Genomic DNA, 115,343 nt, shown 5'->3' on the forward strand with positions numbered 1-115,343 from the left:
CCGTTCGCCTCATTGGTCGCTGCGGCTTGATGGCGAGCATGTTGAACTCAGTGTCTCCGGCCAGCAGTACCGGCTGCGCGTGGATGATGATCAGCGGGTGCAGATCCATCCAGGGATCTTCTGGTCACGGGTCGAGCTGCAGACCGGCGATGCTGCTGGGCTGTGCGTAGACGGGCTCCCCAATGGACAAGCGTCCCGGCTTGCGGCTGAGCTGCAACACGTGCTCTTTGTGCGCACCACGCGAGGGCGCAAGGCCCTGTTCGACACGATTCTGGAGCAGGTCCAGTCGTGGCTGAACGACGCGGACGCCCTCATTGACCGAGGCAATGCCGGCCGCCGCTGGATCACCCACGAACAGCAGCAGGCGCTGCTGGCTGAGCGTTGCGCCCTGCCCCTGCAGCCGCCGGAGCTGGAGCAGCTGTTCCGCGATGAAAACGTGCATGAAGACCTGCGCGCGGACAGCCATCGTGCAGCGCTGGACGCCCTGCGCGACTGGAACCTGGATTGGTCCGCTGCCTGGGCCGAAGCCAATGAGGCCATGACCCGGCGCGAGCTGGCGTTGGCCAAGGACTTCCTGGACCGGGTCGAGAGCAAGCCGCTGACCGAAGAACAGGCCCGCGCCGTCATCTGCCTCGACAACCGGGTGCAGGTCGTAGCCGCGGCCGGTTCCGGCAAGACCTCCACCATGGTCGCCAAGGCCGCTTATGCCATTGATCGGGGCTTTGTCGAACCCGAACGCATCGTGATGCTCGCCTTCAACAAGGACGCTGCCAAGGAGCTGGAGGAGCGCGCGCAGCGATCCTTCGATCGGCTCGGCATGGGCGACACCGTGGTTGAGGCGCGGACCTTCCACGCCCTGGGCCTGGCCATCATCGCCAAAGCCACCGGGCGCAAGCCCGATATCCCGGAATGGACCACTGACGCCACATTGGGCTTCAACAAGCTGGCCGAACTGGTGGACGACCTGAAGGACCGCTCGACCTACTTCCGCACCCAATGGGACATGTTCCGCCTGGTGTTCGGGCGCGACTTGCCGCCACTCGGTGCGGAAATGGAGGCCGACGGCTACGACCGCGATGGCACGCCCTACATCCGCGCCCTGCAGGGTGAGCGGGTGAAGAGCCTGGAAGAGTGCGTCATCGCTGACTGGCTGTTCTACAACGGCGTGACGTACGACTACGAGCGGCGCTACGAATTCGATACGGCCACCGACACCCATCGCCAGTATCGCCCCGACTTCTATTACCCGGACGCCGGGCTGTATCACGAACACTTTGCGCTGGATGCCGATGGCCAGCCGCCGGCGCATTTCGCCCATTACGCCGAGGGCATGCACTGGAAGCGCCAGCAGCATGCGGCACGCGGCACCGCCCTTGTCGAGACCACCTCGTTTGGTCTTCGCAGTGGATACGCCCTGCAGGATCTTGCGGAGAGGCTTGGCGGGTCGGGTGTCGAACTCGACCCCAACCCCGACCGCGAGCTACCCGAGCAGGGCGCAAAGCCGATGCCGGACGCGGACCTGATCGGGCTGATGCGCACATTCATTGCCCACGCAAAGAGCAATTGCCTGACGCTGGATGACATGGCCGAGCGCCTGCGGCAGATGCCCGAAGATCAGTTCAAGGAACGGCATCGGCGCTTCCTGGAAATCGCCAGCCCTGTTTTCCAGGCTTGGGACAACGCACTGGCTGACGAGCACGGCATCGATTTCGAAGACATGCTCAACATGGCGGCCGGACTGCTGGAGCAGGGCCGCTATGAATCGCCCTACGAACTGGTGATGGCCGACGAATTCCAGGATGCCTCGCGTGCCCGCGCCCGGCTCTGCCGCGCCTTGGTCAGCAAACCAGGGCGCTACCTGTTTGCGGTAGGCGATGACTGGCAGTCGATCAATCGCTTCGCCGGCGCCGACGTCTCAGTGATGACCGGATTCCGCGAATGGATGGGCCAGGGCCAGGTGCTGAAGCTGGAGCAGACATTCCGCTGCCCGCAGGCGCTCTGCGATGCGTCCAGCCGCTTCATCAGCCGGAATCCAGCGCAGATTGCCAAGGCGGTTCATTCGGCTGCACCGGCGCTGGGCCCGGTGTTGCAGGCGTTCCAGATGAACCGACGCGAAGAAATGCAGGATGGTGTTCGCCAGTACCTCGCCAGACTGCATCAGCAGTTGTTGTCCGGGGCCTTGCCGCAGGGACGCTACGGACGCGTGACGGTGTTTATCCTGGGGCGCTACCGCGCGGATCGCAGCACAGTACCTTCAGACTGGAAGACTGCGTTCGGCAGCACGATGGACGTCGAGTTCCTGACCGCACATCGATCTAAGGGACGCGAGGCGGATTATGTGATTCTGCCCGGGATCGTCCACCGAGGCTTCCCGAGCCTGCGATCGGATGATCCGGTGCTTTCATTGGCGATGCCGGATGGAGACAGCTACCCATTGAGCGAAGAGCGGCGGTTGTTCTATGTGGCGCTGACGCGTGCGCGACGGTCGGTAGCCATGTTCACCCTGCAGGGCAAGCACTCGCCGTTCCTGGATGAGCTGGTGAAGGACCGGGCAGTGGAAGTTACCGCTATTTCAGGCGTGGCCATCCATGAAGAGCGCTGCCCGGTGTGCAAGGTGGGCGTGTTCGTGGACCGCAATGGACCGCATGGAGTGTTCCGGTCGTGCTCGAGCTACCCGTTGTGCCATAACAAGCCGAAGGGTGCGCGTCGGGGATGAATGCATCCCGCTCCCTCCACATATGCCTGTCTGCATCAGGGCACACAGGCACCGTCTCGGTTTCGCCCCCGGCATGATGCGCGCCATGGCCTTTCCGGAAACGAAAAAGCCCCGGCAGGACCGGGGCTTTTGTCTGGATGGTGGCGAGGCTGCAGGGTATCGCAAGGTCCCCACACGTCCTCGCCGCGTCTTATTACGGGATAATGCAGCCATTCAGACGCAAGCATTGCATATAGTTCCGGGTACAGATGCTCAAGTCTGTACCCGACGCCTCGCATGCAATGTATTGGACCTCGCAGACGGAACAAGGGCCGGGGGCTTTCGCCGTGGCGCTGCCGATTCCAAAGGTCAACGCACAGGCCGCAACAGCAACAGAAAGCTTGAATCCAATCTTCATGCCATGACTCCGTTGGTCGCCCTCCTTGGGCATCCGAAGCCTAGCGCGGGTGTCTGGCACATTCAAATTTCCTGCCGCCAGCGTCAGCGCTTGGGCACCTGGAACGATTACCGTCCTTGAATGAAGCAATTCCCTGCAGCCAGAGGAATGCACCGGTTTATTTTTTCACCTGACCCTCGTGACCGGATGGCTGGCCCGCAAGAGCTGTAGAAACAGAAAGCCCCTGTTTCCAGGGACTCTTCTGAACTTCTTGGCTGAAAAAGTGGGATTCGAACCCCTCAGATTTCACGCAGCTGCAGTTGATGCCCCTCCATCCTGCAAAGAGCGGTGAACGCGCAGCGATGCGCCACGGGCGGCGCCGACCTCAAGCCACCACCACTCTCATGCGTCGGGTTCCCATCGCTGCCGGAACACCCGAGCTGTCAATGACTGCATTCGCATTTGCCGCCGTGCTTTCAGCGCCTGCCCAGCATCAACCAGGAGCGCGATCGCGCAGAGGATGCGCACCAGGCCATGCTGCGAGGAACCCATTGCGATGCGCTGAAGCAAAATGTGGAGAAAAACGATGCCCGTCCTCATGCCAGGGCGGTCGGCGATCTGCTTGCGCGAGGGCGCAAGAACAAGCGGGAGTTCGATGCGTAGGTTGGGCGCACTGCATCAACAGTCGATATGAACGAGCTGATCCAACCTGGCGCGCCGGTGGAAGTGCCGCCGACGAACCACGATGGCACCTACGTGCAATGGCGCGCCATCCTGACTCCGTGATCATCTCAGGCTGCCCTGAGCTGCGGAGTGACGAGCACGCCCCAGTACCCACACCTCATCCACCTTGAACCCTCCCTGGCATCCCGCTCTCGATCTGCTCGACCAGCTCATTGAAGATGGGTCTCCTCTTCATTATCTCCAGCACCGAATCGCCCACCTCATCCAAGATCATGGGGTCCGCACCACAGGAAAGAAGATAGACAACGGCCTCGAAACCTTCATTAATCACCGCGTTCGCCATCGGCGTCAGCCCAATATCTCCGAGCACGTCAATATTGGTCACGAACGGCATCAGCTCCTTGAGCAGCTCCACGTCATTGTTGAACGCCGCTATATGCAGTGGCGTATCGTCGTCGATTCCATGGCTTTCAGGACACGTCAACTCGCAGCCTTCGAAGGCGTGGTAATCATCGAACCTCGCAAGCAGCCTCTTCAGTTCCGGATCAGTTGCACTCATCGGGACACTCCCTACGATGTCTCTCTTCAAGGATCTTCAGCTCCGCCCAATCTCTGGCGTTCACCGCAGCGTGGCGACCCCCAGGGTACTTTGGCGTCATCCATCGCATGTCCCATGAATGCCTCGCTAATGCGAGCTTTTTCATGTACTCGATTATATTCCTAAGATTCTTGCATGGATCCTCATCCCGCTTATATCCCTGCTGATTCAACTCTTTGTACTTACGGTACTCGAGGTCCCTTCGTTCCTTATCGGTCAACCACGCCGAATTCATCAGCGCCCCCAACAGCGACGCGTTGCCGATTGTCGGATCGAGCTACGCACCGAGATCCATGAACTGCGCTGCCGTTGCACTCGATGCCACAACGCCTGCGGCATCCATCTCCGAGCTCCGCCCTGTATCGGCCAGCTGTCCAGCCAAGCGCTGCAGCTCGCGAAGACCCTTTGGGTCAACGCGCTGGACAGGTCGAGCACTTACATAACTGAATGTTGAAATACCCCCAGCGAGCCCAATCGGATCGCTTTGGGAGTAGCGCCCCACTGCTGGGTCATACTCACGTTGATAGTTGTAGAACAACCCGGTCGCTTCCGTCGCCTGCTGCCCCGGGAAACGAAGTGAAAGGTCAAACTTAACGCCGTCACCGTCAGGATCCGGGTTCGGTATCTGATTACCGAATACTTCGCTCCTGCTGCTCCATTCCCATATGGCAGTGTCTCGAACAGGATCGACCACGACGCGCGGCGTTCCGAGGTGATCGGGCTGGATGTAGACCAACTCCGGAGAACCAGCGTCTGCTGAGCTGACCAATGCCACTGGATAGTCATCAAGCCAGATCGCCTGCTGCGACCGCCCTGATTCAAAGTGGTCGCCCAGCCATTGCCCGGCTTCGTCATAGAGCGTGATCTGCTTATCACCGCCGAACGGAACGCGAAGAATGCGTTCCCCCAGGTGATTGTACGCGTAGCCCTCAAGCACATTCCCGTCTTGCTTCACCGCTGCCATGCGATTGGCGTCGTTGTACACGTATTCCTTGCCTTCCACGCGAACGGTGTTGCCGGAGGCATCATGATCGCGCCCCACACCATCCACAGCTGTCAGGTGATGACTCGTCGCGGGATAGGTGTAGAGCAAGGTGCCACCCGCGGTCTTCAGCGACGTGCGGTTGCCGGAGGAATCGTATGCATAGGTTTCGATGGGCGTTGCGGTGAGCCCATCCTGAGTCTGCGTGAGGCGCCCCAGGGCATCATAGGCATAGCGGGCCATCACCTGCGAGCCACTGCCATTCTTCAGCGCAACGATGGAGCCAACGGGATCGTAGCTGTAGCTCTGGGAGAGCCCCCCGGGGGTCGGATCATTCACAGCCTGTGCGCGATAGTCGAGATCCAGAGGACGATCCAGCCGCCGACCATTGCCATACGTCCAGCCGATCACCGGACCGAAGGCGGCGTAGGCTACGTCGTTCACCACGACCTGCCGGGCCTGACCAGGCCGGGTCAGGCCGATTTGATTCACACGATCAAAGCCATCCCGGACGTAGTCGACGATGCTCCCGTCCGGGTACACCAGTGTCGCAAGGTTTCCGGATGGACTATAGGAGTATCGCACTGTCCGTGTCAGACCATTGATGGTCTGCACCTTCCGGGTGATCTGGCCAAGGCGACCGTAGCAATACAGCGTACTGCCACCAGCATGCTGCACCTGGCCGAGCCTCCCCTTTGCAAACCGCTCGTCGGCAGGGCACGACTCTGGCGCCAGGTCATAGCTGTAGCTCACGTCAAGACTGGCATCCGGGTAGGCGATTCCAATCACCCGATCCAGAGCATCGTACTGATACGAAGCAGTAACGCCACGGGCATCGGTGAACGTCCGACGGTTGCCGCCAGAGTCAACCGTGTACTGACTGGCACCGCTGTCTGGGCTGACTTGCCCAGTCAGGTCGCCAAAGGCGTTGTAGGAATAGGTTGTAGACAGCCCCTTGGGATCAGTTACCCGGATCACCTGGTCCATGGCGTTGTAGTGCGTACGGACTTCCACATCCAAACCGCCAACGTCCTGAAGGGACAGCACAAGGCGATTCAATGGATCGTATTGCTGCCGGCTCTTGCGACCCAGAGCATCGGTCCTGGAAGCGATGTTACCGTTGGCGTCGTAGGAATAATCGGTGGGGTTGGCGCCGGAATCTGCCTCTGTGGTCAATTGCCCGAACTGGTTGTAGATCCGGCTGAGCGCCCGCTTCAGCACGCCATTGACGTCCCGTGTCTCTTCCACGACTCGATTCCCTGCATTGTCCAGGACGAATGTGATTGAGTTTCCTTGGCTATCGGAAATCGCCGTCAATCGGTGGGCTACGTCGTAGGAGTAGGAAACAGAGGATCCATCTGGCTGCGTTACCCGCTTGACGAGGCCTGTGGGCCAGTAGTCGAGGCGAGTGGTGCGTGCGCCAGCGCCGGATGCCGAATCAAATCTGACAATGGTTGGCCGGCCACGTGGATGGTACGCAATCTCGGTAACGATGCCATTGGGGTCTTTGACAGACGTCGGTCTTCCAGCCCCGTCATAGGCGAGCAGCTCGGAGATGTGACCCGCTGCATTGATGACCTTCCAGAGGTCGCCTTTCCTGTAGAGGCATGAGCCGGAGCCCGTGGCGCAGCCTGCATCACTGCTGGGATAGTAGATATAGGACGTCGTGTCAGTGACATCCAATCGGGGTCCGTCGACCTGGGTAAGCAGACCGAGCAATGGGCACCGCCCTGCCGCCACATCGTCCGCTTCGCAGTAGGTGCTCGTTGTGGTTCGCGCCTCGCCCGTCGCCGGATCGACCTGCGTAGCAGCGAGCGCTTGCCCCCGTGCGTTATAGGTCCAGGTGGACCTGGATACCAATACGTTCGCCGCATCAAGAATGCGGCGCTCGACCGGCACCCTCAAACTTGGATGCCAGTCGGTCTGCACGATTCGCCGCAGACCCGTTGCATCGTTGGCAGCTTCGACACGCTGGACTTCGAGCAGGCGCGCGTTGTGACTGAATGTTGTCTCGTTACCGGCAAAGTCCACCGATGACTGCACCATGCCATTCCCATCATAGGTCTTGGCCCTGGCGGTGTTGCTACACCCCAGACACAGCTCATCGAGGGACGCGAGCCGGGCGACACGATGCTTCACATCGAAGCCATAGTGGCGCACCTTCCCCAAGCTGTCGGTGACAGTCGTCGTGCCATCGTCATTGAACGCTAGCAAGGTTCTATCGATGGTACCCGTCGCGTAGTCACCGTGGACACTCAAAACACCACGCCGATAGCCATCGTAACCCCAGCTCGCGTAGCGCTGACCACTTTCATCGGTGATGCCCGTCAACGTGTGGGGCTGGGAAACACCAGTCGTCTGATCCAATTCGTTGTAGTGGTAGCGACGGACGGACTCACCGGCTGGCGCTTCCGGATAGGAAACGCTGACCAGATCCCCATCGGCGTAGCCATATCGGATAGCACGCCCGGTTGGCAACGTGACCGATGCGACCATTTGATCCTTGTACGTGAAGACCAGACTTCGCCCTTCGGGGTCGGTTACCTTCTCCAGCCTCTTGATGCCATCCGCATAAGCATTGGACAGTACCTGTCGATGACCGCCAAGATCGGTGATCGATGTGAGCAGACCATCACGATCATAGGTTTCTACAGTGCCGTCGCCGCGCGAATAGGTGAACGAGCTGAGTGCCCTCCACTCATGAAAACACTGATCCTACCTGCAACATCTGCATCGCTCAGCCACTCATCGCCAACGCGAGTGAAGCTCTGCCGCGCTCCATTTGAGCGCCGCGCAATGATCCGATACATCACATAGTTGCCATCCGTCACCGGATAAAGGCGTGCTGAGTACGAATGCGTCCAACCCACCCCCATCGGCAGAGGATCACCTTCAAGCGCCCGACCGCTGTTGTATGTCCTCTCCAGGCTCAGCGGGAAGACGCCCGCACCAACAAAGTCGACTTCATGCTGCCGCTTGTTGCCGGTGGCGCTGTCAATGGGATTGCTTCCGTTGCCTCCCGCAATGAGACAATTGCTGTCGCATTTCGGTGAGCCGTACTCGCCAGTTTCAGGATCCTCGAGACCGGGAAGCGGATACTCGGGTGGGCCGTCTTTCTGAACGCATCGCCCTGCGCGCCTGCTCCACTTCTCCTCGGAAGGACACCCAAACCCCCAAGCTGCCACATGCAATCGTGACTGCCCCACAGGACGCATGAAAGCGTGAGGTCCAGGCGGGTTTCCGATCCAACCGACCCCATATCCAGGTGCGCAATAGTTGTGCCCAGCGTATGCAGGCAGTGTTGCCTGGCATGTAGCCATTGCCTGCTGCATAGACGTGTATGCACGCGCTGCAGGGGACATCGCACAGCCCGCCACAAAGAGAAGCGTAATCATCAGCCGAGCGGCAAGCCAGCTGATACCTGCTTCAGAAAGAAATGTACCCGGACTTCCCCGTCGGATCTTCCTCATGACCTTACCTCTTCCTTGAAATTGCCGATCGAACTTGCCTAGCAACAGCATTTCGCAGCGGGTACGGAGGCTTCGACATGTACATAGGACCATATCGATGCAGCGCTGCCCGTCGCTCCGATCCAACTGTGCTGCTATCCATTGCCAACCATCAGCTGATGCTTCCAGTCGGCAGGCGGGGCAACAAGCATCTTGAGGAAGCTACACGATGCCCGCATCAATGACATTGCCCATAAGCGTCAACTGAGACAATTGGCAGCGAATCTGGGCATAGCCGAACGAGATCGACCCACCAGTTCGTGCAGCAATATCCGGCACAACCGGAGTCAGACTGATGACACGAGCCCTCAACTGACGGCATTCGCCCACGAGATCCTTCTCGCACTGTCCGGAAAAACAAAAGAGCCCCTGTTTCCAGGGGCTCTTCTGAACTTCTTGGCGGAGAGAGTGGGATTCGAACCCACGGAAGGTTTGACCCTTCGCCGGTTTTCAAGACCGGTGCCTTAAACCGCTCGGCCATCTCTCCAATCGGGTCCCGGTCGCCCGGGCAGCGCCGTATTCTCGCACGTGAAGGCCATTTGCCCAAGACCACCCTTGCCCCCGCCCTTCGCATCCGGCACGGTGGGGCCTCCACTGCAATCGGAGCCCCCATGGCCCATCTCGATCTGGCCAACCTGCGCACCACCCTGCTGGACGACACCCAGCTGGCCGCAGTGGCCCTGCACCGTACGTTCGCCGGGCACCTGCCGGTCAGCAGTGGGCATCTGGTGGTCTGCGATCCACTGGTCCAGGCCGAGGCGCCTGCGCTGGCCGACTACACCGCCCCGCTGGGCCGGCATCCGGTCGAGATCATCGTGCACAGCAGCCGCCCGGCGCTGGCCGTGGTCTGGTTCAAGCCTCGCGAATCCCTCACTGCGTCTGCCCTGCACTGGCAGATGGCGCGCTGGACCACGCAGGACCTGACCGGATTGGATGAGGACAGCTTCATCGGCTACCCGGTCGACGCCGGCATCGGCTGCTTCATGGATACCGACACCCAGCAGGCACTGCTGGCCCTGATCGAACAGGCCGATGGCGACGAAGGCAGCGAGTGGTCTGATGCACTGATCGACCATGACGGCCTGGATGAGGGCGCCGAATACCACCCCTGGGGCGAGGACTCACCACACGGCCTGGTCGTATTCACCAGCGGCTGGGGCGACGGCGTCTATCCCAGCTACTGGGCGCTGGATACGTCCGGCATTCCGGTCGCTCTGGTCACCGATTTCCTGTGCATCCAGGGCGGTGATGGGCGCGACGAGCGCGAGATCGCCGACCAGGCCTATCGCGACGGTCTTCCGCCCGAAGAAGCCGAAGCACTGGCACGACTGGTAGCGGCGGTGGAACGCGATGACGCGAACGTACTGCGCGACCTGCTGAAGGATGCGCCACAGCGTGCCAACCAGATCGAGCCCGGATGCGGCGGCACCGCCGTGTTCGAGGCGATCCGTCTGGACCGTCCGCAGGCATTGCGGGTGCTGCTGCAGGGCGGCGCGTTGCCGGCAATGCCCGAGCGCCTGCACATGAGCAAGGTGACCAGTTACCTGGACTACGCGCGCTTCCTGAAGAAGCCACGCAGCGCGGAACTGATGGCGGTGCTGGAAGCACCGGTCATTGCCGAGCCCACACCGGCCGCACCGCCGCGGCGCGGCTTCTGGGACCGGCTGTTCGGCCGGAACTGACCGGGGCCGGAAAGCAGCAACGCCGGGCATGGCCCGGCGCTGCCGTTTCACAGATTGGCAGTGCAGGTGCGGGGAGGTGCCTCAGCCCGCATCCACTGCCAACGCGCCCAATGCACTGGCCTTGATCCGCTCCTTGGCCTTCTCACAGGCACCATCGCAATGCAGGCGCGAGGCCTCCAGCTGCGGCGGCAGGTGCTCGGCCAGGAAGTCGATGAACACGCGCACCGCCGGCAGCAGGCCACGGCGCGAGGCGAACACGGCATGGCACACGCCCTGCGGCAGCGACCAGTCCGGCAACACCACTTCCAGCTCGCCATTGCGCACGGCATCGGCGCACACGGTTTCCGGCAGCATGGTGATGCCGAAGCCGTCCTTCACCATGCTCTGCAGCAACGGGAAGTCGAAACCGGCCACGCGCGGCTGCAGGTCGACCCGGCGCACTTCGCCTTCGGGGCCGTGCAGCTCCCAGCGCTGGCGGGCTTCGTCTTCGCTGATGCTGAGGGTGACATGCTGGGTCAGCTCTTCCGGGTCCTTCGGCCGACCGGCGCGGTCCAGGTACTTCGGGCTGGCCACCAGCAGTTCCTGCACCTGGCCGAAGCTGCGCATCACCAGGCTGCCATCGTCGTCCAGGCGCGAACGCACGCGCAGGGCCACATCGTAGCCTTCGTTGATGATGTCCACGCGGCGGTTGCTGATGTTCAGCTGCAGGCGCACCTTCGGGTACTGCTCAAGGAACTTGGGCAGCAGCTTGGGCAGCTGCATCTGCGCCAGCGACACCGGCACGCTGGCACGCACCACGCCGCGCGGTTCCGCGCTGAGGCGGTCCACCACTTCACGTGCGGCCTGTGCCTCGGCCAGCATCGTCTGCGCGTGGCGGTGCACGCTGGTGCCGACATCGGTAACCGCGAAACGACGCGTGGAGCGCTGCAGCAGGCGTACGCCCAGGTCGGTTTCCAGCTGGCTGATGCGGCGGCTCAGGCGCGACTTGGGGATACCCAGTGCGCGCTCGGCGGCGGCGAACCCGCCGTGGTCGACCACCATCGCGAAGTAGTACAGATCATTCAGGTCATGCATGCCCGAGTTCCATATCTAGAACAATACGTGGCATTCAACCACCTTTATTCCGTCTTTGCAACAACCTATCGTTCTCTCCGTCGGCGGCAAGCCCGCCACCTCTCCCGAACATAGGTACTGCCATGAAGCTTCTGCACATCGACGCCAGCGTGCTTGGCGACAACTCCGTCTCCCGCCACCTGACCGCCGCCGTGGTGGCCCAGTTCACGCAGCAGATCGACGGCCTGCAGGTTGATTATCGCGATCTTGACGCCAATCCGGTACCGCATCTGCGCAGCGGATCGCTTGCCAAGACCGACGCTGCCGAAGCCGCCGATGCTGAACAGGTACTCGAGCAGTTCCTGGCGGCCGACATCGTGGTGATCGGCGCGCCGATGTACAACTTCAGCATTCCGTCCACCCTGAAAGCCTGGATCGACCGTGTGGCCGTGGCCGGGCGCACCTTCAAGTACACCGAGAACGGCCCGATCGGCCTGGCCGGTGGCAAGCGGGTGATCATCGCCAGCAGCCGTGGCGGCATCTACACCGATTCGCCCGCGGACTTCCAGGAGCCGTTCCTGCGCCAGACGTTTGCCTTCTGGGGCATCAACGATGTCGAGTTCGTACGCGCCGAAGGCATTGCCTACTCGCCGCAGCACCGCGAAGACGCCATTGCTGGCGCACTGGCTGCGCTGCCGTCGCACGAAGCGGCCGAAGCCGCCGCTGCATAAGCGTTCCAGCGTTCGGCGCCGCTCTCTCCTCGTCGAGGCGCTGAACGCGGGCCGGGATCCCCTCCCCCATCCCGGCCCACCCTGGCGGCCCCGCTTTGCGGGGCCGTTTTTTTCCGGCCTGGGGGCTGCGCCCTCCACGCATGGCTTGGATCTACTGCACGCGTGCGTGGATTCCGTGCCATGCGCGGCGCTCACCAGAACGTTAGGCTGGGGCGATGGATTACATCGTGACGGCTGCGCACCGCAGCGAATTTCCGCACCCGATCACCCTGCGCCGTGGCCAGGCACTGGTGGTGGGCGAACGCTATGAAGGCCCCGAGGGCTGGGAAGACTGGTTCCTGTGCGAAGCCGAAGGGCAGCAGCCTGGATTCGTACCGGCGCCGGTAATCGGCCGCGACGCGCAGGGTGGCGCATTTGCCACGGAGGACTACTGCGCTCGGGAACTGGATGTGGATCCCGGGCAACTGCTGCGCGGGGAGCGCACGCTCAATGGCTGGGCGTGGTGCGTGCCGGCGACGGGCGAACCGGGATGGGTGCCGTTGGAGAAGCTGCGCGCTGTGGAGTGATCACGGTGGTTCATCCTCGCATGGCGTGGATTCGGTGCCGTGCAAGCACGGCACCCACCCGAGCCACAGCGGCGCCATGCAAGCATGGCACCCGCCCGATCAGGGAATCAGGCGATGGTTTCCAGGCCGCCCATGTACGGGCGCAGGGCCTCCGGCACGGTGATGCTGCCGTCGGCGTTCTGGTAGTTCTCCATCACCGCGATCATCGCACGGCCAACCGCCACGCCCGAGCCGTTCAGCGTGTGCGCCAGTTCCGGCTTGCCCGTGGCGGGGTTACGCCAGCGCGCCTGCATGCGGCGGGCCTGGAAATCACCACAGTTCGAGCACGAGGAGATCTCGCGGTAGGTCTCCTGCGACGGCAGCCAGACTTCCAGGTCGTAGGTCTTCACCGCCGAGAAGCCCATGTCGCCGGTGCACAACAGCACCTTGCGGTACGGCAGGCCCAGCTTTTCCAGCACCACTTCGGCGCAGCGGGTCATGCGCTGGTGCTCGGCGTCGCTGTCTTCCGGGCGGCTGATCGAGACCAGCTCGACCTTCTCGAACTGGTGCTGGCGGATCATGCCGCGTACATCGCGGCCACCGCTGCCAGCCTCGGCACGGAAGCACATCGAGTGGGCGGTCATGCGCAGCGGCAGGCGCTCGGCATCGACGATCTCGTCACGCACGATGTTGGTCAGCGGCACTTCCGAAGTCGGGATCAGGTAGCGCGTGGAGTCGCCCACGGCGGTCTTGAACAGGTCGTCCTCGAACTTCGGCAGCTGGCTGGTGCCGCGCAGCGAATCGGCGTTGACCAGCAGCGGCACGTTGGTTTCCTCGTAGCCGTGCTCACCGGTGTGCAGGTCAACCATGAACTGGGCCAGCGCACGGTGCAGGCGCGCGATCGGGCCGCGCAGCACGGTGAAGCGCGAGCCGGACAGCTTGGCAGCAGTCTCGCCGTCCAGCCAGCCGTTGCGGGCGCCCAGTTCGACGTGGTCCAGCACCTTGAAGTCGAACTGGCGCGGGGTACCCCAACGCGCCTGCTCGACGTTGTCGTTCTCGTCGGCACCGGCCGGCACGTCATCGGCCGGCAGGTTCGGTATGCCCATCGAGATCGCTTCGATCTTCTCGCGCAGTTCATCCAGCGCCACTTCCGAGGCCTTCAGCTCGTCGGCGAAGGCGGCAACCTCGGCCATGATGGCCGAAACGTCCTCGCCCTTGGCCTTGGCCTGGCCGATGGCCTTGGAACGGCTGTTGCGCAGGCTCTGCAGCTCCTGGGTACGCACCTGGATGCGCTTGCGATCGGCCTCCAGGGACTCCAGGGCAGACACGTCGAGCTCGAAGCCACGGCTGGTGCGCAGGCGTTCGGCGAGGTCGGCGGGCTGGTGGCGGAGCAGGGCTGGATCAAGCATGGCAGGTGTCGTGGTGGGTATCAGGGATGGGATTATCGCTTGTTATACGGATTTCTGCCGCCCGGTTCATTCCCGCCGTGGCAGAATCGAGCCATTCCGTACTGGTCCGGTCCATGTCTGCACCCCGCTCGTCGTCCGCCAAGTCGTTCACTGTGCATATCCCGCGCAATGCCCTGAAGATCGCCGGTATCGCCTTCGGGGTGGGCGTGCTGCTGTTCGTGCTGGTCTGGCTGACCGGTCGCGACAAGGAGTTCTTCCGCGCCGATCCTGCCGCCCAGACGCCGCAGGAAACCGCCCAGATCGAGCCCCTGCCGGAGCCGTTGGCCGCTGCGGCCGGTTCCAGCGACATGCCCGATGCCAAGCCGGCCCCGGTCGAGGAAGAAGCGCCGAAGCTGGTCGAAACCGCTCCCCCGCCGCCCGCCCCCGTGGCTGAAGCAGCCCCGGCTGCGCCGGGCCCTGCACCTGCGGCCACCGGCAACAGCCAGCCGATGCCGATTGCCGGTCAGTCGCCGCCACCGGCCTACCCGGCCGCCGCGCTCCGCGCCGGCGAGACCGGCACCGTGGTGGTGCGGGTGGACGTGGACGCCACTGGCTACCCGAACAACGCCACCGTGATCCAGCGCAGTGGCTCACGCGAGCTCGACCGTGCCGCCACCGACGCCGTGCGTCGCTGGCGCTTCACTCCGGCGCAGAGCAACGGCCAGGCCGTACCCGGCAGCATCGAAGTGCCGTTCGACTTCAAGACGCAGTAACTGAACGCTTCCCGGCAGGCAAACTGAACCCTGCCGGTGGCGTTGACGCAACGCTGACACTTCTCGTCCGTGGCTCGCGCAACACTTCCCACGTCGTCCATTGACGGAAGGAGTTAGCGATGACTGCCACCACCCACGAAGACCTTCATTCGCCGCATCTGCAGGAGGATTCCAGCCTGCAGCACAAACCCACGTCGCCCTGGATGTGGATCGCGCTGATCGTGGCGATGTTTGCTGCTGCCCTGCTTTGGCTGCGTCATTCGAACCAGGAAGACGTGGCACCGGCGCCGGTCGGTGAGCGCATGCTTCCAGCCCCCGAGCAGGCAGTGGTGACAGATGCGGCGGCTCCTGCCGCGCGCCAGGCAGCCCCGGCTACAGCTTCGCGGAAGGCCGCGCCGGCAGTGCGCAATCGTGAGGCCCGCCCGCTCGCCAGCAACCGCATGCCCACCTACCCCGCCGCCGCGCTGCGTAGTGGCGTGCAGGGCAGCGTGATCGCCAGCCTGAGTGTCGATACCCGCGGCAACGTCGCCAATGCTGCGATCGTTTCGCGCAGCGGCGAGCGCAGTCGCGATCTGGACCGCGCGGTGCTGGGCACTGTGCAGAACTGGAAGTTCCAGCCGGCGATGCACGAAGGCCGTGCCGTCGCCAGCGTGGTGCGGGTCCCGGTGGATTTCCGAACCGAGCAGCGTTGATCGCGGACGAGGGGTTCGTGATGTTTAGACGGAGGCTTCGGCCTCCGTCCTTTTATATGCGGGAAAGCGTGCCAACCAAGGTTGGCACCTACCGGGTGATGTGAGTGTGCCGACCAAGGACGGCACCTACCGGGTGATGTGAGTGTGCCGACCAAGGTCGGCACCTACCAAGACGCGCGATCCGCTGGGCATGGCCCGGCGGCCGCGGTGCCGGTCAGGCCAGGTTGAACCCGGCGCTGCGCGCCAGGCCGTCGAAATCCGGGAAGGACGTGGCGACGTTGGCGATATCGTTGATGCGTACTTCGCCGTCGCTGATCTGGCCGGCGATGGCAAACGCCATGGCGATGCGATGGTCTCCATGGCTTTCGATGGTGCCGCTGCCCAGGCGCACGCCGCCATGCAGGGTGGCACCGTCTTCGGTTTCGTCCACCTGCATGCCCAGCGCACGCAGGCCGGTGGCCATCGCCGCAAGGCGGTCGGATTCCTTCACCCGCAGCTCGGCCGCACCGCTCACCACGGTCTGCCCTTCGGCGGCGGCAGCGGCCACGAACAGCGCCGGGAACTCATCGATCATGTCCGGCACCAGCGCTTCCGGGATACGTGCACCCTTCAACTGAGCGTAGCGCACCACCAGATCAGCGACGGGCTCACCGCCCTGCTCGGCCGGATTCTCTTCGGTGATGTCCGCGCCCATCAGGCGCAGCGCATGCAGCAGGCCGGTGCGACGCGGGTTCAGGCCGACCTGCTTCAGGCGCAGCTCGGAACCGGGAATGATGCTGGCGGCCACCAGGTAGAACGCCGCAGACGAGAAGTCGGCCGGCACCACGATGTCCGTGGCGCGCAGGCGCTGGCCGCCACGCAGGCGCGCCCTGCCCGGCGAGAATTCAATGTCCACTCCGAACGCCGACAGCATGCGTTCGGTGTAGTCACGAGTCGGGTGCGGTTCGGTTACCCGGGTTTCGCCCTGCGCGTACAGGCCGGCCAACAGCACCGCCGACTTGATCTGTGCGCTGGCCACCGGCGAGGCAAAGTCGATGCCCTGCAGCGACTGGCCACCATGCACGTGCAGCGGGGGCGTGCCGTCATCCTGGGTATCAATCTTCGCGCCCATCTGCGACAGCGGGCCGGTGACGCGGCGCATCGGGCGGCCGGACAGCGATTCATCGCCGATCAGTGTGCAGTCGAACGCCTGGCCCGCCAGCAGGCCGGCCAGCAGGCGCATGCCGGTACCGGCGTTGCCGCAGTCCAGCGGTGCCTCCGGCGCTTTCAGGCCGTCGATGCCGACGCCATGCACGACGCGCTGCGACGGGCTGGGCGTTTCGATGCGCACGCCGAGCTGGCTGAAGATGCGCGCAGTGGCGCGGGTGTCTTCGCCTTCCAGGAAGCCTTCGATATGCGAGGTACCATCGGCCAGCGCGGCGAACATCACCGAGCGGTGCGAGACCGACTTGTCGCCGGGAATGGTCAGGCTGCCCTGCAGCGGCTGGCCCTTGCGGGCGATCCAGTGTTGCGCGTTGCTCATCGTTCGATCATTCCGTAAACGCCGGCAGCGCCGGCGATGCATCAGGGAGCGGTGGCCAGGGCCACCGCAGCAGCACTCAGGGCACGGCCACCGGATAGGAGCCCAGCACCTTGATCTGCGCCGAGTGCGCTTCCAGTTCGGCCAGCGCGGCCTGCATCGGCGCATCGTCGATGTGGCCGGCCAGGTCGATGAAGAAGCCGTATTCCCACTTGCCGTGGTGCGACGGCCGCGACTCGATGCGGTTCATGCTGATGCCGTGGCGGGCGAACGGGCTGAGCACGTCGAACAGCGCACCGGGCTTGTCATGGATGAACACCAGCACCGACGTGCGGTCATGACCGGAGGTCGGGAAGATGTTGCGGCCCACCACCAGGAAGCGGGTGGTGTTGTCGGCATCGTTCTGGATCGGCTTGGTGACCACCTTCTTCAGGCCGTACACATGGCCGGCGCTCTCGCCGCCGATGGCCGCCGCGTCGTCGGCGTTGCGCGCACGGCGTGCACCTTCGGCATTGCTGGATACCGGAATTTTCTCGGCCTTCGGCAGGTTGGCGCGCAGCCACGCCGAGGTCTGCATGAACGACTGCGGGTGCGCGTAGATGCGCTCGATGTCCTCGATGCGGCCGCTGCGCGACATCAGGTACTGCTGCACACGCAGTTCCACTTCGCCACAGATCTTCAGGTTCGAGGTCAGGAACATGTCCAGGGTGATCTGGATGGTGCCCTGCCCCGAATTCTCCACCGGCACCACGCCGAAATCGGCGTTGCCCGCTTCCACTTCCTGGAACACTTCCTCGATGCTGGCCATCGGCAGGCCCAGCGCGGAGCGGCCGAAGTGCTTGAGCACGGCCTGCTGGCTGAAGGTGCCCTCCGGGCCGAGGTAACCGATCTTCAGCGGCTCCTGCTGGGCCAGGCAGGCCGACATGATCTCGCGGTAGACGTGCACCAGCAGCTCATCGCTGAGCGGGCCTTCGTTGCGATCGACCACCATGCGCAGCACCTGCGCTTCGCGCTCGGGGCGGTAGTAGTCCACGGCGGCAGCCAGCTTGCCCTTGGCCTTGCCGACCTGGTGGGCGAAGCGCGCGCGCTCGGCGATCAGGTTCTGGATGTCGCGGTCGATCTGGTCGATCTTCGAGCGCACATCGGCCAGCGCCAGCGGCGCCAGGGTGGGCGCCGGGTTCGACGCGGCCTTGGACGTGCTCTTGCCCTTGGCCTTGGTGGAGGCGCTGTCCTTGGCCGGTTCGGCCTTCTTCGGCGCCTTCTTGCTGGATTTGCTGCTTGCCATCGGAATTCCCTGTTGCGGGGCACGCACCCGACGGTGCGCGCCGTTCATTGCTCAACCGTGACGCTTCTGGAAATCGGCCATGAAGGCGACCAGCGCCTCGGCCCCCGCCAGCGGCATGGCGTTGTACAGCGAGGCCCGGATGCCGCCGACCACCTTGTGGCCCTTCAGCGCCAGCAGGCCGGCGGCCTTGGCTTCGGCGACGAAGCGGGCGTCGAGCTCGGCATCGGGCAGGAAGAACGGGATGTTCATCCGCGAACGGGCCGCATGTGCGACCTCATTGCGGTAGAAGCCGCCGGAGCCGTCGATGGCGCCGTATACCAGCGCGGCCTTGGCGGCGTTGCGCTTGGCGAACTCGGTCACGCCGCCCTCGGCCAGCATCCACTTGAACACCAGCCCGGCCAGGTACCAGTTCCAGGTCGGTGGCGTGTTGAGCATCGAATCGCGGGCGACGTGCGAGCGGTAGTCGAAGATGTCCGCGCGCGGCTGGCCACTGCGCTCGAGCAGGTCGCGGCGGATGATCATCACCGCGATGCCGACCGGGCCGAGGTTCTTCTGCGCGCCGGCGTAGATCACGCCATAGCGGCGCACGTCCAGCGGCTCGCTGGCGATGGACGAGCTGAAATCGGCGATCAGCGGGACGTTGCCGGTGTCGGGTACATCACGGAACTCGACACCGTGGATGGTCTCGTTGGCGGTGATGTGCACGTAGGCGGCATCGGGAGACAGCTGCCAGTCGGCACGCGCCGGCAACTCGCGGTAGCCGTTGGCCTCGCTGCTGGCGGCAATGTTCACGTCTGCATAGACGCCAGCCTGCTTGACCGCGGTCTTGCCCCAGTGGCCACTGACCACGTAGTCGGCGCGCTGGCCGGGGGCTGCGAAGTTCAGCGGGATCAGCGCCTGTTGGGTGGTGGCACCACCGGACAGGAACAGCACCGCATAGTCGTCAGGGATATCGAGCAGGCGACGCAGATCGGCCTCAGCCTCGGCGGCCACGGACATGAATTCCGCGCCGCGATGGCTCATTTCCACGATCGAGGCGCCGGACCCGTGCCAGTCCAGCATTTCCGCCTGCGCCTGGCGCAGGACCGATTCCGGCAAGGTCGCAGGGCCGGCACTGAAGTTGAACGCGCGCGTCATGTCACACCTGTGGGGCAAGACCCCTAGTATGCCGCAGTGCACCAGCCTTGCGGCCTTGTGGCGCAAGGGAAATTTGGTTTCATTGGAATCCATTGGCCGCGCGCACAGCACCGGTAGCCGCCAACCTTGGTTGGCGTACGCCGCAAGGCGTCATGCGCGGGTGGAGCCTGCCAACCAAGGTTGGCATCAGCGAAGGCCGGTAGCGCCGGGCCATGCCCGGCGGAAGCAGATCAGCGCGCGCCGAACCAGAGCAGCAGGCTGAGCAGCGCGGCCAGCAGCAGCGCACTGGCCAGCAGCCACGGCCAGCGCCGGACCCGGCGCGGCGCAACCGGCAGCACCGGCGCCTGCTCGGCGTCCTCGCTGGACTCGTCCTCGGCTGGCAGCGGCCGCCGACGTGGGTCATGCGGCACCTCCAGCACGAATCGGTGCTGGCCATCGAACACCACCTGGTCGCCCGCCTGCAGCCAGCAGTGGCGCACGGCCACACCGTTGACCCGGGTGCCGTCGGCACTGCCCAGGTCACGCAGCAGCACGCGCTCGCCATGCACTTCCACACGGGCGTGCTGTTCGGCGAAGGCCGGTTCATTGATCTCGATGTCGGCGTCGCCGCCGCGACCGACCAAGCGGGTTCGCGACAGGGTGAAGCTGCGGCCATGGTGCAGTCCGCCGACGCCGCGCAGCAGACGCTGCTGCTCATCGGAGCCATCGTCATTCTTCGGTGCAGGCGCCTGCAGCAGGCTCTCCACCTCACCCTGCAGGACCATCTCCACGCCATCCACGTACACCGCATCGCCTGCACGCAGCAGCGCCATGCGCCGCACCGGGCGGCCGTTCACGTGGATGCCGCGGATGCCGTTGCCGACCTGCAGCCAGAGACCGCGTTCGTCCATGCAGAACTGCGCCAGCAGCAGGGCACCGTTGCCGGCATCGCCGAGCCGCACACTGCCGTTGGCCTGGCGCACGATGCGTTGCACCCCGGGCCTCAGCGGCTGGTCGGGCTGTTGTTGTTGACTGAAGTGAACAAGCAGGTTCTGCACGCGGCGCAGCCTAGCAGGTTGGCCGCCAACGAAGAAGAACCTGCGATGAGTGCTTGGCGCGACGGCCCTCGATGCGCACAATGCTCGCCCTCATTGACCATCCCCGCCCTGCGCCAGGAGCCCGTATGTCCACCATCGATGTCCGCCACGCCCACGCCCTGCCCGACGCACAGGCGCGCGCCGCGATCGAACAGGTTGCCGCCAAGTTGTCCGAGCGCTTCGGCCTGAAGTCGTCCTGGACCGCCGACGTGCTGAACTTCTCCGGCAGCGGCGTGGATGGTGCGATCGAGCTGCAGCCGGGCGCCGTGCGCGTGACCGCCAAGCTGGGTTTCCTGCTGTCGGCGATGAAAGGCATGGTCGAAGGCGAGATCCAGCGCGTGCTGAAGGAAAAGCTGGGCTGAACCCCGGCGGCGGCCGTCACGGCCGTGCAACGCCAACGCGCGCTACTCTCGGGACAGGCCCAACTCCCACGGGAAGTGCGATGAACCAGTACGAAAACGATGACCGCCGCAACGACGACGCCTCGTTCGGTGACCAGGCCGAGCGCTTCTCGCGCAAGCTGAGTGACTCGGCGCAGCAGGTCTGGCTGGCCGGCCTGGGTGCCCTGGGCCGCGCACAGGCCGAAGGCAGCCGCTTCTTCGACGGCCTGGTGAAGGAAGGCGAAGCCTGGGAGGCCCGCCGCCGTGAACGCCACGGCGAACAGGGCCCGGGCTGGCGCGACAACGTTGAAACGTCTCTGGACGAGGCCCGCGAGAAGGCCTCCGGCACCTGGAACAAGGTCGAGAAGGCCTTCGATGACCAGGTGCAGGGCGTGCTCAAGCGCCTGCACGTGCCCACTGCCGACGAGGTGACTGCGCTGGAGGCCCGCATCGACGCCCTGCAGGCGCGCCTGGCCAAGCTGGAGAATCGCGACGCCTCGGGCACTGATGCACCTCCAGCGGGCAGCCATCAATCGCCAGGCAGCGCGCCCTGACCGGGCATATGTTGCAATGCAATAAATTTTGATTGACAATCGCGGGCAACCCGCCAATCGCTTCGGCTGCCGTTTGTTCCCTCCCCTCACGGCTTCAGGATTGGCGGGTTTTTCGTGCCCGCGGTATTCCGAACTGCGTGCTCCATCACGCTTCCTGTCAGGAACCTCCTGACTCAGCGGCACGGCGCGACCTTTACACTGTCGCCTTCGCATTCGCCCCTTCCGCGCACCTCCTGCATGCTCCCTTGGATCCTGGCCCTGCTGTCGGCCCTGCTTACCTGTTCCCTGGCCGTTGTCTATCTGTGGTGGATCAAACGGCGGCAGAAGGAGATGCAACTCGGCCTGCAGGCCCTGGCTGGCATGCACTGGCGCGAATTCTCGGTACTGGTCAAGCGCATGCTGCGCGAGCAGCGCGGCCTGCGTGAACTTGATGACCCGGCCGAAGAGTCCCGCGAGCCGAGCAGTGACTTCCTGCTCAGCGATGGCCCCAACACCTGGCTGGTGTCGTGCAAGCACGGCCTGGCCTATCGCATCGGTACCGCAGCAGTGAACGAACTGGGTGCGGCCGCGCGCCTGGCCGGCGCCAAGGGCGGCGTGCTGCTGACCGAAGGCCGGATCGAACGCGATGGCCGCGGCGCCGCCGAGAAGCAGGCGGTCGAGGTGCTGGACGGTCCGCGTCTGTGGCCACTGCTGCAGCCCTATCTGCCGCGGAAATCGAAACCCGTGTGCGCGCCAGCGCCCGCCATGAGGCCCTGCGCCGGATCGCCATTGCCGCGCTCGGCGCGGTCACGCTGGGCCTGCTGGTGGGATTGAGCCTGCAAGGGCTGCATGTGCAGGACACCCCGCCTGTTGCCGAGGTGGCGGACGCCCCTGCGCCGGTTGCGCCTGCGGTTGAAGCGGCGCCCGAACCGGCACTGCCCCCCGCCACCATGCCGCCGACCGCTACGCCCGCACCGGCCACGCCCTCAACCGATGCACGCAGCAACCCCAACCCGGATGCCGCCACCCTGGAGCGCTTCCAGGCCGATCTGTCCCGCGCCTTGGCCGGCAAGCCCGGCATCGCCAGCGGTGTCTGGCTGACCCGGCAGACACTGGCGATCAACCGCACCGGCGAGCTGGAAAAGGTCTGGCCGCAGGTCTGCGAGGAAGTGCTGCACTATCCCGCCCTGCGCAACGTGCGCATCCAGCTCAATGCCCGCCCCGGTGTGGATGAGCCGGTACGCTGGCGGCAGTGCGCTACGTATTGATTGGAACCAGCATCCACGCATGGCGTGGATCTACTGAATCCCGATGCGCGCCCCTTGGTAGATCCACGCCACGCGTGGATACGACCCTACCGCGCGCCCGGCGCGAAGCGCGCAACCAGGTCCCAGGCATCGCCGAGGAACACCTGGCGCACGCGGGTGATCGGCTGTTCGCCGCGCCAGGTCAAGCGCTCGATCACCAGACAGGCGGTTCCGGGCTTCACGTCCAGCAGCTTGGCGGTGGCGGTATCCGCGCCCCAGGCACTGATGCGGTGCTGGGCACGGGTCCACGACACGTTCTGCAGCAGCCAGGTGCCCGGCGCGGTGGTACTGAAATCGACCTCCAGCACCTCGGGTACGCCCACCGGGCTGATCAGCCGATGCTCCAGTGCCAGCGGGCGACCATCGGCCAGGTGCAGGCAGCGCATCGCCAGCAGGTTCTCCTGCCCGGCCAGCTCGACTTCGCCAGCATTGCCGGCATCGGCCAGCCGCAGCTCGCGCTGCAGCAGGCGATAGGCGTACTGATGGCCGCGTGAACCGACCTCCATCGCGATATCCGGAATCTCCAGCGCCACCTGCTCCAGGTGCGGCGGCTGCCGCGCCACGAAGGAACCGGCGCGACGGCGGCGTTCGATCATGCCGCTCTCGGCCAGCGCGGTCAGCACCTTGTTCACCGTCATCCGCGAGCAGCCGTACTGTTCCATCAGCTCGTGCTCGTAGGGAATACGGAAGCCCGGCGCCCACTCTCCGCTGAGGATGCGGCTTTCCAGATCGCTGCGGATACGCTGGTTGAGCGTGGCGGACTTGCTGGCCTTCACGTAATGGGGTCTCGGTAGCGGGAGGCGATCAGCCCAGCACGCCACGCAGGGCGGCGGCGAAGGCGGTGGTGATCGCCTCGCGCTGCAGGTGGCGGCCCTCGGCCACACATTGGCGGCCATGGCGCCAGACCGATCGCAGCGCGCCATTACGTGCGGCGAACACCCAGCTGTCAAGCCATGCGTCATCCTGCCGCGCCTGCAGCGCCGGGTGTGCGGCATCCAGTTCAACCAGATCGGCACTGGCGCCGACCTGCAGGCCAGCGGCCACGCCCAGCGCCTGTGCGCCACCCTGCAATGCACCTTCAAACAGGAAACGACCGGTGCTGCGGGTGGCATCCGGCGCCAGCACGTTGCGCCCGCGCAGGGTGAGCCGCTGACCGTACTCGAGCAGGCGCAGCTCTTCGGCCGCATCGATCAACACATTGGAATCGGAGCCGACGCCGAAGTGCCCGCCCTCGCGCGCGAACGCCTGCATCGGGAACAGGCCGTCACCCAGGTTGGCTTCGGTGATCGGGCACAGCCCGGCCACGGCCTGGCTGGCCACGATGGCCGCACGCTCGTCATCGGTGATGTGGGTGGCATGCACCAGGCACCAGCGCGCATCGACCGGTGCATGGTCGTACAGCCACTGCACCGGGCGCTGTCCGCTCCAGGCCAGGCAGGCTTCGACTTCACGCACCTGCTCGGCGATATGGATGTGCACCGGGCCGTCGGTAAGCGGTAGCAACGCACTCAGTTCCTCGCCGGTGACTGCACGCAGGCTGTGTGGCGCGATGCCGAGCACCGCGTCGGGCAGCGCGGCCAATGCCGGCTTCGCGGCATCCAGCAGCTGCGCGAAACCGTCCACATCGTGGATCAGGCGACGCTGCGCCGGATTCGGCGCTGCCCCGCCGAAATCGGCATGGGCATAGAACACCGGCAGCAGGGTCAGGCCGATGCCGGTCTGGTCGGCGGCCGCCGCGATGCGCGCACTCATCTCGGCGCGGTTGGCATAGGCGCGGCCATCGGCGTCGTGGTGCAGGTAATGGAACTCGCCGACGCGGGTGAAGCCGCTTTCCAACATTTCCATGTAGGCCTGGGCGGCGATGGCCTGCACCGCGTCCGGGCGCAGATGGGCCAGGAAGCGGTACATCAGCTCGCGCCAGCTCCAGAAGCTGTCACCGTCACCGCCGCCGATCTCGGTCAGCCCGGCCATGCCGCGCTGGAAGGCATGGCTGTGCAGGTTGGGCAGGCCCGGCACCAGGATGCCGACGCGGGTGTCATCGTCCTGCGCGCCCTGCCCCGTGCTGATCGCCGTGATGCGGCCGTCCTGCACCTGCAGGCGGACATCGCGGGCCCATCCCTCGGCCAACAAGGCATGGGCGGCATGGAAACTGAGCAGGGAACGCGAATCGGTCATGGCTGGACAACCCGAAATGGACGCCTATATTGTATAGACATATAAGCACAGCCGCGTTGTGGATGCCATGCACGTCGATACCCTCTGGTCCAACGTTCACCTGATCACCCTCGATGGCGAGGGCCTGGGTGTCATCCGCGATGGCGTACTGGCCTGCGCGGACGGGCGCATCGTCCACGTCGGTGCCGCCGGCAGCGATACCCACCTGCGGCCGACCACCCGCATCGACGGCGAAGGCCGCTGGATCTCGCCGGGCCTGATCGACTGCCACACCCACCTGGTCTACGCCGGCAACCGCGCCAACGAATTCGAGCAACGCCTCCAGGGCGTCAGCTACGCCGACATCGCCCGCGCCGGCGGCGGCATCGTCTCCACCGTGCGCGCCACCCGCGCCGCCACGCCCGAGCAGCTGGCCAGCGAAAGCCGCCCGCGCCTGCTGGCGATGCGCGCCGAAGGTGTGACCACGATCGAGATCAAGTCCGGCTACGGCCTGACCCTGGCCGACGAGCGCAAGCAGCTGCAGGTCGCACGCGCACTGGGCGAGGAATGCCGGGTCAACGTGGTCACCACCTTTCTTGGCGCACACGCGATTCCGCCCGGCCGCGAGGCGCAGGAATACACCGATGAGGTGTGCGAGGTGATGATTCCGGCCATCGCCGCCGAAGGCCTGGCCGAAGCGGTGGATGTGTTCTGCGAGAACATCGCGTTTTCCCCGGCGCAGGCGCGGCAGGTGTTCGAGGCTGCGCGTGCGAACGGGCTGGCCGTGAAGATCCACGCCGAACAGCTGAGCAACCAGCACGGCGCCGAACTGGCCGCCGGTTTCGGCGCGCTGTCGGCCGACCATATCGAACATCTGGATGACGCCGGCATCGCCGCGATGGCCGCCGCCGGCACCGTCGCCGTGCTGCTGCCGGGCGCCTTCTATTTCACCCGCGATACCACCCTGCCGCCGATCGCTGCATTGCGCGCGGCCGGCGTGTCGCTGGCATTGGCCACCGACAGCAACCCGGGCACCTCGCCGCTGACCAGCCCGCTGCTGGCGATGAACATGGGTGCCACCCTGTTCCGCCTGACCGTGGATGAATGCATCGCCGGCTTCACCCGTGAAGCGGCGCGCGCGCTTGGCCATGGCGAGCGCATCGGCCGCCTCGCCGTCGGCCTGGACTGCGACCTGGCGATCTGGGACATCGATGCCCCCGCCGACCTGGTCTATCGCATTGGATTCAACCCGCTGCACGCGCGCGTGGTGCGCGGACAGCCCGACCTGCCTGCCTCCTGGAGCAACACATGAGCAACACCCTGGTTCTTCGCCCCGGCCATGTCACTCTCGCCCAGTGGCGGCAGGTCTATCGCGGCGTGCCGCTGGCACTGGACCCGGCTGCACTGCCGGTGGTGCGCGCCAGCGCCGCAGCCGTCGCCACCATCGTCGCCAAGGGCGCGCCGGTGTATGGCATCAACACCGGCTTCGGCAAGCTGGCCAGCGTGCGCATCGAGCGCGAGGACCTGGCCACCCTGCAACGCAATATCGTGCTCTCGCACGCTGCCGGCGTGGGCGAACCGATGCCGGCCAGCGTGGTGCGGCTGATGATGGCGCTGAAGCTGGTCAGCCTCGCGCAGGGCGCTTCGGGCATCCGCGAGGAAACCCTGCTGCTGCTGGAAGCGATGCTGGTCAAGGGCGTGCTGCCGGTGGTACCGGCGCAGGGCTCGGTCGGCGCGTCAGGCGACCTCGCGCCGCTCTCGCATCTGGCCAGCGTGATGCTGGGCGTCGGCGAAGCCTTCATGGGTGACCAGCGTCTGCCGGCAACCGACGCACTGGCGCGTGCCGGCCTGCAGCCGATCGAGCTGGGCGCAAAGGAAGGCCTGGCCCTGCTCAACGGCACCCAGTTCTCCACCGCCTATGCACTGGCCGGCCTGTTCGAGATCGAGACCGTGTTCCAGGCGGCGCTGGTCACCGGCGCGCTGTCGGTGGAAGCAGCCAAGGGTTCCGACACACCGTTCGACCCGCGCATCCATGCCATCCGCGGCCAGCGCGGGCAGATCGCCACTGCCGCCACCCTGCGCACCCTGATGCAGGGTTCGGACATCCGCGAATCGCACCGTGACAACGACGTGCGCGTGCAGGACCCGTACTGCCTGCGCTGCCAGCCGCAGGTGATGGGCGCGGCGCTGGACATCCTGCGCCAGGCCGCGACCACGCTGGAAATTGAAGCCAACGGCGTGTCCGACAATCCGCTGGTGTTCACCGATACCGGCGAAGCGCTGTCCGGCGGCAACTTCCACGCCGAGCCGGTGGCCTTCGCGGCCGACATGCTGGCGATGGCGGTGTGCGAGATCGGCTCGATCAGCGAGCGCCGCCTGGCGATGCTGGTGGACCCGGCACTGTCCGGCCTGCCCGCGTTCCTGACCCCGCGCCCTGGCCTGAATTCCGGCTTCATGATTCCGCAGGTGACCGCCGCCGCGCTGGTTTCGGAAAACAAGCAGCGCGCCTACCCGGCCAGTGTTGATTCGATCCCGACCTCGGCCAACCAGGAAGACCATGTGTCGATGGCCGCGCATGGCGCGCGCCGCCTGATGCAGATGGCCGAGAACGCCGCCAACGTGATCGGCATCGAACTGCTGGCCGCTGCGCAGGGCTGCGACTTCCACGCCCCGCTGCGCTCCAGCGCCGCGCTGGAAAGCGTGCGCGCCACTCTGCGTGCGCAGGTGCCGACGCTGGAAGAAGACCGCTACTTCCATCCGGACATGGTGACCGCCACCAATCTGGTGCGCAGTGGCGCGCTGGCGCAGGGCCTGGCCGACCTGCTGCCAACCGTGGAACCGCAGGTATGAACGCCCATCCCGAATGGCTGACGGTGCACGAGGGCGATGCCCCGTTGATCGTCAGCTTCCCGCATACCGGCAGCGAACTGCCGCACGACCTGATCGGCGACTACCACTCGCCGTGGCTGGCCCGTCGCGACGCCGACTGGTGGGTGCACGAGCTGTACGACTTCGTGCGTGGCATGGGCGCGACCACGGTGCGCTCGGCGATCTCGCGTTCGGTGATCGACCTCAACCGTGACCCCAGCGGGGTCTCGCTGTACCCGGGCCAGAACACCACCGGCCTGTGCCCGCTGACCACCTTCGACAACCAGCCGCTCTATCACGCTGGACGCGAGCCGGATGACGCCGAGATCGCGCGTCGCCGCGACACGTATTTCCTGCCTTACCACGATGCGCTGGCCGCACAGATCACGCGCCTGCGCGCGAAGTTCGGCACGGTCGTGGTGTATGACGCACACTCCATCCGCTCGCACATCCCGCACCTGTTCGAAGGCGAGCTGCCGCAGTTCAACCTTGGTACCGCCGGCCCCTCCGGTGCGCCGGATACCTCCTGCGACAACGCGTTGAGCGATGTGGTAGAGAACCTGCTGAAGATCAGTGGCATGAGCCAGGTGCGCAACGGCCGCTTCAAGGGCGGCTGGATCACCCGCCACTACAGCAACGTCGCCGGCGGCGTGCACAGCCTGCAGATGGAGCTGGCCTGCCGCGGCTATATGCACGAACCCTTGCCGGACCAGGTGGACGAACACAGCTGGCCCACCCCGCTCGACCCCGACCACGCCGCACCGCTGCGCCACACCCTGGCGCAGGTGCTCAACGCCTGCCTTGAATTCGCTACGAACCGGAGCGCCGCATGACCCGCAACGACCCGTCCCGCACCATCGCCGCGCCGACCGGCACCACGCTGAACGCCAAGAGCTGGCTGACCGAAGCGCCGCTGCGCATGCTGATGAACAACCTGCACCCAGACGTGGCCGAGCGCCCACAGGAACTGGTGGTGTACGGCGGCATCGGCCGCGCCGCGCGCGACTGGGAGAGCTTCGATGCCATCGTCGAAACGCTCAAGCGCCTGGACGACGACCAGACCCTGCTGGTGCAGTCGGGCAAGCCGGTGGGCGTGTTCCGCACCCACGCCGATGCGCCGCGCGTGCTGATCGCCAACTCCAACCTGGTGCCGCGCTGGGCCAACTGGGACCACTTCAACGAACTGGATAGGAAGGGCCTGGCCATGTACGGCCAGATGACCGCCGGCAGCTGGATCTACATCGGCGCGCAGGGCATCGTGCAGGGCACCTACGAGACCTTCGTGGAAATGGGCCGCCAGCACTTCGGTGGCGACCTGACCGGGAAATGGCTGTTCACCGGTGGCCTCGGTGGCATGGGTGGCGCACAGCCGCTGGCTGCCGTGATGGCCGGTGCCTCCTGCCTGGCCGTCGAATGCCGCAAGAGCAGCATCGACATGCGCCTGCGCACCGGCTACCTGGATACCTGGACCGACAATCTTGACGAAGCGCTGCGCCTGATCGACGAATCGTGCAAGGCCGGTACGCCGAAGTCGGTGGGCCTGCTCGGCAACGTCGCCGATGTACTGGCTGAACTGCTCAAGCGCGGCGTGAAGCCGGACCTGCTGACCGACCAGACCTCCGCGCACGACCCGGTGAACGGCTATCTGCCGCAGGGCTGGACGGTCGAGCAGTGGGATGAGAAGCGCGTTTCCGCCCCCAAGGAAGTGGAGAAGGCCGCGCGCGCATCGATGGCCAACCACATCCGCGCCATGCTCGGCTTCCACGCGCTGGGCGTGCCGACCGTGGACTACGGCAACAACCTGCGGCAGATGGCGCTGGAAGAAGGCGTGGCCAATGCCTTCGACTTCCCCGGTTTCGTGCCGGCCTACATCCGCCCGTTGTTCTGCCGCGGCATCGGCCCGTTCCGTTGGGCGGCACTGAGTGGCGATCCGGAAGACATCGCCAAGACCGATGCCAAGGTGAAGGAACTGATTCCGGACAACCCGCACCTGCACCGCTGGCTGGACATGGCCGCCGAGAAGATCAAGTTCCAGGGCCTGCCGGCGCGCATCTGCTGGGTCGGCCTGGGCGACCGCGATCGATTGGGCCTGGCCTTCAACGAGATGGTCGCCAGCGGTGAACTGAAGGCGCCGGTGGTGATCGGTCGTGACCACCTGGACAGCGGCAGCGTCGCTTCGCCGAACCGCGAAACCGAAGCAATGGCCGACGGCTCCGATGCGGTGTCCGACTGGCCGCTGCTGAACGCCCTGCTCAACACCGCCAGCGGCGCGACATGGGTGTCGCTGCATCACGGTGGCGGCGTCGGCATGGGCTTCTCGCAGCACGCCGGCATGGTGATCGTCTGCGACGGCACCGAGGCAGCGGCCAAGCGCATTGGCCGCGTGCTGTGGAACGACCCGGCCACCGGCGTGATGCGCCATGCCGATGCGGGGTATGAGATCGCGGTGGAATGCGCGAAGGAGAAGGGGCTGGATCTGCCGGGAATTCTGGGCTAATGCGGGGTTGCCGGCCAGCGGCCGGCACGCACATCATCCGGTGCCATCAGGGCAATGCGCGGCAGTGTCCCCGATCCGCCGGCGTGCATGCCATGGAAGAGGCTTGCGCCAGCTTCAGTGGCATCGCACCTAAAGTTGCGCGGTGCCCTGCCGATACCGGAGATCAACAAGGAATGTTGCCCTCCGGCCTGTTTACTCGGGCCAGCGCCCCTGTGGGCTCATTCCTTTCTGATGAACTCTTCTGCTGAAAGGAATCCACTGTATGGCTCACGAAATCACCATGGATCTTGCCACCAAGTTCGTACTGCACAAGGACGTCGAACTTGCCGTCAGGAAAGATGGAAAGCTGCTCGGTACCGCTCTGATCAGCAAAGGCAACATCGAATGGGTGCCCGCAGGCAATTCGGTGAACAAGAAGCGGCTGAGCTGGGCCAGGTTTGCTGAGCTGATGCAGGACCAGGGCAAGGATGTGAAGATCAAGTAGATCGATCGCGGATTGCCACATCGCCCTGCGACGGAGTCTCAGTGCCAGGACTTCGTCTGAATCCCGTTCTGCACCATCGAGATGTTCTCTCCAATGAGCGTTCTTCAACGTCTGCTACTTGTCGCCACCTGCATTGCGGTCACTGGGCCTGCGAGCGCAGCAAACCAGATCAGCACAAAGCTCCCATACGAGACCCGGATCAGCCCGCTCGTTATTCTGGATGCGAACAATGAGGGTTCCTGCGCACTGCCCTCGCCGGATGGGCGTCGCCGCACTCCCTACTTCCCTGATCTCAGGCAGCGTTGCAGCATCCTTGCACAAGCCCTGTTTGCGTCACTCACTACCCGCGGCTTCGACGCAAAAATGGAATCCTTCACGCCTGATGCACCCATCGGCTACAAGGAGTATTACGCCGCGTTCGCTGAGTGGAAGCGAGGCGTAATTGAAAAGTACCCCGATCGGTACGTGCTGACTTACCACGGACTGGTGGACGAGAGAAAGCAAAGCTACCTGGTGATGAATCTGTCCGGACCAGGCGACGGCGAACGCCCGCTGCTTGGCACGATTGAGCTCAGCAAGGACCAGATGTGGACCGTTACCAAGCTCGGCGATACGAACTTCATTGGCCCGACCCCGTTGCCGCGCCTCATCGAGCTGCTGAGCAACACCCTGGAGGAGCGCTGTCCGACCCGCGGGTTCATGCGTAACTGCTATGGCCGTGGCTGGCTCATGGACAAGAGCCCCAGGTAAGGCCTCAGCCACAATCGATAGGGTGTCGGCCACCGACCGGCATCACCGCCATCAGGAAATACAGGAAACCACGCACAGCACGCCTTTCATGACCGCTACGGACCTGCGTGCAACGCTCGACTGCCGCCACGCCTTCTATCCGGGCATACCCGCATGATCCCGTGTGGCACGAAGCCCATCCGCTCATGCATGCGTGATCCATCGAACAGGGCCCGCTTGACCCCACCTGCAGCCGTGACCAACATGCGCCATCTCCGCTGACGGATCACCGCGATGTACCGCACCCTTGCTGCTGCATTGCTCTGCGCCCTGTTCGCTGCTCCACCCGCTTCTGCGCGTGGGCTTCCCGTCGGCCTCTCTTCACAGCTCGAAGCCCAACTGCAGACCAACCGCGAGCGTTACGGCATCGCCGGGCAAGCGGTGCTGGTCGCCCACAGCGGTCAGGTGCTCTACCAGGGCGCCAGCGGCGAGCGTGACCCGGCCACCCACGCGCCGGCTACCATCGATTCCATTTTCACAGCGCAGTCGATGGCCAAGCTGCTGACCAGCACGCTGGTGATGCAGCTGGTCGATCAAGGCAAGGTGGATCTGGACGCACCGGCCAGCCGCTATGTTCCGGACCTGCCGACTGCATGGCAGGCGATCCACGTGCGCGATTTCCTCAACCACAGCTCCGGTATCGCCGAGTACTACGACCGCGTGGACAACCGCTGGGTGAGCAAGGGCTACCCCGGCGTTGCCCCCGATCTTGCCGCTGCACTGAAGGTGGCCGGCGCGGCGCCGATGCAGTTCGCGACCGGCAGCCGCGTGCAGTACACCCAGGCCAACTACCTGGTGCTGACGGCGTTGCTGCAAGCGCACTATCGCAAGCCCTACCCGGCCATCGCGCGCGAACGCATCCTGCAACCGTTGAAGATGACCAGCACCTCATGGGGCGTCACCAGCGTGCCAGCCACGCGCGCGGCGGTGCCTTACATCGGCAAGGACGGCCAACTGCAGCCCGCCAATGAAGATGCCTGGCCGCACTATGGCTGGGGCCACGCCGATCTGCAGACCACCGTGGGCGACATGAACCGTTTCCTGCAGGCGCTGGCGACCGGCAAGCTGGTGCGCACGGCGACCCTGGAAAAACTCTGGCAGCCGCAGAAACTGGCCGGTGGCGGCAACAACTTCTTCTCCACCGGTTGGGACACCACCCGCAGCGATGGCTACACCCAGGTTGGCCACGATGGTGGCACCCGCGTGCGGGCGCGGCTGGCCTACAAGGGCAGCCTGGCCAGCGGTTACTGGGTGTTCGTGTACCTGACCAACGGCAGTGCCCGCAATGTCTGGTCGAGCACACTGGTGGAGAGCACGATGGCGGTGGCCGCGCCGAAGGAATTCCCGCACGCGGTGTTGTCCGAACGCTTGATTGCCTATGCGCTGGATGATGATGCGGGCGCTGCACCAGCCCTGCGCGCATGGTTGCGCGACAGCAGCGGCATTGCGACCGATGAACTGGAGCGTGCGATCAATGCCGATGGCTATGCCATCCGCGAGAGCCTTGGTGCCAGCAAGGCACTGAAAGTGTTCGCGCTCAACGCCGAACTGTATCCGGATTCGGCCAACGCGTGGGACAGCCTGGCCGAGTGCCATGCGGCATTGGGCGATAGGGAAACGGCTGATCGGCTGTATGCGAAGGCCAAGGCGCTGGCGAAGCCCTCGCCCTAAACCCTGCTGTAGAGCCGAGCCCATGCTCGGCTGCTCTTCGTTGCGATCGCAGGAGACCCGCGCTGCGCGCGATAGCCGAGCATGGGCTCGGCTCTACATGGATGATACGGGCGGCCATACGCGAGCGACGGGTGACGTGACGCTGCCGACCTGTTAACTTGCGCGCCACTTTTGTGGTTTACAGTATTTCCGCATGTTGCTCTCGCCGTACCGCCCCACCCCGTCGCTGCTGTTCCTGGCCGTCTCCCTCGGCCTCACATCCACCGCCGCTGCCACTGGCGCCCCGCAGGCCACCACCCTCGATGCCGTACGGGTCACCGCTGCCGCCGATGCCAGCGCCCAGGCGCGCGAGGCGTTGAAGCGCGTGCCCGGCGCCAGCAACGTCATCGACGTGGCCAAGGCCGGCAGCCGCCTGTCCTCCAGCGCCGATGTGCTGGCCTACCAGCCGGGCATCAGCGCGCAGTCGCCGGGCAACGAGGGCACCAAGATCTCGATCCGTGGCTCGGGCATCAATCGCGGGCCGGGCGCGCATGCCTCGGGCATCGCCGTGTCGATCGACGGCCTGCCGCTGACCGGACCGGGCGGCACGCCCTACGAGCTGCTGGAACCGCTGTGGCTGTCGCGCGTGGAGGTGCTGCGCGGGGCCAATGGTTTCGAACGTGGCGCGCTGGCACTTGGCGGTGCCATCGATTACGTCAGCCGCAGCGGGCGTGATTCGGCTGGCGTGCAATTGCATTACGAGGCCGGCAGCCGTGGCTACCAGAAGCGCGGTCTCAGCTGGGGCGGCGTCAGCGGCGACGTCGATTACTTCCTGGCCTACACCGATACCGAATTCGACGGCTACCAGCGCCATGCGCGCGGCGACGGCAAGGGCGCGATGGCCAACATCGGCTGGCAGATCACGCCCGACCTGCAGACGCGCTTCTTCGTGCGCTATCGCGAAACCAACCACGAAACACCCGGACGCCTGACCCGCGACCAGATCCGCAATGACCCGCACGCGGCGAACGCAGCCAACCTGGCCATCGATGCGCGCCGCCCGCAACCCGGCAGCACCTGGGTGGGCAATGTCACCACGCTGCAGATCGATGAGGACTCCTCATTGCAGGCCGGGCTGGTCTATCACAAGTACCCGATGGACTTGAACGAGAGCCTGTACCGCCAGCAACTGGACTACGCCAACCTCAACGCCACGCTGGACTATCGCCACCGCCACCGGCTGTTCGGGCTGGACAGTGAAACCACCGTCGGCCTGCGCGTCACCCACGACCTGGACGCCGACGTGCGCGAGTCGCTGCGCTTTGCCAGCAACGGCTATGCCGCCGGCACGCGCACGCGTGATTTCCGCCACCACGGCACCGACAGCACGCTGCACGTCGGCAATACCCTCACCTTCAACGACCGCCTGCGCATGGAGACCGGGCTGGCGCTGATCAACACCCGCCGCGACGTGCAGGTGACCTGGCCAAACAGCGGCGGTCAACTGCGCGATCATGACTGGGACTACGCGCCGCGGCTGGGCTTCACCTGGCAGTACAGCCCGCACACGCAATGGTTCGGCAACCTCAGCCGCTCGGTGGAGGCGCCGCATCCGTGGTCGATGATCTGGGGTTCCAACCAGTACTTCGGGCCGGGCAATGGCCCCTCCACCGGCCGCCAGCGCGCGCCGGTACCGATGCAGAACCAGGCCGCCACCACGCTGGAACTGGGTGCGCGCGGCGACGCTGTGCTGGGGCGCTGGGAACTGACCGGCTACTACGCGCACATCAACCACGAGCTGCTGAGCGTGGAGCTGCAACCGGTACCGAACCTGTTCATCGCAGAGAACAACGCCAGCCCCACCGTGCACCGTGGCATCGAAGCCGGCTTGGACAGCACGCTGTGGCAGGCCGCGCCGGGGCGCCTGTCCTTGCGCCAGGCGTACACCTTCAGTGATTTCCGTTACCGCCACGACGCGCGCTTCGGCAGCAACCGCCTGCCGGGCCTGCCGCGCCACAGCTACCAGGCCGAGCTGCGTTTCGATCACGCCTCCGGCCTCTATGCTGCACTGAACGCCGAATACGCCTCGCGCATCGCAGTGGACTACGCCAACAGCTACTGGGCCGACAGCCATGTGATCTTCGGCAGCCGCATCGGCTACGACGCACCCGGTGGCCGCTGGCAGGCGTGGGCGGAGATGCGCAACATCGGCAACCGCCACTATGCCGCCACGGTCACGCCGGGCTACGACGACGCCGGCAAGGATGTCGCGCGCTCGACGCCAGGCGAAGGCCGTGGCGTCTATGCCGGCGTGCGCTGGCGCTTTGACTGATCGCCTCAGGCGGCGCCGGATGTGATCCGGCGCCGTCATTCCAGGGTCAGCCAATACGCCAGGCCGGCAGGCGTTCGCTGCGCTTCCAGATGGAGGGCGCGAAACCAATCAACACCAGCGCCGCCAGCCACTTCGGTGAGGTATTGAGCAGTGTCGAGGTGAGCGAGCCATCGACGGGGGCGGCCATTTCCTGCCACGGGTTGTAACCCAGGTAGACGACGCTGCCAGCCCACCACAGCAACGCCGCACCGACACCCACCAGCAGCAGGGACAGCGTGCGGCAGGTCCAGCGCTGCGACGTGGTGCCCCATTCCCGCGACGCCGCGATCAGCAGGCCCACCACCAGCAGCGACACCAGTGCAACCAGCCCGATATCGACCTTGTGCCCGATACGCTCATAGCTGCAGGCGCGGCATTGGGCCTCCTCCGCGGCGGTAGCGGCTTCGGCGGTATCGGCCTGCCCGGCTGCAGGCTGCGCCAGTGCTGCAAACGGCATCAGTACTGCCAGCAGCGTCACCATGATCCAACGAAACAACGTCCTGTTCTTGCGTGCAGCGACATCCATGCGCTCTTCCTCGTCAGTGGTTGTACGTCCAGGGCCGCAGTACGCGGCCGTCCCATACGCCGCCAAGACCTCGTTCCGGGGGGTCGGCCATCCAGCGTCCTTGTTCGCGATGCAGTACGACAAGCTCCCGGTAGACGAAATCGCCGGAACACGAATCCCAGGCGACCGCGATCATAGCCCACTGCCCATCGACGCTGAAAACGGGCCGGGTCAGATAGGCGAAGTGGTCGTATGTCCGAGTCGGCCCATGCTCCGTTGCCCCGCATCCCTGCTCCCGCAGCGCTCGAAGCCCCGCGCTGTCCATCCGCTGCGCACCAGCCAATGCGGCGCTTGGCACTGACATGGAACGGCGATTGGCGGGAACCAGGTCCGCCTGCAGCTGCAACCGCAGCGCATGGATGTCAGGCGGCCACCGGTCGTCCAGCGGCAGGACCAGATCGTCCACCTCCTGGCAGGTGGAGGCACTGCTGCCCGGCCAGCAATAGGGCAAGGTCTGCTCCATCACGTAGATGTCCTCCCCCACCGCGTCGGTCAACTGCGGCTGCTCCTGCGGGCGCCATTGATCGACGCGCGTGGACGGCGTCTGCGGTGCGCTGGGCACCGCGCTCAGCGAGGTTGGCAGAACTGGCGTTGGCTGCGGCAATGCGGGTGGAAGGGGAAATGGCGGCCTCTGCCGGATCGCCAGCGCCATCGCCGCAGCCTGCATCTGCGCCGTTCCCAGGTTGACCGGTGGCGGACCGATCGCCTGCTGCCACCTCGGGCGCAGGCTGCAGATCCCGGCCATGAGAGCCAAAGCCGACAGCGCCGCCGCCAGCGATGCAATGTGCCGCCAGGCGATCCGTTGTTGGCAGTCACGGCCTGGCTTGAAAGACGTATCTGTCATCACGGCTCCGGCAACGCGGGCCACAGGCCGTGTCCAAAGCTCATATGGCGGACAGGCTCCACTCGAATGCGCTCCCATCCGCCCTTCCTGCGGTGCAGAAGGTAGAGGCCACGCATACCCGTTCCGCCGCTGCACAGATCCGAGGCGATCGATGCCATTGCCCAGTTCCCGTCCAGGCTGAACACAGGACGCTGCAGATAGACAACGCCCAGATCCGGATTGCCCGGCCCCCCCATGCATCCCTCGTTACCGCGCGCGCGCCGTTGCTGAAGCTCGTCCCACGTCATCCGTTGCGCCCGCACATGCGCAAGCTCAAACGCGAGGTCGGGTACCCGAACAGCCCGGCGGTTCGCAACCTGCAGCATCGACTCCAGATGCTGCTGCAGTTGAAAGGACGCTGCACTGTCATCATCACGCCACTCGACGACGCTGTGGCGAACCTGGCAGACCTGGGCGGGTTCTCCTTCACGGCACGAAGGCACGGTCCATTCCATCACAGCGAATGGTATGTCGGGCTCCCAGCCGCGCGGCTCGAAGTGTGCTGCCGCCACGTTTTCCAGCCGCACCGCTGCGGTCGCGAACCCACTGTTATCGGCCAGCATCGGGGAGGGGACTCCCTTCATTGGAATCGGTGGAACCGATGGCTTTCCTGGCGGTGTCGGTCGCAGGTCGATGAGCTCTGCCATCACTTCGGCCTGCATCCGTGCCGTTCCCGGATTGACCGGAGGCGGGCCGACTTCCCGCCGCCACTGCGGGCGCACGCTGGCCATCAGCGCTACGACTGCAACCATCGATAGAACGACCGTTGTGGCCAGGACGCGTTTCCGTGCAATGCGCTGTCGCATGAAGATCCTGGAAAAAGTGAAGCACAGAGGAAATCGCCCGGAGTTGCAGTACTACCCGGCCAGCACTACCGCCATCGGGTAGCGCAGCGGTATTGCATCGACAGCGGCCGCCCACCGCAGACCCGAGGCATGGAAAACGGTGGCGCCGGTCAACGCGACGATCATGGCCACCCGCGTGCGCGGCCAGCCGCACGCACGACTTCACTGCCGCGGCTCCTGGGCAACTTCAATGCACTGATGGAAAAATGCCGCGAGTTCTTCATGCCGCCGCCAGCGGGCGCGTGGCATTGCGGCCAGGGACCTCAGAAACCTGATACTGCATGCGGACATCCTTGCCGGGCACGCGTAGGCGGTGGTGGGTGGATTCTAGCGCGATCGGGCCGCACTGGCGCCGCCCTTGGACCCGCGCGCCGGCGGCTGGATTATGATTCTGCACCAGAAAAAGCAAGCGTCACGGCATGCACGCCTCCCAGTTCACCCGCGCCACCGCCCTCGCGATGTTCGTTCCAATGATTGGCCTCGCCGGTTGGGGTTCGTGGTTCGGTAGCCGCTGCTTCAGCGATGGCTGCCTCGGCATCCTGCTGGCATGGCTTGCCGCTATGGCCACCTTTGCGGTGCAGGCGTTGCTGGTGCTCCCGATGCATGCCTGGGCCCTCAAGCGGCAGGGAGCCCCCGCCTCTCGCAGCTACCTGCGTTGGTTGGGCGCGTCGGCCATCGCTGCCTTCCTGCCCATCGCGCTCGGCTGGAGCTACTTGCTGATCTTCAGATGACCTGCTGCGCGTCTCCCGCACACGAATAGCCGGATCAAGGAGGCGCGGCGGCCTTCAGCAACTGCGCGGCCACCTGATCGAACGGCGCGATGTCCTGCAGCGCACGGCTCATGGCCACGGAGCCTTCCACGCTGGCAATCACCAGGCTGGCCAGTCCATCCGCCGCCGCAGGTTCGTGGCCGTCGGCAATGAAGGCTGCGGCCAGATGCCCCTGCCAGCGCACGAACACCTCTGCGGCGGCCACGCGCGGTTGGCTGGTAACCGCCTCGACCGGTTCTTCGACGGCAGCGGCCAGCACCGGACAGCCCGCGCGGAACCCGGACCGTAGCAGGCGCTCGCGCCACATCGCCAGGAACTGCTGCAGGCCCTGCACCGCCCCGCCCTTCAGCAGCTCCACCAGCAGCGCTTCTACCTTGTCGCCGGCCATGTGGGTAGCGCGCGCCAGCAGCTCCTGCTTGCCGCCGGGAAAGTGGTGGTAGGTCGAGCCCAGCGGCGCCTCGGCCAGCTTGGTCACTTCACGGATGCTGGTGGCATTGAGACCCACGCGCGCCAGCATCTGTGCCGCAGCATCAATCACGCGTTGTGGCGCATCAGAGGGGCGCGGGCTCATGGCAGGCTCCTTGCCAGGACAGTCGTCATAGATTAGCGTATCGGCGATTCTATAACAGTCGTCATAATCATGAATCTCTGGTTCCGCCTGCTCCATCTGCTGCTGTGCAGCCTGTTCCGGCCGAAGCTGGAGGCCCCGTTCGGGGTCTCGCGCCTGCAGTTCCGGGTGCTGCCCAATGATCTGGACAGCAACCTGCACATGACCAACGGCCGCTACTGGAACATCTTCGACCTGGGCCGGCTGGACCTGATCCTGCGCATGGGCCTGGGCCGGGTGGCGCTGCGCGAGAAGTGGGCACCGATCGTCGGCGCCGGCACCATCCAGTTCCGCCGCGAGCTCAAACCGTTCCAGCGTTTCACCCTGGAAACGCGCCTGGTGGGCTGGGTCGGCTCGCGCGGCATCATGGAGCAGCGCGTGCTGATCGGTGCCGAGCAGAAGATTGCCACGCGCGCGCTGCTGGTCACCGGCATCTACGACCGCCGCGCGCGCCAGTTCCTCGGCATGCCAAAGATGATGGAAGCGATCGGCGTGGCCGCCCCGCCGTCGCCGCCGCTCAGTGCGGCCGCCGAAGCGCTGCTGGCCGCCGATGCGGCGTTGAAGCTGGACGACGCCTGAGGCAGCTCAGCCGACCTTCGGCATGTTCTTGGTCACGCAATGGATGCCGCCACCACCACCGGCGATCGCATCGATATCCACCTGTTCGATCACCCGGCCCGGATACATGTCTTCCAGCAGTTCACGGCAGTAGCCATCGGCTGCGTCGTCACCGAACTGCGGCGCGACCACCGCGCCGTTGATCGGCAGGTAGTTGATGTAGCCCATGGCCAGATCGTCGTTGTCGCGGGTATGCACGTTGTCGCGCCCGTCCAGTGGCGGCGGCAGGGTGTGCACCTGCAGGCGACGGCCATCGGCATCGGTGGCCCCGCGCAGAATGTCCAGGTGCTCGCGGGTCAGATCGTAGTCATAGGACTCCGGATCATTGTCCAGGTTGGCGATCACCACGCCCGGCCGCACGAAACGCGCATAGAAATCCACGTGCGCATCGGTGATGTCTTCGCCGGCGATGCCGGGCAGCCAGATCACCTTGCGCAGGCCGAGGTGGTGCTTCAGCTCGGCTTCGATATCCGCGCGCGACCAGTCCGGATTGCGATTGCGGTTCACCCAGCAGCTTTCGGTGAGGATGGCCGTGCCGTGGCCATCGACTTCGATACCACCGCCCTCGCCCACCAGATCGCTTTCCAGCAGCGTGGCACCCGTCACCTGCGCCAGCCACGGCGCCACCGCGCCATCGTTGCGGGCGCTCTGCTTGCCACCCCAGCCATTGAAGTTGAAATCAACCAGGCCCAGCCCACCCTGGCCATCGGTGACGAAGCAGCCGCCGTAGTCGCGCACCCAGATGTCATCCAGCGGCACCTCGAGGAACTCGATGTTGTCGCGGCCGCAGCGATCCTGCGCCAGCTTCCGCTGCGCCGGACGGCACAGCACGCTGACCGGCTGGTGGCGAGCGATGGTGCGGGCCAGGCGGGCGACGGCGGTATTCACCGCGTCGGCCTGCGCACCCCACACCCGCGGTTGCGCGGCGAAGGCAAGGAAGACGCGCTCCTGCGGGCCGTGCTCGTCGGGCATCCGCCAGATACCCGCGCCCGGCCCCGCCGCAGCGACGCGGCCCGGCAACCCTGCCAGGCCGAGGGCGGCCAAGCCGCCAAGACCAGCGGCGCCGGCCAGTTGGGTGAGGAAGTGACGACGGCTGTTCATGACAGGCTCCATGGCCGGTGTGGGATGGACACCATGCTGCGCTTGCAGACACATAAGAACAAACGATAGATTCAGCCGACAATTGAACAGCTCTCCTTATCAGCAATGCTCAAGCACTGGCCACCGCTGAACGCGCTGCGAGGTTTCGAGGCCGCCGCCCGCCTGGGTAGCTTCCACAGGGCGGCTGAGGAACTGCACCTGACCCAATCGGCCATCAGCCAGCAGATCCGTGGCCTGGAGGCCTCGCTGCAGCAACCGTTGTTCTTCCGGCAGGGCCGCAGCGTCACCCTCACCGACGCCGGCATCGACCTGCTGGAAACCACGCAGGCGCTGCTGCGGCAGCTGGCCAGTGGTATCCGCCGGCTCGATCAGTACCGCAAACCGAATCAACTGATCGTCAACACCACCCCGGCCTTCGCCCGCCATTGGCTGGTGCCGCGCCTGGCCAGCTTCCACCGCCTGCACCCCGACGCCGACCTGTGGCTGCTGACCAGCGAGGACGCGCCGGACATGACCACGCAGACGCTGGACGTGGCGGTACGCGACGACCTGGACTCACAGGCCCAGTGCCAGCACCGCGTGCTGCTGCAGGATCGCCTCTTCCCGGCCTGCCATCCCGACCTGCTGGCCACGCCCATGCATGAGCGCCTGACCCTGCATGGCGAGCGCGAGATGGACTGGAGCCAATGGCAGGTCCAAGGCGGCGTCGATGTCGGTCAGCGCCGCGAAGGCATGAATTTCTCCGAGCCCGGGCAGCTGCTGGATGCCGCATGCCAGGGTCTCGGCATCGCGCTGGTCAGCGAACTGCTTGCCGCTCGTGCTTGCGATCAGGGCCTGCTGCAGCCGCTGGATGAGGCACGCGTGCGCGGCCCGCGCTGGAGCTGGCTGGTCCACCAGGACAGCGCTGCCGATCCGCTGGTGATCAGTTTCTGCGACTGGCTGCTGGCGAGCCTTCCCGCTGCAGCTTCCTCCGCTCCAGCGCGCGCTTGACCGCCGCCTCGGCCAGCGGCGCCATCACCGCATAGCCCTTCGCGGTGGGATGCACGCCGTCCTCGGCCAACTGCGGATCGAGGCCGCCGGCGGCATTGACCATCGGCGTGTAGTAGTCCAGATAGACCAGCTGCTTCGCCTCGGCGTAGCGCTTCAAGGCCGTATTCAATGCGCGCACCTTCGGCGCAGGCGTGATGCCCGGCATCCACGGGTACTCGCTCACCGGCAGCACGGAGGCCAGCACCACGGCGATGCCATGTGCACGGGCCAGCTCAACCATCGCGTGCAGGTTGTCTTCGATCATCCCCTGCGTAGATGGGCCGGTATTGCCGGCGATGTCGTTGGTGCCGGCCAGGATCACCACCACCTGCGGCTTGAGCGCCAGCACGTCCTGGGAAAACCGCACCAGCATCTGTGCCGTGGTCTGGCCGCTGATGCCACGATTGAGCCACCCCTTGCCGGGGAAGAATCCAGCGCTTCCTTCCCTGCCCCAGCCTTCGGTGATGGAATCGCCGAAGAACACTACGCGTGGCTGCCCGGATACTGTGGCAGGCAACTGTGCGTTGGCACCGCGATAGCGCTGCAGCTGCCCGAAATCCGCAACGGTTCGCTGCAGGTACTGCAGTTCGTCCTGGCTGAGTTGCTCGACGGGCGTGGCCAGCAGTCCCGATACCGCTGGAACCTCACCCGCCTCCACACTTGTGCAGACAACAAGCAAGCCGAACAGAAGGCTGCAACGCGTTGCACTTCGCATGTTTTTTTCCTTCAAAGTAGTGGCGGCCGGATCGGCAGGGGAACACGTCCGAGGCCCGCCCGCCCTGTATCCCGGCCGGACAGACCGACCCGGTGGGGAAACGCGTTTTCGGTATCCGTCTTCAATCCACCCCGGACGATGATCAGATCAAATGTCTTGGGGCCGGAGGCGAACTGCAGCGTACCGCCTCGCGGTCCTGGGGGGGTGCCATTGACACTGAATTGATTCACCGGCCCAGACCTGAGAATCAAGCGGGGCCGGTTGCCAGCGGCTTCGCGCCTCAGTATGCGACGGAGCAGGATCAGCAGGAACCTGTTCAATGCGTACGCCTTGCTGAAGTGCCCAGAATGGGTAATCAGCATCACTTCCTCGACATCGTCGCGGAGCTTATCCAGTACGGCCGTGGTCACTTTCCCGCCGACATCGCCAGAATTCAGCAGCTTCCTGGCGACAAGGGCAAAGCGCCTGTCCAGACGTTTGTAGATCGTCGGCGAGGAACTCCAGGTGGCTGCCATCGTCGCATGCATGTCCGCCGTTGCCAGCTCGCGCATTGCCTGGCTGATTTCGACTGACCCGCCCACCGCAGCATCCTTGACGATTTCGTCCCATGCCTCAAGCGGATGAGCAACCTTCAACAGGCAGCGCAGTGCATCCTGCAGAGCGCCGTCGCCGGAACCCAGGATGGCCACCCGTGGACGCCAGTGCTCGTTCCCCGCAGGAGGCGTGAACCCCAGACGAGGCTTCATGACCTCGTCGCAGTCCCAGAATCCCGTATTCGAGTAGGCCGGTGGGCACTCCAGGCCCTCGGCATACTGGTTCTTCTCTTTCGCGTAGCCCATGGCGTAAATCACGAAGCGGAAGTGGTGCGCCTCGGTGTTCGATGCGGCGGTGATATACAGGGCAGGCAACGGGCGCGCTTTCAGTGGAATCGCATGAACACTCGCCGGCCCGATTGTCATCTGCTTCAAACCTTCCTTTGACCGCTGCTCAAGCGTTGCTCCCCTGATGAAACAGGAATCACTCCGGATGTGAGATTGCGAACCCCAGTTCGCCGCATGCTGGATCCAGCCAGCCACCGTGGTTGCGTAGGCTGTATCGATCGCGCTGCCTACAGCTGCCGCCGGCAGGGGCTCATCCATATGAATCTGCAGCCCCACGCCCGCAGCGCCAAACGCGACTGACCGCAGCGGGTAACGGTGGTCGGCATGATTGCTGTGCGGCCATTCGTACATGGCCGCACTGACATATCTGGCGGCGGGTGAACGCAGTACTCCGCCCACGCCAGCCTGTGAGTCGGTGTCCATGAGAACGAAGCGCAACTCGAGCCGTTCGGCCTCAAGCGCCGCGGCCAGGCCCGCTGCCCCGGCACCGCAGATGAGCAGGTCGAAGGACGGACCGGGATCTGTCTTCACTGCATCGGCGCCGACCGCACCCAGGGCGTGAAGCTGCTGGATCAGCATCTGCGCCCGCACGATCTGGTCGCGGATGCTGATGTTGGAGAACCGATAGCTCAGGTCGAACTGTCGCGGCGCGATCTTCAGCGCAAGCAGGGTCAGCACATCCAGTGCGTCGTCAGGTGCGGAAACAGGGATGACGGCGCTCATCACAGGTTCTCCAGAATATCGGCCAACAACTGCGGATCGGCTGAAAACAGAACCGGGTGACCAAGCACTTCCATCACGCCGCCACGCCCCGGCCCTGGTCCATCGCGATCATCGGGGCCTCGTGGTCCTTCACCGTCTCCTCCGTCTCCGGAACCACCGTGGCGACCGCGACCGTCATTCGCCACAGCACCCGGTGGCTCGTTGCGATGCCGCGGCCATGCGTCATCGTCATCGTAGGAGATGTCGCCCCAGTAGGCATCCCGCGCCTCGACGCCATCAAGCGGTGGAACGCGTCCCTCTGGGTCCACGATTGAATCCATTACATCGTGCATCCACGCGCCGAAAGGCCACCGGTGCGGTTCGCGATCAACTTCACCATAGGGATCTTTGTCGCCAAACAACTCAATCAGGCTACGGACAAGTACGTCACGCCGGCCGCTGAAAAGCTCGGTTACACCGTCCAAACCCACATGGACCAGGACCACCCGTGTGTCTTCCGGCACAAGACCAGACATCTGTTCACGGCGCATCGACCCGAGCATTTGGCGCAGGTATCCATCTTCATGATCCAGCACCACGCGAACACTGCAGCGCACGGGGCCGTCGTGCCATACATACGTGTTTTTCAGGTAGCCGCCCTGATCCACGCCGTACAACCGCGACAGGAAAATCCGTGCAAGCGCACGGAACTGGGAAGGGGAGAATCGCCCCTTCACTGGATCTGAAGGGTGCCACCGATAGGGGAATCCGCGCCTCCGCGGGCCCAACAGGCGAAGCAGGTCCTCCACGAATGGATTTTCGTTTGGATCAAATCTGTGCACGTCCGTGCTCCTTCCGCGTTGCTGCGATCATGGTTTCGTTCGTGTCTAACAGCTCAGCGTGCAGCCGTACGCGCCGCCACACCGGTCACCTTCGCCGGCATCCACATGCCCGGCGACCAGCCGCTGGCCGCCAGGATCGTCTTCGGATTGTCCTGCTGGATCAGCGCACGCACTGCGTCACGCTTGTCCTTGGCCTGCAGGTAGTAGGCCTTGGCGATGCGGTAGCCCACCCAGTACCCCAGGTCGTAGGGCTCCGGCGAGCCCGGCTTGTAGTTGTACAGCCAGGGCGACAGATCGGTACTGTCCAGATCCAGCGCGAACGCGCTTTCGATATGCACTTCCCTGCCACGGGTCCAGGCGGCGTGGCGCCCGTTGCCGACGTTGCCGGAAATCAGTTCGGTGATGAATTCGGCGATGCCTTCGCCCAACGACACGCGCAGCACTGTCGCGCGCGGGTCACCCGGCTCGAAGTCGGTCAGGCCGGTCTGCTGGATGTGCACGTATTCGTGTGCGATCACATGCACGAAGCGATCCTGCACATTGGCATTCATGAAGTCGGCCGCGCACAACGCTTCCAGGCCGATGATCACCCCGCTCTTCGAGGTCAGCCCCACTGGGCGGCCGCGGCCCACCGCGATGGTCACCGGCGGGAACCGGGTCTGCGGGTAGATCGCCTGCAGGTTGGCGAACACCTGTACCAGCCGTTGCTTCACCGCCGGCAGCTCGGCCAGGCAGTTCCGGCCCTGCGCGTACAGCTCCGGCTGGCTGGCGATGGACTCGGCAATGCGCTCCGCGGTGACCCGGCGCGCCTTGGCCAGCTCCGCCAGGCCAGCCGAGCCTTCGGCCATGTAGCCACGCAACTGCGCAACACTGGGTTTGCCGCCGGCGCTGTCGTAAAGCGCATAGAAACGACTGACATCCTCGGTGAGGATCTGCGGCCCTGCCGGTACCGCTGCGGTGGCCACGCCTACCGCCCCGGCACAGGCCAGGGCCAACAGGCCGCGCAGGATCATGAACATCGCTCCGTCCTTGGTGGAGTGCATGCGAAGCGCGCAATCTATCACTCCGCCCGGCCCACTGCAGCAGGCGGATGCGGGCGCCCCGGCGCTGTGCCAGACTCGCTTCGGCACCTGCCATGGAAGATGGAGCACCGCACGATGATGATCGTTCCCGCGTACTGGGCCGAAGCCCGCCTGCAGGCCCGTTTCCGCGGCCGGCCGGTGGTCGTGCGCCGCTTCGGCTGGTCAGACGAGGGCCCTGCCGAGGCCCAGGGTCACGCCGACCGGCGTGCCAACGAAGCACTCAATGCCATCCTTGCCGGGCAGGCGCTGCCGCGCCGCGAAGTACGCAGCAATTACGGCGTGGAGGGCGTGCCGATCCGCGAGCAGATCGTGCAGCGCGACGGCGATGTCATCATCACCCGCAACAGTTACGGGGCACTGTGCCTGAACTCCCCGGACGTGCTGTTCGCCGACATCGACCATGCGCAGCCGCCTGCAGGTTGCGTGATGCCTGCGATCATCGCTGCAGCGCTGCTGTTCGCTGGCGCCATCATCGGCACCCTGCTCTGGCACTGGCTGGTGGGACTGGTCCTGGGTGTGGCGGCCGTGGTGCTGGTGAACACCGCGATGCTGATGCAGCGCAAGCGACGCCTGGCCGCGGCCGGCGGCGCCGAAGGCGTGGCCCTGCAGCGGGTCGCGGCCTTCAGCGAACAGCACCCGGACTGGCATCTGCGCGCCTACCGCACGCCGGCCGGACTGCGCGTGCTGGCCATGCATGCCACCTTCTCACCCGAGGACGAGCAGCTGCAGGCGTTCTTCAAGGCACTGGGCACCGACGCCCTGTACGCGCGCATGTGCCGGTTGCAGCACTGCTTCCGTGCACGACTGACACCGAAACCGTGGCGCGTCGGCCTGAAATACCGCATCCGCCCACCGGTGGCGGCGTGGTCAGCCGAACAAGCCAACAACCCGGACCGCCTGGCCTGGATTGCCGAGTACGAAAAAAAGAGTGCTGGCTTTGCCGCCTGCGCTTATCTGCGCAGTTTCGGTGATACCACGCGCATCCATGCCAAGGCCGAGCACGTGCGCGAACTGCACGACCGGTTGGCACACGTGCAGGGGCGCCTGCCGCTGGCGTGAGGATGGCAGGCCTTCAGTCAGCGCCCTGCACGAAGGGCTGGCCTGCCAGGGTAGTGCCCAGCCGCACGGCAACCTGCTGTTCGCCCTTCTCGAAGGTCGTCGCGCACTGCTTCCCGCCCTTCTGGCACCCCACTTCCGGAAAGCCCTCCAGTGATTCCGGCGCGCCCTCCACCGGCTTCACCTGCCAACCGGCCGCGTCCAGCAGGCGCTTGGCCTTGGCGTAGGGCATGCCGGCGATGATCCCCAGCTGCGCCAGTTCGGCGGGCAGCGGCTGAGCACCCGCAGTTGAGACCAGGAACAACGACAACGTTGCAGCAAGAAGGATGGCTTTCATTGCACCGACCCGGGACGGACTTACAGGTTCAGCCTAGACCATTTGCATGGCACGCGAATGTGCCGGTAACACGTCGTTACCGAGTCTCCACAGTTGATTGCAGAGCACTTGCAGCTGTTTACAGGCGAACGGGCAGCCGAGCCTAGGCTCGGCGCTGCAGCAGGATGCAGGAAGGCCACCCGGAGGTGGCCTTCCTGTTCCCTTACCTGGCGTTCTTCACATAGGTGTCGAACCAGTTCAGCATTTCCGATACCAGCTGCTCGTTCGACTCCAGCGCGGTGTACCAGTGCGGCTCGTTCGGCAGCATCACCAGGCGGGTGGTGCCGCCGTTGCCACGGATCGCCTGGTACAGCTTGCGCGACTGGAACGGCTCGGTGCCCGGATTGGCGTCGTCCTCACCGTGAACCAGCAGCAGCGGCAGCTTGATCTTGTCGGCGTAGAAGAACGGCGAGGCCTTCAGGTACACGTCCTGCGCCTGCCACACCGAGCGGCGTTCGTTCTGGAAGCCGAACGGGGTGAAGGTCTTGTTGTACGAACCACTGGTCGCCACGCCGGCCTTGAACAGCGTGGTGTGCGCGATCAGGTTGGCGGTCATCAGGCCGCCGTGGCTGTGGCCTGTCACGCCGATGCGGTTGCGGTCGACCACGCCCATGTCCACGGCCTTGTCCACCGCCGCCTTGGCGTCGGCTTCCAGCTGCTCCAGGTAGGTGTCGTACGCGTTCTTCGGGTCACCCACGATCGGGAACGAGGCGTTGTCGATGATCGCGTAGCCGGCCAGCAGCATCAGGCGGTACGGCTGCAGGCGGGTGAAGGTCTGCTGCGAACCGGACACTTGGCCGGCCTGAGCGGCGTTGGCGAAGTCGGCCGGGTACGCATACAGGATCGCCGGCACGCGCTGGCCTTCCTTGTAGCCCGGCGGCGTGTACAGAGTGAACGACAGGTCCACGCCGTCGGCGCGCTTGTAGGTCACCAGCTGCTTCTTGATCTGGCGCACTTCCGGGGTCGGGTCGACCAGCTTGGTCAGCGCGGTCGCGGTGGAGGCGAACTGTGCCTCGCCGGTCTTCGCATCGGCCACTGCCTCACCCTGCTGGCGGATGAAGGCATTCGGCGGATCGATGACCGACTGGTGCCAGGTCAGGTAGCGCCCCGGCGTGCTGCTGAAACCGAGGAACTGTTCGTAGGCGTCGGCACTGCTGCGGAACAGGCGCTCGCTCTTCAGCGTGCCCAGGTCCAGGCGGTCCAGGAACGGACGGTCGCCCTGCGGCGACGCGCCACGGCCGCTGAGGAACACATGGTTGCCCTCACGGCGCACGACCTGCGCGCCATTCGGAAGGCGGGTGAAGACCAGGTTGCCGGGGTTGCCGTACAGCTCATCGCTGGACATGTCCCAGAGCAGGCGGCCTTCCTTCTTCGGCTGGTCCACATCGACGATGCGGGTCTGCATCCAGTGGCGGTTCTCGTCGTTCTCGTACTGGAACGCCACGGCCGGATCGGCGGTCCACGCAAAACCTTCAAAGCGCTGCATGGTGCGGGTGATTTCGGTCGGCTTGCCGTTGAACGGTGCCTTCAGCATCAGCACGCGGTCGCGATGCGGCACGCTCACCTTCCAGTCACCCTTGTCCAGCGCTTCGGCATAGACCAGGGTCGCCGGATCGGTGGCACGCCAGTCGAAACCGCGCGGGCCTTCCGGTACGCCGTGCACCGGCACGCGGTCCGCCAGCGGCAGGCTGGCAATCGACGTGCTGCGGCCATTGCTCACGTCCAACACCGCCACGTCGTTGGCGAAGCGCTGGTAGGTCACCGCATGCGAGTACGGCGCCTTGATCGATTCGGTCAGCACGTGCACGCCATCGGGCGCGGCGCTGACTTCGTTGAACAGCGCCGGCTGCCCGACCGGACGCACGCTGTTGGCGGCGGTATCGACCACGGCCAGCTGCGAAGCGCCGTAATAGGCGAACAGCTTCTCGTCATGCACGCTGGTCAGGGTGTCGCGGGCTTCGTAGGTGCTGCTCTCGCCACTGCTGCCCAGCGACTCCTGCGCATCCGGACCGGTCGGCACGCCACCGTTGGACGGCGCCGGGCCCTGATTGGCCGGCACCAGCTTCACCAGCAGGTTCTGGCTGCCGCCCAGCCACTGCACGGTGTAACCGAAGATCGGGTTCAGCTGCACGTTCGGCACCTGCTTCACCTGGCCGGTGGCGGCATCGCCCACCCACAGCTGCACGCTGGTATCGACTGCGTTCTGGAAGGCGAAGTGGCTGCCATCGGCCGACCACAGCGCGCCGGTGGCGCAGCCCTGCGGCAGGTTGACCTTGGTCTCCTTGCCGCTGCCGATGTCGACCAGGGTGAAGTCGGCCACGCAGGCCGGAATACCGTAGCCCCCGGGGGTGTCATGGCGGCTGCGGTTCTTCGGCTCCAGGCGCACGCCGGCCAGCTTCAGGTACGGCTGGGCAACGCGGCTGATCGACGGATAGGTCTGCGCAGTGGTCAGCAGCAGGCGCTGGCCGCCCGGGGCCACGTTCGGCGCCGGCGGTGGCGGTGCCTTCAGCACCTTGAGCAGGTGTTCCGGCGGCTTCGCGTAATCGGCAAGGGCCGGGCCAGCGGCCAACAGGCCGACGGTGGCAACGGCAATGGCCGCCGCCAGAGAGGTTCGACGGATGAGCATCCTTATCCCCTGGGGTGTGATTGGGCGCCCGAGGACGGGCAAGGGCCCGAATCTAGCACCGCAGGGGTTGTCGTGAATGGGCCGGAAGGGCTAGTGGCCGGATGGAGCAAAGTGCAGCTCCGGGAGGTGCCGGGAAATTGCCGGCACCTGCCAGGCATGGCCTGGCACTACTGCTGGGCGTGCAGGTCCCAGGTGGCCAGATAATCCGGGTCAATCACGATCATGCCGCTGTTGCGCATGCGGTACTCGCCGGGCTCGGCCGGCTGGTACTGGTCCAGCATCGGCGGCAGGTAGCGCTCATGGCCATCGTTCTCATCAGCCAGGACCACGCCTTCGTCGGCGCTGATGCGCAGCACGGTGCCGGCATATTGTTCAAGGCCCTGCACCTGACCGTCCCCCCCATAGCGGGTAACCCCGACCAGCACCAGCTTGCCGATCATTTCCTCGACCTTGGCATCATCCAGCGGTGGCAGCATGGGATTGAATTCGTCGCTCATCGGTGCACCTCCAAAGCCTGCAGGAACATCATGGACAAGGCACATTGAAAGCGGGCGTCCAGCGGAATCGCGGAGCCGGCAGACAACTGCCGAGGTCCGGATACACGATGGACACGTCTGGACAAGTGGCGCGTACGGCGGCCTCCTTGCCGGTGGAAGGCCCTATCGGGCCAGGGTCAACACCACCCGTGCTGCATGCAGGGTGAAGCGTGACGGCTACGCTGTAGCTGCATGACGGCCTCCTGTTGAAGGTCACACGCGTGTGGAACGCTCCTTGGAAACCGATGCTGCCACCGCTGAAGGAAGGACGAAGTGAAGACCACGCTTCAAGCGCGCTTAACCTCTGCTTCATCCGGATGGCCCTAGGGTCAGCCTTCAATCTGCAAGGAACGCACATGCCCCGGTACGCATTCATACGACCGTGGACGCTCGCATTTTCAGCGGCCGCGCTCAGCGCCTGCGCACATGCCGCCGACCGCATGCCGACTTCTCAAGGAACCGACGCCATGACCCCTGCCGTATCCGAGACCACTTCGCCCTCCCCGCTCAATGCCGAGCAACTGTTGTCGCGCCTGCTGGACCTGATCAAGGCAACGACCTCCACCCGCGAGCTCACCGTCGAACGCCTGTCCGCGGCAATGCAGGCGCCAGCGCAGACCTTCGGCCCCGGCCACTTCGGCTATGGCGGCACGCTGACGCCGGAGTGGGGCTATGGCCTGGAAGTGCGGCAGGCCGGCACCGCCGACGCGCGGCTCGACCTGAACTTCATGGACACCAGCAGCGATCGCAAGGCCTCGGCTGCGGCGATCTGCCAGGTCGACTTCAACCACTTCGCCTCGGCACTGGATGCCGCCGGCTTCAAGCGCGAGACGGTGCGCGGCGAACACGGACGGGTGATCTACGACCGCTTCGATCGACCGCAGCTGAGCATCAAGGTCGACACGATGCCCGAGAACCCCCACGCCCTCGGCGACGCCACGCATGCCTGCGTGCGTCTTGTCACCGTGCAGTAAGGGGAGCCATCAAATGACGATCCTCTCCGCAGAAACGGAACGCCTGCTGGGCGAGTTCGCCGGCAGGACCGACGTCACCAGCGACCAGGTCGACAACCTGCGCAGCGTCATCGCGGGCTCGCCGGTGCTGGCAAAGCAGGTGGACGCCGCCATCGCGGCAGGCCATCTGGAACGCTTCGAACTGTTGCCCGCCACAAGCAATGCGGGTGGCACCTACGAGACCAGCACGAAATCCATCAACCTGCCCGCCAGCAGCTTGTCGACCCCGGCGGCACCGGACAGGTTCGACGCCGCCGAGGTTGCCTTTGTGCTCGGTCACGAGATCCAGCACGGCTTCAACGATGCTGATGTCGAGCGAGCCTACGTGCAGTTCGATGCCGACGTGGAGCAGATCGCAGGCCGTACCACCAGCCATGATTACACCGAGGCCATCGGCACGCTGCTCGCGGCCAACCGCCGCGATGAGGCCTCTTCGAACATCGCGGGCTGGAATGCGCTGGTCAGCCAGGTACGTGCCAACAATCCGGACGCTACCCTGCGCGACCTGTATGAAGCCAGCACCCGCTCGACAGACGTCATCCAGTCGCGACCCGGCCCGCCGATCACCTATGCCCCGCACCCGGAGCTGACCCTCAATGCGGACCTGACCATCTCCCCCACCGCAGCCAACATCGAGGGAATGGCCAGGCACTATTACGATCAGGGCGTCAGCACCGGCCTGGGCCATCATGGGAATTCGGACTACCAGAATTTCTACGGCGCCCAGGCGATCGAACTGGCCAGCGGATACGAGGCCGCGAATCCAGCGCCCGACGGCGTCAGCCGGATGGAAGTGAACATGAAGAAGCTGGGCCTGGACGAGCGCCTGCTGGAGCAGAACGGGCTCAACCTCGGCGAGGGCTCGCCCCCGCGCCAGCCCTACTTCGACACCAGCACCTCGCCGTCGACGCTGCATTACTTCGACCACACCGAAGGCACGCATGCACATGTCCCCATCACCGCACAGCCGGCCTCCGCAGGTGATGCAATGGCGTTGCCGATTGCGGAAGGCCGTGACCGTACCCTGCACGAGCAGATCCGCGACAAGGTAGCGGCGCTGGATGCTGCCAACGGACGCAGTTTCGATGCGTCCAGCGAGCGCCTGAGCGCCAGCCTGCTGGTGCTGGCCCGCGAAAACGGGCTGGACCGGGTCGACCATGTGGTGCTCAGCCGCCAGACCGATGGTGCGGGCGCGGCGCAGAGCATCTTCGTGGTGAAGGGGCCGCTGGATGATCCGGCCTCGCTGCGCGCGTCATCGCCCACCGCCGAGGCTGTGCAACGCCCCGTACAGGACAGCCTGGATACGCTTGCCGTGGTCAACCAGCGGCAGGCCGATCAGGCCTTGCAGGAGCAGATCCGCACGCAGGTGCAGGAACAGCAGCGCGGTGCGCTGGCTCACTGACGGTGAACGACATGGAGCCGCCGGGGCGCTCCCGGCGCTCCCTTGGCGGCACCCACGCTAGAATGCGCGCATGCGCACCGTACATGCCCTCCGCTACATAACCCCCTTGCGGGAAGGTGGCTCCCTGCCGGCCGTGGTCGAGACCGACGACGACGGCATGGTCGTGCTGAAGTTCCGCGGCGCCGGCCAGGGCCCGAAGGCCTTGATCGCCGAGCTGATCGCCGGCGAAATGGCGCGCACCCTGGGCCTGCCGATTCCGGAGATCCTGTTCGTGGAACTGGACCGCGAGTTCGCCCGCACCGAACCGGACCCGGAAATCCAGGAGCTGATCCGCGCCAGCGAGGGCCTGAACCTGGGCCTGGACTACCTGCCCGGCGCGATCAACTACGACCCGGCAGCGATGCCGGTGGATGCGGACCTGGCCTCGCGCATCGTCTGGTTCGATGCATTCACCAGCAATGTCGATCGCACCACGCGCAACCCCAACCTGATGGTGTGGCACCGCAAGCTGTACCTGATCGACCACGGCGCGGCGATGTATTTCCACCACGACTGGGCCAACGCTGGCGATGCCTGCGAAAAGCCGTTCGTGCTGATCCGCGACCATGTGCTGCTGTCGTTCGCCAGCCGTATCGCCGAGGTGGATGCCGAGCTGGCCGCGCGCCTGACCGATGCCGAGATCGAGCGCATCGTCGGCCTGGTGCCGGACAGCTGGCTGGTCAACGAGCCGGCATTCGACAGTCCGCAGGCCTATCGCCAAGGCTATATCGACTATCTCAAGCATCGCCTGAAAGTGCGTGCGGTGTTCGTGCAGGAGGCCATCCGTGCCCACGCTGCACACGTATGACTACGCGGTCATCCGCGTGGTACCGCGGGTGGAACGCGAGGAATTCATCAACGTCGGGGTGATCGTCTCCTGTCCTGGCGCGCGTCACCTGGAGGCGGCCATCGAGATCGATCCTGCGCGCCTGCGGGCCTTCGCGCCGGCGCTGGACCAGGAGGCGCTGCAGCCGTGGCTGGATGCGATCGTGGCCATCTGCCGCGGCGACGCCAGCGCCGGACCAATCGCGCAACTGCCCGCACGTGCCCGCTTCCACTTCCTTACCGCAAAGCGCAGCTCGGTCGTGCAGATGTCGAGCACGCATGTGGGCCGCACGGCCGACCCGGCGGGTGTGGTGGAACACTTGATGACGAAGATGGTGCGGGTGCCGCGCTGATGCGCCGGCCTCTCACTTCCTGGCGCGCGCCCTGTGCCAGGCAATGAGTGCACAGGCTACCGCAGCGGCAATCAACACCCACCCGGCTGCCGCCTGTCCATGCAGGTAGCCTCGCGCATACGCCGCACTGGTACCTTCGCTGGCCATCGCCGGGACACCCTTGAGTATCACGTGCACCCCGCGCAGCAGGAGCACCATGCTGGCGACCAGACATACCACGGGAAGCAATCGGTTCATGGCCCGATTCTGGTCCGCCACCTGCCCCAGCGTCAACATCGCTGCAGCACAGTCGCTCGGGCCTACAGCGGCACTCTTCGCGCGATGTAGTTGACCACGTTGCCGATCGCATCCGGATCGACATTGGCCAGGCCAACAATCACATAGCCCTGCGCGGGCAGCACCACGATAGCGCTGTTCGATCCAGGCGCACCGCCTTCGTGACCGTACTGGTGTTCCCTGCCCGCGCCCTGCACCACGAAGCCGAATCCGTACCAGCCCTTGTGGTTCTGCGCCGTGGTGGCCTGTTGCAGCAACGCAGGTGAGACCAGCTTCCCACTGCGCAAAGCCTCGGCAAACGTCACCATGTCGCTTACCGTGCTGTAGCCACCGCCGGCTGACATGCCGCGCCAGGGCAGCGACTTCGTTTCACGGACCCATTGCCCATCCTTCTTCGTGTAGGCGACGGCACGCTGCGGGACGCTCGTTGTTTCCGGCTCGAAGCCGGTGCCGGTCATACCGGCCGGGCGCAGGATGTGCATCTCCACATACGCGTAGTACGACTGCCCCGAAACCGCTTCGATGATGCGCCCCAATACGATGAAGCCATAGTTCGAATAGCTGTCCTGGCTGCCCGGCGTGAACTGCGGTGCATCCTTGGCAAAGCGTTGCACATAGTCATCCAGCGTCTTCAAGGACGCGGAATACTGCTCGAAATCGTCGCCGAAGAAATCGCCCAGGCCACTGGTATGTGACAGCAGCTGGCGTACGGTCACGCTGTTGGCGACCGCCCTGTTCGGATAGTCCGGCAGGTACTTGCCGATCGTGCCATCGAGATTGAGCCTGCCCTCCTGCACCAGCTGCAGGATGGCCGCCGCGGTGAACATTTTGTTGGAGGATGCAAGGCGGAACTGCGTATCCACGGCCACTGGAATGCCAGCGGTGCGATCGGCATTGCCACCGCGCCAGTCCAGCAGCACCTTGCCGTTCCGTGCCACCTGCAATGCACCCGACAACGCGTCCTGCGCCCGCAGCGCCTCCAGTTTTGCTGTGGCATCGGCCATCAGCGCGGGCAAAGCAACCCGTTCCGGCTTGTACTTGTCCGGCGTTTCAGTGCCCTCGATCTGGAACTGCTTCAAGTGCGACGGGTTGGCCGGGTCCATGACCGCCGTCACCCACATCACACGTTCGCTCAGCTGGCCCCTCACCAGCAGCTTCGCCTGGCTGGGCGCGCTCTCGAGTGTTTCCAGCACACTCAGCGGGCCTGTGCTCTCGCGGAACTCAAGATAGTCCTTGGGAGTGCTGCCTTCCTGCTTCGCATATCTGTCGGCGAATGCCTGCAACGCCTCGAGGCTGCTTGCATTGAAGGCCGCAAGCCAGTCATCGATGGCATCCTGCGCACGTGGATGTTCGCGCTCGGAAGATGCTGCGCCAGCTGGCGGAAACGCCGATGTGGCAACCAGGACCAAACAGGCCAGCGCATTGCAGAGAAACAGGCGTCCAACAGTCTTCATGGCAATTCCTTTGCGGGTATCCCTGGGCGCATCCTAGACGATGGATCGGCCCGCCGCATCCACGCTAGGGACGCTGCCGCAACACCTCAACCGTCACGTCGAATGCTTCGATGCGTTCCCACTCGCTCCGCTCATGCGGCAGCGATTCCACACCCATCCCGATCTGGTACCTCACCGTGTCTGCACCTTCGCGCCAGCTGTACGGCGCACCATTGCTCCAGCCACAGCAGGTGTAGCGCAACATCGGCATGCCGAACGTCGCATGCAGATACGCCTCGACCCGCTCGGCACGGGCGCCTGCAACGCGGTAGTGGGCTTGCATGGGTTTGATGTAGGACGCGTCGTCCTGGCTGCAGCCCACGTACTCCAGCCCTGCCGGCTTCCGCCCCAACGCCTGCAGGAAATCCTGGCATTCGATATCAGGTCGCGCCAGGCCATCCGCGCGCCCTTGCACCTCCCACTCGGCCAACGCCTGCGCAGGTGTCTGTTGCGCAAGCGCGCTGGCGCTGGAAAAGGACGCCAGCAGCAGGACGCCGGCCACATGCTGCGGCAACGGGAGAGACATCACGGGGCGAGTCCTTCGCATGGGAACATGGGGACGCTGATCGATGCCACGCTATCGCCTTGCCATCGTCTGCTCAGTAAATCGTGCCACGCAGAAGTCCAGGAAGCTGCGCAGCTTGGGCGTCAGCTGGCGATCGCGCGGGTACACCAGGTTGATCCAGGTCGATACCGGCACATGGTCCGGGAGCACTTCCACCAGCTCACCACGCGCCAGCGCGGCGGCAAGCATTTCGTAGGGCTGCAGGATCAATCCCAGACCACCCACGGCCGCCGTCAACAGCGGCTCGGCCTGATTGACCATGAAGCGGCTGGACACCGGCACGCTCAACACGCTGCCATCGGCATCGCGGAAGCTCCAGCGGGTGCGGATGATCGAATGCGCGAAGCCCAGGCACTCGTGCCGGCTCAGGTCACTCGGGTGGGTAATCGGCGGACGCGACGCCAGGTAGGCCGGCGATGCGCACAGCACAAGCGGATACGGCCCCAATCGCCGTGCCACCAGCCCGCTGTCGGCCAGGTCACCGGTACGGAACACCAGGTCGTAGCCGTCCTCGACGATGTCCACCAGGCTGTTGGACAGGTTCAGATCGACCTGCACATCCGGGTACTGCTGCATGTAAGCCACCACTGCCGGGCCGAGCGCGTGCACGCCAAAGGTGACCGGCGCGCTGATGCGCAGGCGTCCCATCGGCCGTCCGCGCGCCACTTCCGCCAATTGCTCGGCGCCCTCCACTTCCTCCAGGATCACCCGTGCCCGTGCCAGATAGGCCTGGCCGAAGTCGGTCAGGCTCTGCTTGCGCGTGGTGCGGTTGAGCAGGCGCACGCCCAGATGCTGCTCCAGCGCCTGGATGTGCTTGCCGACCAGCTGCGGCGACAGGTCCAATGCCTCGGCAGCGGCGGCGAAAGAGCCGACCTCGGCTACCTTGGCGAAGGTCCGGAGCGGAACGATCAGGTCCATTGCAAACAATTGTTTTTCAATGAAACGCCAGATTACCCCTTATTCTGGTTGCAGACTACGCGCACAGTAGCGCTCACCCTTTCGCCGGCGCCCTCGTCGGCCCTTCCTCGGAGTCCCCCATGAGCCAGGTTGTCCGCATCCACGAATATGGCACCGCCGATGTGCTGCGCATCGACGATATCGACGTTCCCGCCCCCGCGCCTGACGAAGTCCAGATCCGGGTGAGGGCGATCGGCCTGAACCGCGCTGAGGTGATGTTCCGCAACGGCGCCTATCTGCAGGAAGCGCAGTTCCCCAGCCGGCTGGGCTACGAAGCGGCCGGCATTGTCGAAGCGGTCGGCAGTGCGGTGAGCGGCTTCGCAGCAGGCGATGCGGTCAGCGTGATACCGCCGCTGGACATCGCGCGCTGGGGCACCTACGGCGAGCTGGCCAATGTGCCGGCTCGACTGGTGGTCAAGCACCCGCAGGCGCTGGACTTTGAAACGGCTGCTGCGGTGTGGATGCAGTACGTCACCGCCTGGGGCGCGCTGCTGGAGCAGGCGCACCTGTCCGCTGGGGATTTCGTCATCATCACCGCTGCCAGCAGCAGCGTTGGCCTGGCCGCGATCCAGATCGCCAATGCGGTGGGCGCCACGCCGATCGCGGTCACCCGCGGCCCGGGCAAGCGCCAGGCCCTGCTCGATGCCGGTGCCGCCCACGTCATCGCCACCCAGGAGCAGGATCTGGTGGCCGAAGTAGCGCGCATCACCGGTGGCGCCGGCGCCCGCGTGGTGTTCGATCCGATCGGTGGCCCGCAGTTCGTTCCGCTGACCGAAGCGATGGCACGTGGCGGCATCCTGCTGGAATACGGCGCGCTGAGCAGCGAACCCACGCCGTTCCCGCTGTTCAACGTGCTGGGCAAGTCGCTGACGCTGAAGGGCTACCTGTACTCGGAAATCGTCTCCGACGATGCCGCGCTGGCGCGTGCCAAAGCCTTCATCCTCGATGGCCTGGACAAGGGCGTGCTGGCGCCGATGATCGCCAAGGTGTTCCCGTTCGCGCAGATCCAGGAAGCACACCGTTACCTGGAATCGAACGAGCAGATCGGCAAGGTGGTGGTCACGGTGTAATCCCGTGTCATGCAATGGGGGCGGCCCACCGCCCCCGTTGCGGTTACCTCGGCAACGCAAACGCCATCACGTAATCGCCGTTCGGGGTTTCCATGAAATGGTGGCCGCCGGCCATGATCACCACGTACTGGCGGCCACCCTGTTCGTACACCATCGGGTTGGCCTGCCCGCCCGCCGGCAGCTTGGCGTGCCACAGCTCCTTGCCGGTCTTCAGGTCGATCGCGCGCAGCAGATCATCAGTGGCGGCCGCAATGAAGATCAGGCCGCTGGCGGTGACTACCGAACCGCCATTGTTCGGCGTGCCGATCTCGATCGGCAGGCCGGAACGGATGCCGAACGGTCCGTTGCCGCGCGCACTGCCGAACGGGCGGTCCCACAGCAGCTTGCCGGTGCGCAGGTCGATGGCACGGATACCGCCATAGGGGGGCTGCTTGCACAGCAGGCCGGTGAACGGCAGTCGCCAGCCAGCGTTGACCTGGATGCCATACGGCGTGCCCACCTGCGGGTCGCCCGCGCCTTCGGCACCGCCTTTGTCGAACCGGATCTTCTCGCGTGGCAGCCAGCCCAACCGGTCAGCCTCGGCACGTGGCACCAGCCGGTTGTAGTTGGGCATGTCGTTGTAGTTGGCCACGATCACGCCGCGGCGCGTATCGATGGACACGCTGCCCCAGTCCGAGCCGCCGTTGTAGCCGGGGTACTCGATGGAATGGCGCTCGCTGCTCGGCGGCGTATAGAAACCCTCGTAGTACGCCTTGCGGAACTGGATGCGGCAGACCAGCTGGTCGATCGGGGTGATGCCCCACATGTCACGCTCGGTCAGGTCATGTTCGCGGCGCAGCGTGTGGTACAGCGAAAACAGCTGGGTGGGTGAACGCTGCTCGGGTTCGACGCCGCCCACCGGCACCTTGCGCTCTTCGGCGGCGGTCAGGAGCTGGCCGTTGCGGCGATCGAGGATGTACATGTCACCCTGCTTGGTCGGCAGCAGGATCGCCGGCACCTTGCCCGCCGCCGTCGGGTAGTCGATCAGGCTGGCCTGCGAACCCAGGTCGTAGTCCCACACATCCTTGCGCACCGCCTGAAAATGCCAGACCGGCTTGCCGGTGGCCACGTCGATCGCCACCAGCGAGGTCGCATAGCGATTCTGGTTCTCCGTGCGCGAGCCGCTCCAGTAGTCGGCGGCTGAATTGCCCAGCGGCAGGTAGACCAGGCCCAGCGCTTCATCACCGGTGGCGGTGGTCCACATGTTCGGCGTGCCGCGCGTATAGGTCTGCTCGCGCGGCGGCAGGCCGCTGCGCTCGGGCTGGTCCATGTCCCACGCCCAGCGCAGCTTGCCGGTGATGGCGTCGTACGCCTGGATCACGCCCGAGGGCGCATCGCGGCGCTGCCCGTCCAGCACCTGATGACCGGTCACGATCACGCCGCGCACGATGGCCGGTGGCGAGGTGATCGACACGTAACCCGGTGGCACCTCGCCCATCCCCAAGGTGATGTCGACCTGGCCGTTGTTGCCGAAGTTGGCGCAGGGATGGCCGCTGTCCGCGTCCACCGCGATGATGCGACCGTCCAGCGTGCCTTCAATGATGCGCGCCCAGCACGCCGGACGACTGCCCGGTGCAGCGCTGCGGGTGACGCTGGGCGGCGGTTCCGGCAGCGCCAGATCAGCGGCGACATCGGCCAGCACCGCATCGGCCACGGTCGGTGCGCTCGATTGTTCGTAATAACTCACACCACGACAGGCAGCGGTATAGGGAATCGAGGCATCCTTCACCTTTGGATCGAACCGCCACAGTTCCTTGCCGCTGGCAGCGTCAAGCGCGATCAGTCGGTTGCGCGCGGTGCACAGGTACAGCCGGTCGCCGATCTTCAGCGGGGTGGTTTCCGCGCCCCAGCGCTTCTTCGGCATATCGCCGGTGCGGAACTGCCAGGCCAGCTGCAACGTGGCCACATTGGCCGGGGTGATCTGCTGCAGCGGCGAATAGCGGGTGGCCGCATTGCTGCGGCCCCACGCCGGCCAGTCGCCCTCGGCGGGCTGGTCAGCCGGCTGCAGGCCCGTGGTATCGCGCGTAGGTTCCAGTCCGGCGCTGACTGCGCCTTCCGGGAACGGCAGGTGCCCGTCCACTTCACCATGCGGCGCAAAGGCCAGGCCGAAGGCGGCCACGAACACCAGCATCAGCACGCCCGCCACACTGCGCGACAAGCGCTTGGAGACCGGCTCGTGCAGGGTGGGCGCCAGCAAGGCCAGCACGATGCCAAGTGCGGTCACCAGGCCCAGCCGCGGCACCCAGCGCCAGTAGTCGCTGCCCGACTCCCACCAGGTCCACAGCAGCGTACCGGTGAACACCAGCGCATACAGCAATGCACCGCTGCGGCGGTTGCCGAACAACAGGATGCCGCTGGCCAGCAGGCCGAGCCCGGCGATGGCGTAGTACGCCGAGCCGCCAAGGCTGAGCAGCCACGCGCCGAGCCCGCCGATGACCAGGCCGAGCACGACCAGCAGCAGCGACAGCACGGTAACCAGAGGATGCCGGGCAGCGCGGACGGGAGCTGGAGCGGACGGCGGCGTGGCGGACATCGTCGATCTCCGGGGCAGCATGCGCCGTTATCCCACCGCCGACGTGAAGCGCGCGCGTATATGCCGCATCCGGATACGACGACGCCGGCACAGGGCCGGCGTCGTCGGGTACCTCAGGCTCGCAGCAGGATCACTCCTGCGCGGCGTCCTCGCTGCTGGCAGCCGCCGGGGCGCCATCGGTCGTGGCCGCGGCCGGGGCAGCGACTGCCACCTCGTCCTCGTCCTCGTCGATCGAGGCATCCATGCGCTCCACCGCCTGCAGCTTCTCGTCCTTGGACAGGCGGATCAGGGTCACGCCCTGGGTGTTGCGGCCGACGCGGCTGATTTCCGAGCCACGGGTACGCACCAGGGTGCCGCCATCGGAGATCAGCAGCACTTCGTCATCCGAACCCATCAGCACCGCGGCGACCAGCTTGCCGTTGCGCTCGGTGGTCTGGATGCCGATCACGCCCTGCGTACCACGGCCCTTGCGCGGGTAGTCCGGCAGCGGGGTGCGCTTGCCGTAGCCGTTCTCGGTGGCGGTGAGGATGTACTGCACGCTGGCGTCGTCGGCGCCGTCGATCACCGCATCGCCCGTGGCGGCAGCTTCCTCGACACCGTTGTCGTCCTCGTTCTCGTCCTCAATGCCACCGGCACTCTCGGCCACGATCAGGCTGACCACTTCCTCGCCGGCCGGCATCTTGATGCCACGCACGCCGGTGGCGGTACGGCCCATCGAGCGGACCTTGTCCTCACCGAAGCGCACGGTCTTGCCGTTGGAGGCGAACAGCAGGATGTCGCGCTCACCGTCGGTCAGGCCGACGCCGACCAGCGCATCGCCCTCGTCCAGGTTGATCGCGATCTTGCCGCGGGCCAGACGGAAGGCGAACTCACCCAGCGGGGTCTTCTTGACCGTACCGTTCTTCGTAGCGAAGAACACGAACTGGCCATCGGCGTACTCGCGCACCGGCAGCACGGCCTGCACGCGTTCACCGGGCTCCAGCGGAATCCAGTTGATGATCGGACGGCCACGAGCGTTGGAACCGGCTTCGGGCAGCTGGTAGACCGGCAGCCAGAACACCTTGCCCGAACTGGTGAAGGTCAGCAGCGTGTCGTGCGTGTTGACCAGCCACAGCTGTTCGATGAAATCCTCTTCCTTGGTCGCCGCCGCACTGCGGCCACGGCCACCACGGCGCTGCGCGCGGTAAACGCTGACCGGCTGGCGCTTCACGTAACCGGCATGCGACACAGTGACCACCACGTCTTCCGGCGCGATCAGGTCGAGGATGTCCAGGTCTTCTTCGCTGTGGCGGATCTCGGTACGACGCTCGTCGCCGAACTCGGCCTTGACGCTGACCAGCTCTTCGCGGATCACCTGCAGCAGGCGGTCGGGATCTTCCAGGATGTGGATCAGCCCGGCGATCACTTCCAGCAACTGCTTGTACTCGTCGGTCAGGCGGTCCTGCTCCAGCCCGGTCAGGCGGTGCAGGCGCATTTCCAGGATCTGGGTGGCCTGGATCTCGGTCAGCTGGTAGCCGCCCTCGATCAGGCCCACGCCCTTGGGCAGGTCTTCCGGGCGCGAGGCTTCGGCACCGGCAGCACCCAGCATGGCACCGACCAGGCCCGGCTCCCACACGCGTGCCAGCATGCGCTCGCGTGCTTCGTTCGGGTTCGGCGAGGTCTTGATCAGTTCGATCATCTCGTCGATGTTGGCCAGCGCGACGGTCAGGCCTTCCAGCACGTGGGCACGGGCGCGCGCCTTGCGCAGCTCGAACACAGTGCGGCGGGTGACCACTTCGCGACGGTGGCGGACGAACGCCTCCAGCATCTGCTTGAGGTTCATCAACTGCGGGCGGCCGTCGACCAGCGCCACCATGTTGATGCCGAACACCGATTCCATCTGCGTCTGCTGGTACAGGTTGTTCAGCACAACCTCGGCAGATTCACCGCGCTTGATCTCGATGTAGATGCGCATGCCGTCCTTGTCGGACTCATCGCGCAGCTCGCTGATGCCTTCGATCTTCTTTTCCTTGACCAGCTCGGCGATCTTCTCGATCAGACGCGCCTTGTTCACCTGGTAAGGAATTTCGGTGACGATGATCGATTCGCGGCCGTTGTCGGCCACTTCGATATCGGCCTTGGCACGGATGCGCACACGGCCGCGGCCGGTGCGATAGCCGGCGACGATGCCGGCGGTGCCATTGATGATGCCGGCAGTCGGGAAATCCGGGCCCGGGATGTACTCCATCAGGCCGTCGACGTCGATTTCCGGGTTGTCGATCAGCGCGATGCAGGCGTTGATCGATTCGCTCAGGTTGTGCGGCGGGATGTTGGTCGCCATGCCCACCGCGATACCGGCCGAACCATTGACCAGCAGGTTCGGGAACCGGGTCGGCATGACCGTCGGCTCCAGTTCCTTTTCGTCGTAGTTGGGCTGGAAATCGACGGTTTCCTTGTCGATGTCGGCCATCAGCTCATGCGCGAGGCGCGACATGCGCGCTTCGGTGTATCGCATCGCCGCGGCGGAGTCGCCATCGATGGAGCCGAAGTTACCCTGGCCATCGACCAGCATGTAGCGCAGCGAGAACGGCTGTGCCAGGCGCACCAGCGTGTCGTACACCGACTGGTCGCCATGCGGGTGGTACTTACCGATGACGTCACCGACGATACGCGCCGACTTGAAGTAGGGCTTGTTGCTGTGCGCGTTCAGTTCATTCATCGCGAACAGCACGCGGCGATGCACCGGCTTGAGGCCGTCGCGCGCATCCGGGAGCGCGCGGCCCACGATCACGCTCATGGCGTAATCGAGGTAGCTCTTGCGCATCTCGTCTTCCAGGTTGACCTGGATGATTTCCTTGGCGGTTTCTGCCATTCGGGTTCCGTTGTCTGGTAGCGGTCCAGTCCGGCGCAGCCCTCTGCGGGAGGGGGTCGCGCCGGAACCTCGATTCAACCTGTGGATACTACCACAACAGGCCGTTTTCCGCCTCCCTTTACGGGGATTTTACCTGCACAAATCAGGAACTTAGGGGGTTGCCGGCCAGCGGCCGGCACTACCGGGGCCGGGGTCGGAGCCCTTTCCTGCGGAAAGGGCTCCGACCCCGCTGTCCATCAGCCGCCGAAGGCGGCGCGCATGTTCCCGGCGGTCGGGTTCAGGATCACCCCGCGCTCGGTCACGATGGCGTCGATCAGCTCGCCCGGGGTGACGTCGAACACCGGGTTCCAGGCAGCGATGCCCTCGGCCACGGTGCGGGTGCCGCCCAAACCGTACAGCTCGCCCGGATCGCGCTGCTCGATCTCGATCTGGCTGCCGTCAACAGTCTCCATGTCCACCGTCGAGGACGGCGCCACGACCATGAACTTCACGCCGTGATGGCGCGCAGCGATGGCCAGCTGGTAGGTTCCGATCTTGTTGGCGGTATCGCCGTTGGCGCAGATGCGGTCGGCACCGACGATCACCCACTGCACAGCACCGGTCTTCATCAGGTGCGAGGCAGCCGAATCGGCGATCAGCGTGGCGTCAATGCCATCCTGCTGCAGCTCCCACACGGTCAGGCGCGCGCCCTGCAACCACGGCCGGGTTTCGCCGGCGAACACGCGGGCGATGCGATGCTGGGCCATGCCGGCACGGATCACGCCCAGCGCGGTGCCGAAGCCGGCGGTGGCCAGCGAGCCGGTGTTGCAGTGGGTCAGCACGCCGCTGCCGGCTTCGATCAGGCCTGCGCCCAGCGCGCCCATATGGCGGTTGGCGGCCAGGTCTTCCTCGGCGATGGCCTGCGCTTCCGCCTCCAGCTTCGCCTTCCAGTCAGCACCGGCGGCATTCAGGCAACGGCGCATGCGCGCCAGCGCCCAGGCCAGATTGACGGCGGTCGGACGCGAGGCGTTCAGGCGCTGCAGCGCCGGCTCCAGCTGCTGCAGGGCATGTGCACCGTCGGCGGCCTGCACTTCGCGCGCCGCCAGTACCACGCCCCAGGCGGCGGCAATGCCGATTGCCGGCGCACCACGCACGGTCAACGCGTGGATGGCCGCAGCCACTTCGTCACTGTCATGGCAGACCACATGCTCGACCACGAACGGCAGCTTGCGCTGGTCCAGCAGTTGCAGGGCATCGCCGGTCCACAGGATCGGGCGGATGTGGTCGTAACGGGCGTAGTCGATGTCGGAGGCAGTGTTCATGGGCCCATTGTAGGGCCACGCCCCCCGGGGTTGGAGCCCGCCCGGACTCAATTCACCGAGAATTCGGCGCGGCAGCCGCCGTCCACCCAGATGCCGTTGCGACTCCAGCCCCAGGTACTGCCTTCCTCGCACGGCGTGCTGGACAGCTGCTCGACGACAGCGGCACCGACCGAGATGCTGGCACCGCAGAAGCGGCGCTTCTTCGACTTCGATTCACAGGTCAGCCGGCGTGGTACGTCGACGAATCGGCCATCCTCGTCAGCCACTTCGAAGTCCCCCTGGCAACCGCGGCTGGTCCAGACTTCATTGCGCTTGTAGCCCCAGCCCTGCCCTTCGCGGCATGGCAGCGCCGACAGCTGGCGCAGCAGCCGCACTGGCGCGCCATCCAGGCGCACCGGGCAACTCTGCGGGCGGCCATTGGATTCACAACGCACCACGCGACGGACCAGGCGCTTGCCCTCGCTGGCTGCGGGCGCGGCACCTGCAGCACGGCGCGCGCGGAACTCGGCGCGGCAGCCCAGCGTGACCCACACGCCGCTGCGGTCGGTGCCCCATTCGCTGCCACGGATGCAGCTGCTGTTGGAGAGCTGGCGCACCAGGTCGATGCCGTTGCTGACATCGATATCGCAATGCACCCAGCCCATGTCGCGTGATTCACAGGTCACCACTTCACCGTCGTAGCCGGCCTGCTGGGCAGATGCCGATGACGGCAGCCAGGCACCCCAGAGCGCGATGGAGTACACCGGTGCAGCGACAACCGCAAACCACTTGACCAAAGCCTTCCCCAGCAGGAATGGATGAACTGCGTGCCAGTGTCCGGCATCTGCCGTGATAAGAGCATCATCCTGCTTACCGAAGCAAGCGCGGAAACACGGAATTCCGTTCAGTCTTCGACGTTCAGGAACGCACGTCGCTCATGCGTGGGCAAAGTCGTAGGCCAGCACGTCGGCGATGCGCGGCGTGCGGTTCATCGCCATCAGCAGGCGATCCACACCCACCGCAACGCCGGCGCAGGCCGGCATCGACGGCAATGCGGCCAGCAACGCTTCGTCCAGTGCCGGCTGCACCTGGCCGCGCTCGTGGCGCCGCTGCTGGTCACGCTGGAAACGCGCGCGCTGTTCGCCGGCGTCGTTCAGTTCGTGATAGCCGTTGGCCAGTTCCACCGCGCCCAGGTACAGCTCGAAACGCTCGGCCAGTGGCGGCGTGCCGGGGCGGATGCGCGCCAGCGCGGCCTGGCTGGCGGGCCAATCGTGGACCACGGTCATCACCGCGTCATCGAAGTGCGGCTGGATGCGATGGGTCATCAACAGGTCCAGCCAGTCGTCACGGGTCAACCCGACCGGATCGATGTGCACCTCGCCCAGCGCGACCCGCAATGCAGCCTCATCGGCCTCGAACGGGTCCACACCCACGTACTGCCGGAAGAGCTCGCGGTAGCTCAGCACGCGCAGCGTCGCACTGCGTCCGACCAGCGCCAGCGCCTGGGCAACCAGCTCGGCGGTCTCCTGCACCAGGCGATGATGATCCCAGCCAACCCGGTACCACTCCAGCATGGTGAATTCCGGGTTGTGGCGGCCGCCCGCCTCGCCATTGCGGAACACCCGGCCCAGTTCGTAACAGTCACCCACACCTGCCGCCAGCAGGCGCTTGAGCGGATACTCCGGCGAGGTGCGCAGCCAGCGGCGGCGTCCGCCGGCATCGACATGGCCGGTGAAATCGGTATGGAAGCTGTCGATGTTCGGCTCGGTGTTGCCGGCCACCGACAGGATCGGCGTTTCCACTTCCAGCACAGCGCGTTCGGCGAAGAAGCCCCGGACCAGCGCATTGAGCGCGGCGCGCTGCTGCAGCGCGCGCAGCAGGGCCTCGCTCACAGGATGCCCTCCGGGCGTGGGTGGTCCAGCGGCAGGGTCAGCAGATCGCGAGTGTCGTCGATGTAACCGCTCGCCAGGTAGAGGCGACGGGCCAGTTCGTTGTGGTGGTTCACTTCCAGGCGCAGGCGGCTGACACCACGGCCACGCGCACGCTGTTCGCAGATCGCCAGCGCCTGCTTGCCGCGGCCACGACCGCGCGCACGGTGGGCCAGGTACAGCTCGTCCAGCAGCATGAAGTGGCCGCCCTGTTCCAGGCTGAAGCCCATCGCGATCACTGCGTAACCGACCACCTCGCCCGCCTCGTCCAGCCACAACAGCACTTCGCCGTTGCGTGGGTCGGCCAGCAGTGCATCCACGCCGCGACGCACGCGCGCGTCGTCGAAGTCGATCCTGTCTTCGGCGTAGAACTCGCGCATCAACGCGATCAGCAGCTCCTCGTCAGCACGGGTGGCCAGGCGGAAATCCAGCGGGGCGGTCTGCATCGGTGTTCCTTCGTGTTTCATGCCGGGTGCGGGAGCACCCGACGGGGTCATCATTCGTGTTCGGCAAGATAGGCCAGCAGGCGGTCCTCGTCCCACACCGGCACACCCAGCGACTGCGCCTTGTCCAGCTTGGAGCCTGCCTCTGTGCCGGCCACCACGAAACTGGTCTTCTTTGAAACGCTGCCGGACACCTTGGCACCGAGGGCCTCCAGGCGCTCCTTGGCCGCATCGCGGGTGAGCTGGGCCAGGGTGCCGGTCAGCACCACGGTCTGCCCGTCCAGCGGACCGGCCACGATCTCGGCCAGCGCCGGCGCCTTGGCCAGGATCTGCCGCATCGCGTTCTCGGCGGCCAACAGCATCGCACCGTGGCCATCGGCGTCCAGCCACTCGGCCAGCCCGCGCGCCGTGTCATCCGGCAACCCGGCGTTGACGAACTGGCCATGCTCGGCGTCGAGCACCGCCTGAGCACCAGGCAACACGGCGATCAGCTTTTCCGCGCGCAGGCGGGTGATGCCGGGGATCTCCGACTCGACCAGCAGCTGCGCCAGATCCAGGCCTTCGCGCAGCTTGGCGCTGGGCGCGTGCACATCGCTGATGCGCACCTGGCCGACCTGCAGCAGGTCATCGATGGCCTGCTGGTTGCCCTGCTGCTCGAAGAAGTGGCCGAGCGACCGCGCCACTTCGCCACCGATGTCCGGCACGCGCTTGAACAACGGCCACGGCAGGTGGCGGATCAGTTCCAGGTCACCGAACCACTGCGCCAGCGCCTTGGCCGTGCTTTCGCCCACATGTTCGATGCCGAGCGCGAACAGCAGGCGCTCCAGCGTGGCGGCTCGGCTGGCGTCGATCGCTGCGATCAGGTTGTCGGCCCACTTGGTGGCGATCTTCTTCGTGTTCCATTCGAAGCTGGCCGGCTGCGCCAGCGCCTGCGCGCGCCAGCCCGGATCGTTGCCGTCCAGCTTGAGCACCGCATTGAGCACCGCACCACTGCCCTCGGCGGGCAGGTGCAACTTCAGCGCAGCGGCCAGTGCCGACGGATCCTCGGCGTCCAGCACCAGCTTCAGGTGCAACAGCTGGTCACGGCTGAGGCGGTACAGATCGGCCACGCTCTTGACGATGCCGGCGTCGACCAGGGTTTCGATGTACTTGTCGCCGAGGCCGTCGATATCCATCGCGCGGCGCGAGGCGAAATGGGCAATGGCCTCCTTGCGCTGCGCAGGGCAGGACAGCTCACCCGAACAGCGCCATGCGGCTGCACCCTCCTCGCGCACGATTTCCGAGCCGCACACCGGGCAGCGCGTCGGCATCTGCCACGGCGTGGTGCCCTGCGGGCGCCGGTCGAGGATGACGCTGACCACTTCCGGGATCACGTCGCCCGCACGGCGCACGATCACGCTGTCACCGACGCGGACGTCCAGGCGTGCGATCTGATCGGCGTTGTGCAGCGTGGCGTTGGACACGATCACGCCGGCCACGGCCACCGGCGCCAGGCGCGCGACCGGGGTGGCGGCACCGGTGCGGCCGATCTGGATCTCGATCGCCTCCACCGTGGTGCTCTGTTCCTGCGCCGGGAACTTGTGCGCGATGGCCCAGCGCGGCGCTCGCGAAACGAAGCCCATCGCCTGCTGACCCGCACGGTCATCGAGCTTGTAGACCACGCCATCGATATCGAACGGCAGGCCATCGCGGCGCTCACCGATATCGCGGTAGTAACCGAGCAGGCCGTCGGTGCCTTCCACCACCATGCACAGCTCACTGACCGGGAAGCCCCAGGCACCGAGCTGGGCCAGGGTACCCGAATGGGTGTCGGGCAGCTCGCCGCCCTGCACTTCGCCAATGCCGTAGGCGAAGAAACTCAGCCTGCGCTGCGCACTGATCTTCGGGTCGAGCTGGCGCAGCGAACCGGCCGCCGCGTTGCGCGGATTGGCCAGCACCTTGCCGCCCTGCAGGCGTGCACGTTCGTTGTAGGCCTCGAAGTCGGCACGGGCCATGTAGACCTCGCCGCGCACCTCCAGCACATCCGGCCAGTCCTTGCCGTGCAGGCGCTTGGGAATGTCACCGATCTCGCGCAGGTTGGCGGTCACGTCCTCGCCGGTACTGCCATCGCCACGGGTCGCGCCGAGCACGAAATGACCATCCTCGTAGCGCAGGCTGATCGCCAGGCCGTCCATCTTCGGCTCGGCCGAGAACTGCAGGCTGCGGCGGCCCAGGCGCTCATCGATGCGACGCACGAAATCGGCCACCTCCTCGTCGCTGAAGGCATTGGACAGCGACAACATCGGTACCGCGTGGCGCACTTCCGGGAAGCGGCCGGAGGGGCGCGCACCGACCTGCTGGGTCGGGCTGTCGGCACGGGCCAGTTCCGGGTGCTCGCGCTCCAGCGCTTCCAGCTCGCGCACCATCCGGTCGTAGTCGACGTCGGGGATCTCCGGCGCGTCCAGCTCGTGGTAGGCGCGGTTGGCCTGGGCGATCTGCCGGCGAAGGTCTTCGGCGCGTTCGGCGGGGCTGGGGCTCATCGGGATCCGGTGGTTCTGGGATGGCCGGGGATTCTACCGCGCCCGGCCGTCAGGCCCTGTAACGCGCCCGCCTTTGTAGCGTCGAGCTTGCTCGACGGCCGCTCCCCCGCTCCGGTAGGTGCCAACGCTCGCCCCCGTTCCGGTGCCAACCTTCTCCTCCCGCTCCGGTAGGTGCCAACCTTGGTTGGCACGTCTGTAGTCGAGCATGGCTCGACGCTACAAAAAGCAGCTTGCCGCCCACCCTCACCGGCGCTAGCGTGCGACGGTCTGCCCTTCGGAATCCTGCCCGTGACCCTGCCCGCTTCCCGTCGACGCTTCCTGCAACTGGCCGGTGCCGGCCTCGCCGTCGCCGGCAGCGGGCTGCCGCAGCTCGGCCATGCCCAACCCGCGACAGCCGCCGCTCCTGCCCCCGCCGAAGGTGCAGTGCTGCTGAATTTCAACGAATGCCCCTACGGCCCCTCGCCCGCTGCCCAGCAGGCGGCGCGCGACAGCATCGCCGGTTGCGGCCGCTATCGTTTCGCGCTGGCCGGACAGGTGCGCGACGCCTTCATCGAACAGGCACGCGTTCCGGCTGATCACGTGCGGCTCTATCCGGGTTCCAGCGAACCGCTGAACCGTGCCGCCGTGCTATGGACCGGCCCGCAGGCGGGACTGGTCGTCGCCGACCCGACCTTCGAGACGCTGGGCGAGGTCGCTGCCGCACACGGTGCGCACGTGCAGAAAGTGCCACTGCGCGACGACGGAGCACATGACCTGCGCGCAATGGTCGCCGCCGCACACGCACGCCCGACCGGGCTGCTGTATGTGTGCAACCCGAACAACCCGACCGGCTCGATCAGCCCGCCGGATGAGCTCGCCTGGCTGCTGGCCCACAAGCCAGCCTCCACCCGCGTGTTGTTGGACGAGGCCTACCTGCAGTACAGCGAACAGCCGAGCCTGATCGCTCAGGTGGCGCAGCGCGATGACCTGATCGTGTTGCGCACGTTCTCCAAGCTCTTTGGCATGGCCGGCCTGCGCCTGGGCGTGGCGGCCGCGCATCCCGACCGCCTGCGCGAACTGGCCAGCCTGGGCGACAACCCGCTGCCCGTGCCAGCGCTGGCCGCTGCACTGGCCAGCCTGCGCGATCCGCAGTTGATTCCGCAGCGCCGCCTGCAGAATGCCAAGGTGCGGCAGGCCACCATCGCGTGGCTGGGCAAGCGTGGTTTCAGCTGCGTGCCGTCGGAAGCGAACTGCTTCGTGGTCGACGTCCAGCGCGACGGCAGCGCGTTCGCCAAGGCAATGGCCGACAACGGCGTGGTGATCGGGCGAAGCTGGCCGATCTGGCCGCAGCGCGTGCGCGTAACGGTGGGCACCGAAGACGAAATGGCCGCGTTCCGCCGCGCATTCGCGAAGGTGGCCGGCGTACCGGCCTGACCCTGTTGGTGGGGGCGAACCTTGGTTCGCCCCATCCACGCATGGCGTGGATCTACTGTTGTGGGTGCCGACCGTTGGTCGGCACACCATAGCGCTTACCAGCGCGGGGTCTTGGTCAGCGGCGGCGCCTGGTGCTGGCGGTCGTAGGCGCGCAGCTCGTCACGGATGTGCGCGATACGCTGGCGACCCAGGGCGTTGCGGCTGTCATCCAGCACCACGCCATCCAGCAGTTCGGCCATGCGCTGAACGGTCGGCAGCATTTTCTCCCAGGCGTCCAGCGCGGTCAGCGGCGCCGGCAGGGTCAGGAAGAAAGCGATGGCCGGGGTTTCCATGGCGCGGATGTTGGCCATGTCGAAGCTGCCCGGCTTCATGATGCTGGCCATCGAGAAGATCGGGCCGCGCTCGGGGTGGCCTTCCACCAGCCGGTGGAACACGTTCATGTGGCCGAACACCAGGCCGGTCTTCTCGGCCGCCACCACGATGTCCTCACCACGCAGCTGTTCACCGGCGCGGGCGGCCACGAACAACGAGACGATCTTGTCGAAGTCCTGGGTGGCACGCTTGCCGAGGTCGCTGGCGCCCGGGTCGGTTTCGCCCAGGCCGAGTTCGGCCTGCTCGCCTTCCGCGCCCATGCCCGGTTCGACGCGGCCATCGGCCACGGTGACGCCGTCTTCGCCCAGCACCGGTTCGCGGCGCTCGCCGCTGGTCGGTTCCGCGCCTTCCACGCGGCGCCCCTGGGGCTTCTTTTTCGGACGGCCAAACAGGAAGATCGCGGCGATCAACAGCAGGCCGGCGGCCAGGATGCCGATGCGCAACAGTGCCGTGTCGGACATTCGATAGGTTCTCCGGCTAGTTCATTCAGGTAACTAGGATGGCACGTCAGGCCGCGCCCGCCAATCGCGCGGCTTCTTCCAGGTCCACGCTGACCAGGCGGCTGACGCCCGGCTCGCGCATGGTCACGCCCGACAGCTGGTGCGCCGCCTCCATCGTCGCCTTGTTGTGGCTGACGAACAGGAACTGCACCTTCTCGCTCATTTCCTTGACCATGTTGGCCAGGCGGCCGACGTTGGCTTCGTCCAGCGGCGCGTCCACCTCGTCCAGCAGGCAGAACGGCGCGGGATTCAGCTGGAAGATGGCGAACACCAGCGCCACTGCGGTCATCGCTTTCTCGCCGCCGGACAGCAGCGAGATGCTGGACACGCGCTTGCCCGGCGGGCGCGCCATGATGGTCACGCCGGTGTCGAGCAGGTCTTCACCGGTCAGCTCCAGGTAGGCGTGGCCGCCACCGAACAGGCGCGGGTACAGCGCCTGCACGCCAGCATTGACACGATCAAAGGTGTCCTTGAAGCGGCCGCGGGTCTCGCGGTCGATCTTGCGGATCGCATCTTCCAGGGTTTCCAGCGCCGTGGTCAGGTCGGTGTGCTGCGAATCCAGGTAATCCGAGCGCTGCGAGGCCTCGCCGTACTCGTGGATGGCAGCCAGGTTGACCGGCTCCAGCCGGCGCATGCGGCCATCGATCTGGTGCACGGCCTGCTCCCAGTCGCCCAGGCGGGCATCCTCGGGCAGTGCGTTGAGCACGTCCTGCAGCACGAAGCCGGCCTTCTCCACCGCGCCCTGCAGGGTGTCCGCACTGAGCACCAGCGCCTGCTGGTCCAGCTTGCGCTGCGAAATGCGCTCGCGCTGGGCCAGCGCCTGCTCGTCGCGCTGGTGGCGGGTCTGTTCGTAGTTGCGCAGCTCGGCGTCGATGCCGTCCAGCAGGGTGCGCGCCTCGGTCAGCACGCGATCGGCCCGCACGCGCTCTTCCAGCGCGTTCTGGTGCTCGGCCTGCAGCGACTCGACCGGCGAATCACCTTCATCCAGCTGCGAATGCAGTTCGCCCAGCCGCGAATCCAGCTGCCCGCGCTGGGTGCCCATGCGTTCCAACGCCTGGCTCAACGAGGCCAGCTGCGCACGCTGCGATTCCAGGGTCAGCGCCAGCGAATGCGAGCGCTCACGCACCGCGCGTGCAGCATCGCGTGCCAGGTCGCGGGCCTCGGTCAGCTGGCGGCGCTCGCCCTCCAGCCGCTGCCGGGTCGATTCCAGGTCGCCCATGCTGCTGACCGCGTTCTCCAGCCGCGAGCGCGCTTCACGCGCCTGCTCGTTGTTGGCTTCCAGCGTTTCCTGCAACTGCTTCAGCTCACCTTCGATGCGGTCGATCCGCGTGCGCGCCGCTTCCACCTTGCCCTGCTGGCCCTGCAACTGGCCAGCCAGTTCAGAGACCGTACGATGGGTCTGGTACAGCGCACGCTGCGCGTCTTCGCGCTGCTGCTCGGCGGCCTGCAGCTGCTCGCGGAAGCCTGCCAGCTGTTCTTCCAGCTCGGCTTCGCGGTCCTGCAGCTGCTCGATCTGCTCACGCAGTTCGTTGATCTCACGTTCGCGCAGCAGCGCGCCCTGCTGGGCCGCACCGGAACGCGACACACCCAGCCAGCCCTCGCCCAGGCGCTCGCCGCCTTGGGTGATGATCGAATCGCCTTCCGGCAGGCTGGCCTGCAGCGCCTTGGCCTCGGACAGATCCTTGGCACCGTGCAGGTGCGCCAGCAGGCGACGGATCGCGGCCGGGCCACGCACGCGTGCAGCCAGCGAGGTCGGTGCAGCCTTGACGTCGGCACCGGCGTTGGCGACCAGCGCAATGTGGCCATCGCCAAGTTCGCCCAGCGCGTCGACCAGGCTGGCCGGGTCGTCGACCAGCACGCCTTCGATCAACTGGCCGAGCGCGCTTTCCACCGCGTTTTCCCAGCCCGCATCAACGTCCAGGCGTTCGCCGACACGCGCCGCCGAGTCCAACCCACGCGCCTTCAACCAGGCCACGGCCGCGCCCTGCTCCTGGCCCAGCGCGGCCTGCTGCAGGGTTTCCAGCGAGGCCAGCCTACCGCGCAGGCCGTTGGCCTGCTTGCGCAGTTCCGCCAGTTCGTTCTGGCCATTGCGCTGCTGTTCCTGCACCCCCACCACGCCCTGCTTGCGCAGCTCGACGTCTTCGCTCAATTCATCCAGCGCGGTCTTCTGCGTGTCGTGCTGCAGGTGCAGCTGCTCGAAGGCTTCTTCCAGCGCATCCACGTCCAGGCCGGCGCGTTCGGCGGCCAGCGCTTCGCGACGCCGGTCGGCGTCGAGGATCTGCTTGTCCAGATAGTCCACGCGCGTGCGCTCGACGTCGCCGGCGCGCGAGGCCTCCGAACTCTGCGAGGTGTGCTGTTCCCAGCGCTGCTGCCAGCTGGCCAGCCGGTCTTCGGCCTCGCGCAGGCTTTCCTGCTTGATCTCGTTCTCTTCCTGCAGCTCCTCCAGCTGCGGAGTGGCAGCTTCCACCGCCTCGCGCAGCACCATCAGCTTGGCCTCGTCGCCGCTGATGTGCTGGCCCAGTTCGGCCAACGCCTGGCGGGTCTCGTCGCGCGCCTTGTGCAGGCGCTGCGACAGCTCGCGCTGGTGCTGGATCTGCTGTTCCAGGCGGGCCAGCGTGCTGCCGACCTGGTAGACCGCGGCCTGTGCGGTGTTCAGCGCATCGGCAGCCTCTTCGCGGCGCACGCGCGAGGTCTCGATGCGGGCCTCGGCGTCACGCTGATCGGCGATCAGCTGCTGCAGCCTGGTCTCTTCCTGCGACAGGCCTTCGCGCAGCTTCGACAAGCGCCCGTCGAGCCCACGGAACTCCAGCGTCTTCCACTCGGCGTCCTTGACCCGTCGCTCTTCCTGCAGCGCCTGGTACTGCTCGGCCTGCTTGGCCTGGCGCTTGAGATGCTCGAGCTGCTTGCTGATCTCGTCGCGCAGGTCACCCAGCCGGTCCAGGTTCTCGCGGGTGTGGCGGATGCGGGTCTCGGTCTCCTTGCGGCGCTCCTTGTACTTGGAGATGCCAGCCGCCTCTTCCAGGTACACGCGCAGGTCTTCCGGGCGCGCCTCGATGATCTGGCTGATCATGCCCTGCTCGATGATCGAGTAGCTGCGCGGGCCCAGGCCGGTGCCGAGGAACAGATCGGTGATATCGCGGCGGCGGCACTTGGTGCCGTTAAGGTAATAGTTGCTGGTGCCGTCGCGGCTGACCGTCCGTTTGACCGAGATTTCGTTGAACGAGGCGTACTCGCCGGAAATCGTGTGGTCGGAGTTGTCGAAGATCAGCTCGACGGTGGCCTGCGAGACCGGCTTGCGGGCATTGGAACCGGAGAAGATCACGTCGGTCAGCGAGTCGCCGCGCAGGCGGCTGGCCGAACTTTCGCCCATGACCCAGCGCACGGCGTCGATGATGTTCGACTTGCCGCAGCCGTTGGGCCCCACCACGCCGGTCATGTTGGTCGGCAGGTGCAGGGTGGTCGGATCGACGAACGACTTGAAGCCGGACAGCTTGATCGTGGAAAGACGCATAGGGGTTCCGGACTGGGGCCGGCAAGCGGCCTGCGTTTACCCTCCAAGTCATTGATCCTGTTGGGATCGATGCCCGTGGAACGGGTGTGACGCCCTGAGTATACCGATGTGGCCGTGTTCTACGAATGGGCGTGGAACATTGTCCAGCCCCACCCCGTCCGCCGGACGTGGCCCGACGCCACGAAACGGAGCCATAAAGCAAAACGGGCACCCTTGCGGGCGCCCGTTCTGCGGTGATTCCAGGCCTTGCGGCGCGGGATCAGGCTTCGGCGACGACGACGACCTTGACGGTGGTCTCGACGTCGGCGTGCAGGTGGATCAGCACGTCGTATTCGCCGATGTTGCGGAAGGCGCCCTCGCCCAGGATGACTTCGCTCTTGCTGACCGGCAGGCCGGCAGCGGTGAAGGCATCGGCGATTTCGCGGGCGCCGACCGAGCCGTACAGCTTGCCTTCGGTCGAAGCGTTGGCCGGGATGGTCACGCTCGCGCCTTCCAGCTTCGCCTTGCGGGCGTCAGCGTCGGCGTGGATGGCCTGGGCCTTGGCTTCGTATTCGGCGCGCTTGGCTTCGAACTCGGCCTTGTTGCTCTCGGTGGCCGGAACGGCCTTGCCCTGCGGCACGAGGAAGTTACGGCCGTAGCCCGGCTTCACATCGACCAGGTCGCCCAGGTTGCCGAGGTTGGTGACTTTCTGCAGGAGGATCAGCTGCATGGTATTGCTCCAGATGAGTTATTCGTTAGCGAGGCGATGCCCCGCAACAAAGGCTGTCCGAATAGCTGGCACAGCGGGGCGGCACCGGGCCGCCCCGCCGGGCATCAGACGTCGTGGTTGTCGGTGTACGGGATCAGGGCCAGGAAGCGAGCGCGCTTGACGGCGGCCGCCAGCTGGCGCTGGTACTTCGACTTGGTACCGGTGACGCGGCTCGGCACGATCTTGCCGTTCTCGGTCAGGTACTGGCGCAGGGTGTTGAGATCCTTGTAGTCGATCTCCTTCACACCTTCAGCAGTGAACTTGCAGAACTTGCGGCGACGGAAGAACTTGGACATGGGAAGGCTCCTTAGGCGGCGGAAGCGGCGTCGTCGCCGGCTTCGTTGTCAGCGGTGTTGTTGGACTCGCCTTCTTCGTCGTCACGACGACGGCGCTCACCGCGCTCCGGCTTGTCACCCTTCTCGTCCTTGCTCTTCATGATCAGCGACTGCTCGGTGTCAGCCTCGTCACGCTTGATGACCAGGTTGCGCAGCACGGCGTCGTTGAAGCGGAAGCTCTCGGTCAGTTCGTTCAGAACGGCCTGGTCGGCTTCGATGTTCATCAGCACGTAGTGGGCCTTCACCAGGTTCTGGATCGGGTACGCCAGCTGGCGGCGGCCCCAGTCTTCCAGACGGTGGATGGTGCCGTTGCCGTTCTCGACCAGCGACTTGTAGCGCTCGATCATGGCCGGGACCTGCTCGCTCTGGTCCGGGTGGACCATGAACACGATTTCGTAATGACGACTCATGTTTTTTTCTACCTTTCGGATGTGGCCTTGCGGCCGGACAGCCCCCCGCCGTTGAGACCGCGGTGGGGCAAGGATTCCCGCCAGGGAGGCAGGAAGCCGCGCATTATGGCGCAGTTGGGGATGGCGGGCAACCGGGCGGCCACGGGACAACCTGAACCCGCCAGCGTATTCAGCCCAGATCGACGTGAAGGCGATGCTGGCCGCATTCCAGGCACTGGAACAGGCAGCCGACCATCATCCCGTCCCGGCTCAGGTGCGCCAGCACCCAGTCGGCGTCGCGTGGATTGACCGCCGCCACATCGGGCCGGACCTGGTCGAGGATGGGCAGCAGGTCTTCGCTGCCGGCGAAGCCGAGGAAGGCGCAGGGCCGCTCACAGTGGCTCAGCCAGACCGACTGCTGCCAGGACGAGTAGCCCGGCGTGCGCTCGCAGATTTCCAGCAGCAGCTCGCGGGCGATGGTCGGCGGCGGGTCGGCCGGGTCCGGAGACACCCCTTCGATATCGCACCAGCCGGTGAATTCACCCTCGTAGCTGGCCGCCGCCCTGCCATCGGCGATACACCAGGGGCACAGGTAATCGGGGCTCAGAACGGAGTAGAACGGCCCCCGGTAGCGCAGTGCGCGCGGCTGACCGCAGCAGTCGCAGACCCCGACGACCTCTTCGAAGGAGAGGGTGTAGGCGTTGGGGTGATGAATGAAAAGCGGTCGTTCCATCCGTGGATCCCCTCCCTGCCGACCAAGGTCGGCATCTACCAGGGCAGCCCCCGGTAGCGCCGGGCCACGCCCGGAGCATGCCAGAACCAGCCTTCAGGCCTTGTCGGCGTCGGTGGTGAAGCTCTCGCCGCAACCACACTCGGCGGTGGCGTTGGGGTTGCTGAACGTGAACGTCTCGCTCAGGCCATGCTTGCCGAAGTCGATCACGGTGCCGTCCACCAGCGCCAGGCTCTTGGCATCGACATAGATCTTCACGCCATCCTGGTCGAACACGGTATCGCCCTCGCGCTCGTCGCGGGCCAGGTCGGTGATGTGACCCCAGCCCGAGCAACCGGTCTTGGTCACGCCGAAACGCAGGCCCAGCGCGCCGGGGGTCTGGGCGACAAAGCGCTGCACGCGCTCGAAGGCAATGGGGGTCAGGCTGACGGCCATGGGGCTACTCCAGAGGTACGGGGACATTATAAGGAGCCGTTGCCGCGAAAAATGCCTCGCAAGCAGAACGCTGCAACCGGTAAACTCCCGTGTTCACAGATCGAGTCGATCAGCAGAGGATTCAAGTCATGACGGTGGTCAGCGTTGAACATGCGCTTGCCGGGAAGATCCCGGAAGGCGGCGAAGTCACGGTACGCGGATGGGTGCGCACGGTGCGCGGTTCAGCGAATCTGGCCTTCGTCAATGTGAGCGACGGCTCCTGCTTCGCCCCGATCCAGGTCGTGGCCGGCGACAGCCTGGCCAATTTCGATGAGATCAAGCGCCTGACCAGCGGCTGCTCGGTCATCGCCACCGGCACCCTGGTGAAGTCGCAGGGCAAGGGCCAGTCGTTCGAGATCCAGGCCAGCGCGCTGGAGGTGGTCGGCTGGGTCGAAGACCCGCTCACCTACCCGATCCAGCCCAAGCCGATGTCGCCGGAGTTCCTGCGCGAAGTGGCGCACCTGCGCCCGCGCACCAACCTGTTCGGTGCGGTCACCCGCATCCGCAACTGCCTGGCCCAGGCCGTGCACCGTTTCTTCCACGAGAACGGCTTCAACTGGATCAGCACCCCGATCATCACCACCTCCGACGCCGAAGGCGCCGGCCAGATGTTCCGCGTGTCCACCCTGGACATGGTGAACCTGCCGCGTGACGAGAAGGGCGCGATCGATTTCAGCCGCGACTTCTTCGGCAAGGAAACCTTCCTGACCGTGTCCGGCCAGCTGAATGTCGAGGCCTACTGCCTGGCGCTGAGCAAGGTCTACACCTTCGGCCCGACCTTCCGCGCCGAGAACAGCCACACCACCCGCCACCTGGCGGAGTTCTGGATGATCGAGCCGGAAATCGCCTTCGCCGACCTGGCCGAAGACGCACGCCTGGCCGAAGAGTTCCTGAAGTACCTGTTCCGCGCGGTGCTGAACGAGCGCAGCGACGACCTGGCCTTCATCGCCGAGCGCGTGGACAAGAACGCGATCACCAAGCTGGAAGATTTCATCAACGCACCGTTCGAGCGCATCGACTACACCGATGCGGTCAGCCTGCTGCAGAAGTCCGGCAAGAAGTTCGACTTCCCGGTCGAATGGGGCCTGGACCTGCAGACCGAGCACGAGCGCTGGCTGACCGAGGAACACGTCGGCCGCCCGGTGGTGGTGACCAACTATCCGGAGCACATCAAGGCCTTCTACATGCGCCTGAACGACGACGGCAGGACCGTTGCCGCGATGGACGTGCTGGCCCCGGGCATCGGCGAGATCATCGGCGGCAGCCAGCGCGAAGAGCGCCTGGACGTGCTGGACGCGCGCATGGCGCAGTTCGGCCTGGATCGTGAGCACTACAGCTGGTACCGCGATTTCCGCCGCTATGGTTCGGTGCCGCACGCCGGCTTCGGCCTGGGCTTCGAACGCCTGGTGGTGTACGTCTGCGGCCTGTCCAACATCCGCGATGCGATCCCCTACCCGCGCGCCCCGGGCAGCGCGGACTTCTAAGCCCCATACGACCACGGAGGTACTGCCCCATGACCCTGTTCTTCGCCCTCTGTTTCGTCGGCGTTGCAGTGGCCGGGTTCAGTGCCTTCGTGATCTTCTGGCCGCTGACCCTGGTGCATGTGCGCGACCGCCATCCGGCGCTCGCCGCGCGCTTCGGCAGCGGCGCCTTCCTCAAGCCCGATGCCCTGGCCTGGCTGCTGCGCCGTGACTATCGCCAGCAGCCGGACCGCTCGCTGTCCGGTCTGGCGACGCCGGCCTGGGTATCGCTGCTGACCCTGCTGGCCGGACTGGGCATGGCCGCCCTGCTCTGGCTGGCCTCGCTCTGGTAATACGCTCATGAATGACATCACCGCCTCGCGCGACAGCTGGTGGCTGGCCAGCCTCGGCAACACCCTGATCTGGGCGCGCCTGCGCGTGCGCCCCGCCGGCACCGCCGAAGTGCTCGACAGCGATGGCAACACGCTGAGCTATGACAGCGAAGACACCGCCCGTTCGCAGCTGTTCGACGCCGAGTTCGTCGAGTACGACGGCCTGGACGAGGAGGACGCGCTGGTGCGCGGCTTCAGCCTGCACGAAGTGCAGCCGCCGCAGGCCGACAGCGACGAGGGCCTGCGTGGCCACATGATCCAGTCGCTGGGCGGGCGCGCCTGACCCCGGCATGTTCACCCCGCGCGCCTTCGCCGAGACCGACCTGCTCTGGCTGGATCGCATGCTGGTGCGTGACCCGTTCGTCACCGTGCTCACCGTCGGCAGCGACGGCCTGCCCGAGCTGACCCGGATGCCGGTGCTGTACCACCGCGACGGCGAACACATCGAACTGCGCGGCCACTGGGCCCGCGCCAACCCGCAGTCGCGCCGAAGCGGCGCGGCCAAGGTACTGGTCGACGGCCCGCACGGCTATGTCTCGGCCAGCTGGTATCCGGACAAGGAGCCCGCCGCGCGGGTACCCACCTGGAACTACGCCGCCGCCGAGCTGCGTGGCCAGCTGCAGACCTTCGACGACACCGGTTCACTGGCCGAGCTGGTCGGCGCGATCAGCGACCGCTTCGAGGCCAGCGTCGGCCAGGACTGGCAGTTCGATGCCACGCGTGCCGAGCATGGCCCCGAGCTGCGCGCCATCGTCGGCTTCCGTTTCCAGGTCGAGCAGGTGCAGCTGAAGCTCAAGCTGAGCCAGAACCATCCCGATGCCAACCAGCGCGCAGTGATCGCCGAGCTGGAACAGCTGGGCACTCCCTCTTCCACCGAGTTGGCGCAGTGGATGCGCTGGCATCGCGAACAGGCCGCCCGCAGCGACTGAACGCCCCAGATTCCCGCGATGACGCAGCCGGATGGCTGCGGCGCGCCCACACCCGACGCCAGGGACCCGAACATGAAAGACATCCACAAGCTGCTGCAGAACAACCGCGACTGGGCCGACCGCATCGAGAAGGAAGACCCTGAGTTCTTCCACCAGCTGGCCAAGCAGCAGCACCCCGAGTACCTGTGGATCGGCTGCTCCGATTCGCGCGTGCCGGCCAACCAGATCATCGGCATGGCCCCGGGTGAAGTGTTCGTGCACCGCAACGTCGCCAACGTGGTCGCCCACACCGACCTGAACTGCCTGAGCGTGGTGCAGTACGCGGTGGACCAGCTGAAAGTGAAGCACATCCTGATCGTCGGCCACTACGGCTGCGGCGGCGTGCATGCCTGCCTGCACAACACCCGCGTCGGCCTGGCCGACAACTGGCTGCGCCACGTGGGCGATGTGATGCAGAAGCACACCGGCATCCTCGATGCGATCGAGACCGATGAGCTCAAGCACGCACGCCTGTGCGAACTGAACGTGATCGAGCAGGTTGCCAACCTGTGCCGCTCGACCATCGTGCAGGACGCCTGGGCCCGCGGCCAGAAGCTGATGGTGCACGGCTGGGTCTACAGCCTGAAGGACGGGCGCGTGCGCGAGATGGGCATCGACGTCGGTTCGCAGGAAGAGCTGCAGCCGGCGTATGAAAAGGCCCTGTCCTACGTCCCGCGCAAGGGCAAGCGCGACTGATCCCTTACGGATGACCACCATGCTCGCTTCGCCGATCAACCTGCACGCCTGGATCGAAGAAAACCGCCACCTGCTGAAGCCACCGGTGGGCAACAAGATGATCGACAACGGCGACTTCATCGTGATGGTGGTGGGCGGGCCGAACTCGCGTACCGACTTCCACTACGACGAAGGCCCGGAGTGGTTCTACCAGCTCGAAGGCGAGATGGTGCTGAAGGTGCAGGAGGACGGCGCGGTGCGCGACATCCCGATCCGGGCCGGCGAGATCTTCCTGCTGCCGGCCAAGGTGCCGCATTCGCCGCGGCGCCCGCCCGGTGGCATCGGCCTGGTGGTCGAGCGCAAGCGCCTGCCGCACGAGAAGGACGGCGTGATCTGGCATTGCGAACGCTGCAACCACAAGCTGCACGAAGAGTATTTCCCGCTGCAGAACATCGAAACCGACCTGCCCAAGGTGTTCGCGCGCTACCACGCCAGCCTGGAGCTGCGCACCTGCAGCGAATGCGGGCATGTGGACCCGCTGCCGGTGCCAGCCGCGGGCTGAGCCAGAGAACGGTCGTTGCCCACCTTGGTGGGCGTTTGCTCGCACGTGCGCCAACCAAGGTTGGCGACTACCGGGTCATGTGGCGCTGGCGTAAGGTTGGCAGCGCCCCGGCCAGGCCCCAGGCGCTACACTGGCAGCCCCGTTGCAGCCTGTTGCCCGACCATGTCCGACCTGCTCAGCCGCACCCACGCCATTGCCCTGGACGCCGCCGATCCGCTGCGCCCGCTGCGTAACGAATTCCTGATTCCGCGCCATGGCGGCGGCGAGCAGACCTACTTCGTCGGCAACTCGCTGGGCCTGCAGCCGCGTGGCGCTCAGGCCGCGGTGCAGGAAGTGATGAAGCAGTGGGGCGAGCTGGCGGTGGAAGGCCACTTCACCGGCCCGACGCAGTGGCTGTCCTACCACCGCCTGGTGAGCGCGCAGCTGGCCCGCGTGGTTGGTGCACTGCCCAGCGAAGTGGTGGCGATGAACACGCTGAGCGTGAACCTGCACCTGATGATGGTCAGCTTCTACCGGCCGACCGCGCAGCGCCCGGTGATCCTGATGGAAGCCGGTGCGTTCCCGACCGACCGCCACGCGGTGGAAGCGCAGATCCGTTTCCATGGGTTCGACCCGGCCGAGTGCCTGGTGGAAGTTCAACCGGACGAAGCCAGCGGAACGATCTCGCTCACCGCGATCGAGCGCGCCATCACCGAACACGGCCCGCGCCTGGCCCTGGTGCTGTGGCCCGGCGTGCAGTACCGCACCGGCCAGGCCTTCGACCTCGATGCAATCACCCGTGCCGCCCGCCTGCAGGGCGCGCGCATCGGCTTCGACCTGGCGCACTCGGTGGGCAACCTGCCGCTGCGCCTGCATGACATCGCACCCGATTTCGCCGTGTGGTGCCACTACAAATACCTCAACAGCGGCCCGGGTGCCGTGGCCGGTGCCTTCGTGCACGAGCGCCATCATCGCGACACCACCCTGCCGCGCTTTGCCGGCTGGTGGGGCCATGAGGAATCCACCCGCTTCCAGATGGCACCGCAGTTCACCCCCGCCATCGGTGCCGAAGGCTGGCAGCTCAGCAATCCGCCGATCCTCGGCCTGGCGCCGCTGCGCGCGTCGCTGGACCTGTTCGAGCGCGCCGGCATGGAGGCGCTGCGCAGCAAGTCGCTGGCCCTGACAGGCATGCTCGAAGCGCTTGTACGCGCACGCCTGTCCGGCGTGCTCGACATCATCACCCCGGCCGAGCCGCAACGCCGTGGCTGCCAACTGTCATTGCGCGTGATCGGTGGCCGCGAGCGCGGCCGCGCGCTGTTCGAGCACCTGCGCGGCATCGGCGTGCTGGGCGACTGGCGCGAGCCGGACGTGATCCGCATCTCGCCCACCCCGCTCTACAACCGCTACCTGGACGTGCACCATTTCGTCGAGGAAGTGGAAGCCTGGGCCGGCCTCTGAGCCGGTCCCTCCCCTACTGCTGGACAGTTCGTTGATCGCACACGCCTCCCGCTCGTTGAGCATTATCGGTGCCGGCCTCGCCGGGTCCCTGCTGGCCATCCTGCTGTCACGCCAGGGCTGGCGCATCACCCTGTACGAACGCCGCGGCGATCCGCGCGTGGCCGACTACGAGAGCGGCCGCTCGATCAACCTGGCGCTGGCCGAGCGTGGGCGCAACGCGCTGCGCCAGGCCGGTGTGGAAGACGAGGTCATGGCGCGCGCGGTGATGATGCGCGGCCGCATGGTGCATCCGCGCGAAGGCGAACCTCAGTTGCAGCGCTATGGCCGCGACGACAGCGAAGTGATCTGGTCGATCCACCGCAGCGACCTGAACACCACGCTGCTGGAACTGGCCGAACAGGCTGGCGCGACCGTGCACTTCCACCGCCGCCTGCACACCGTCGATTTCGATGCCGGCTACGCACGCTTCATCGATGACCGCGACGACAGCCCGCACGACATCCGCTTCGACACCCTGATCGGCGCCGATGGTGCAGGCTCGGCGCTGCGCGCGGCGATGAACCGGCGGGCGCCGCTGGGTGAGGACATCGCCTTCCTCGACCACTCCTACAAGGAGCTGGAAATTCCGCCGGCCGCCGACGGCAGCTTCCGCATCGAGCGCAACGCGCTGCATATCTGGCCGCGCGGCCACTACATGTGCATCGCCCTGCCCAATCACGAAGGCACCTTCACCGTCACGCTGTTCCTGCCCAACCAGGGCGACCCCAGTTTTGCCACGATCAACACCGGCGCACAGGCCGAAGCATTGTTCGCGCGCGAGTTCGCCGACACCCTGCCGCTGATCCCGAACCTGCGCGCGGACTGGGAACAGCACCCGCCGGGCCTGCTTGGCACGCTGACGCTCGATCGCTGGCACCAGCAGGGCCGTGCGGTACTGATCGGCGATGCCGCGCATGCGATGGTGCCGTTCCACGGACAGGGCATGAACTGCGCGTTCGAGGATTGCGTGGCTCTGGCCCGTCACCTGATGGAAGCGGATGATCTGGAGGGTGCGTTCGCCGCGTTCGAAGCCGAGCGCAAGCCGAACGCGCGTGCGATCCAGCAGATGGCGCTGGAGAACTACCTGGAAATGCGCGACCGCGTGGCCGATCCCGCCTTCCTGCTGCAGCGTGAGCTGGAGCAGGAACTGCAGCGGCGCTGGCCTACCCGCTTCGTGCCGCATTACACGATGGTCACCTTCCTGCATACGCCGTACGCGGAAGCCCTGCGCCGCACCGAGCTTCAACGCGACATGCTGGTGGCGGCCACGGCCGGCCTCGATTCACTGGACAACATCGACTGGGCGGCACTGGAAGCGCAGATCCATGCGCAGCTGCCGGTCCTGGAGGGCGCGCACTGATGGCTGACAGCTTCCTGTTCTACGACCTGGAAACCTTCGGACAGGACCCGCGGCGCACGCGCATCTCGCAGTATGCCGCGATCCGTACCGACGCCGATCTGAACGAGATCGACACCCCCGTCAGCTTCTTCGTGCGCCCGGCCGACGATCTGCTGCCCTCGCCGATGGCCACCCTGGTCACCGGCATCACCCCGCAGCAGGCACTGGCCGAGGGCATCAGCGAGGCCGAAGCCTTCGACCGCATCAACGAGCAGCTGTCGCGCCCCGGCACCTGCGCACTTGGCTACAACACGCTGCGCTTCGACGATGAATTCGTCCGCTACGGCCTGTTCCGCAACTTCCATGACCCGTACGAACGCGAGTGGCGCAACGGCAATTCGCGCTGGGATCTGCTGGACATGCTGCGGCTGATGCGCGCGATGCGTCCGGACGGCATCCAGTGGCCGCTGCGCGAGGACGGTGCCACCTCCTTCAAGCTCGAACACCTGGCCGAGGCCAACAACGTGCGCGAAGGCGATGCGCACGAAGCGCTGTCCGACGTGCGCGCCACGATCGGCATGGCGCGGCTGTTCAAGCAGTCGCAGCCGCGCCTGTGGGACTACGCCCTGAAGCTGCGCGACAAGCGTTTTGTCGGCAGCCTGCTGGATGTAACCGCGATGAAGCCGGTGCTGCACATTTCCATGCGCTATCCAGCCAGCCGCCTGTGCGCGGCGCCGGTGCTGCCGTTGGCCATGCACCCAACGATCAGCAACCGGGTGATCGTGTTCGACCTGGACGGCGACATCGACGACCTGCTGGCACTGCCGGCCGACGTGATCGCACAGCGCCTGTACATGCGCGCCAGCGAGCTGCCCGAGGGCGTTGCACGGGTGCCGCTGAAGGAGGTGCACGTCAACAAGGTGCCGGCGCTGATCGCCTGGAACCACCTGCGTGCCGACGACCACGAGCGCCTGGGCCTGGACGTGGCGGCCATCGAAGCCAGGATCGAGCGCCTGCGCGAATTCGCCCCACAGCTGGCGGAGAAGGCGCGCCAGGTCTACAACCAGCCGCGCGTGGCCACCGTGGCCGATGTCGATGCATCGCTGTACGACGGATTCCTCGGCAACGGTGACAAGCCGTTGCTGGCCCTGGCCCGTACCACCGCGCCTGATCAGCTGGCCGCGCTGGAAGGCCGCTTCCGTGACCCGCGCCTGCCCGAACTGCTGTTCCGTTACCGTGCGCGCAACCATCCCGGCAGCCTCGCGCCGGCTGAACGCCAGCGCTGGCAGGATTACCGCCGCCAGCGCCTGCTCGGAGACGGCGGCCTGGGCGAACTCAACCTGTCCCAGTACCAGCAGCAGCTGGATGCACTGGCCGCCGAAGCGCCCGAGGACACCCGGCGCCAGGTCCTGCTGCAATCGCTGCGCGACTGGGGCCAGCACCTGCAGGAGACGCTGTGAGCACTTATTTCTCGGACGCCAGCTTCAAGTTCCTGCGCAGCCTTGCGCGGCACAACGACAAGGCCTGGTTCAACGATCACCGCCAGCAGTATGAAGACCACGTGCGGCAGCCGTTCCTGCGCCTGCTTGGCGACCTCCAGCCGGCGCTGGCCGAGGTCAGCGAACACTTCCGCGCCGATACCCGCGGCGTCGGTGGCTCGTTGTTCCGCATCCATCGTGACGCGCGTTTTTCCAACGACAAGTCGCCGTACAAGACCTGGCAGGGTGCACGCCTGTTCCATGAGCGCCGCCGCGAAGTGGCCGCGCCCTCGTTCTACGTGCACCTGCAGCCGGGCGAGAGCTTCGTCGGCGCTGGCCTGTGGCATCCAGAACCCGAGACGCAGCGCCGCGTGCGCCACTTCATTCTCGACAACCCGGGCAGCTGGAAGGCCGCCGCGCATGCTCCGGCGCTGCGCAAGCGCTTCGACTTCGAGGAGAGCGAGAAGCTGGTGCGCCCGCCACGTGGCTTCCCGGCCGACTTCGAATTCATTGACGACCTCAAGCACCGCAACTGGGTGATGTGGCGCTCGCTGGACGACGCCACCATGACCGGCCCGCGCCTGTTGTCCACGCTGGGCAAGGACCTGGCTGGGCTCGGCCCGTTCGTCGACTACCTGTGCGCGGCGCTGGACCTGGAGTTCTGAGCCGCATCACCTGCCGTTCACCACTGGCTGCCTCACTTGCGGCAGTCTGGACAGCATGAAGAAGCTCACTGCACTGGCTGTGCTGCTGGTCCTGGCCTTGGCTGCGTGGTGGTTCGGTGGCCCGTACATGACCGTGCATGGCCTGTCCAAGGCCATCGAAGAACGTGACACGGCGCGACTGGAACGCTACGTCGATTTCCCGCGCGTGCGCAGCAGCCTGCGCGCGCAGCTCAATGACTATATGGTGCGCCAGGCCGGCCCGGATGTAGCGGCCAGCCCGTTCGGCGCCCTGCTCTACGGCCTGGCCGACCAGCTCGGCGGTGCTGCGGTGGACACCATGGTGACCCCGACCGGCATCGGCGCGATGCTGCAGGGCCACGTGCTGTGGAAGCGCGGCCGCAATGAACTGCAGGGCGGCGATGCCTTCGGCCCGACCGAACCGGCACGGCCGTTGAAAAACGCCGAGCATCACTTTGAAGCGCTGGACCGCTTCGTGATCGACGTTGATCGCGGCCCGGGCCAGCCGCCGTTGAAGGTGGTGCTGGAACCGCAGGGCCTGCGCTGGAAGGTGGTGGACCTGCAGTTGGGGATGTCAGGCAGCCCTTGATCGGACCCGTGGCCTGACGGCAATGCCAACCAGGGTTGGCAACTACCGGGACACAGCGCTCTGGTAGATGCCCACCTTGGTGGGCATGGATCCAGGACGGCGCCAACCAAGGTTGGCAACTACCGGGACACAGCGCTCTGGTAGATGCCCACCTTGGTGGGCATGGATCCAGGACGGCGCCAACCAAGGTTGGCAACTACCGGGACACAGCGCTCTGGTAGATGCCCACCTTGATGGGCATGGATCCAGGACGGCGCCAACCAAGGTTGGCGACTACCGGGGTACAGCGCTCTGGTAGATGCCCACCTTGGTGGGCGCCGATGCATGGCAGTGCCAACCAACGGTTGGCACCCACCCGGCATGGTTTCACCCCTCGTTGGCGACGCCATGCGGCACATGGCCGGCGGCCACGTGTTCGCGCGCACTGTCGATGTTGTGCTGCGAATCGTCGAAGAAGATGTCGGCGCCGAAGGCCTGCAGGAAGGGGCCCTTGTGGCGCCCACCAAGGAACAGCGCCTCATCCAGGCGCACACCCCACTCCCGCAGGGTGCGGATCACCCGCTCATGGGCCGGCGCCGAACGCGCGGTCACCAGCGCGGTACGGATCGGCGCACTCTCGCCGGCCGGGAACACTTCCTGCAGCGTATGCAGCGCCGAAAGGAAGCCGCGGAACGGTCCACCACTGAGCGGTTCGCGGGCGCGTTCACGCTCGTGGCGGCCAAACGCCTCCACGCCCTGCTCGCGCGAGATGCGCTCGCTCTCGTCGCCGAAGATCACAGCGTCACCGTCGAAGGCGATGCGCAGCTGCCCGGCCGGGCGACCGGTATCGATCTGGTCGGCCGCTGCTGCTGCAGTCTCGCCGGGCGGCTTGGGCAGGATGGTGGCCGCGGCGATGCCATGACGCAGCGCACTGCGCACCGATTCGGGGTTGGCCGACAGGAACAGGTCGGTACCGAATGGCTTCACGTACGGCCAGGTCGGTTCACCGGCAGTGAACGTGGCGCGGATGATGCCCAGGCCGTAGTGCTGGATCGAATTGAAGATGCGCAGGCCGGTATCGGCCGAGTTGCGCGACAGCAGGATCACCTCGACCCGCGGGTTCTCCGGGCTGGCACCCTGGTTCAGCGCCAGCAGCTTGCGCACCACCGGGAAGGCCACGCCGGGGCCGAGGATGTCGTCCTCGTGCTGGCGCTGGAATTCGGCGTACGCCGCCACGCCATCGCTCTCGAACAGCGCGTGGCTTTCCTCGAGGTCGAACAGGGCGCGCGAGGTCACCGCAACGGTCAGCAAACGGGGGGAGTTGTCGCCCATCGGTGGGGGTCCTTCAAGCGGTCGGCATGGCCGGCCGGCCATTGTCCTCAAAAAACGAACTGTTCGCTCAGGATCCTGTCTTCCAGGTTGTGCTCCGGGTCGAACAGCAGGGTCACGCGGCGGTCCTTCGACTCGCGGATGGTCACCTCGACCACGTCGCGGGTCTCATGCGAATCGGCGGTCACGCTGACCGGGCGCTTGTACGGATCGAGCACCCGGAAGCGCACCTCGGTATCGGCCTTCAGGATCGCGCCGCGCCAGCGCCGCGGCCGGTACGGGGCCAACGGCGTCAGCGCGATGGTGTGCGAGCCCAGCGGCAGCACCGGACCATGCGCGGAATAGTTGTAGGCGGTGCTGCCGGCCGGGGTGGCCACCAGCACGCCGTCGCCGATCAGTTCGGCCACGCGCTCCTGGCCGTTCAGGTCGATGCCGATATGCGCGGCCTGCCGGGTCTGGCGCAGCAGCGAAACATCGTTGTAGGCAAGCGAACCGGTACTGGTACCGGACTCGGTCAGCGCCACCATTTCCAGCGGGCGTAGATGGGCCGGCTCGGCGCGGGCGATGCGGGCATGCACATCTTCGTCGCCACGGTACTGGTTCATCAGGAAACCGACCGTGCCCAGCTTCATGCCGAACACCGGCTTGCCCAGATGCCCATGCCGGTGCAGGGTCTGCAGCATGAAGCCATCACCACCCAGCGGGCACAGCACGTCGGCCTGCTCGGGCGCGTAGTCGCCATAGCGCGACACCATGGCCGCGCGGGCCATCTGCGCGGGCTCGGTGGTGCTGGCCAGGAAAGCGATGCGGGGGGTGTCGCTCATCGGTGGATCCGGGTGGGTTTGATGGAGAGCATAACCGAGCGCCGGGAGTTGGACCCCGTGGGGCGGATGACCGGCATATCCGCCGGGACACGCCGTAAACCCATCCCTGGGGGCTCGATCGCGCCATCCATGGCGCTCACGGTCCCGGCGGATATGCCGGTCATCCACCTGGCAGGTTCACGGCCGGCATCGGGTCAGGTGGTCGCAAAGGTCAAAGGCAGAAACAGAACGGCCCCGCTCTCGCGGGGCCGCTCTGTTTCAAGCATGCCGGGCAGCGCCCGGCACTACATCACTTACGCGCCGTGGGCAGCGAGCTGGCCCAGGCGCTGCACCGCGACCGAGACGGTCGGGTAGTCCAGGGTCTTCTGCTCGGCCAGTTCGGCCAGCATCGCCAGGGTGAAGCGCAGGCTGTTGTCGTCACGGCCCATCCAGGCTGCGACCTTGGCCTCCGCGCTGCTGCCCTTGGTGCCCAGCACCTGGCCGGCCAGGTTGCGGTGGTTGGCCGCCAGTTCGTCACGCAGCACGCCACGTGCCACGGCGTGCCAACGACCGTTGACCTCCAGCGCGTCGACCTGCTCGAACAGCCACGGCAGCTGCAGGGCATCGCCCAAGCGGAAGTGGACCTTGGACACGTCCACCGGCTTCAGCTTGCGGGTGCGGGCCAGTTCGATGATGTCGAACGCCGGCTCCAGGAAGTGCAGTTCGGCCAGCTGCTGCGCCAGCGCGGACGGAAGGCCCTTTTCCTTCCACTCGGCCACCAGGGCTTCGTAGGTCGGACGCTGCGAATCCGGCAGCACACCCGAAGCAACGCGGATGTCGTTGAACGGGCCCTGGTAGCGGTTGACCGCTTCGGTGATGCCCGGCATCGCACCCGGGCGCGACAGCAGCCAACGCACGAACGAACGCTGCAGCTTCCAGATCACTTCCAGTGCATCGATCTGCACCGACTCCGGCACCTTGCCGTCGAGGGCATCGATCTGCGCCCACAGCGCGCGTGCATCCAGCGTTTCGCGGCTGATGGTGTAGGCCTTGGCGACCTCGGCGATGGAACGGCCGGTGTCTTCCTGCATGCGCATCAGGAAGGTGGCGCCCATGCGGTTGATGGTCTGGTTGGTCACGGCCGTGGCGATGATTTCGCGCTTCAGGCGGTGACGCTCCATCGCGTCGGCGTACTTCTTCTGCAGCGGGGTCGGGAAGTAGCGCTGCAGTTCCTTGGACAGGTACGGATCTTCCGGGATGTCCGAATCCAGCAGCTGGGCGAACGCCACCAGCTTGGAGTAGGACAGCAGCACCGACAGTTCCGGACGGGTCAGGCCCTGGCCGCGTGCCTTGCGCTGCGACAGCTCGGCGTCGGACGGCAGGAACTCGATCTGGCGATCGAGCAGGCCCTGCTGTTCCAGGGTACGGATGAAGTGCTGCTTGGAACCCAGGCGCTTGACCGCCATCCGCTCCATCAGGCTCAGTGCCTGGTTCTGGCGGTAGTTGTCATTGAGCACCAGCTCGGCGACTTCATCGGTCATCGAGGCCAGCAGCTTGTTGCGCTGCTCGACGGTCAGCTTCTTGGCCCGCACCACATCGTTGAGCAGGATCTTGATGTTGACTTCGTGGTCGGAGGTGTCCACACCGGCCGAGTTGTCGATGAAGTCGGTGTTGAGCAGCACGCCGGCCTGGGCGGCCTCGATGCGGCCCAGCTGGGTCATGCCCAGGTTGCCGCCCTCGCCCACCACCTTGCAGCGCAGCTCGCCACCGTTCACGCGCAGGGCGTTGTTGGCGCGGTCGCCGACATCGCTGTGCTGCTCGCTGGCGGCCTTGACGTAGGTACCGATGCCGCCGTTCCACAGCAGGTCGACCGGTGCCTTCAGGATCGCGCTCATCAGATCGTTCGGCGACAGCGCCTTGACGTTGTCGTCCAGGCCCAGCGCTTCACGCACCTGCGGGGTGATCTCGATCGACTTCAGGCTGCGCGGATAGATGCCGCCGCCCTTGCTGATCAGCTTGGCATCGTAGTCTGCCCAGCTCGAACGCGGCACGGTGAACAGGCGCTCACGTTCGACGAACGTGGTGGCCGCATCCGGGTTCGGGTCCAGGAAGATGTGGCGGTGATCGAAGGCAGCGACCAGGCGGATGTGGCGCGACAGCAGCATGCCGTTGCCGAACACGTCGCCGGACATGTCGCCGACGCCGACCGCGGTGAAGTCCTGGCTCTGGCTGTCACGGCCCAGCGCACGGAAGTGGCGCTTGACCGACTCCCACGCACCGCGTGCGGTGATGCCCATGCCCTTGTGGTCGTAACCGACCGAACCACCGGAGGCGAACGCATCGCCCATCCAGAAGCCGTGCGCAATGGCCAGGCCGTTGGCGATGTCGGAGAAGGTCGCGGTGCCCTTGTCGGCCGCCACCACCAGGTACGGATCGTCCATGTCGTGGCGCACGACATCCACCGGCGGCACGATCTTGTTGTTGACGATGTTGTCGGTGATGTCCAGCAGGCCCTGGATGAACAGCTTGTAGCAGGCCACGCCGTTGGCGAAGATCGCATCACGGTCGCCGTTCACCGGCGGGGTCTTGGCGAAGAAGCCGCCCTTCGCGCCGACCGGCACGATGACGGTGTTCTTGACCATCTGCGCCTTGACCAGGCCCAGCACTTCGGTACGGAAGTCTTCACGACGGTCCGACCAGCGCAGGCCGCCACGGGCAACGGCACCGAAGCGCAGGTGGGTACCTTCCACGCGCGGGCCGTAGACGAAGATTTCGCGGTATGGGCGCGGCTTCGGCAGGTCCGGCACCAGCGCCGAATCGAACTTGAAGCTGATGACGTGGCCGTGCTGGCCGTTGGCATCGGTCTGGTAGTAGCTGGTGCGCAGGGTCGCGTCGATCACGCCCATGAACGAGCGCAGGATGCGGTCCTCGTCCAGGCTGGACACGCGGTCCATCAGCTTCAGCAGCGCATCGCGCGCGGCCTGCATCTGCGCGTCGCGGTCACCCTTGCGGGCGTCGACCACGGTCTTGAGCACCTTCAGGGTGGCGTCGTCGCCTGCAGCCAGCACGTCGAGGTGGGCCTTCAGCTGGGCCTGGCCGGCAGCGATGTCTTCCTTGCTTTCATGGCCGGTGGCCGGATCGAAGCGCGCTTCGAACAGTTCCACCAGCAGGCGGGCCAGCAGCGGGTAGCGCGCGAAGGTGCCTTCCACGTAGGCCTGTGAGAACGGCACGCCGGTCTGCAGCAGGTACTTGCAGTAGCCACGCAGCATGGCGACCTGGCGCCAGTGCAGGCCGGCGGCCAGCACCAGGCGGTTGAAGCCGTCGTTCTCGGCATCGCCGTGCCAGACGCGGGCGAAGGTCTCGCCGAAGGCTTCATCGACGCTGGCGGCATCAATCGCACCGGCGGTCGATTCGACCTCGAAGTCCTGCACGTACACCGGGGCGTTGTCGACCGACAGGCGGTACGGACGCTCGGCAATCACGCGCAGGCCCATGTTTTCCATCATCGGCAGCGCGTCCGACAGCGGGATGTCGTCCAGCTGGCGGTACAGCTTCAGGCGCAGGCCGTCACCGCTTTCGCGCGGCACGGCCTGCAGGCTCAGGCGCAGGTCGTCCGGGCCGGTCAGGGCGTCGAGCTGGCTGACATCGTTGGCGGCAACAGCGGTGCTGTTGTCTTCGATGTAGCCGGCCGGCAGCGCCTTGCCGATACGGGCAGCGATGCGCAGGCCTTCGCTCTCGCCGTGGCGGGTGACCAGCGCTTCGCGCAGGTCGTCCTGCCAGTTGCGCAGCACCTGGGCCAGCTTCTGCTCCAGTTCGGCGGTATCGACGTCGAGCATTTCACCCGGCTTCGGGCGCACGATCAGGTGCACCTGGGCCAGCGGCGATTCGCCCGGCACCACCGAGCTGTCCACGTACTCACCGTGCAGCGCTTCCTTCAGCATCGCTTCGATGCGCAGGCGAACGTCGGTGTTGAAGCGCTCGCGCGGCAGGTAGACCAGCGCGGAAATGAAACGGCTGTACTTGTCGCGGCGCAGGAACAGGCGGCTGCGCACGCGCTCCTGCAGGCCCAGCACGCCCATGGCGGTGCGGAACAGTTCGTCCTCGCTGGACTGGAACAGTTCTTCGCGCGGCAGGGTTTCCAGGATGTGGCGCAGCGCCTTGCCACTGTGGCTGGCCGGGGCCAGGCCCGACTGCTTCATCACGTGCTCGTGGCGCTGGCGCACCAGCGGGATTTCCCACGGGCGACGGTTGTAGGCGCTGGAGGTGAACAGGCCAAGGAAGCGCTGCTCGCCGATGATCTTGCCCTTGGCGTCGAATTCCAGCACGCCGATGTAGTCCATGTAGCCGGCGCGGTGCACGCGCGAACGGGCATTGGTCTTGGTCAGGATCAGCGCGTCCTTCAGGCCGGACGTGGCGTTCAGGCCCTGCGCGGCCAGGGTCTTGACCGGACGGGCGGCGGACTTGTCCTTGCCGCGCATCAGGCCCAGGCCAGTGTCGTTCAGCGGCGCCAGCACTTCTTCCTTGCCCTGCTTCTCGACGCGGTACTCGCGGTAGCCGAAGAAGGTGAAGTGGTTGTCGGCAGCCCAGCGCAGGAATTCCTGTGCTTCCTTGCGCGAGGCGTCGTCGACCGGCAGCTGGCGCTTGCCCAGGTCGTCGGCCAGCGCCAGCGCCTTGTCCTTCATCGGCTGCCAGTCGCGCACGATCGCGCGCACTTCGTCCAGCGCCTTGTTGATGGCCTGTTCGATGGCGGCCATGGCTTCGGCCGGCTGGCGGTCGATCTCCAGCAGCATCACCGACTCGGCATCACCCTCGCCGACCTTGACCAGCTTGCCGGCCTTGTCGCGGCTGAAGCGCAGCACCGGGTGGCCCAGCACGTGGACGCCCACGCCCTGTTCGGCCAGCGACATGGTGACGGTATCGACGAGGAACGGCATGTCGTCGTTGACGATCTGCAGCACCGTGTGCGGCGATTCCCAGCCATTGGCCTTCGCGGTCGGATTGAACACGCGGACGTTGGCCTTGCCGGCCTTGCGGGCACGGGCGAATTCCAGCGTCTCAGCCGCGAGAGCGGCCCACTCTTCAGCGCTGTGGTGCGGGAACTCGTCCGACTCCATGCGCTTGTAGAAGTCAGTGGCGAACGCCACTGCTTCGGCCTGTGCGGCCGCGGGGTAGCGCTTGCGCAATGCCGTGTACACCGGCTCCAGGGAGAAACCAGCGGTCACTGCGACCTCCGACTCTGCTGGTTTGGTCTTGTTTTTCACGGTCTTGGCTGCGGTTTTTTGCGGTTTCATGGCAGAGCGATGCGCTTGCTCAGTTGGGAAAATGAAATTGTAGCCCTACCGCACGAAAAGGCCTTGCTGCAGGACGGAATAAGCAGATTCGGGTTTGCTGCGGTTTAGACGCCTATTCAGTTCGCACCGGTATGGTGCTGGCGCCTGTTTCAGCACTGCCGACAGGATCGGCAAAACGTGTTACCGGAAGACACACGCGGCGACGCCGATGCGATTCCACAATCCTGAACTGGACGGTATAGTCCACCGCGTGAACCCGGCCTACCTCCCCGTTGCCCTCGATGCACGCGATGAGCGCGTGTTCGACGCCGTACGCGAACTGCTGGCCCAGCAGGGCATGCAGATGAGCATGGAGGCGGTGGCCCAGCACGCCGGCTGCTCCAAGCAGACCCTGTACTCGCGCTATGGCAGCAAGCAGGATCTGTTGCGCCGGGTGATGCAGCGCCATGTCGGCCACGCCACCGGCGCCATGGTCCGTGCACTCCGCACTGACGACCTGCGTGCCAGCCTGCTCCAGTTCGCCACCGACTTCCTGGAGCATTTCAACCAACCGCACGTAGGACAGGCCTGCCGGCTGATCGCTGCCGACGCGGCCCAGTTTCCCGAAGAGGCGCGTACGCTGTACCGGCATGGGGCCGGCGCGCTGACGCTTCATCTTGCTGAATGGATTGAAACCGTTTGCATGCGCGGCCAGCTTCGGCATGACGACCCGCACTTCATGGCCGAACTGCTGCTGAGCATGATCGCCGGTCAGGATTTCGACAAACAGCGCTTCCATACCCCCCATCGTGATGACGCGCTGCTGCGTCGGCGCTGGGCAGAGTTCTCCGTCGACAGCTTCCTGCGCGCATTCGCGCCACAGCCGTTGCCGGCCCCGCCTACAAACCAACCCCGGAGTTCCTCCTGATGACCGCCCCACTCCGCACCCTTGCCTTGACGTGCGCCGTTGCTGTCGCGCTGGCTGCCTGCAAGAAGCCGGAACAGCAGATGCCCCCGCCGCCGGAGGTGGGCGTGATCGACGCCAAGCCGCAGACCCTGCCGCTGCAGCGCGAGCTGGTCGGCCGCCTGTCGCCGTTCCGCAGCGCCGACGTGCGCGCGCGCGTGCCGGGCGTGCTGCTCAAGCGCGTCTACCAGGAAGGCTCGCAGGTCAAGCAGGGCCAGACCCTGTTCCTGATCGACCCGGCCCCGCTGCGCGCCTCGCTCAACGCCTCCGAAGCACAGCTGGCCTCGGCCCGCGCCACCTATGCCAATGCCAAGGTGGCCGCTGATCGCGCCCGCTCCCTGGCGCCGCAGCAGTTCGTCTCCAAGTCCGACCTGGACAACGCTGAATCGGCCGAGCGCACCGCGCTGGCCGCGGTCAAGCAGGCCGAGGCGGCGGTGACCTCTTCGCGCATCAACCTGGGCTACACCGAAGTGACCGCACCGATCAGCGGCGTGGCCAACAAGCAGCAGGTCACCGAGGGCGCGCTGGTCGGCCAGGGCGACGTGACCCTGCTGACCACCGTCGACCAGCTCGATCCGCTGTACGTGAACTTCTCGCTGAGCGTGGACGAACTGAGCCAGCTCCGCGCCCAGCAGGCCAAGGGTGCGCTGGCACTGTCCGGTGACGGCAAGGCCACCGTCAGCGTCAAGCTGGCCGATGGCAGCACCTACAGCGAGCCGGGCACCCTGGACTTCTCCTCGACCACGGTCGACCCGGCCACCGGCGCGGTGTCGCTGCGTGCGCTGCTGCCGAACCCGCAGCAGATCCTGCTGCCGGGTGCCTTCGTCAGCTTCCAGGCCAACCTGGGCGAGCGCAACAACGCCTACCTAGTGCCGCAGCAGGCGCTGCTGCGTGACACCACCGGCGGCTACGTGATGGTGGTGGGCGCCGATGGCAAGGTCGTTCGCAAGAACGTCAAGACCGACGGCGCGCAGAACGGCAACTGGCTGGTCAGCGACGGCCTGGCCGCCGGTGACAAGGTGATCGTGGCCGGCGTGCAGAAGGTCAAGGAAGGTGCACCGGCGGTGGCCAAGCCGTGGACCCCAGGCCAGGACGCCAACGGCAAGCCTGCCGCAGGCGGCGCGCCGGCAGGTGCAGCACCGGCCGCAGGCAAGGCACCGGCCGACGCGACCAAGCCCGAGCAGGCCGATGCGGCCAAGCCGGCCGCCACCGATTCGAACAAGCAGTAACGGGAACCTTCCGTCATGCCTAAATTTTTCATCGAACATCCAGTCTTCGCCTGGGTGGTTGCGATCCTGATCTCGCTCAGCGGCGTGATCGCGATCCTCAACCTGGGCGTGGAGTCCTATCCCAACATCGCCCCGCCGCAGGTCACCGTCTCGGCGACCTACCCGGGCGCCAGTGCCGACACCACGGAAAAATCGGTCACCCAGGTGATCGAGCAGCAGCTGACCGGTATCGATCACCTGCTGTATTTCAGTTCCTCGTCCGCCTCCAACGGCCGTGCGCAGATCACCCTGACCTTCGAGACCGGTACCGATCCGGACATCGCCCAGGTGCAGGTGCAGAACAAGGTCTCGCTGGCCACGCCCCGACTGCCTTCGGAAGTGACCCAGCAGGGCGTGGTGGTGGCCAAGGCCAATGCCGGCTTCCTGATGGTGATCGCGCTGCAGTCCGATACGCCGGCCATCAACCGTGATGCCCTGAACGATATCGTCGGTTCGCGCGTGCTCGACCAGGTTTCGCGCATCCCAGGCGTCGGCAGCACCCAGCAGTTTGGTTCCGAGTACGCCATGAACATCTGGCTGAACCCGGAAAAGATGCAGGGCTACGGCCTGTCGGCCAGCCAGGTGCTGGCGGCAGTGCGCGCGCAGAACGTGCAGTTCGCCGCCGGTGCGCTGGGTTCGGACCCGTCGCCGGAAGGCCAGCACTTCACCGCCACGGTCTCGGCCGAAGGCCGCTTCAGCTCGCCGCAGGAGTTCGAGAACATCATCCTGCGCGCGAATCCTGACGGCTCGCGGGTGCTGCTGAAGGACATCGCCCGCGTTGCCTTCGGTGCCAACAACTACGGCTTCGACACCCAGTACAACGGCAAGCCGACCGGCGCCTTCGCCATCCAGCTGCTGCCGGGCGCCAACGCCCTGAACGTGGCCGATGCGGTGCGCGCCAAGATGGACGAGCTGCAGCCCAGCTTCCCGTCCGGCGTGACCTGGTTCTCGCCGTACGACAGCACCACCTTCGTCAAGATCTCGATCCAGGAAGTGGTCAAGACCCTGTTCGAAGCAGTGTTCCTGGTGTTCCTGGTGATGCTGATCTTCCTGCAGAACTTCCGCGCCACCCTGATCCCGACCCTGGTCATCCCGGTGGCCCTGCTCGGCACCTTCCTGGGCATGTGGATGATCGGCTTCACGATCAACCAGCTGACCCTGTTCGCGATGGTGCTGGCGATCGGCATCGTGGTCGATGACGCGATCGTGGTGATCGAGAACGTCGAACGCATCATGACCGAGGAGGGCCTGGCGCCGAAGCCGGCCACGCAGAAGGCGATGACCCAGATCACCGGCGCGGTGGTGGCGATCACCGTCGTACTGGCTGCGGTGTTCATTCCGTCCGCCCTGCAGGGCGGCGCCGCCGGTGAGATCTACAAGCAGTTCGCGCTGACCATCGCCATCTCGATGGCGTTCTCGGCGTTCCTGGCCCTGGGCTTCACCCCGGCGCTGTGCGCGACCTTCCTCAAGCCGACGCACAACGACAACCCGAACATCATCTACCGCACCTTCAACAAGTACTACGACAAGATCAGCCACACCTATGTGGGCCACATCACCTCGGCGGTGCGCCATGCGCCGCGCTGGATGATCCTGTTCGTGGTATTGACCGCTCTGTGCGGCTTCCTGTTCACCCGCATGCCGGGCAGCTTCCTGCCGGAAGAAGACCAGGGCTATGCATTGGCGATCGTGCAGCTGCCGCCGGGCTCGACCAAGGGCCAGACCAACGAAGTGTTCGCGCAGATGCGTGGCATCCTGGAAAAGCAGGATGGCTATGAAGGCATGCTGCAGGTGGCCGGCTTCAGCTTCGTCGGTTCCGGCGAGAACGTGGGCATGGGCTTCATCCGCCTGAAGCCGTGGGAGGAACGCAAGTTCACCGCGCCGGAGTTCATCCAGAACATGAACGGCGCGTTCTACGGCATCAAGGAAGCGCAGATCTTCGTGGTCAACCTGCCCACCGTGCAGGGCCTTGGCCAGTTCGGTGGTTTCGACATGTGGCTGCAGGACCGTAGCGGTGCCGGTTACGAGCAGCTGACCCAGGCCCGGAACATCCTGCTCGGCCAGGCCGCGCAGAAGCCGGACCACCTGGTCGGCGTGCGCCCGAACGGCCTGGAAAACGCGCCGCAGCTGCAGCTGCACGTGGACCGCGTGCAGGCGCAGTCCATGGGCATGTCGGTGTCGGACGTGTACAGCACCATCCAGCTGATGCTGGCCCCGGTGTACGTGAACGACTTCTTCTACGAAGGCCGCATCAAGCGCGTGACCATGCAGGCTGATGGCCCGTACCGCACCGGCCAGGAGTCGCTGAAGAGCTTCTACAGCCCGTCCAGCCTGACCGCCAATGCCGACGGCACCAACGCGATGATCCCGCTCAACACGGTGGTCAAGTCCGAGTGGGTATCCGCGCCGCCGTCGCTGAGCCGCTACAACGGCTACTCGGCGATCAACATCGTCGGTTCGCAGGCGCCGGGCACCAGCTCGGGCGAAGCGATGCAGACCATGGAAGGCATCGTCAACGACGACCTGCCGGCCGGCTTCGGCTACGACTGGTCGGGCATGTCCTACCAGGAAATCCTGGCCGGCAACGCCGCGACCCTGCTGCTGGTGCTGTCCATCGTGGTGGTGTTCCTGTGCCTGGCCGCGCTGTATGAAAGCTGGTCGATCCCGGTGGCGGTGCTGCTGGTGGTGCCGCTGGGCGTGCTCGGTGCACTCGGCCTGTCGATGCTGCGTGGCCTGCCCAACGACCTGTTCTTCAAGATCGGCCTGATCACCGTGATCGGCCTGGCAGCGAAGAACGCGATCCTGATCGTGGAGTTCGCGGTGGAGCAGCGTGCAGCCGGCAAGAACCTGCGCGATGCCACCATCGAGGCGGCCCGCCTGCGTTTCCGCCCGATCCTGATGACCTCGTTCGCGTTCATCATGGGCGTGATCCCGATGGCGATCTCCACCGGCGCCGGCGCCAACTCCCGCCACGCCATCGGTACCGGCGTGATCGGCGGCATGCTGTTCGCCACCCTGCTCGGCCTGCTGATGATCCCGGTGTTCTTCGTGGTCGTGCGCCGCATGCTGGGTGACAAGCTGGATGAACCGTCCAAGGAGTTCCTGGAACGCCAGCGCGACGCGGAATCCGCGCATCGTCCGGATCGTTGATCCGGCGGTGAGCTGAAACGAAAAGGCCCCGGAGCGATCCGGGGCCTTTTTTCTTGCCACATTTGAATCCATGCCAACCAAGGTTGGCATCTACCAGGGCAACGGCATGCCCGGTAGCCGCCAACCTTGTTGGCGCTGTTCGGGCAACGTCTCAGCGCAGCAGCGCCACCACCACGCACACGGCCACAACCGCCATCGCAGGCCATTGCATCGGCAGGAAGAAGAAGTGATGCGGAGCATGCTGGCCATGTGCACGCGGCTTTCGATTGAGCACGAAACCCAGCACTGTATTGATTGCCGAGCCAAGGCCGAACGCCAACAGGACCTGGCCGAGTGACGTATTGCCCCGACCCACCGCAGGATCGGGGAACAGAACCAGGATGAGCAGCACGGCAGCAATCGGCGTGAGCAGGGTCAGCACCCCTGCGCCTCGATAGATGAGCATGTGGTGGTGTCCATGAACGGCCGGGCATTCTGCGATCATCGAGCCGGAATGCCAATTGATCGTTGGCCTGCCGACTGCCCAGAGACCGGTCGCATATGGCCTGCACCGGAAAGCCCCTTCCACTGCAGCCATGGGAGTCCCCGACACCGAGGCGCTCAAGGCGTCTACCGGTTTCGCAGAAGTCCCCCGCTTTGGATTCATGGGCGCGCAGAAGTGCGGCACGCCCGGATCGTTGCTATCCAGATGCCTCCAAGGCAATCGATCCGATGCCGTCCAGGAGACCGTTCATGGAAAGAGCACCACTACGACTCTTCAGCCGTCCCGCCCTGCTGCTTGGCGCCCTCTTCGCGGCCAGCAGCATCCAGGACGCCCATGCGGCAGGCGTCCTCGTCTGCGACAACTGTCGCGATCCACGCGCGCTGGCGCTGTCCTCGGGAACGGGGCCCACCATCGTCGCCGACTTCCAGCAGCGCCGGATCCATGGCTTCGACGTGGAATACGATCGCGAGCTGCGCCGCTATCGCGCAACAAGGGCGCAGATTACCGAATCGATCAGTGCATCCTTCAACCGGATCATGGGCATGCTCGACAACAATGTGCCGACCACTCAGTTCGCCTCGCGGCAGACGGCAGGCAGAGGTGCCCAGTTCGAAGTGCATCCGGATGACCCGCAATCGGCCAACGGCATACGATTCCCGGAAGAACACAGGAACCTCAATGCCTACGATGTCGTGCAGATGGCAACCGAGCGTTTCAGACTGGAGAGCGCCATGGGCAAGGCATTCACCGGCGCCACGACATCGTCGAGGGCCTGGAACAGCATGGCGACATTCCTGTCCTCGATCGGCCTGAGCTTCGTCAGCAAGGCCCTGGGAATGGAAGGGATATCGTCTGCCGATTGCCACGTTGATCGCACAAGCGATACGGGGCGGCAATCGCCGCCCCGTCGTGTCCATCAGCGCAGCCCGGTCTCGTTGCGGGCGATCACCAGGCGCTGGATCTCCGAGGTGCCTTCGTAGATCTCGGTGATCTTGGCATCACGGAAGTAACGCTCCAGCGGCATTTCCTTTGAATAGCCCATGCCGCCATGGATCTGCACGGCCTGGTGGGTGATCCACATCGCGGCTTCCGAAGCGGTCAGCTTGGCCACCGCCGCTTCGGTGCTGAAGCGCTTGCCCTGGCCCTTCACCCACGCCGCGCGCAGGGTCAGCAGCAGCGCTGCGTCCAGCTTGCACTTCATGTCGGCGATCTTGGCCTGGGTCATCTGGAAGGTACCGATGGCCGCGCCGAACGCCTTGCGCTCCTTCACGTACTCCAGGGTCGCTTCATAGGCGGCACGGGCGATGCCGATGGCCTGCGAGGCGATACCGATGCGGCCCGCGTCGAGCACGCTCATGGCGATCTTGAAGCCCTCGCCTTCCTGGCCCAGCACGTCTTCGGCCTGCGCCACATAGTCGTTGAACTCGATCTCGCAGGTGGCCGAGGCACGGATGCCCAGCTTGGGCTCGGTCTTGCCACGACCGAAACCGGCCTTGTCGGTATCGATGATGAAGGCGGTGATGCCGCGCGCGCCCTTGTCCGGCTCGCTCATCGCGAACAGCACGATGTACTTGGCCACCGGGCCGGAGGTGATCCAGCTCTTCTTGCCATTGATGACGAAGGTGCCGTCGGCCTGCTTCACCGCGCGGCAACGCATGGCGGTGGCATCGGAACCGGACTGCGGCTCGGTCAGCGCGAACGCGCCGATGGCCGTGCCTTCGGCGATGGCACGCACGTAGGTCTGCTTCTGCTGCTCGGTACCGTGAGTGAGGATGCCGTTGCAGAACAGCGAATTGTTGACCGACATGATGGTCGAATGGGCTGCGTCGGCGGCGGCGACCTCCACCATCGCCAGCACGTACGCAACCGGGTCCATGCCCGCACCACCGTATTCGGTGGGCACTTCGATACCCATCAGGCCGTTCTCGCCCAGCAGGCGGATGTTGTCCAGCGGGAACTCGCCGGTACGGTCATGATGCTCCGCGCTGGGGGCGATCTTTTCCTGCGCGATGCGCCGCGCGACGTCCTGCAACATCAACTGCTCTTCAGTAAAGCTGAAATCCACAACACCCTCCCGGGTACATGATGTTATGGGCCGCGCAGGGCGCGCCCAGGTGCACCGATTGTACCGGGGCCCGGCGGCTTCCGTACGCCAGCGACTTGACCGCGGCAGGCCTTCTCAGCGAATATATCTCTATATCGCGATAGGTAGATATTTATGGATCTTGAAGATTGGTCGACCCGCCTGAAGGTGTTCGCCGATGCCACCCGCGTGCGCCTGCTGGCGCTGCTGGAGCAGGAGGAACTGACCGTGGCCGAACTGTCGGCGATCACCCGACTGGCTCAGCCGCGCGTGTCCACCCATCTGGCGCGCCTGAAGGAAGCCGGCCTGGTTCGCGACCGCCGCGCCGGCGTGTCGGCCTATTACCGCTTCGACGAAGCCCAGCTGGACCCGGCGCAGCGTGCATTGTGGCATGCATTGAGCAACGGAAGCGACGACCCGCTGCTGCGCCAGGATGCCGAGCGCGTGGCCGCGGTGCTGGCCCACCGTGCCTCCGACCAGAACTGGGCCGACAGCGTGGCCGGCGACATGGAACGCCACTACTCTCCCGGACGGACCTGGGAGGCGCTGGCGCGTACCGCGCTGCCGCTGCTGGAAACCGGCGACGTGCTGGACATCGCTTCCGGCGACGGCGTGCTGGCCGAACTGGTGGCCCCGCATGCCAAGCGCTACATCTGCATCGACACCAGCGCGCGCGTGGTCGCCGCGGCCAGCGAGCGGCTGCGTCGCCTGCCCAATGTGGAAGTGCGCGAGGGCGACATGCATGCGCTGCCGTTCAAGGACGGCAGCTTCGACCTGGTGGTGCTGATGCACGCACTGACCTATGCCAGCAAGCCGGCGCAGGCGGTGACCGAAGCCGCGCGCGTGCTGCGCCCGGGGGGGCGCCTGCTGCTGTGCAGCCTGGCCCGTCATGAGCACAAGGCGGCCGTGGAGGCCTATGGCCACGTCAACCTCGGCTTCAGCGACAAGGAACTGCGCAAATTCGTCGACAAGGCCGGCCTGCAGGTCTCGAGCCTGGAGACGGTCACCCGCGAAAAGCGCCCGCCGCACTTCGAAGTGATCTCGCTGATCGCCAACAAGCCCTGAGCCGGAAATCGCCATGTCCACCCTGCCCTGGTTGCACCCTGACCGCGCCAACGCCCTGCTCGACGCCCTGCGCGATCGGATCCTGATCATCGACGGCGCGATGGGAACGATGATCCAGCGCCATGGCCTGCAGGAAGACGACTACCGCGGCGAGCGCTTCGCCGGTGGCTACGACCACGCGCACGGCCCGGGCTGCGACCATGCGGCGCCGGAAGGACATGACCTGAAGGGCAACAACGACCTGCTGCTGCTGACCCGGCCGCAGATCGTCGCCGACATCCACACCGCCTACCTGGAAGCGGGCGCGGATCTGGTCGAGACCAACACCTTCAACGCCACGTCGGTCAGCCAGGCCGACTACCACCTCGAACACCTGGTGTACGAGTTGAACAAGGCGGGCGCTGCAGTGGCACGGGCCTGCTGCGATACGGTGGCCGCAACCACACCGGGCAAACCGCGCTTCGTGATCGGGGTGATCGGGCCGACCAGCCGCACCGCCTCGATCAGCCCTGACGTCAACGATCCCGGCTTCCGCAACACCAGCTTCGACGAGCTGCGCGACACCTACCGCGAAGCCATCGACGGCCTGATCGATGGCGGCGCCGACACCATCATGGTCGAGACCATCTTCGACACGCTCAACGCCAAGGCGGCGCTGTATGCGCTGGAGGAAGCGTTCGATGCGCGCGGCGCGCGCTTGCCGGTGATGATCTCCGGCACCATCACCGACGCGTCCGGACGCACCCTGTCCGGGCAGACGGCCGAAGCGTTCCATGCGTCGCTGGCGCATGCACGGCCGCTGTCGATCGGACTGAACTGCGCGCTGGGCGCCGATGCGATGCGCCCGCACGTGGAAACCCTTGCACAGGTCGCCGACTGTTACGTCAGCGCACACCCCAATGCCGGCCTGCCCAATGCCTTCGGCGAGTACGACGAGACGCCGGAGGACATGGCCAGCACCCTGCGAGGCTTCGCCGAAGATGGCCTGCTGAACCTGGTCGGTGGCTGCTGCGGCTCCACGCCCGACCATATCCGTGCGATTGCCAATGCCATGGCCGGGCTGTCGCCGCGCGCGCTGCCCGGCACCCGGGAGCAGGCCGCATGAACGTTGCCGCCACCGTCCCGCACTTCCCGCCCTACTGCTGTTGAGCCGACGCCTGCCATGACGCCTGTCCGCCCTACCCGCCTGTCCGGCCTGGAACCCCTGGTCATCACCCCGGACCTGCTGTTCATCAACGTCGGCGAACGCACCAACGTCACCGGCAGCGCGCAGTTCCGCAAGCTGATCAAGGAAGGCCGCTACGAGGAGGCGGTGGACGTGGCCCGCCAGCAGGTGGCCAGCGGCGCGCAGATCCTCGACGTCAACATGGACGAGGGCCTGATCGATTCGGAAGCGGCGATGACCCGCTACCTCAACCTGATCATGTCCGAGCCGGACATCGCGCGCATCCCGGTGATGGTCGACTCCTCCAAGTGGAGCGTGATCGAGGCCGGCCTGAAGTGCCTGCAGGGCAAGAGCGTGGTCAACTCGATCTCGCTGAAGGAAGGCGAGGCGCTGTTCCGCGAGCATGCACGCAAGGTGCTGCGCTATGGCGCCGCTGCGGTGGTGATGGCCTTCGATGAAAGCGGCCAGGCCGATACCTGCGCGCGCAAGGTCGAGATCTGCACCCGCGCCTACCGCATCCTGGTCGACGAGATCGGCTTCCCGCCGCAGGACATCATCTTCGATCCGAACATCTTCGCCGTCGCCACCGGCATCGAAGAGCACGACAACTATGCGGTGGACTTCATCGAAGCCACCCGCATCATCAAGCAGACACTGCCGCACTGCCATGTGTCCGGCGGCGTCTCCAACGTGTCGTTCTCGTTCCGTGGCAACGAAACGGTACGCCAGGCCATCCACTCGGTCTTCCTGTACCACGCGATCGCCGCCGGCATGGACATGGGCATTGTCAATGCCGGTGCCATGCCGATCTACGACGAGCTGGAGCCGGAGCTGCGCGAGCGCGTGGAGGATGTGATCCTCAACCGCCGCAGCGACGCCACCGAGCGCCTGCTGGAAATCGCCGAGCGCTACAAGGGCAGGAAGGGCGCAGCGAAGACCGAGGACCTGGCCTGGCGCGAGAAGCCGGTGGCGCAGCGCCTGGCGCACGCGCTGGTGCACGGCCTGGATGCCTTCGTAGAGGAAGACACCGAGCTCGCCCGTCAGACCTCCAGCCGCCCGCTGGACGTGATCGAAGGCCCGCTGATGGACGGCATGAACGTGGTCGGCGACCTGTTCGGCGCCGGCAAGATGTTCCTGCCGCAGGTGGTGAAATCCGCGCGCGTGATGAAGAAGGCGGTGGCCTACCTGCTGCCGTACATCGAAGCGGAAAAGGCGCGCAGTGGCGACACCGCCAAGAGCAACGGCAAGATCATCATGGCCACGGTGAAGGGCGATGTGCATGACATCGGCAAGAACATCGTCGGCGTGGTCCTGGCCTGCAACAACTTCGAGGTGGTCGACCTGGGCGTGATGGTTCCGGCACAGAAGATCCTCGATGCCGCGCGCGAACACAACGCCGACCTGATCGGCCTGTCCGGCCTGATCACTCCATCACTGGAGGAGATGAGCCACGTCGCCCGCGAGATGCAGCGACAGGGCTTCGACCTTCCGCTGCTGATCGGTGGCGCGACCACCTCACGCGCGCACACCGCACTGAAGATCGACCCGCATTACCACGCGCCGACGGTCTGGGTGAAGGATGCTTCGCGCGCGGTCGGCGTGGCCCAGTCGCTGATCTCGCGCGACCTGCGCGACGCCTTCGTTGCCGCCAACGAGGCCGACTATGCCGAGATCCGTGCGCGTCATCGCAACCGTGGCGATGCCAAGCGCCTGGTATCGCTGGAGCACGCACGCGGGCAGAAATTCCAAGGCGACTGGGACAGCTACACGCCGCCCACACCGAAGCAGCCGGGCCTGCACGTGTTCGATGACTATCCGCTGGCCGAGCTGGTGGACTACATCGACTGGACGCCGTTCTTCCAGGCGTGGGAGCTGGCCGGCAAGTTCCCGGCCATCCTCACCGACGAGATCGTCGGCACCCAGGCCAGCGATCTGTACAAGGACGCCCGCACGATGCTCGACCGCATCGTCGGCGAGAAGTGGCTGACCGCCAAGGCGGTGTTCGGCCTGTGGCCGGCCAGCAGCATCGGCGACGATGTGCGCGTGCAGCACCCGCAGGGCGAAACCACCCTGCACTTCCTGCGCCAGCAGGTGGACAAGCCGGCCGAGCGCCCGGATTTCTGCCTGGCCGATTTCATTGCACCGGCCGACAGCGGCCGGGACGACTGGATCGGCGCATTCGCGGTCACCGCCGGCATCGGCATCGACGCGCATGTCGCGCGCTTCGAAGCCGAGCATGACGACTACAACGCGATCCTGCTGAAGGCCCTGGCCGACCGCTTCGCCGAAGCGCTGGCCGAGCGCCTGCACCAGCGCGTGCGCATCGAATTCTGGGGTTACGCCCGGGCCGAGACGCTGGACAACGAGGCCCTGATCGATGAGCAGTACCGTGGCATCCGCCCGGCCCCCGGCTATCCGGCGTGCCCCGAGCACAGCGAGAAACGCCGACTGTTCGATCTGCTGCAGGCCGAGGCCAACGCGGGCATGGAACTGACTGAAAGCTTCGCGATGCTGCCGACCGCCGCAGTGTCGGGTTACTACTTCAGCCATCCGCAAAGCCAGTATTTCGTGGTCGGGCGCCTCAGCCGCGAGCAGGTCAGCGACTACGCCCGGCGCAAGGGCGTGGACCGTGCCCAGGCCGAACGCTGGCTGGCCTCCAACCTCGACTACGACCCCGAATGACACAAAAAGGGGACGGAGGGGATTAAGTCGTTTGTGCATAAGCGACTTAATCCCCTCCGTCCCCTTTTTGCCTCATCATTCCGCGATGACCGTTCCCGTTGCCCGCCTGTCCAGCTTCTACCTGTTCTATTACGCGGCGCTGGGCGCGTTCACTCCGTACTGGAGCCTGTTCCTGACCGCGCGCGGGATGAGCGTGACCGCCATCAGCGTGATGATGGGACTGTGGTATGCCACACGCGTGGTTGCACCCAGTGCCTGGACCTCGCTGGCGGCCGCATCACCGCGGCCGATCCGCCTGCTGCGCATCGGCTGCGTGCTGACCCTGATCAGCTTCGCCGCATTCCTGCTGCCCCTGCCACAGCCATGGATGTATCCAGCGATGATCGTGTTCTGCTTCTTCTACAACGCGGTGATGCCTCAGTTCGAATCGATCACCCTCACCCATCTCGGCAGCGACAGCCATCGCTACGGCCTGATCCGGGTCTGGGGTTCGCTCGGATTCATCGCCATCGTCACTCTGTTCGGCTGGCTGATCGAAGGTGACGGCACCGCCAGCCGCGCCGGGCTGCTGCCGTGGATGATGCTGCCGCTGTTCGTCCTGCTGGTTGCCTCGGCCTTCAGCAACCACTACGCACGCGACATCGGCAGGACCGGCGGCGATGCCAGCGGCTTCTGGCAGATCGTGCGACGCCCGCCGGTGCTGGCATTCTTCCTGGCCGCTTTCATGGAACAGCTCTCGTTCGGCCCGTACTACACATTCTTCTCGGTCTACATGGACCACCACGGCTATCGCACGTCCACGCTCGGCCTGCTCTGGACCATCGGCGTGGTGTTCGAAGTGGGCGTGTTCTTCACCATCGGTCGCTTCTTCCGCCGCTACGACGCCAACTGGATGCTGCTGATCGCGCTGGTCAGCTCCTGCCTGCGCTGGGCGGTGACCGCACTGTTCCCGGAAAACCTGCCGGTGATGCTGCTGGCGCAGACCGCGCACGCGTTGGGCTTTGCGGCGTTCTTCGCGGCGGCGATGCAGATGCTGGCGACCTACTTCCCGGGTCGCCTCAACGGCCATGGCCAGGGCCTGCTGTACGGCTTCTCGTCCGGTGTCGGCGGCGTGCTGGGCGCGCTCATCGCCGGCCAATTGTGGAAGATCGACGAGGGACGCACGGCCTTCCTCGCGGGAAGCGGGTTCGCTCTGGTCGGCGCCCTTCTGTGCTTCTTCGCGCTGAGCCTGCCGTTGATCCGTGCACGCCGCAGCATTGCGCGGGCCCGGTAACGAAAACGCCGGGCAATGCCCGGCGTTTTCATCGTGCAGCAGGTTCAGTTACCAGACCAGGTCGTCCGGCACCTGGTACTGCGGGTCCGCGTAGGGATCTTCCTCGGCCGGCGCGTTCGGGTCGACCTTCAGCGCCACCGATGCGGCAAACACCGCTTCGGACTGTGCCAGCACTTCGGCGGTCACCAGCAGGTAACGGCCATTGAGCTGGACCACGCCCAGTTCACCGGCATTGAGCGCGGTCAGCTGTTCGGCGGTCACGTAGATACGCTTGATCTTGCCGCCATACGGGAAGTGGCGGGCAATGTCGGCCGCCTCGGCATTGAGGCTCTTGTCCTTCAGCAGCTCTTCCAGCTTGGCCTTCGCTTCGCGGCGCACGCGTGCTTCTTCCTGCTTCAGGCGCTCGGTCTCGATGCGCTCTTCCTTCTCGCGCTGGGCGCGGATGGCATAGGCCTTGGCCAGATCCATCTCTTCGGCGCTGCGCGGCTTGCGCGGGCCCTGCGGGCCCGGGCCACGCAACTGGCCGGGCTTGCCCGGGCCACCCGACTTGCCGGGGCCATGCCCACGGCGCTCGCCAGGCTTGTGCTCGCCCCGGCCTGCGCCCTGCGGCTTTCCATTGCCATTGCCATTGCCACCCTTGCCCTGCGGGCGGCCATCACGGCGGGGGCCATCATTCTTGCGCTCGGGCTTGGGCGCCGGCTTGAAGCCCAGGCCCATCAGCTGGTCGCGGAGGGTATCGCTCATAGGATTCGGATCAGTAGTGCGGCGGCGGCGGTTCGCTCGCCGGATCGGAAGAATTCAGTGCGTTGCGGACCTTGCCCAGGTCCTCCAGCAGCACGCGCAGCACGTCGGCGTTGCGCATGCCCTGCATGCGCGCATCGGCCAGCGCATCGCTCAATTCGGCAAGCGCCTGTTCCTGGAAGGACACGCGCATTTCCAGTTCGACCAGGCGCGCTTCCAGCGCCTGCTCGCGCTCGGTCGGCAGCAGGTCAGACATGCAACGAACGCCCCCGGCCAATGCCGTAGTACGCCAGGCCAGCAGCTTCCACTTCGGCCGGATCGTACAGATTGCGCCCGTCGAACACCGCCGCGTCCTTCAGCTGCTCGCGCAGCTTCTGGAAATCGGGGCTGCGGAACTGCTTCCACTCGGTAACCACCACCAGCGCGTCGGCCCCTTCGAGGGCTTCATCGGCGCTGTTGCAGAACACCAGGTCATCGCGCTCGCCGAAGATGCGCTGCGATTCATGCATCGCTTCCGGGTCGTAGGCACGCACCGTGGCACCGCCTTCCCACAGCTGGGCCAGCAGGCGACGGCTGGAGGCTTCACGCATGTCGTCGGTGTTCGGCTTGAATGCCAGGCCCCACACGGCAAACGTCCTGCCGCGCACGCCTTCGTCCTCGCCCTTGTCGTAATGACGCTGGATGAGGGCGAACAGGTGGCCCTTCTGCGCATCATTGACCGCTTCCACCGCGTTCAACAGCTTCGGCTCAAGACCATGCTGCTGCGCGGTTCGGGCCAGCGCCTGCACGTCCTTGGGGAAGCAGGATCCACCGTAACCGGCACCCGGATAGATGAAGTGCCAGCCGATGCGTGGGTCCGAACCGATACCCTGGCGGACCTGCTCGACGTCGGCACCGACACGCTCGGCGATGTTGGCGATTTCGTTCATGAACGAAATCTTGGTCGCCAGCATCGCGTTCGCCGCGTACTTGGTCAGCTCGGCCGAGCGCACGTCCATTTCCACCACGCGGTCGTGATTGCGGTTGAACGGCGCATACAGGCGGCGCATCACCGCCACCGACTCCTCGCTGGTCGCACCGATGATGATGCGGTCCGGGCGCATGCAGTCGGCAACCGCGTCGCCTTCCTTCAGGAATTCCGGGTTGGACACCACATCGAAGGCGATGTCCGCGCCACGCGCGGCAAGTTCTTCAGCAATGGCGGCACGCACCTTGTCGGCGGTGCCCACCGGCACCGTCGACTTGTTGACCACCACGGTCGGCACGCTCATGTGCCGGCCAATGGTACGGGCCACGGCCAGTACGTACTGCAGGTCGGCACTGCCGTCCTCGTCCGGCGGGGTACCAACGGCGATGAACACCACCTGGCCATGCGCGATCGCGGACGCGGCATCGGTGGTGAATGCCAGCCGCAACGCGGCGTGGTTGGCCTTCACCATCGGCTCCAGGCCGGGCTCATAGATCGGGATGATGCCCTGGTTGAGGCCATCCACCTTGGCCTGGTCGATATCGACGCAGACCACCTGATGACCGACATCGGCCAGGCAGGTACCGGTCACCAGACCTACATAACCGGTACCGAAAATCGCAACGCGCATGTCCGTGCAGGCTCCGTGGTGGCTTACGGCAGGACGCCCAGCAGCTCGACGTCGAACGTCAGAGTCGCGTTCGGGCCGATCGGGCCACCCGGGGTGCCATTCTCGCCATAAGCCAGATTGCCCGGGATCCAGAAGCGGTACTTCGAACCGACCGGCATCAGCGCAACGCCCTCGGTCCAGCCCTTGATCACCTGGTCCAGGCCGAACTCGGCCGGCTGACGACCATAGGAACTGTCGAACACGGTGCCGTTGAGCAGCTTGCCTTCATAGTTCACGCGCACCTTGCTGCTCGGCAGCGGGCGCTCGCCGCTGCCCGGGCGGATGATCTGGTACTGCAGGCCCGAAGCAGTCGTCACGACGCCCGGCTGGGTCTTGTTCTTGGCCAGGAAGGCATTGCCTTCCTCACGGTTGGTCTGCGCAGCAGCGGCAGCCTTGGCCTGCATTTCAGCCTGCTTGCTGCCCATGAAGGCCTGGATGGTGGCGGTCGCGTCAGCTTCCGTCATCTTCGGCTGACCCTTGCTCAGGCCGGTGCTGATCGCGTCAAACAGCGAGGCAACGTCGATGTCGTCCTTCAGCTGCGCCAGCGACGGGCCCACCGAGTAGGAACCGATCATCTGCGACACCTTGACGCGGTCGACCTTCGGCGGCTGCGAACCCGGCGCCATGCCCGGCACCTGCTGGCCGCTGCGGGCCATCACGACCTGGCGCAGGGCCGCGTCGGTGGCCTTGGCCTGTTCCTGGGTGATCTGCGGCTGCAGGCCTTCGAACGAACGCTCCACGGCGGTACGCAGCGCGGCCACGTCGATCTCATCGGCGATCGGGGTGAACGACTTGGCCACGTCCAGGCCGATGGCGTAGCCGAGCTTCTGCTTGGGGGAATTCAAGGTTGCGGTCTCCTTGGCGGCTGCGGGGGCAGCCGGTTGTTGCGACAGAGCGACACCCGAAGTGCCCATCGCCAGAATCAGAACCGACGCCGCGGCGCCGCGCATTCCCATCTTCATTCGCTGCATTCCTGGAAGTGTCTGGGCGCCGACGTCGGCGCGAAAAGAAACATTGTCGCACGCATGCCGTCGATGTCGAGGCATCCGTGCCGGATATCAATGAGTGGCGGCTGCAGCCAGCGCCTTGTCGATGGCCGCGGTCAGCTGCGGATCATCCGGCGTCACCTTGCTGGCGAACTGGGCGATGACCTTGCCATCGCGGCCGACCAGGTACTTGTGGAAATTCCAGCCCGGTGCCACGCCGGTGGCCGCCGTCAACCGCTGATAGAGCGGCGTCGCCTCCGCACCGACCACATGCACCTTCTCGAACATCGGGAACTTGACCCCGTAGGTGAGCGTGCAGAAATCCTGGATCTGCTTCTCGTCGCCCGGCTCCTGTCCCTTGAAATCATTGGAGGGGAAACCGAGCACCGCAAAACCACGGCCTGCGTAGCGCTTCTGCAGCGCCTCCAGTCCTTCGTACTGCGGGGTGTAGCCGCACTTGCTGGCGGTATTGACCACCAGCAGCACCTGGCCGTGATAGCGCTGCTGCAGGTTGACCTGCTGCTTGCTGGCCAGCGGCCGGTAGTCCAGGTCGAGCAGGTCGGCGGCCAGGGCGCTGGCGGAACCGGCGACACCGGCCACCATCAGGGCCAGCAGGGACAGGCCGCGCAGGCGGCGCGGAGAAACGGTCGACAGGGGCATCAGGAGCGGTCCGCGGTAGCCATTCACAGGGCCCGGCCAGCAGCGGCCGGGAATCGGCCGAACTATAGCACCGGGCTTCAATGGCCCAGATGGCAGGGGGCGGCCCAGGCTTTGCGCGGCGTGGCGGCTACGCCCTTCGCCGATCTTCGATGGCGAAGGGATGACATGGTATGGACATCGCTGAATGGAAGACCGCACTGGATCGCCCCATGCGACAATTTTATTTTCTTTTTAAATCAACGATGTAAGTGATTGTTTCAGCACTCTGACCACCCCTGCCATGAGTTGGGGACGGCAGGGGGTTGCACCTGAGCGTGCCGGTGTTATAGTTGCATACAACACCAGTCACCTGAGACAGGGGGAAGCCATGAACGTCCGGATCCGTCGCAACCTCACCGCACCTGCGGCCGCTGCCGTTTCGACCCTGATCGTGCTGGCCTGGTTGGCCGCGCCCAGCTTCTCCGACTCCGCTGACAGTGCGCAGGACGCGACCGCCTCGCCGGCAGGGAACGCCACTGCTCCCTCCCCCCCTCCCCCGCGTCGGCTGCACAGCTCCCTGTCCATGCCGTATTTCTCGTTCGCCCAGCCGCTGACCCCACGGAGCTGAATATGAGCGACATCCAGTGGAGCGACGGCGCTCCCATCTACCGTCAGTTGAAGGAGCGCGTGATCGCCATGATGCTCGACGGAATCCTCAAGCCGGGCGATGCCCTGCCTTCGGTGCGCCAGGTGGCCGCCGATTACCAACTCAACCCCATCACCGTTTCGCGCGCCTACCAGGAACTGGCCGACGAAGGCCTGGTCGAAAAGCGCCGCGGCCTGGGCATGTTCATGACCGAGCAGGCCGCCACGCAGCTGCGCAGCAGCGAGCGCGAGCGCTTCCTCAATGAAGAATGGCCGGCCGTGCTGGAGCGCATCCAGCGCCTGGGCCTGAGCCTCGACGAATTGCTGCCCCAGGGGAAGATCTGATGAGTACCGTAGCAAGCGAAGCCGTCATCACCGCAAAAGGCCTGCGCAAGGCCTACAAGTCCACCGTTGCCCTCGACAATGCCAGCTTCAGCATCCCGAGCGGGCGCATCGTCGGCCTGATCGGCCCCAACGGTGCCGGCAA

General features: G+C 65.8%; 98 protein-coding genes, 1 tRNA gene and 2 pseudogenes (2 of these 101 only partly in view). 49 read left to right on the top strand and 52 right to left on the bottom strand.

Features of this window, described 5'->3' with window-relative positions:
* Window positions 1-2,716 carry the 3' portion of a UvrD-helicase domain-containing protein gene (locus tag EZ304_RS03450; RefSeq protein WP_142808066.1) on the top strand. Its footprint begins 38 nt before the window's first position, so only the last 2,716 of its 2,754 coding nucleotides appear in the window; the start codon falls outside the window, past its left edge; the stop codon is at window positions 2,714-2,716.
* A 1,217-nt stretch (window positions 2,717-3,933) separates the two neighbouring features.
* Here EZ304_RS03450 and EZ304_RS03465 read toward each other — a convergent pair.
* From EZ304_RS03465 to EZ304_RS03475, 4 genes and pseudogenes are all read right to left on the bottom strand, one after another.
* A complete protein-coding gene (locus tag EZ304_RS03465) occupies window positions 3,934-4,335 on the bottom strand; it encodes an ankyrin repeat domain-containing protein (RefSeq protein WP_099550971.1) in 402 nt (133 codons plus the stop codon).
* Between the two features lie 436 nt (window positions 4,336-4,771).
* Window positions 4,772-6,580: pseudogene (locus EZ304_RS21255) on the bottom strand (RHS repeat-associated core domain-containing protein); the annotation flags it as partial.
* 1,424 nt (window positions 6,581-8,004) lie between these two features.
* Complete coding sequence (locus tag EZ304_RS21260; RefSeq protein WP_428999721.1) at window positions 8,005-8,919, bottom strand: DUF6531 domain-containing protein; 915 nt, start codon at window positions 8,917-8,919, stop codon at window positions 8,005-8,007.
* 343 nt (window positions 8,920-9,262) lie between these two features.
* Window positions 9,263-9,352, bottom strand: a tRNA-Ser gene (locus EZ304_RS03475).
* Window positions 9,353-9,476: 124 nt separating this feature from the next.
* Between EZ304_RS03475 and EZ304_RS03480 the strand changes: the two genes are divergently transcribed.
* Window positions 9,477-10,547 (top strand): DUF4241 domain-containing protein, encoded by a 1,071-nt coding sequence (locus tag EZ304_RS03480; protein ID WP_142806281.1) that lies wholly within the window; start codon window positions 9,477-9,479, stop codon window positions 10,545-10,547.
* A gap of 81 nt (window positions 10,548-10,628) precedes the next feature.
* On the opposite strand, the gene EZ304_RS03485 is transcribed toward EZ304_RS03480, so the two are convergent.
* Complete coding sequence (locus tag EZ304_RS03485) at window positions 10,629-11,621, bottom strand: LysR family transcriptional regulator (protein ID WP_049429058.1); 993 nt, start codon at window positions 11,619-11,621, stop codon at window positions 10,629-10,631.
* 122 nt (window positions 11,622-11,743) lie between these two features.
* Between EZ304_RS03485 and EZ304_RS03490 the strand changes: the two genes are divergently transcribed.
* Entirely contained in the window at window positions 11,744-12,331 is a 588-nt protein-coding gene (locus tag EZ304_RS03490) for an FMN-dependent NADH-azoreductase (RefSeq protein ID WP_099552322.1), read from the top strand.
* A 215-nt stretch (window positions 12,332-12,546) separates the two neighbouring features.
* Window positions 12,547-12,897, top strand: coding sequence for a ligand-binding protein SH3 (locus tag EZ304_RS03495; protein WP_142806282.1), 351 nt, complete (start codon window positions 12,547-12,549; stop codon window positions 12,895-12,897).
* A gap of 107 nt (window positions 12,898-13,004) precedes the next feature.
* Here the strand turns inward: EZ304_RS03495 and serS are convergent, their stop codons facing one another.
* Window positions 13,005-14,285, bottom strand: a complete 1,281-nt coding sequence (gene serS, locus EZ304_RS03500; protein WP_057500587.1) for a serine--tRNA ligase — start codon at window positions 14,283-14,285, stop codon at window positions 13,005-13,007.
* 113 nt (window positions 14,286-14,398) lie between these two features.
* Here serS and EZ304_RS03505 point away from each other — a divergent pair, with 113 nt between their 5' ends.
* Window positions 14,399-15,037, top strand: a complete 639-nt coding sequence (locus EZ304_RS03505) for an energy transducer TonB (protein WP_099552325.1) — start codon at window positions 14,399-14,401, stop codon at window positions 15,035-15,037.
* Window positions 15,038-15,156: 119 nt separating this feature from the next.
* Window positions 15,157-15,729, top strand: coding sequence for an energy transducer TonB (locus EZ304_RS03510; protein WP_142806283.1), 573 nt, complete (start codon window positions 15,157-15,159; stop codon window positions 15,727-15,729).
* A gap of 214 nt (window positions 15,730-15,943) precedes the next feature.
* Here EZ304_RS03510 and aroA read toward each other — a convergent pair whose 3' ends face one another.
* From aroA to EZ304_RS03530, 4 genes are all read right to left on the bottom strand, one after another.
* On the bottom strand, window positions 15,944-17,251 hold the full coding sequence (aroA, locus tag EZ304_RS03515) for a 3-phosphoshikimate 1-carboxyvinyltransferase (RefSeq protein ID WP_142806284.1): 1,308 nt from the start codon (window positions 17,249-17,251) through the stop codon (window positions 15,944-15,946).
* 76 nt (window positions 17,252-17,327) lie between these two features.
* Window positions 17,328-18,533: a prephenate dehydratase gene (pheA, locus tag EZ304_RS03520; protein ID WP_057503311.1), complete on the bottom strand. Its 1,206-nt coding sequence runs from the start codon at window positions 18,531-18,533 to the stop codon at window positions 17,328-17,330.
* 51 nt (window positions 18,534-18,584) lie between these two features.
* Window positions 18,585-19,670 carry a 3-phosphoserine/phosphohydroxythreonine transaminase gene (serC, locus tag EZ304_RS03525; RefSeq protein WP_142806285.1) on the bottom strand — a complete coding sequence of 362 codons (1,086 nt, stop codon included), beginning with the start codon at window positions 19,668-19,670 and terminating at the stop codon, window positions 18,585-18,587.
* A gap of 230 nt (window positions 19,671-19,900) precedes the next feature.
* Window positions 19,901-20,707 carry an FHA domain-containing protein gene (locus EZ304_RS03530; protein ID WP_142806286.1) on the bottom strand — a complete coding sequence of 269 codons (807 nt, stop codon included), beginning with the start codon at window positions 20,705-20,707 and terminating at the stop codon, window positions 19,901-19,903.
* Between the two features lie 125 nt (window positions 20,708-20,832).
* Here EZ304_RS03530 and EZ304_RS03535 point away from each other — a divergent pair, with 125 nt between their 5' ends.
* The 3 genes and pseudogenes from EZ304_RS03535 (at window position 20,833) to EZ304_RS03545 (ending at window position 22,927) form a co-directional block, all read left to right on the top strand.
* Complete coding sequence (locus tag EZ304_RS03535) at window positions 20,833-21,108, top strand: polyhydroxyalkanoic acid system family protein (protein ID WP_005417302.1); 276 nt, start codon at window positions 20,833-20,835, stop codon at window positions 21,106-21,108.
* 80 nt (window positions 21,109-21,188) lie between these two features.
* The gene (locus tag EZ304_RS03540) at window positions 21,189-21,680 is read left to right on the top strand and encodes a phasin family protein (RefSeq protein WP_142806287.1); all 492 of its coding nucleotides are present in this window, start codon (window positions 21,189-21,191) and stop codon (window positions 21,678-21,680) included.
* A gap of 237 nt (window positions 21,681-21,917) precedes the next feature.
* Window positions 21,918-22,927: pseudogene (locus EZ304_RS03545) on the top strand (restriction endonuclease).
* 86 nt (window positions 22,928-23,013) lie between these two features.
* Here the strand turns inward: EZ304_RS03545 and hutC are convergent.
* Entirely contained in the window at window positions 23,014-23,742 is a 729-nt protein-coding gene (hutC, locus tag EZ304_RS03550) for a histidine utilization repressor (protein WP_142806288.1), read from the bottom strand.
* A 28-nt stretch (window positions 23,743-23,770) separates the two neighbouring features.
* Window positions 23,771-25,141 carry a formimidoylglutamate deiminase gene (locus tag EZ304_RS03555; RefSeq protein WP_142806289.1) on the bottom strand — a complete coding sequence of 457 codons (1,371 nt, stop codon included), beginning with the start codon at window positions 25,139-25,141 and terminating at the stop codon, window positions 23,771-23,773.
* A gap of 67 nt (window positions 25,142-25,208) precedes the next feature.
* Here EZ304_RS03555 and hutI point away from each other — a divergent pair, with 67 nt between their 5' ends.
* The 8 genes from hutI to EZ304_RS03595 all read left to right on the top strand — a co-directional run bounded on the left by hutI (window position 25,209) and on the right by EZ304_RS03595 (window position 35,740).
* Window positions 25,209-26,432 carry an imidazolonepropionase gene (gene hutI / locus EZ304_RS03560; RefSeq protein ID WP_142806290.1) on the top strand — a complete coding sequence of 408 codons (1,224 nt, stop codon included), beginning with the start codon at window positions 25,209-25,211 and terminating at the stop codon, window positions 26,430-26,432.
* A complete protein-coding gene (gene hutH, locus EZ304_RS03565) occupies window positions 26,429-27,970 on the top strand; it encodes a histidine ammonia-lyase (RefSeq protein WP_142806291.1) in 1,542 nt (513 codons plus the stop codon). Before hutI ends, hutH begins: the two co-directional genes overlap by 4 nt.
* Entirely contained in the window at window positions 27,967-28,821 is an 855-nt protein-coding gene (gene hutG, locus EZ304_RS03570) for an N-formylglutamate deformylase (protein ID WP_142806292.1), read from the top strand. Before hutH ends, hutG begins: the two co-directional genes overlap by 4 nt.
* Window positions 28,818-30,485, top strand: coding sequence for a urocanate hydratase (hutU, locus tag EZ304_RS03575; protein WP_142806293.1), 1,668 nt, complete (start codon window positions 28,818-28,820; stop codon window positions 30,483-30,485). The genes hutG and hutU overlap by 4 nt, the downstream gene beginning before the upstream one ends.
* A gap of 262 nt (window positions 30,486-30,747) precedes the next feature.
* Window positions 30,748-30,969 carry a hypothetical protein gene (locus tag EZ304_RS03580; RefSeq protein WP_049443231.1) on the top strand — a complete coding sequence of 74 codons (222 nt, stop codon included), beginning with the start codon at window positions 30,748-30,750 and terminating at the stop codon, window positions 30,967-30,969.
* A gap of 93 nt (window positions 30,970-31,062) precedes the next feature.
* Window positions 31,063-31,719, top strand: coding sequence for a hypothetical protein (locus EZ304_RS03585; protein WP_142806294.1), 657 nt, complete (start codon window positions 31,063-31,065; stop codon window positions 31,717-31,719).
* Window positions 31,720-31,992: 273 nt separating this feature from the next.
* Window positions 31,993-33,429 (top strand): serine hydrolase domain-containing protein, encoded by a 1,437-nt coding sequence (locus EZ304_RS03590; protein WP_142806295.1) that lies wholly within the window; start codon window positions 31,993-31,995, stop codon window positions 33,427-33,429.
* 193 nt (window positions 33,430-33,622) lie between these two features.
* The gene (locus tag EZ304_RS03595; protein ID WP_142806296.1) at window positions 33,623-35,740 is read left to right on the top strand and encodes a TonB-dependent receptor family protein; all 2,118 of its coding nucleotides are present in this window, start codon (window positions 33,623-33,625) and stop codon (window positions 35,738-35,740) included.
* Window positions 35,741-35,786: 46 nt separating this feature from the next.
* Here the strand turns inward: EZ304_RS03595 and EZ304_RS03600 are convergent, their stop codons facing one another.
* Genes EZ304_RS03600 through EZ304_RS03610 form a run of 3 tightly spaced genes read right to left on the bottom strand, consistent with a single transcriptional unit; the run spans window position 35,787 to window position 38,033 of the window.
* Window positions 35,787-36,305: a hypothetical protein gene (locus tag EZ304_RS03600; protein WP_142806297.1), complete on the bottom strand. Its 519-nt coding sequence runs from the start codon at window positions 36,303-36,305 to the stop codon at window positions 35,787-35,789.
* A 13-nt stretch (window positions 36,306-36,318) separates the two neighbouring features.
* The gene (locus EZ304_RS03605) at window positions 36,319-37,188 is read right to left on the bottom strand and encodes a hypothetical protein (RefSeq protein WP_142806298.1); all 870 of its coding nucleotides are present in this window, start codon (window positions 37,186-37,188) and stop codon (window positions 36,319-36,321) included.
* Window positions 37,188-38,033, bottom strand: a complete 846-nt coding sequence (locus EZ304_RS03610) for an energy transducer TonB (RefSeq protein WP_142806299.1) — start codon at window positions 38,031-38,033, stop codon at window positions 37,188-37,190. The genes EZ304_RS03605 and EZ304_RS03610 overlap by 1 nt, the downstream gene beginning before the upstream one ends.
* Window positions 38,034-38,491: 458 nt before the next feature.
* Here EZ304_RS03610 and EZ304_RS03615 point away from each other — a divergent pair, with 458 nt between their 5' ends.
* Entirely contained in the window at window positions 38,492-38,803 is a 312-nt protein-coding gene (locus EZ304_RS03615; RefSeq protein ID WP_142806300.1) for a hypothetical protein, read from the top strand.
* Window positions 38,804-38,837: 34 nt separating this feature from the next.
* Here EZ304_RS03615 and EZ304_RS03620 read toward each other — a convergent pair whose 3' ends face one another.
* Window positions 38,838-39,413: a TetR/AcrR family transcriptional regulator gene (locus tag EZ304_RS03620; RefSeq protein ID WP_142806301.1), complete on the bottom strand. Its 576-nt coding sequence runs from the start codon at window positions 39,411-39,413 to the stop codon at window positions 38,838-38,840.
* A 69-nt stretch (window positions 39,414-39,482) separates the two neighbouring features.
* On the opposite strand from EZ304_RS03620, the gene EZ304_RS03625 reads away from it, so the two are divergent.
* Window positions 39,483-40,028: a thioesterase family protein gene (locus EZ304_RS03625; RefSeq protein ID WP_099552346.1), complete on the top strand. Its 546-nt coding sequence runs from the start codon at window positions 39,483-39,485 to the stop codon at window positions 40,026-40,028.
* 6 nt (window positions 40,029-40,034) lie between these two features.
* Here EZ304_RS03625 and EZ304_RS03630 read toward each other — a convergent pair whose 3' ends face one another.
* A complete protein-coding gene (locus EZ304_RS03630; protein WP_099552347.1) occupies window positions 40,035-41,168 on the bottom strand; it encodes an agmatine deiminase family protein in 1,134 nt (377 codons plus the stop codon).
* A gap of 105 nt (window positions 41,169-41,273) precedes the next feature.
* On the opposite strand from EZ304_RS03630, the gene EZ304_RS03635 reads away from it, so the two are divergent.
* Entirely contained in the window at window positions 41,274-42,158 is an 885-nt protein-coding gene (locus tag EZ304_RS03635) for a LysR family transcriptional regulator (RefSeq protein ID WP_142806302.1), read from the top strand.
* On the opposite strand, the gene EZ304_RS03640 is transcribed toward EZ304_RS03635, so the two are convergent.
* The 4 genes from EZ304_RS03640 to EZ304_RS03655 are packed head-to-tail and all read right to left on the bottom strand — an operon-like array spanning window position 42,091 to window position 46,356.
* A complete protein-coding gene (locus tag EZ304_RS03640) occupies window positions 42,091-42,912 on the bottom strand; it encodes an SGNH/GDSL hydrolase family protein (protein WP_142806303.1) in 822 nt (273 codons plus the stop codon). The two genes, EZ304_RS03635 and EZ304_RS03640, sit on opposite strands and share 68 nt — an antisense overlap.
* 11 nt (window positions 42,913-42,923) lie before the next feature.
* Window positions 42,924-44,516: an FAD-binding protein gene (locus EZ304_RS03645; RefSeq protein ID WP_142806304.1), complete on the bottom strand. Its 1,593-nt coding sequence runs from the start codon at window positions 44,514-44,516 to the stop codon at window positions 42,924-42,926.
* A complete protein-coding gene (locus EZ304_RS03650) occupies window positions 44,516-45,337 on the bottom strand; it encodes a hypothetical protein (protein ID WP_142806305.1) in 822 nt (273 codons plus the stop codon). The genes EZ304_RS03645 and EZ304_RS03650 overlap by 1 nt, the downstream gene beginning before the upstream one ends.
* A 53-nt stretch (window positions 45,338-45,390) precedes the next feature.
* A complete protein-coding gene (locus tag EZ304_RS03655) occupies window positions 45,391-46,356 on the bottom strand; it encodes a DUF2268 domain-containing putative Zn-dependent protease (protein ID WP_142806306.1) in 966 nt (321 codons plus the stop codon).
* A gap of 138 nt (window positions 46,357-46,494) precedes the next feature.
* On the opposite strand from EZ304_RS03655, the gene EZ304_RS03660 reads away from it, so the two are divergent.
* A complete protein-coding gene (locus tag EZ304_RS03660; RefSeq protein ID WP_142806307.1) occupies window positions 46,495-47,478 on the top strand; it encodes a hypothetical protein in 984 nt (327 codons plus the stop codon).
* 13 nt (window positions 47,479-47,491) lie between these two features.
* Here the strand turns inward: EZ304_RS03660 and EZ304_RS03665 are convergent, their stop codons facing one another.
* The 3 genes from EZ304_RS03665 to EZ304_RS03675 form a co-directional block, all read right to left on the bottom strand.
* Window positions 47,492-47,812, bottom strand: coding sequence for a hypothetical protein (locus tag EZ304_RS03665; protein WP_099552353.1), 321 nt, complete (start codon window positions 47,810-47,812; stop codon window positions 47,492-47,494).
* A gap of 202 nt (window positions 47,813-48,014) precedes the next feature.
* The gene (locus EZ304_RS03670; RefSeq protein WP_142806308.1) at window positions 48,015-50,477 is read right to left on the bottom strand and encodes a S9 family peptidase; all 2,463 of its coding nucleotides are present in this window, start codon (window positions 50,475-50,477) and stop codon (window positions 48,015-48,017) included.
* 167 nt (window positions 50,478-50,644) lie between these two features.
* The gene (locus tag EZ304_RS03675; protein ID WP_142806309.1) at window positions 50,645-50,974 is read right to left on the bottom strand and encodes a hypothetical protein; all 330 of its coding nucleotides are present in this window, start codon (window positions 50,972-50,974) and stop codon (window positions 50,645-50,647) included.
* A 506-nt stretch (window positions 50,975-51,480) separates the two neighbouring features.
* Here EZ304_RS03675 and EZ304_RS03680 point away from each other — a divergent pair.
* The 4 genes from EZ304_RS03680 to EZ304_RS03695 all read left to right on the top strand — a co-directional run bounded on the left by EZ304_RS03680 (window position 51,481) and on the right by EZ304_RS03695 (window position 54,645).
* Window positions 51,481-51,987 (top strand): hypothetical protein, encoded by a 507-nt coding sequence (locus EZ304_RS03680; protein WP_260678229.1) that lies wholly within the window; start codon window positions 51,481-51,483, stop codon window positions 51,985-51,987.
* A gap of 13 nt (window positions 51,988-52,000) precedes the next feature.
* Window positions 52,001-53,428: an XVIPCD domain-containing protein gene (locus EZ304_RS03685; protein WP_142806311.1), complete on the top strand. Its 1,428-nt coding sequence runs from the start codon at window positions 52,001-52,003 to the stop codon at window positions 53,426-53,428.
* A gap of 70 nt (window positions 53,429-53,498) precedes the next feature.
* Window positions 53,499-54,275: a HipA family kinase gene (locus EZ304_RS03690; RefSeq protein WP_142806312.1), complete on the top strand. Its 777-nt coding sequence runs from the start codon at window positions 53,499-53,501 to the stop codon at window positions 54,273-54,275.
* The gene (locus tag EZ304_RS03695; protein ID WP_019337307.1) at window positions 54,253-54,645 is read left to right on the top strand and encodes a DUF3037 domain-containing protein; all 393 of its coding nucleotides are present in this window, start codon (window positions 54,253-54,255) and stop codon (window positions 54,643-54,645) included. Before EZ304_RS03690 ends, EZ304_RS03695 begins: the two co-directional genes overlap by 23 nt.
* A 12-nt stretch (window positions 54,646-54,657) precedes the next feature.
* Here the strand turns inward: EZ304_RS03695 and EZ304_RS03700 are convergent, their stop codons facing one another.
* The 4 genes from EZ304_RS03700 to EZ304_RS03715 form a co-directional block, all read right to left on the bottom strand.
* On the bottom strand, window positions 54,658-54,882 hold the full coding sequence (locus tag EZ304_RS03700) for a hypothetical protein (RefSeq protein ID WP_142806313.1): 225 nt from the start codon (window positions 54,880-54,882) through the stop codon (window positions 54,658-54,660).
* Window positions 54,883-54,944: 62 nt separating this feature from the next.
* Window positions 54,945-56,375 carry a serine hydrolase domain-containing protein gene (locus EZ304_RS03705; protein WP_142806314.1) on the bottom strand — a complete coding sequence of 477 codons (1,431 nt, stop codon included), beginning with the start codon at window positions 56,373-56,375 and terminating at the stop codon, window positions 54,945-54,947.
* A gap of 64 nt (window positions 56,376-56,439) precedes the next feature.
* Window positions 56,440-56,916, bottom strand: coding sequence for a DUF4952 domain-containing protein (locus EZ304_RS03710; RefSeq protein ID WP_260678230.1), 477 nt, complete (start codon window positions 56,914-56,916; stop codon window positions 56,440-56,442).
* 75 nt (window positions 56,917-56,991) lie between these two features.
* Window positions 56,992-57,897 (bottom strand): LysR family transcriptional regulator, encoded by a 906-nt coding sequence (locus EZ304_RS03715; protein WP_142806316.1) that lies wholly within the window; start codon window positions 57,895-57,897, stop codon window positions 56,992-56,994.
* Between the two features lie 119 nt (window positions 57,898-58,016).
* Between EZ304_RS03715 and EZ304_RS03720 the strand changes: the two genes are divergently transcribed.
* Window positions 58,017-59,006: a zinc-dependent alcohol dehydrogenase family protein gene (locus tag EZ304_RS03720; RefSeq protein ID WP_142806317.1), complete on the top strand. Its 990-nt coding sequence runs from the start codon at window positions 58,017-58,019 to the stop codon at window positions 59,004-59,006.
* 43 nt (window positions 59,007-59,049) lie between these two features.
* Here EZ304_RS03720 and EZ304_RS03725 read toward each other — a convergent pair whose 3' ends face one another.
* From EZ304_RS03725 to ligA, 7 genes are all read right to left on the bottom strand, one after another.
* Entirely contained in the window at window positions 59,050-61,578 is a 2,529-nt protein-coding gene (locus EZ304_RS03725; RefSeq protein WP_142806318.1) for a membrane-bound PQQ-dependent dehydrogenase, glucose/quinate/shikimate family, read from the bottom strand.
* Between the two features lie 130 nt (window positions 61,579-61,708).
* Window positions 61,709-64,429 carry a DNA gyrase subunit A gene (gene gyrA, locus EZ304_RS03730; RefSeq protein WP_142806319.1) on the bottom strand — a complete coding sequence of 907 codons (2,721 nt, stop codon included), beginning with the start codon at window positions 64,427-64,429 and terminating at the stop codon, window positions 61,709-61,711.
* Window positions 64,430-64,665: 236 nt separating this feature from the next.
* On the bottom strand, window positions 64,666-65,730 hold the full coding sequence (mtnA, locus tag EZ304_RS03735; protein ID WP_142806320.1) for an S-methyl-5-thioribose-1-phosphate isomerase: 1,065 nt from the start codon (window positions 65,728-65,730) through the stop codon (window positions 64,666-64,668).
* A 47-nt stretch (window positions 65,731-65,777) separates the two neighbouring features.
* Window positions 65,778-66,506 carry a DUF3011 domain-containing protein gene (locus EZ304_RS03740; RefSeq protein ID WP_142806321.1) on the bottom strand — a complete coding sequence of 243 codons (729 nt, stop codon included), beginning with the start codon at window positions 66,504-66,506 and terminating at the stop codon, window positions 65,778-65,780.
* A 138-nt stretch (window positions 66,507-66,644) separates the two neighbouring features.
* On the bottom strand, window positions 66,645-67,601 hold the full coding sequence (gene epmA, locus EZ304_RS03745; RefSeq protein ID WP_142806322.1) for an EF-P lysine aminoacylase EpmA: 957 nt from the start codon (window positions 67,599-67,601) through the stop codon (window positions 66,645-66,647).
* Window positions 67,598-68,083 carry a GNAT family N-acetyltransferase gene (locus EZ304_RS03750; protein ID WP_024957227.1) on the bottom strand — a complete coding sequence of 162 codons (486 nt, stop codon included), beginning with the start codon at window positions 68,081-68,083 and terminating at the stop codon, window positions 67,598-67,600. Before EZ304_RS03750 ends, epmA begins: the two co-directional genes overlap by 4 nt.
* Window positions 68,084-68,133: 50 nt before the next feature.
* Window positions 68,134-70,605, bottom strand: coding sequence for an NAD-dependent DNA ligase LigA (gene ligA / locus EZ304_RS03755; RefSeq protein ID WP_185959239.1), 2,472 nt, complete (start codon window positions 70,603-70,605; stop codon window positions 68,134-68,136).
* Window positions 70,606-70,887: 282 nt separating this feature from the next.
* Between ligA and EZ304_RS03760 the strand changes: the two genes are divergently transcribed.
* Window positions 70,888-72,012: a pyridoxal phosphate-dependent aminotransferase gene (locus EZ304_RS03760; protein WP_142806324.1), complete on the top strand. Its 1,125-nt coding sequence runs from the start codon at window positions 70,888-70,890 to the stop codon at window positions 72,010-72,012.
* Window positions 72,013-72,107: 95 nt separating this feature from the next.
* Here EZ304_RS03760 and zipA read toward each other — a convergent pair whose 3' ends face one another.
* From zipA to EZ304_RS03795, 7 genes are all read right to left on the bottom strand, one after another.
* Window positions 72,108-72,845, bottom strand: coding sequence for a cell division protein ZipA (gene zipA / locus EZ304_RS03765; protein WP_099552369.1), 738 nt, complete (start codon window positions 72,843-72,845; stop codon window positions 72,108-72,110).
* A gap of 46 nt (window positions 72,846-72,891) precedes the next feature.
* Window positions 72,892-76,395, bottom strand: coding sequence for a chromosome segregation protein SMC (smc, locus tag EZ304_RS03770; protein WP_142806325.1), 3,504 nt, complete (start codon window positions 76,393-76,395; stop codon window positions 72,892-72,894).
* 259 nt (window positions 76,396-76,654) lie between these two features.
* Complete coding sequence (gene rplI / locus EZ304_RS03775) at window positions 76,655-77,104, bottom strand: 50S ribosomal protein L9 (RefSeq protein ID WP_049408589.1); 450 nt, start codon at window positions 77,102-77,104, stop codon at window positions 76,655-76,657.
* A gap of 104 nt (window positions 77,105-77,208) precedes the next feature.
* Entirely contained in the window at window positions 77,209-77,439 is a 231-nt protein-coding gene (rpsR, locus tag EZ304_RS03780) for a 30S ribosomal protein S18 (protein WP_142806326.1), read from the bottom strand.
* A gap of 11 nt (window positions 77,440-77,450) precedes the next feature.
* A complete protein-coding gene (gene rpsF, locus EZ304_RS03785; protein ID WP_005410228.1) occupies window positions 77,451-77,888 on the bottom strand; it encodes a 30S ribosomal protein S6 in 438 nt (145 codons plus the stop codon).
* Between the two features lie 169 nt (window positions 77,889-78,057).
* Window positions 78,058-78,600, bottom strand: a complete 543-nt coding sequence (locus EZ304_RS03790) for a CbrC family protein (protein ID WP_142806327.1) — start codon at window positions 78,598-78,600, stop codon at window positions 78,058-78,060.
* Window positions 78,601-78,693: 93 nt separating this feature from the next.
* Complete coding sequence (locus tag EZ304_RS03795) at window positions 78,694-79,032, bottom strand: HesB/IscA family protein (protein WP_006376495.1); 339 nt, start codon at window positions 79,030-79,032, stop codon at window positions 78,694-78,696.
* A gap of 128 nt (window positions 79,033-79,160) precedes the next feature.
* On the opposite strand from EZ304_RS03795, the gene asnS reads away from it, so the two are divergent.
* From asnS to EZ304_RS03850, 11 genes are all read left to right on the top strand, one after another.
* Window positions 79,161-80,555 (top strand): asparagine--tRNA ligase, encoded by a 1,395-nt coding sequence (gene asnS / locus EZ304_RS03800; protein WP_099552373.1) that lies wholly within the window; start codon window positions 79,161-79,163, stop codon window positions 80,553-80,555.
* 29 nt (window positions 80,556-80,584) lie between these two features.
* Window positions 80,585-80,884, top strand: a complete 300-nt coding sequence (locus EZ304_RS03805; RefSeq protein ID WP_005410232.1) for a hypothetical protein — start codon at window positions 80,585-80,587, stop codon at window positions 80,882-80,884.
* A gap of 7 nt (window positions 80,885-80,891) precedes the next feature.
* Window positions 80,892-81,206, top strand: a complete 315-nt coding sequence (locus tag EZ304_RS03810) for a hypothetical protein (protein ID WP_142806328.1) — start codon at window positions 80,892-80,894, stop codon at window positions 81,204-81,206.
* A gap of 7 nt (window positions 81,207-81,213) precedes the next feature.
* On the top strand, window positions 81,214-81,852 hold the full coding sequence (locus EZ304_RS03815) for an FMN-binding negative transcriptional regulator (protein ID WP_142806329.1): 639 nt from the start codon (window positions 81,214-81,216) through the stop codon (window positions 81,850-81,852).
* 72 nt (window positions 81,853-81,924) lie between these two features.
* A complete protein-coding gene (gene can / locus EZ304_RS03820) occupies window positions 81,925-82,587 on the top strand; it encodes a carbonate dehydratase (RefSeq protein ID WP_014037740.1) in 663 nt (220 codons plus the stop codon).
* 19 nt (window positions 82,588-82,606) lie between these two features.
* Window positions 82,607-83,128 carry a 3-hydroxyanthranilate 3,4-dioxygenase gene (locus EZ304_RS03825; RefSeq protein WP_099552398.1) on the top strand — a complete coding sequence of 174 codons (522 nt, stop codon included), beginning with the start codon at window positions 82,607-82,609 and terminating at the stop codon, window positions 83,126-83,128.
* Between the two features lie 162 nt (window positions 83,129-83,290).
* The gene (gene kynU / locus EZ304_RS03830) at window positions 83,291-84,565 is read left to right on the top strand and encodes a kynureninase (protein ID WP_099552375.1); all 1,275 of its coding nucleotides are present in this window, start codon (window positions 83,291-83,293) and stop codon (window positions 84,563-84,565) included.
* A gap of 31 nt (window positions 84,566-84,596) precedes the next feature.
* Entirely contained in the window at window positions 84,597-85,964 is a 1,368-nt protein-coding gene (locus EZ304_RS03835; RefSeq protein WP_099552376.1) for an FAD-dependent oxidoreductase, read from the top strand.
* Entirely contained in the window at window positions 85,964-87,403 is a 1,440-nt protein-coding gene (sbcB, locus tag EZ304_RS03840; protein WP_142806330.1) for an exodeoxyribonuclease I, read from the top strand. Before EZ304_RS03835 ends, sbcB begins: the two co-directional genes overlap by 1 nt.
* On the top strand, window positions 87,400-88,086 hold the full coding sequence (locus EZ304_RS03845; RefSeq protein ID WP_005410240.1) for a DUF2461 domain-containing protein: 687 nt from the start codon (window positions 87,400-87,402) through the stop codon (window positions 88,084-88,086). The genes sbcB and EZ304_RS03845 overlap by 4 nt, the downstream gene beginning before the upstream one ends.
* 55 nt (window positions 88,087-88,141) lie before the next feature.
* A complete protein-coding gene (locus EZ304_RS03850; RefSeq protein ID WP_142806331.1) occupies window positions 88,142-88,693 on the top strand; it encodes a DUF2939 domain-containing protein in 552 nt (183 codons plus the stop codon).
* 366 nt (window positions 88,694-89,059) lie between these two features.
* On the opposite strand, the gene EZ304_RS03855 is transcribed toward EZ304_RS03850, so the two are convergent.
* From EZ304_RS03855 to EZ304_RS03865, 3 genes are all read right to left on the bottom strand, one after another.
* The gene (locus EZ304_RS03855) at window positions 89,060-90,004 is read right to left on the bottom strand and encodes a 5'-nucleotidase (protein ID WP_005410242.1); all 945 of its coding nucleotides are present in this window, start codon (window positions 90,002-90,004) and stop codon (window positions 89,060-89,062) included.
* A 47-nt stretch (window positions 90,005-90,051) separates the two neighbouring features.
* A complete protein-coding gene (locus EZ304_RS03860) occupies window positions 90,052-90,825 on the bottom strand; it encodes an NAD kinase (RefSeq protein ID WP_049428363.1) in 774 nt (257 codons plus the stop codon).
* A gap of 293 nt (window positions 90,826-91,118) precedes the next feature.
* Window positions 91,119-96,095 (bottom strand): NAD-glutamate dehydrogenase, encoded by a 4,977-nt coding sequence (locus tag EZ304_RS03865; protein WP_142806332.1) that lies wholly within the window; start codon window positions 96,093-96,095, stop codon window positions 91,119-91,121.
* 250 nt (window positions 96,096-96,345) lie between these two features.
* Here EZ304_RS03865 and EZ304_RS03870 point away from each other — a divergent pair, with 250 nt between their 5' ends.
* The 3 genes from EZ304_RS03870 to EZ304_RS03880 are packed head-to-tail and all read left to right on the top strand — an operon-like array spanning window position 96,346 to window position 101,456.
* Window positions 96,346-97,002, top strand: coding sequence for a TetR/AcrR family transcriptional regulator (locus EZ304_RS03870; protein WP_049428357.1), 657 nt, complete (start codon window positions 96,346-96,348; stop codon window positions 97,000-97,002).
* Window positions 97,002-98,267: an efflux RND transporter periplasmic adaptor subunit gene (locus EZ304_RS03875; protein ID WP_142806333.1), complete on the top strand. Its 1,266-nt coding sequence runs from the start codon at window positions 97,002-97,004 to the stop codon at window positions 98,265-98,267. The genes EZ304_RS03870 and EZ304_RS03875 overlap by 1 nt, the downstream gene beginning before the upstream one ends.
* 15 nt (window positions 98,268-98,282) lie before the next feature.
* A complete protein-coding gene (locus tag EZ304_RS03880; RefSeq protein WP_142806334.1) occupies window positions 98,283-101,456 on the top strand; it encodes a multidrug efflux RND transporter permease subunit in 3,174 nt (1,057 codons plus the stop codon).
* A 151-nt stretch (window positions 101,457-101,607) separates the two neighbouring features.
* Here the strand turns inward: EZ304_RS03880 and EZ304_RS03885 are convergent, their stop codons facing one another.
* Window positions 101,608-101,901 carry a hypothetical protein gene (locus EZ304_RS03885; protein ID WP_142806335.1) on the bottom strand — a complete coding sequence of 98 codons (294 nt, stop codon included), beginning with the start codon at window positions 101,899-101,901 and terminating at the stop codon, window positions 101,608-101,610.
* A 287-nt stretch (window positions 101,902-102,188) separates the two neighbouring features.
* On the opposite strand from EZ304_RS03885, the gene EZ304_RS03890 reads away from it, so the two are divergent.
* Window positions 102,189-102,920 (top strand): hypothetical protein, encoded by a 732-nt coding sequence (locus EZ304_RS03890; RefSeq protein ID WP_260678237.1) that lies wholly within the window; start codon window positions 102,189-102,191, stop codon window positions 102,918-102,920.
* Here EZ304_RS03890 and EZ304_RS03895 read toward each other — a convergent pair.
* Window positions 102,857-104,005 (bottom strand): acyl-CoA dehydrogenase family protein, encoded by a 1,149-nt coding sequence (locus EZ304_RS03895; RefSeq protein WP_099552385.1) that lies wholly within the window; start codon window positions 104,003-104,005, stop codon window positions 102,857-102,859. The genes EZ304_RS03890 and EZ304_RS03895 overlap by 64 nt on opposite strands.
* Before the next feature lie 153 nt (window positions 104,006-104,158).
* Here EZ304_RS03895 and EZ304_RS03900 point away from each other — a divergent pair, with 153 nt between their 5' ends.
* From EZ304_RS03900 to EZ304_RS03915, 4 genes are all read left to right on the top strand, one after another.
* Window positions 104,159-105,088 (top strand): ArsR/SmtB family transcription factor, encoded by a 930-nt coding sequence (locus EZ304_RS03900; RefSeq protein WP_014037755.1) that lies wholly within the window; start codon window positions 104,159-104,161, stop codon window positions 105,086-105,088.
* A 13-nt stretch (window positions 105,089-105,101) separates the two neighbouring features.
* Window positions 105,102-106,193 carry a homocysteine S-methyltransferase family protein gene (locus EZ304_RS03905; protein WP_099552387.1) on the top strand — a complete coding sequence of 364 codons (1,092 nt, stop codon included), beginning with the start codon at window positions 105,102-105,104 and terminating at the stop codon, window positions 106,191-106,193.
* Between the two features lie 57 nt (window positions 106,194-106,250).
* On the top strand, window positions 106,251-108,935 hold the full coding sequence (metH, locus tag EZ304_RS03910) for a methionine synthase (protein ID WP_142806336.1): 2,685 nt from the start codon (window positions 106,251-106,253) through the stop codon (window positions 108,933-108,935).
* A gap of 85 nt (window positions 108,936-109,020) precedes the next feature.
* Complete coding sequence (locus EZ304_RS03915) at window positions 109,021-110,208, top strand: MFS transporter (RefSeq protein ID WP_142806337.1); 1,188 nt, start codon at window positions 109,021-109,023, stop codon at window positions 110,206-110,208.
* Window positions 110,209-110,256: 48 nt separating this feature from the next.
* On the opposite strand, the gene EZ304_RS03920 is transcribed toward EZ304_RS03915, so the two are convergent.
* From EZ304_RS03920 to EZ304_RS03940, 5 genes are all read right to left on the bottom strand, one after another.
* Window positions 110,257-110,952 carry a DUF2058 domain-containing protein gene (locus tag EZ304_RS03920; protein WP_142806338.1) on the bottom strand — a complete coding sequence of 232 codons (696 nt, stop codon included), beginning with the start codon at window positions 110,950-110,952 and terminating at the stop codon, window positions 110,257-110,259.
* A 10-nt stretch (window positions 110,953-110,962) separates the two neighbouring features.
* Window positions 110,963-111,205 carry a SlyX family protein gene (locus EZ304_RS03925; RefSeq protein WP_005410256.1) on the bottom strand — a complete coding sequence of 81 codons (243 nt, stop codon included), beginning with the start codon at window positions 111,203-111,205 and terminating at the stop codon, window positions 110,963-110,965.
* Complete coding sequence (locus EZ304_RS03930) at window positions 111,198-112,547, bottom strand: UDP-glucose dehydrogenase family protein (RefSeq protein WP_099552391.1); 1,350 nt, start codon at window positions 112,545-112,547, stop codon at window positions 111,198-111,200. The genes EZ304_RS03925 and EZ304_RS03930 overlap by 8 nt, the downstream gene beginning before the upstream one ends.
* A gap of 23 nt (window positions 112,548-112,570) precedes the next feature.
* Window positions 112,571-113,548, bottom strand: a complete 978-nt coding sequence (locus EZ304_RS03935) for an FKBP-type peptidyl-prolyl cis-trans isomerase N-terminal domain-containing protein (RefSeq protein ID WP_142806339.1) — start codon at window positions 113,546-113,548, stop codon at window positions 112,571-112,573.
* Window positions 113,549-113,644: 96 nt separating this feature from the next.
* Entirely contained in the window at window positions 113,645-114,232 is a 588-nt protein-coding gene (locus tag EZ304_RS03940) for a glutathione peroxidase (RefSeq protein WP_099552399.1), read from the bottom strand.
* Between the two features lie 367 nt (window positions 114,233-114,599).
* Between EZ304_RS03940 and EZ304_RS03945 the strand changes: the two genes are divergently transcribed.
* The 3 genes in view from EZ304_RS03945 to EZ304_RS03955 are tightly spaced (at most 2 nt apart) and all read left to right on the top strand, a layout consistent with a single transcriptional unit that may run on beyond the window.
* Window positions 114,600-114,839 carry a hypothetical protein gene (locus tag EZ304_RS03945; protein ID WP_142806340.1) on the top strand — a complete coding sequence of 80 codons (240 nt, stop codon included), beginning with the start codon at window positions 114,600-114,602 and terminating at the stop codon, window positions 114,837-114,839.
* A gap of 2 nt (window positions 114,840-114,841) precedes the next feature.
* On the top strand, window positions 114,842-115,201 hold the full coding sequence (locus EZ304_RS03950) for a GntR family transcriptional regulator (RefSeq protein WP_079222416.1): 360 nt from the start codon (window positions 114,842-114,844) through the stop codon (window positions 115,199-115,201).
* Window positions 115,201-115,343, top strand: partial view of an ABC transporter ATP-binding protein gene (locus EZ304_RS03955; protein ID WP_099552635.1) — the 5' end (the start) only. It continues 733 nt past the right edge of the window; the window shows 143 of its 876 coding nt (coding positions 1-143); the start codon lies at window positions 115,201-115,203; the stop codon falls past the right edge of the window. Before EZ304_RS03950 ends, EZ304_RS03955 begins: the two co-directional genes overlap by 1 nt.

This window comes from Stenotrophomonas maltophilia (genome assembly GCF_006974125.1).
GTDB classification, from domain to species: domain Bacteria; phylum Pseudomonadota; class Gammaproteobacteria; order Xanthomonadales; family Xanthomonadaceae; genus Stenotrophomonas; species Stenotrophomonas maltophilia_O.

Excerpts from the sequence above, each read along its gene's own strand:
- EZ304_RS03465 (WP_099550971.1), bottom strand. The coding sequence starts at position 4,335 with ATGAGTGCAACTGATCCGGAACTGAAGAGGCTGCTTGCGAGGTTCGAT.
- EZ304_RS21260 (WP_428999721.1), bottom strand. The coding sequence starts at position 8,919 with ATGGTCCTATGTACATGTCGAAGCCTCCGTACCCGCTGCGAAATGCTG.
- EZ304_RS03480 (WP_142806281.1), top strand. The coding sequence starts at position 9,477 with ATGGCCCATCTCGATCTGGCCAACCTGCGCACCACCCTGCTGGACGAC.
- EZ304_RS03485 (WP_049429058.1), bottom strand. The coding sequence starts at position 11,621 with ATGCATGACCTGAATGATCTGTACTACTTCGCGATGGTGGTCGACCAC.
- EZ304_RS03490 (WP_099552322.1), top strand. The coding sequence starts at position 11,744 with ATGAAGCTTCTGCACATCGACGCCAGCGTGCTTGGCGACAACTCCGTC.
- EZ304_RS03495 (WP_142806282.1), top strand. The coding sequence starts at position 12,547 with ATGGATTACATCGTGACGGCTGCGCACCGCAGCGAATTTCCGCACCCG.
- serS (WP_057500587.1), bottom strand. The coding sequence starts at position 14,285 with ATGCTTGATCCAGCCCTGCTCCGCCACCAGCCCGCCGACCTCGCCGAA.
- EZ304_RS03505 (WP_099552325.1), top strand. The coding sequence starts at position 14,399 with ATGTCTGCACCCCGCTCGTCGTCCGCCAAGTCGTTCACTGTGCATATC.
- EZ304_RS03510 (WP_142806283.1), top strand. The coding sequence starts at position 15,157 with ATGACTGCCACCACCCACGAAGACCTTCATTCGCCGCATCTGCAGGAG.
- aroA (WP_142806284.1), bottom strand. The coding sequence starts at position 17,251 with ATGAGCAACGCGCAACACTGGATCGCCCGCAAGGGCCAGCCGCTGCAG.
- pheA (WP_057503311.1), bottom strand. The coding sequence starts at position 18,533 with ATGGCAAGCAGCAAATCCAGCAAGAAGGCGCCGAAGAAGGCCGAACCG.
- serC (WP_142806285.1), bottom strand. The coding sequence starts at position 19,670 with ATGACGCGCGCGTTCAACTTCAGTGCCGGCCCTGCGACCTTGCCGGAA.
- EZ304_RS03535 (WP_005417302.1), top strand. The coding sequence starts at position 20,833 with ATGTCCACCATCGATGTCCGCCACGCCCACGCCCTGCCCGACGCACAG.
- EZ304_RS03540 (WP_142806287.1), top strand. The coding sequence starts at position 21,189 with ATGAACCAGTACGAAAACGATGACCGCCGCAACGACGACGCCTCGTTC.
- EZ304_RS03555 (WP_142806289.1), bottom strand. The coding sequence starts at position 25,141 with ATGACCGATTCGCGTTCCCTGCTCAGTTTCCATGCCGCCCATGCCTTG.
- hutI (WP_142806290.1), top strand. The coding sequence starts at position 25,209 with ATGCACGTCGATACCCTCTGGTCCAACGTTCACCTGATCACCCTCGAT.
- hutH (WP_142806291.1), top strand. The coding sequence starts at position 26,429 with ATGAGCAACACCCTGGTTCTTCGCCCCGGCCATGTCACTCTCGCCCAG.
- hutG (WP_142806292.1), top strand. The coding sequence starts at position 27,967 with ATGAACGCCCATCCCGAATGGCTGACGGTGCACGAGGGCGATGCCCCG.
- hutU (WP_142806293.1), top strand. The coding sequence starts at position 28,818 with ATGACCCGCAACGACCCGTCCCGCACCATCGCCGCGCCGACCGGCACC.
- EZ304_RS03580 (WP_049443231.1), top strand. The coding sequence starts at position 30,748 with ATGGCTCACGAAATCACCATGGATCTTGCCACCAAGTTCGTACTGCAC.
- EZ304_RS03585 (WP_142806294.1), top strand. The coding sequence starts at position 31,063 with ATGAGCGTTCTTCAACGTCTGCTACTTGTCGCCACCTGCATTGCGGTC.
- EZ304_RS03590 (WP_142806295.1), top strand. The coding sequence starts at position 31,993 with ATGTACCGCACCCTTGCTGCTGCATTGCTCTGCGCCCTGTTCGCTGCT.
- EZ304_RS03595 (WP_142806296.1), top strand. The coding sequence starts at position 33,623 with ATGTTGCTCTCGCCGTACCGCCCCACCCCGTCGCTGCTGTTCCTGGCC.
- EZ304_RS03600 (WP_142806297.1), bottom strand. The coding sequence starts at position 36,305 with ATGGATGTCGCTGCACGCAAGAACAGGACGTTGTTTCGTTGGATCATG.
- EZ304_RS03605 (WP_142806298.1), bottom strand. The coding sequence starts at position 37,188 with ATGACAGATACGTCTTTCAAGCCAGGCCGTGACTGCCAACAACGGATC.
- EZ304_RS03610 (WP_142806299.1), bottom strand. The coding sequence starts at position 38,033 with ATGCGACAGCGCATTGCACGGAAACGCGTCCTGGCCACAACGGTCGTT.
- EZ304_RS03615 (WP_142806300.1), top strand. The coding sequence starts at position 38,492 with ATGCACGCCTCCCAGTTCACCCGCGCCACCGCCCTCGCGATGTTCGTT.
- EZ304_RS03620 (WP_142806301.1), bottom strand. The coding sequence starts at position 39,413 with ATGAGCCCGCGCCCCTCTGATGCGCCACAACGCGTGATTGATGCTGCG.
- EZ304_RS03625 (WP_099552346.1), top strand. The coding sequence starts at position 39,483 with ATGAATCTCTGGTTCCGCCTGCTCCATCTGCTGCTGTGCAGCCTGTTC.
- EZ304_RS03630 (WP_099552347.1), bottom strand. The coding sequence starts at position 41,168 with ATGAACAGCCGTCGTCACTTCCTCACCCAACTGGCCGGCGCCGCTGGT.
- EZ304_RS03635 (WP_142806302.1), top strand. The coding sequence starts at position 41,274 with ATGCTCAAGCACTGGCCACCGCTGAACGCGCTGCGAGGTTTCGAGGCC.
- EZ304_RS03640 (WP_142806303.1), bottom strand. The coding sequence starts at position 42,912 with ATGCGAAGTGCAACGCGTTGCAGCCTTCTGTTCGGCTTGCTTGTTGTC.
- EZ304_RS03645 (WP_142806304.1), bottom strand. The coding sequence starts at position 44,516 with ATGAGCGCCGTCATCCCTGTTTCCGCACCTGACGACGCACTGGATGTG.
- EZ304_RS03655 (WP_142806306.1), bottom strand. The coding sequence starts at position 46,356 with ATGTTCATGATCCTGCGCGGCCTGTTGGCCCTGGCCTGTGCCGGGGCG.
- EZ304_RS03660 (WP_142806307.1), top strand. The coding sequence starts at position 46,495 with ATGATGATCGTTCCCGCGTACTGGGCCGAAGCCCGCCTGCAGGCCCGT.
- EZ304_RS03665 (WP_099552353.1), bottom strand. The coding sequence starts at position 47,812 with ATGAAAGCCATCCTTCTTGCTGCAACGTTGTCGTTGTTCCTGGTCTCA.
- EZ304_RS03670 (WP_142806308.1), bottom strand. The coding sequence starts at position 50,477 with ATGCTCATCCGTCGAACCTCTCTGGCGGCGGCCATTGCCGTTGCCACC.
- EZ304_RS03675 (WP_142806309.1), bottom strand. The coding sequence starts at position 50,974 with ATGAGCGACGAATTCAATCCCATGCTGCCACCGCTGGATGATGCCAAG.
- EZ304_RS03680 (WP_260678229.1), top strand. The coding sequence starts at position 51,481 with ATGACCCCTGCCGTATCCGAGACCACTTCGCCCTCCCCGCTCAATGCC.
- EZ304_RS03685 (WP_142806311.1), top strand. The coding sequence starts at position 52,001 with ATGACGATCCTCTCCGCAGAAACGGAACGCCTGCTGGGCGAGTTCGCC.
- EZ304_RS03690 (WP_142806312.1), top strand. The coding sequence starts at position 53,499 with ATGCGCACCGTACATGCCCTCCGCTACATAACCCCCTTGCGGGAAGGT.
- EZ304_RS03700 (WP_142806313.1), bottom strand. The coding sequence starts at position 54,882 with ATGAACCGATTGCTTCCCGTGGTATGTCTGGTCGCCAGCATGGTGCTC.
- EZ304_RS03705 (WP_142806314.1), bottom strand. The coding sequence starts at position 56,375 with ATGAAGACTGTTGGACGCCTGTTTCTCTGCAATGCGCTGGCCTGTTTG.
- EZ304_RS03715 (WP_142806316.1), bottom strand. The coding sequence starts at position 57,897 with ATGGACCTGATCGTTCCGCTCCGGACCTTCGCCAAGGTAGCCGAGGTC.
- EZ304_RS03720 (WP_142806317.1), top strand. The coding sequence starts at position 58,017 with ATGAGCCAGGTTGTCCGCATCCACGAATATGGCACCGCCGATGTGCTG.
- EZ304_RS03725 (WP_142806318.1), bottom strand. The coding sequence starts at position 61,578 with ATGTCCGCCACGCCGCCGTCCGCTCCAGCTCCCGTCCGCGCTGCCCGG.
- gyrA (WP_142806319.1), bottom strand. The coding sequence starts at position 64,429 with ATGGCAGAAACCGCCAAGGAAATCATCCAGGTCAACCTGGAAGACGAG.
- mtnA (WP_142806320.1), bottom strand. The coding sequence starts at position 65,730 with ATGAACACTGCCTCCGACATCGACTACGCCCGTTACGACCACATCCGC.
- EZ304_RS03750 (WP_024957227.1), bottom strand. The coding sequence starts at position 68,083 with ATGCAGACCGCCCCGCTGGATTTCCGCCTGGCCACCCGTGCTGACGAG.
- zipA (WP_099552369.1), bottom strand. The coding sequence starts at position 72,845 with ATGTCCGACACGGCACTGTTGCGCATCGGCATCCTGGCCGCCGGCCTG.
- smc (WP_142806325.1), bottom strand. The coding sequence starts at position 76,395 with ATGCGTCTTTCCACGATCAAGCTGTCCGGCTTCAAGTCGTTCGTCGAT.
- rplI (WP_049408589.1), bottom strand. The coding sequence starts at position 77,104 with ATGCAGCTGATCCTCCTGCAGAAAGTCACCAACCTCGGCAACCTGGGC.
- rpsR (WP_142806326.1), bottom strand. The coding sequence starts at position 77,439 with ATGTCCAAGTTCTTCCGTCGCCGCAAGTTCTGCAAGTTCACTGCTGAA.
- rpsF (WP_005410228.1), bottom strand. The coding sequence starts at position 77,888 with ATGAGTCGTCATTACGAAATCGTGTTCATGGTCCACCCGGACCAGAGC.
- EZ304_RS03790 (WP_142806327.1), bottom strand. The coding sequence starts at position 78,600 with ATGGAACGACCGCTTTTCATTCATCACCCCAACGCCTACACCCTCTCC.
- EZ304_RS03795 (WP_006376495.1), bottom strand. The coding sequence starts at position 79,032 with ATGGCCGTCAGCCTGACCCCCATTGCCTTCGAGCGCGTGCAGCGCTTT.
- asnS (WP_099552373.1), top strand. The coding sequence starts at position 79,161 with ATGACGGTGGTCAGCGTTGAACATGCGCTTGCCGGGAAGATCCCGGAA.
- EZ304_RS03805 (WP_005410232.1), top strand. The coding sequence starts at position 80,585 with ATGACCCTGTTCTTCGCCCTCTGTTTCGTCGGCGTTGCAGTGGCCGGG.
- EZ304_RS03810 (WP_142806328.1), top strand. The coding sequence starts at position 80,892 with ATGAATGACATCACCGCCTCGCGCGACAGCTGGTGGCTGGCCAGCCTC.
- EZ304_RS03815 (WP_142806329.1), top strand. The coding sequence starts at position 81,214 with ATGTTCACCCCGCGCGCCTTCGCCGAGACCGACCTGCTCTGGCTGGAT.
- can (WP_014037740.1), top strand. The coding sequence starts at position 81,925 with ATGAAAGACATCCACAAGCTGCTGCAGAACAACCGCGACTGGGCCGAC.
- EZ304_RS03825 (WP_099552398.1), top strand. The coding sequence starts at position 82,607 with ATGCTCGCTTCGCCGATCAACCTGCACGCCTGGATCGAAGAAAACCGC.
- kynU (WP_099552375.1), top strand. The coding sequence starts at position 83,291 with ATGTCCGACCTGCTCAGCCGCACCCACGCCATTGCCCTGGACGCCGCC.
- sbcB (WP_142806330.1), top strand. The coding sequence starts at position 85,964 with ATGGCTGACAGCTTCCTGTTCTACGACCTGGAAACCTTCGGACAGGAC.
- EZ304_RS03850 (WP_142806331.1), top strand. The coding sequence starts at position 88,142 with ATGAAGAAGCTCACTGCACTGGCTGTGCTGCTGGTCCTGGCCTTGGCT.
- EZ304_RS03855 (WP_005410242.1), bottom strand. The coding sequence starts at position 90,004 with ATGGGCGACAACTCCCCCCGTTTGCTGACCGTTGCGGTGACCTCGCGC.
- EZ304_RS03860 (WP_049428363.1), bottom strand. The coding sequence starts at position 90,825 with ATGAGCGACACCCCCCGCATCGCTTTCCTGGCCAGCACCACCGAGCCC.
- EZ304_RS03865 (WP_142806332.1), bottom strand. The coding sequence starts at position 96,095 with ATGAAACCGCAAAAAACCGCAGCCAAGACCGTGAAAAACAAGACCAAA.
- EZ304_RS03875 (WP_142806333.1), top strand. The coding sequence starts at position 97,002 with ATGACCGCCCCACTCCGCACCCTTGCCTTGACGTGCGCCGTTGCTGTC.
- EZ304_RS03880 (WP_142806334.1), top strand. The coding sequence starts at position 98,283 with ATGCCTAAATTTTTCATCGAACATCCAGTCTTCGCCTGGGTGGTTGCG.
- EZ304_RS03885 (WP_142806335.1), bottom strand. The coding sequence starts at position 101,901 with ATGCTCATCTATCGAGGCGCAGGGGTGCTGACCCTGCTCACGCCGATT.
- EZ304_RS03890 (WP_260678237.1), top strand. The coding sequence starts at position 102,189 with ATGGAAAGAGCACCACTACGACTCTTCAGCCGTCCCGCCCTGCTGCTT.
- EZ304_RS03900 (WP_014037755.1), top strand. The coding sequence starts at position 104,159 with ATGGATCTTGAAGATTGGTCGACCCGCCTGAAGGTGTTCGCCGATGCC.
- EZ304_RS03905 (WP_099552387.1), top strand. The coding sequence starts at position 105,102 with ATGTCCACCCTGCCCTGGTTGCACCCTGACCGCGCCAACGCCCTGCTC.
- metH (WP_142806336.1), top strand. The coding sequence starts at position 106,251 with ATGACGCCTGTCCGCCCTACCCGCCTGTCCGGCCTGGAACCCCTGGTC.
- EZ304_RS03915 (WP_142806337.1), top strand. The coding sequence starts at position 109,021 with ATGACCGTTCCCGTTGCCCGCCTGTCCAGCTTCTACCTGTTCTATTAC.
- EZ304_RS03920 (WP_142806338.1), bottom strand. The coding sequence starts at position 110,952 with ATGAGCGATACCCTCCGCGACCAGCTGATGGGCCTGGGCTTCAAGCCG.
- EZ304_RS03925 (WP_005410256.1), bottom strand. The coding sequence starts at position 111,205 with ATGTCTGACCTGCTGCCGACCGAGCGCGAGCAGGCGCTGGAAGCGCGC.
- EZ304_RS03930 (WP_099552391.1), bottom strand. The coding sequence starts at position 112,547 with ATGCGCGTTGCGATTTTCGGTACCGGTTATGTAGGTCTGGTGACCGGT.
- EZ304_RS03935 (WP_142806339.1), bottom strand. The coding sequence starts at position 113,548 with ATGAAGATGGGAATGCGCGGCGCCGCGGCGTCGGTTCTGATTCTGGCG.
- EZ304_RS03940 (WP_099552399.1), bottom strand. The coding sequence starts at position 114,232 with ATGCCCCTGTCGACCGTTTCTCCGCGCCGCCTGCGCGGCCTGTCCCTG.
- EZ304_RS03945 (WP_142806340.1), top strand. The coding sequence starts at position 114,600 with ATGAACGTCCGGATCCGTCGCAACCTCACCGCACCTGCGGCCGCTGCC.
- EZ304_RS03950 (WP_079222416.1), top strand. The coding sequence starts at position 114,842 with ATGAGCGACATCCAGTGGAGCGACGGCGCTCCCATCTACCGTCAGTTG.